Raw genomic sequence first — 111670 nt, 5'->3', positions numbered from 1 at the left:
CCATCGACGAGCCGACGCTGAAGCCCTTGGCCTGCGCGGCAATGGTGTCCACGGAAACGGGCGTGGATCCGGCCGCCGGCTGGGCGGCAGGGGCAGTTTCGGTTTCCTTGCCGCAGGCGGCCAGCAGCGCAGCGGACAAGACGGCGATGAGCGTGAGGCGGCGGTTCAGGACGGGAGATGCATGCATGGGCTGGCGCACATTCTATGCGCGCCGCGCAACGCCTCAAGCCGCCCCTTGCGCCTGCTCCAGCAGCTCCGTGACCTCCTCCAGTTCCTCGGCAGCGCGTTGCACCTTGCGTTCCAGGATCTGGTTCTGCGCGATGGCCCACCCGATGTCACCGTGGCGAGCGTCAGCAGGGATGGCGCGATCGAGCGCGCCGTGGGTGAGGCCGAGCTCGGCGCTCGCGACTTCCAGGTCCTGCTGGACCTTGTCCGTGCGGTTCTTCGCCGCTTCGATGTGTTGTGTCGGCAATTGACTCATGGCAACCCTTTCTTTTTGAAGGCCCGCGAAGAGTAGGCGGCGGCCCAAGGCTGCGCCGTCAGGCACATCCGCACGCCGATGACGGAACCACGCTCATCACCCAGGACTTCCAGCCGGTTTACCAGTCGGTGCGCAGCACATGCGGATGCCGCTGTTCTCCTACAGGTTCCGCCATGTGTGCATTCCATCATGGATGACACGACCCAAGGAGAAAACGAAATGGCGACCCGAAACGAAAAAGATGCTTGTGACCTGCTGGATGCTGACCATCGCGCAGTGAAGAAAATGTTCAAGGACTATGAAGAGCTCACCAACTCCCGCGCCCGCAGCGCCGGCCAGAAGAAACTGGAGCTGGCCCGCCAGATCTGCCAGGAGCTGACCGTCCACGCGCAGATCGAGGAAGAGATCTTCTACCCGGCGTGCCGCGCCGCCTTCAAGGACACCGACCTGATCGCCGAGGCCGAAGTCGAGCACCAGACTGCCAAGGACCTGATCGCGCAGATCGAAGGCATGACCGAAGCCGACGAGATGTTCGACGCCAAGGTGAAGGTGCTTGGCGAGTACATCGACCACCACGTCAAGGAAGAGCGCGGCGAAATGTTCCCGAAGGCGCGCTCGGCCCGCAAGCTGGACCTGGTCGGCATGCGCGAAGAGATGATCGCGCGCAAGGAAGAACTGATGGGGCAGGAGGCGTAAGCCACCTCCGCACGGCGGCGGGCGGCACAATGCCGCCATGCTGCCGCTGCTGGCCACCTATTCCTGGCAGGAAGTCCGGCACCACGCGTGGCGCAGCGCCACGGCGGTGCTGGCCGTCACGCTGGGCGTGGCCCTCGCTTTCTCCGTCCACCTGATCAACGCATCGGCGCTGGACGAATTCGCCTCTGCCGCCCGGTCGGCAGGTGGACAACCTGACCTCGAACTCCGCTCCGCCAAGGGCGCCCTGCCTGAGGCGCTGTACGCGCGCGTCGCGACGGACGCGCAGGTCACGGCTGCCAGTCCGGTGCTGGAACTTCAGACTGTCGCCACCGCGGCCAGCGGTTCCCGAACCACGGTGCGCGTCGTCGGGATCGACGCGCTCGTCGCCGGCACCATCGCACCCACGCTCGTTCCCACTGTCACCCAGCCAGGCGACCGGCTCGCCATCCTGGCGCCCGACACCGTTTTCCTGAACGCGGCGGCGCAGGCGGTGCTGCCGGGCGATCGCCTGCGGCTGCAAGCCGGCATGCAGTTGCGCGAAGTGCGCGTGGCCGGCACCAGCAACGCCGGCGGCGGGCCGCTGCTGGTGATGGACGTCGCGGCTGCGCAAGACCTGTTCGGTCGCGGCGGCCAGTTGACGCGCATCGACGTGAAGCTCAAGCCAGGTGTTGCGCACGATGCGTGGCTGCGGAACATGACCTTGCCGGAGGACGTGCAGGCAGCCGTGCCCGGTGACGCAGGGCAGCGGGTCAGCCAGCTGTCGCGCGCCTACCGCGTCAACCTGACCGTGCTTGCGCTGGTGGCGCTCTTCACCGGGGCCTTCCTGGTGTTCTCGGTGCTCGCGCTCAGCGTCGCGCGGCGCGCGCAGCAACTGGCGCTGCTCGGCGTGCTCGGTCTCACGGCGCGGCAGCGCTTGCGGCTGGTGCTGGCGGAATCCGCGGTGCTGGGCGTGGTCGGCAGCGCGATCGGGATCGGCCTGGGCACCGCGTTGGCGGCGGCCGCGCTGTCGCTGCTGAAGGGCGACCTCGGCGGCGGCTACTTCCCGGGCGTTCGCCCGCAACTGCAATGGAACACTGCCGCGGCCGCGGGCTACGGCCTGCTCGGCGTGGTGGCGGCGATGGCGGGCGGATGGCTGCCGGCGCGCAGCGCGGCCCGCCTGCCGCTGGCGCAGACGCTCAAGGGGCTGGGCACGTCGCTGCCGCGCGGACGGCGGCATGTCCTCGGCTGGATCGCGTTGCTCGCGGCCGGCGCGCTGGCCCTGCTGCCCCCCATTGCCGGCATTCCGCTGGCCGCCTACGTTGCCATCGGATTGCTGCTGGTGGGCGGCATCTCGGTGCTGCCGGTAGCGGTGGGGGCGCTGTACGACCGCGTCGCGCCGCTGGTGGCCACGCGGCTGCTGCCGCTGCTGGCCGTGGAGCGCGCGCGGCGCGTGCGCGAAAGCGCGGCGGTGGCGGTCAGCGGCGTCGTCGCCGCATTGAGCCTGGCGGTCGCATTGACGGTGATGGTCGCCAGCTTCCGCCAGTCCGTCACGGACTGGCTGGACGTGGTGCTGCCGGCCGACCTGTACGTGCGCACCAGCATCAGCACGGGTGCCGGCGACACCGCGTACCTCACGCCGCAGCTGGTGCAGGCCGTCGCGCAACTCGAAGGCGTCGATCGGGTGGCGACCCAGCGCGTGCGCAGCCTGCCGCTGGATCCGGCTCGGCCCGCGGTGGTGCTGCTGGCGCGCAGCGCGGACCCCAGCGGCTCGCTGCCGCTGGTGGGCGAAGCCCTGCCGGCGCCGGCCGGCCAGGTGCCGGTGTACGTGAGCGAGGCGATGGTCGACCTGTATGGCGCCCGCCGCGGCGAGCCGCTGCCGCTGCTGCGCGCGGCACTGGGAGACCACGCCTTCTTCGTCGCCGGCGTCTGGCGCGACTACGTGCGGCAGACCGGCGCCGTCGTCATCGGGCAGGCCGACTACCTGCGCCTGACGGGCGACACGCGCGTCAACGACCTGCAGCTGTGGCTGGCGCCCGGCGCGTCGCCGGCCGACGTGCAGGCCCGCGTGCGCGAGCGGGTGGCGCGCGACACCGGCAATGCGGACCTCGTCGAGCTGGCCTCGGCCTCCGAGGTGCGAAGCGTGTCGTTGCGCATCTTCGACCGCAGCTTCGCCGTCACCTACTGGCTGCAGGCGGTGGCGATCGGCATCGGCCTGTTCGGCGTGGCCGCCAGCTTCAGCGCGCAGGTGCTGGCGCGGCGCAAGGAGTTCGGGCTGCTGCAGCACCTGGGGCTGACGCGGCGGCAGATCCTGGCGGTGGTCGCGGGCGAAGGCGCGGCGTGGACGCTGATCGGCGCGCTGGCCGGCCTGGCGCTGGGCCTCGGCGTGGCGGTGGTGCTGGTGCACGTGGTCAATCCGCAAAGCTTTCACTGGACGATGGACCTGCTGCTGCCTTGGGCACGCCTGCTGGCGCTGTGCGCCGCGGTCATCGTGGCGGGCACCATCACCGCATGGGTGGCCGGCCGCGCCGCTGCGGGCCGCGACGCCGTGCTGGCCGTGAAGGAGGACTGGTGATCGGCCGCCGGCCGTTGCTGGCCGCCCTGCCCGCGCTCGCCTTCGCGCGTCGCGCCGGCGCGCTGCCGCCGCGCCGCATCGCTTTCCCCGCCGACCATGGGGCGCACCCCGACCTGCGCACCGAGTGGTGGTACATCACCGGCCATGCGGAAAGCGGCGGCCGCAGCTTCGGCTTCCAGGTCACCTTCTTCCGCACCCGCGTCGATGCGACGCAAGGCATGCAGTCGGCTTTTGCGGCGAAGCAGTTGCTGTTCGCCCATGCGGCGATCACCGACGTGCACGGCCGCAAGCTGTGGCACGACCAGCGCATCGCCCGCGCCGGCTTCGGCATCGCGCAGGCCGGCGAACAGGACACGCAGTTGCGGCTGCGCGACTGGTCGCTGGTGCGCGAAGGCGAGGCGTGGCGCGCCGTGCTGCCGGCCAGCGGCTTCGCGCTGGACCTGCGCTGCACGCCGACGCAGCCGGTGCTGCTGCAGGGCAAGCAGGGCTTGTCGCGCAAGGGGCCGGAGGAGGCGCAGGCCAGTTACTACTACAGCGTGCCGCAACTCGCCGTCACCGGGCAGTTGTCACTGCAAGGCCGCAGCTTCGCCGTGACCGGCCGCGCCTGGCTGGACCACGAGTGGAGCGAGGAGGTGCTGCACCCGGACGCCGTCGGCTGGGACTGGGTCGGCATGAACCTGGACGACGGCAGCGCGCTCACGGCGTTCCGTTTGCGGCGCAAGGACGGCGGCACGCTGTGGGATGGCGGTTCGTTTCGCAGCGCGAGCGGGAGCCTGTACGTGGCCAGCCCGGGCGAAACCGAGTTCCGCGCGCAGCGGCGCTGGACCAGCCCGCTATCGAATGCGACGTATCCGGTGGAGTGGGTGATCCGCACGCCGGCGGACTTCTACACCGTGCGCGCGGTCATCGACAACCAGGAATTGGACAGCCGGGCGTCGACGGGAGCGATCTATTGGGAAGGGTTGTCGGAGCTTCTGGACAGCAACGGCAAGCGGGTGGGGCGGGGGTACCTGGAGATGACGGGGTATGCGGCGAAGCTGAGGTTGTGAGGCGTGTGTCGGGGTGCGGCTGCGCGCGCAACCCGACCTACATGAACGGCGCTTCGTAGGTCGGGTTGCGGCGCCAGCCGCACCCCGACACCGATCACGCGCCTGGGCGACGACCCCCGCGTCGTGCAGCCGCCCGAATTACCCCGCCGGCATCCCGAGCAGTGCTTCGTAGGTCGGGTTGCGGCGCCAGCCGCACCCCGACACCGATCAATGCGCCTGGGCGACGATCCCCGCGTCGTGCAAGCGCCCGAATTCCCCCGCCGGCATCCCGAGCAGTTCGTGCAGCACCTGCTCGGTGTGCTGACCCAGTCGCGGCGCCGGGGCGGCTGGCACACGCGGTACGGCGGAAAAGTCCAAAGGCAAGCCGGCGGCGAGCATGGGACCCACACCCGGCTGTTCGATGTTCCGGAAGATCGGATTCGCAGGCGAACACTCCGGATCGTCGCGCACCAGTTGCTCCAGCGACTGGTAGCGGTTCCAGCAGACACCGAGCCTGTCGAACTCCGCGCCCAGGTCCGCCAGCGTGCGCGCCGCGATGCGCGGGGCGACGATCTCGGCGAGTTCGCGCCGGGCGCGAAAGCGATTGCCCTCTTCCGACAGGTCCAGGCCTAGGCGCGCGCCCACCGCATCCACTTCCTGCTGGACGCCGAGTGCTTCGCACAGCGACCGCCACTGCTTGCCCGTCAAGCCGACCACCATGACGCGCTCGCCATCGGCGCACACGAAGTCGCGCCCGAAGGCGCCGAACAGCTCGTTGCCATGCCGCTGCCGCGGCTGGCCGCGCCGCGCTTCCTCGATGAAACCCAGGTGCTGCATCACGGCCAGGCCGACATCCTGCAACGCGAGCTTGACGTGCTGGCCCTCGCCGGTACGGCGGCGGTGGCGTTCGGCGGCGAGCAGGCCCAAGGCCACCATCTGCCCGGTGACGAGGTCCCACGCCGGCAGCACATGGTTGGCCGGCTCGCTGCTGCGCGGGTCCCCGGTGATGCCGGGCACGCCGACACGCGCATTCACCGTGTAGTCGACGGCGGAACCACCATGCCGATCGCCTTGCAGCGTCAGCTGGATCAGGTCGGCGCGCCTGGCACGCAGCTTCTCGTGATCGAGCCAGCCGCGCGGCGGGAAGTTGGTGAGGAAGAGTCCGGCGTCATCGCCCGGCGCAGATGCCAGCGCCATGGCGATCTCGCGCCCCTGCGGTGACTGCAGGTCCAGCGCGACCGAGCGCTTGGACTTGTTCAGGCCGCACCAGAACAGGCTGGTGCCGTCCTCGGTGACCGGCCAGCGGCGGAAGTCGAGGCCGCCACCGAGCGTGTCGATGCGGATCACGTCGGCGCCCATCTGCGCCAGCGTCATGCCACCCAGCGGCGCCGCCACGAAGGCCGCCGCTTCCACCACGCGCATGCCGGCAAGCAGGCCCGCGCTCATGCCGCGGCTCCCGTGACGCCAAGCGCGCGTTCGAGCAGGCTGCGCGCCACGACTTTCAGTGCGAGGGTTTCCTCCGCCCCCTCGAAGATCGACAGCACCCGCGCATCCACGAAGTAGCGGCTGACCGCGCTCTCTTCCGCGTAGCCCATGCCGCCGTGCATCTGCAGTGCTTCGCGCGTCACCATCTCGGCCGAGCGGCACGCGAGCAACTTGACCAGGCTCGCCTCCATGCGGCCCTCGCCGCGGTCTACCTGCTGCGCCACCGTGCAGGCAAGCTGCCGGCACGCAGCGAGCCGCGCGCCCATGCGTGCAAGCTTGGCGCGCGTGAGCGGATAGTCCGCGAGCGCCTGGCCGAACACCTTGCGGTCGCGGCCGTACGTGATGGCAGCGCGCAGTGCCGCGCGCATGACGCCGCAGGCGCGCGCTGCCGTCTGCATGCGCCCGCCCACCATCCCGGCCATCGTGTAGTAGAAGCCCTTGCCCACGCCGGCTTCACCGCCCACCACGTTGGCATCGGGCACGAGAAAATTCTCGAACGACAGGTCGAAGGAATGCATGCCGCGGTAGCCGATGGTCGGGATGGCGCGACCCGTCAGCACCCCGCCGCCGGGTTGCCGGTGAACGAATTCGTGGCCGTCGAACGAAGGCTTTTCCACCAGGAACACGCTCAGCCCCTTGTGGCCGGAAGCGCGGTCGCCGGTGCGCGCCACCACCATCAGCACGCCCGCCTTGCCGGCAAACGTGCACCAGGTCTTGGCGCCGGTCAGGGCCCAGCCGCCTTCGGTGCGCAGCGCCCGCAGCGAAAGGCTGGCAACGTCGGAGCCGTAGTCCGGCTCGGTGATGGCGATCGCGCACAGCGGCTCGCCTGCCGCGAGCTGCGGCAGCCAGTGCGCCTGCTGTTGCGGCGTGCCGCCGGCCAGCAGGGCGCGGGTCAGGATTTCGGGCCGCGTGATCAGGCTGCCGGCGGCAGCGAGCGAGCCCTCCGACAAGGCTTCCGTCACCAGCACCATCAGCAGCGAGTCTTCGTGCGCGTCCGGCGCACTGCCGCCGAAGCGCTCGGGCACCGACAGGCCGAACACGCCCATCTCGCGCAGCGGCTGCAGCAGCGACTCGGGCACGGTGAGGTTCTCCCGATGAATCCTGCCGGCTTGCGGGGCCACGACTTCCTCCGAGAAGCGGCGGAACGACGCCTGCGCCATCGCATGCGATTCGTCGAGCTCGACCGCGCCAACGTCGCCGCCCGCGCGTTCCACCGCAGCGCCGGCCTGCTCGAGCGCTCGCGAATCAGCGGCGCGCCGCAGGGTCTTGAAGGCATCGTCGAGGCGCAAGCCATCCAGTGCATCGGAGCGCAACCCGAGCTCCGCGAACAAGGTCTCGATCCGCGGCAGCACGGCAGCGCAGGCTTCCGCCGTGAACAACAGCGCCAGCCGCAAGTCGAGCTCCGCGCTGTCGGGCCGCAAGGATGCGACCGCGTTCTCGGCCGCCAGCAAGTCGGCCGCAGCCCAGGCCAGCTCGAACGAGGCGATCTGTTGCGCATCCAGGCGCGCGTTGTCCAATGGGCCGGCCGGCGCGCAGCGCGCGGCCAGGGCGCCCGCGGCGTCGTCGAAAGCGCGGCGCAAGGTGGCGAGGCAGCGGCCGGCGGCCGCCGCCTGCTGCTGCAAGGTGGGATCCATGGATGTCTCTTCGGGCAGGCGCGGTATGCTGACCGCGATGATGCCCGAAGCCGACGCGCTCCCCGCCCTGCCCGCGCTGCGGCTGGGCCGCTATCGCCACTACAAGGGCGGCGAATACGAAGTCGTCGGCATCGCCCGCCACAGCGAGACGCACGAAGCGCAGGTGGTCTACCGGCCGCTGTACAACGCCACCGGCTGGTGGGTGCGTCCCCATGCGATGTTCATCGAGGACGTGGTCGTCGACGGCGTGCGGCAGCCGCGCTTTGCGTTCGTCGCCCCGGACGCTGGCAGCGCCCGCTGAACTGCGCAGCCGTCCTACACTGCCCGGCACGGCCGCCGCCGAAGATCGAGGCCGACATAGAAAGGTGATGACGATGGCGCTGCCCCATGCGCAACCCCTGGACGTGATCAACGTCGGGCCGTTCGGCGACAAGCTGCACGGCGCCGTCAGCACGAGCCTGATCAAGACCGGCCGCATCCAGCTGCTGCACCTGGTGCTGGCCGCGCACCAGGACCAGCCTCAGCACCACGTGGACCGTGAATGCGTGATCCACTGCCTGGAGGGCGAGGTGGAGGTGGTGATGGGCTCGGGCGTGCGCCAGCTGGGCGCCGGCAACCTGGTGGTGCTGCCGGCCGGAGAGCAGCACGCGCTGCGCGCCCGTGCCGAGTCGGCCGTGCTGGTGACGCTGCTGCTGGACAAGGGCGATGCGGGCGACGGCGGCGGCGCGGGCAACCGCCGCGACCCCGCCAAGGATTCCCCGGTGCGCCCCTGAGCGGCTGCGCTTACCATGGGCGAATGAACATCCGCCCCTCCCCGCGCACGCTGGCGGCGACCGCGCTGGCCGCCTTGTTCCTCCTACCCGTGGCCGCTGCCGCGCAGGCGGCGTGGCCCGCCAAGCCGATCCGCATGCTGGTGGGCTCGCCGCCCGGCGGCCCCTCCGACATCGTGACGCGGCTGTTCGCCGAGCACCTGTCGCAGCGCCTGAAACAGCCGGTGCTGGTGGAGAACCGGCCCGGCGTCGGCAACAGCCTGGCGGCAGGCGTGGTCGCCAAGGGCGAGGCCGACGGCTACACGCTGGTCGTCAGTCCCGACACGGTGGTCACGGTCAACCCGCTCGTGTACACGAAGCTCAATTTCGACGCACGCAGCGAGCTGGTCAACGTCTCCATCCTGGCGCAGTTCACGCAGATGCTGGTGTGCAACGCCGGCAAGAACCTCCACACCGTACCGGACCTGGTGGCGCGCGCCAAGACCACGCGCATGAACTACGCATCCGGCGGCCCCGGCGTGCCGGGCCACCTTGCGGCGGAGATGTTCCTGCAAAGCGCCGGCGTGAAGATGGAACACATTCCGTACCGGGGCCCGGCTCCCGCGACGCTGGCGGTCCTGTCCGGCGAAGCGGACTGCGGATTCCTCGCCACCCCCACCGTGTTGCCGCACGTGAAAGCCGGCAAGCTCAGCGCGCTGGCGGTGTCGTCGCGCGAACCTTCGCCCCTGGCCCCCGAAGTTCCCACGCTGGCCAAGGCACTGAACCAGCCGGCGCTGGACGTCAGCTTCAAGCTGGTGCTGCAGGCGGCCAAGGGGACGCCCGCACCGGTGCTCGCCGAACTGGAGCGGGCAGCCGGCGACATCATGAAGCGGCCCGAAGTGCGCGCCAAGCTGCAGGCCAGCGACCTGGTGAGCATCGGCGGCAGCAGCCAGGAGGCAGAGGCCGTGATGAAGGCCGAGACGGCGCGCTGGGAGCCGGTGGTCCGGCGCCTGGACATCAAGTCGGAATAGCAGGCGTCCTGCACGCGGGCGCCCTCTGTTGCGGCAGCATGGGCCCATGAAACAACAACAGCAAGCCTCCGGACCGGAGGAACTCGTCCGCAACGACGCGCAATCCCGCTACGAGTTGCGCCTGGGCGGGCAGGTCGCCGCCAAGGCGGAATACCGGCGCGAAGGCGACACGGTCCGCTTCACCCACACCGAGGTCGACGGCGCCCACGAAGGCCAGGGCTTCGGCTCACGCCTGGCCGCCTTCGCCCTGGACGACGTCAAGAGCCGCGGCATGAAGGCGGTGCCGCAATGCCAGTTCATCGCGGCGTACATCGCGCGGCACGAGAAGGAATACGGCTCCCTGGTCCACGGCTGACGGCGCCGCCAACAAGTCACGCCGCCCGTTGCTGCCTGCGGCAGCCGGTGCGCTTGCGCACATCGCTTTGCGCTCGCGCCTTCCACCATGGCTTCACCGGTCTTCACCGGGCTTCCTCACAAGGAGACTGCCATGGCCTCAGCCACCCCCCTGCACCTGACCGCAGCTGCCCTGCTGCTGGGCGTCGCCGCCTGCAACGTGGACAAGCTCGACATCACCAGCGACCTGGTCCCGCCCGCCTCGGCAACGGGCATGGAGGTGCTTCCACTGCCGCTGGAAATCCACCGCATGTTCGAAGAGGAGAAGCGCCGCGCCACCGCCGGCGAACTCCCCGCGCAGTTCTGATCATGACCACCCGCCCAGAAGCATATGTGGCCGGCCTGGCACTCACGCTGTGCGTTCACGGCGCCATTGCGGCGCCGGATCCTCTCTACACGGAGGCGGTGCAGGAATACCGTGCCGGCCGCTGGTCCTCGGCATTCGGTCGCTTCATCACACTTGCCAACAACGGTCACGTGGACGCTGCCCGCATCGCACTGTTCATGCAGTTGCACGGCCGCCAGCTCTACGGCTCCGACTGGGATGCGTCGGACGACGACGTCGCGCTCTGGAGCCGCATGACCGGCGCGCGCATGCCCCAACAGGTGGAACGCGTGGCGTCCAGCTCCGCCAGCCAGAGCCCGCCCTGGCGAGCGCGCATGACGCGCTTCGTCGCGCGAGCTTCTTCTTCCCCTTCCGCAGTACCAGGAGCATGTCATGCGGGCAAGTGCCAGTGATTCCATTGCGTGCATCCTCGGGCTGGAGGCGCTGGGACCGCGCATGTCCGTGATCCGCCAGCTGACGTACCACCACTTGGAAAAGCACGAACTGAACGGCCGCACCCTCCTGTTGAGGTACCGCTTGGCCGCCTGCCCGGAGCTCAGCCGCATCGTCGAGATCGAGCGGTCCTGCTGCGCCTTCCTGCGGTTCCGGCTGGAACAGGACGCCGAAGGCTGTGAACTGACCATCACCGCGCCGGAGGGCGCCGAGGATGCCATGCGCTGGTTGTCGGCGCGGTTCCTGGCCGCACTGGAGGATGAATAGGGTCGATTTGATCCAAATCAATCGCGTGTGTACGGCAGCGTACTGACTTGGCGCGCCTTGTGCGCGCCAAATGCTGAGGCAAGGTTATTTGTCCTCAACCGCGAGAAATTGTCATGACCATCCGAAACGTCGGCCCGAGCTCCACCTACCCGACCATCGCCGCCGCCGTGGGTGCGTCCGCCGCAGGTGACACCATCCGCCTCGCCCCCGGCTACTCCGACGAACGCGCCGTGCTCACCGTGCAGGACCTCACCGTGCAGGGTGCCGCCTCCTCGCGCAACATCGATCTCGAGCTCGGCCTGGGCATCAACAACGTCACCCTCGCGGGGTTCGCGGACATCGACGTCTGGGACAACAGCGGCAACAACGCCATCACCGGCAACAGCGGGGACAGCATCCTCCGCGTGTCCGGCGGAGCCGACGTGGTGATCGGCGGCGACGGGGTCGATCGCCTGGTCGTCGACTATTCCGATGCGGTGGCCAGCGTCATCGGCACGGTGACCGGCGTCACCGACGGCGGGACCAGGTCGGTCACCTACGACGCTTCGGTGGAGAATTTCACCATCCAGACCGGCAGCGGCGACGACACCGTGACCACCGGCGACGGGGACAACGTGCTCAACACCCGCGGCGGCAACGACACCATCACCACCGGCCATGGCGACAGCCGCGTCTCCACCGGCGGCGGCAACGACACCGTCGGGGTCGGCAACGGCCAGAACACGGTGCACTCGGGCGCCGGCGACGACACGGTGACCACTGGCGACGGCGACAACCGGGTCAACGCGGGCAATGGAAACAACACGGTCACCACCGGTGACGGCGCCGACATCCTGACCACCGGCAGCGGCGACGACACCCTCCTCACGGCGGCCGGCGACGACCGCGTGCAGGTCAGGGGCGGCATCGACACGCTGGACGCCGGCACGGGCAACGACGTGTTGACGGTCGACTACAGCCATCTGCTGACCAACGTCACGGGAAACCCGACGGCAGGCACGCCCGCGTCGGGCTATACGGGCCTGGTCGCGGACACTGCCGGCAATTCGGTGAATTACAGCGGCGTCGAATCCTTCAACATCACCACGGGAACGGGTGACGACCGCGTGCGCACCGGCGGTGGCGACGACACCTTGAGCGGTGGCCAGGGCGACGACCTGTTGCAGGCCAGCGGCGGTGACGACGTCCTGAACGGCAGCGGCGGCGCCGACACGCTCAGGGGCGGGCAAGGCGCGGACGTCCTGACGGGCGGCCGGGGCACCGACTCCTTCAGCTTCGACAACCTGGATTCCATGGGCCGCGCTGACCTCATCACCGACCTGCAGGCCCAGGACTTCATCGACCTCTCGCGCATCGACGCGGACGTCAACGCCATCGGGGACCAGGCCTTCGTGTTCGTCGACAGCTTCAACGGCGCGGCCGGCGAGGCGACCGTCACCTACCTGGCCGGTCGCGATGTCACCCGGTTCGACTTCGACACCGATGGCGACAGCAGCGCCGACATCACCATCGTCGCCGCCGGCAACCAGAACAGCTTCGACAACTTCGTGCTCTGAGCCCCGTTCGAGGGGGGATCCCATGTAAAGAAGCCCGGCTCGCCCGGGCTTTTTCACGTCGCATGTACGGCAGCGTACGGACCGGCGCAGTTTCTTCGCGCCCAATGCCAAGGCAAGTTATCCGTCATCAACACCGAGACATCATCCATGACCATCAGAAACGTCGGCCCGAGCGCCACCTACCCAACGATCGCCGCCGCCGTGGCTGCGTCCGCCTCGGGTGACACCATCCGTCTGGCCGCGGGCTACTCCAACGAGCGCGCCGTGCTCACCGTCCAGGACCTCATCGTGCAAGGCGGGGAAGCGTCGCTCAACATCGACCTGGTGCTCGGCAACGGGATCGGCGATGTCACCCTCTCCGGTCTCGCGGACATCGACGTCTTCGACAACGGTGGCTCCAACGTCATCACCGGCAATCGCGGCGGCAACACCCTGCGCGTGTCCGGCGGCGCGGACGTGGTTCTCGGCGGCGGGGGTCGCGACACCCTCATCGTCAACTATGCCGATGCGGTGACCGACGTCGTCGGCACGGTCGGCAGCATCACCGACGGTGGCACCAATTCGGTGTCCTTCGAACAGGTGGAAGATTTCATCATCTACACCGGTTCGGGCGACGACACCGTGACCACCGGCGACGGCGACAACCTGCTGCGCACCAGCGACGGCAACGACACCATCACCACCGGCGCGGGCGACAGCCTTGTCGAATCCGGCGACGGCAACGACACCATCGAGGTCGGTCACGGCCACAACACGGTGAACGCCGGGCGCGGCGACGACACGGTGACCACCGGCGACGGCGGCAACAGGGTCCTGGCGGGCCAAGGCAACAACACGGTCACAACCGGCGGCGGCGCCGACCAGGTGTACAGCGGCACCGGCGACGACACCCTGGAAACCGGCGCCGGCCGCGACAGCGTGCAGGTCAGCGGTGGCATCGACACCGCTGACGCAGGCGTCGGGCATGACCTGTTGACGGTCGACTACGCCGATCTGTCGACCAATGTCATGGGCAGGCTGAGCGCGGGCTCCGTCGCCGGAGGCTATTCGGGCCTGGTGGGGGACAACACCGTGCACTCGGTGACTTTCACCGGCGTCGAGGATTTCCACATCACCACCGGATCGGGTAACGACGACGTGCGCACCGGCGGCGGCGACGACACGCTGATCGGACGCCTGGGCGACGACTTCTTCCATGGCAGCACGGGCAACGACGTCCTGGTCGGCGGCGCCGGCGCCGACACGCTCAGCGGCGGGCGCGACGCGGACTTCCTGACGGGCGGCCAGGGCGTCGACTCCTTCCGCTTCGACGATCTCGATTCCATCATCGGCACCAACGACCTGATCAGGGACCTGTCGTCCAATGACAGCATCGACCTGTCGCGCATCGACGCCGATGTCACGACCGCAGGCGACCAGTCCTTCGTGCTGGTCGGCAGCTTCAGCGGCACGGCCGGCGAGGCGAACCTCCGGTACGTGGCCGCCGACGATGTCACCAGGCTGACCATGGACACCGATGGTGACGGCGCCGCCAACATCGCCATCATCGCGGCTGGCGATCACCGGACCTTCGACAGCTTCGTGCTCTGATCCTGCGCGACGACGTGAAAAAGCCCGGCTCTGCCGGGCTTTTTCGTTGGTGCGGCGAGGTCGATCAGACGCTGGCCTTGGCGGCCGCGCGCGCAGCGACGCTGTCCGCTGCGTAGGACGCGAGGCCGACGCGCGGTCAGCCGCGCTCGCGCCGCGTCCCCCAGGCGCCCGGCGCACATCGCTTTGCAGCACCATGGAAACCATGAGGCAGCAGCACTGCTAGAAACCATCATGACCATCCGAAAAGTCGGGCCGAACTCCACCTATCCGACCATCGCCGCCGCCGTCGACGCGTCCGCTGCTGGTGACATCATCCGTCTGGAAACCCGCTACTCCAACGAGCGCGCCGTGCTCACCGTGGAGGACCTCACTGTGATGGGGGGCCCCACTTCGCGCAACATCGAGCTGGTGCTCGGCGTCGAGATCAACGATGTCACGCTCGACGGTCTTGCGGACATCAGGGTCCTGGACAACACCGACTCCAACATCATCACCGGCAATGGTGGAGACACTAGCGTGTGGGTCTCCGGCGGGGCCGACGTGGTGCACGGCGGCGACGGGCGCGATCGCCTCGTCATCGACTACCGGGGTGCGGTGACCAGCGTCGTCGCCACGGCGGGCAGCGTTACCCACGGCGAAACCAATTCAGTCACCTTCGACGGGTTCGAGGACCTCACGATCTCCGGCGGTTCCGCCCCCGACAACCTGACCGTTGGCGACGGCGACCATTGGCTGAACTCAGGCGGCGGCAATGACACGGTCACGGCGGGCGCGGGCTACACCGACATCAAAACCGAAGGCGGTGACGACACCATCACAGCTGTTGGCGGCGTGGTCTATTCCGGGCCCGGCAACGACACCATCTCCATTACCGACGGCGGAAGCGTGTCCGCTGGGTCTGGCAACGACACGGTGACCACCGGTGACGGCGACACCTTCGTCGGCGGCGAAGAGGGCGACGACACGGTGACCACCGGAGGCGGCGACGACTTTGTTGATGGTGGTGAAGGCGACGACTTCGTGCGTGCCGGCGCAGGAGACGACACCCTGATGGGGAGCTACGGCGCCGACACGCTCAGCGGCGGCCGCGGCGCCGACAGGCTCATCGGCGAGCGAGGCAAGGACGTTCTGAACGGCAGCCTGGACAACGACACGCTCATCGGCGGTCGAGACAAGGACGTTCTGAACGGCGGCAGGGGCGCCGACGTCTTCCGCTTCGACGATCTCGATTCCCTTCTCGGAGCAACCGACCTGATCGGAGACCTGAATGAGGTCGAGGACACCATCGACCTGTCGCGCATCGACGCCGACGTCACGGCCGCCGGGGACCAGTCCTTCGTGCTCGTCGGCAGATTCAGCGGCACGGCCGGCGAGGCGAACCTCCGGTACGTGGCCGCCGACGATGTCACCAGGCTGACCATGGACACCGATGGTGACGGCGCCGCCAACATCGCCATCGTCGCGGCTGGCGATCACCGGACGTTCGACAGCTTCGTGCTCTGATCCTGCGCACGACGTGAAAAAGCCCGGCTCTGCCGGGCTTTATTTCTTGCCGCGAATCGTCAGACGTTGGCGATGGAGACAGAGCGCGCGTTGAGATACGCGTCGATCGCTTCCGGGCCGCCTTCCGAGCCGTAGCCGGAATCCTTGATGCCGCCGAAAGGCATCTCGGCGCTGGGCATGGCCGGCATGTTCATCCAGAGCATGCCCACTTCCACCTTGCGCGCCAACAGGTCCGCATTCTTCAGGGACTTGGTGAAGGCATAGCCGGCGAGCCCGAACGAAAGGCGATTCGCTTCCGCGATGGCTTCTTCCAGCTTGTTGAACGCGCGGATGCCGGCGACCGGACCGAAGGGCTCGTCGTTGAAGAACTTGGCTTCCAGCGGCACGTCGACCATCACGGTCGGCTCCCAGAAGTTGCCGGCATCACCGATGCGCTTGCCGCCGGTGAGCACCTGCGCGCCCTTCTTCACCGCATCGTCATGGAATTCGGCCATGGCGGTCAGGCGGCGCGGGTTGGCCAGCGGCCCCATCGTCGTGCCTTCGGTCAGGCCTTCGCCGACCTTCAGGCCTTGCGCGTACTTGGTCATCGCCTGCGCGAATTCGTTCTTGATGCTCTCGTGCACCAGGAAGCGGGTGGGCGCGATGCAGACCTGGCCCGCGTTGCGGAACTTGGCGGCGCCGGCGGACTTGACGGCAAGAGCGACGTCGGCGTCTTCGCAGACGATCACCGGGGCGTGGCCGCCCAGCTCCATCGTCACGCGCTTCATGTGCTGGCCCGCCATGGCGGCGAGCTGCTTGCCCACCGGCGTGGAGCCGGTGAAAGTGATCTTGCGGATCACCGGGTGCGGGATCAGGTAGCTGGAGATCTCGGCGGGGTTGCCGTAGACCAGGCCCAGCACGCCCGGCGGCAGGCCGGCATCCGCGAAGGCGCGGATGAGTGCGGCGGGACCGGCCGGGGTCTCTTCCGGCGCCTTGACCAGCATGGAGCAGCCGGCCGCCAGCGCCGCGCCGACCTTGCGCACCACCTGGTTGATGGGGAAGTTCCAGGGCGTGAAGGCGGCGACGGGACCCACCGGGTCCTTGATCACCATCTGGCGCACCGCCAGGTTGAAGCGCGAGGGCACGATGCGGCCGTAGATGCGGAAGCCTTCCTCGGCGAACCACTCGATGATGTCGGCGGCGGCCATGGCCTCGCCCTTGGCTTCGGCCAGCGGCTTGCCCTGCTCCTGCGTCAGCATCGGGGCGATCTCGGCGGCGCGCTCGCGCATCAGGCCGGCGGCCTTGCGCATGATCTTGCTGCGGTCGGCCGCGGTCATGTCACGCCAGGTCTCGAAGCCTTTCTGGGCGGCTTCGAGCGCGCGGTCGAGGTCGGCCTTGCCTGCGTGGGCGACGCGGCCGATCTCCTTGCCGGTGGCCGGGTTGAAGACGGCGAGCGTGCGGCCGTCGGTGGCGTCCTGCCACTGTCCGTTGATGAAGAGCTGGGTGTTGGGGTAGGTCATGAGCGGGGTCCCGTGCGGAGTGCAGCCCGTGATGATACGTTGGCGGGGAAAGCCCTGAGGTCCCGACAGGGTCACCACAAGCGGTAGATCGCCGCCGCCGCCGCACCTGCGGCCGCCACCGACACCAGCAACCCCACCACCGCGCCGCGCAGGGCATGCGACTCCGTGCGTTCCAGCGCCAGTGCGCGACTGGGCACGGGCGGGATCACGCCATGGCGCCGCACCGGGATGCGCACCGTTCCGCCTGCGGTTTGTGCCTCCTGCACGCCCGCGCCGCAGGTCGGGCAGAACACCTCGTCCGCGTACATCAACGCGGAACACCTGTCACAACCCTTCATCGCTCCGGCCAGCATCTTCTTCTTCAATTTGGAGCGATCGAGCGTACGGGGCGGCCCCCGCCCGGTCAATCGTCCGGACGGACGAGCCGGCGGTGGAAGCATCAAGCCGGCATCTGGCCGTCGGCGTCGCGCCGGTTCACTTCGTAGAACACGGTGCGCAGCCAGCGGTTGGCGGGATCGTCCTGCATGCGGCGATGCCAGAACTGCTGCACCTGGATCTGTGGCGGCCGGAACGGCAACTCGACCTGCTTGAGCGGCACGTGCCGACCGACGACGGTGGCGATGTCCCTCGGCACGGTGGCGATGAGGTCGCTGCCGGGCAGCAGCGCCAGCAAGCTCATGAAGTGGGACAGCTCCAGGGTCAGGTGGCGGTGCCAGCCCTTGTCCTCCAGGAAGCGGTCCAGCATGTGCTCACGGCCATCCGGACGCACCACGATGTGCCGCGCCGCGAGGTACTGCTTGAGCGTCATGCGCGGCGGCGCGGCGTCGTTGCGGGCGCAGGCAATGCAGGCGTAGGTGGTGTCGAACAGGGCCTGCTGGAAGTAGCCGGCCTTCTGCAGGTCCGGAAAGAAACCGACCGCGAGATCTGCGTCGCCCGTCTCCAGCGCCTGCGCCGCGGCCAGCCGTTGCCGGGACACGGTCTGCAGGCGCACGTGCGGCGCCTCGTGGCGCAGCCGCCGCAGCACGCCCGGCAGGAAGGCGACTTCGCCGATGTCGGGCGTGAGGATGGTGAAACTGCGCTCCGCCGTGAGCGGATCGAAGCCGGCTTGCTGCAGGATCTCGGACTGGATGGTCTCCACCACCCGGTGCACCGCAGGCGCGAGCTCGAGCGCACGCGGCGTCGGCTCCATCTGCGCGCCGGCGCGCACGAACAGGGCGTCGTCGAACAGCGCGCGCAGCCGCGCCAGGGCGGCGCTGGTGGCCGGCTGGCTGAGGCCGATCGCCTCCGCGGTGCGGTTGACGCTGCGGTGCCGCGCCATCGCATCGAACACCACCAGCAGGTTCAGGTCGACCGAACGAATATCCATGCCATGGATTTTATGTATTCGGCTCATTGCCTGTACAGATGGGCCCCCCGTGCCTACCATCCAAGCCGGAGCCTTGCATTCCCCACGGCGCGGCGCGCCCCACGATACGGAGACACATCCATGAACCGCAGAGACTTCGCCCGCGCGGGGCTGTTGTTGCCGCTGGCCGGCGGCGCCTTCGGCCAGGCCCCCGCCTGGCCGCAGCGCCCGGTGAAATTCATCCTCTCGCAGCCGGCCGGCTCCGGCCCCGACATCCTGGCGCGCTATGTCGGCGACCAGCTGGCCAAGGCGTGGAACCAGCCCGTCGTCATCGACAACAAGCCCGGCGGCCAGAACGTCATCGGCGCGCAGGCGGCCGCGCGCTCGCCGGCCGATGGCTACACCTTCTACTACGCTACCACCGCCGCGATGGTGACCAATGCGTACACCTTCAAGACGCTGCCCTACGACCCCGTGAAGGACTTCGCGCCGGTCCGCCTGGTTGGCCGCAGCCCCTTCGTGATCGCGGCGGGCGCCAGCTTCCCCGTGAAGGACCTCGCCGATGCGATCGACCGGGCGAAGGCGCAACCGGGCACGATCGCCATCGCCACCGAAGGGCCGAAGACCTTCTCCGGGATGCTCGCCGACAGCGTGGCGGGCATGGCCGGCGCGAAGTTCAACCACGTGCCGTACAACAAGGCGCCGGATGCGCTGCAGGACGTGATCGGCGGCCGCGTGCAGCTGGTCTGCCTGCCGGATGCCGCCGTCACGGCGTACCTCAAGTCGGGCCAGCTTCGTGCGCTGGCGATCAGCACCGCGCAACGGCATTCCGAGCACCCCAACCTGCCGACGCTGGCCGAGACCTTCCCCGGCTTCGAATACACCGGCTGGAACGGCGTGTTCGCGCCGGCCGGCACGCCGCCGGAGGTGATCGCGCGCGTCAACCGGGACCTCGAAGCGGTGCTGAAGCAGCCCGAAGTGGCGCAGCGCCTGTTGACGCTCGGCTCGCTTGCCGAACCCCGCATGTCGGTTGCCGAATTCGACGGCTTCATGCGCAGCGAGCGCGAGCGCTGGGCCAAGGTCGTCAAGACCATCGGCATCCAGGCGGAGTGACGGTGGCCGGGTGTCCTTGCGGCGTCGACGTGCATGCGCACGTCGTGCCGGAGCATTTCCCGCGTTACCTCGGCTCGCAGGTGCCGTCGGAGTGGCCGTCGATGGAAGCGGCGCACGCGTGCCATCGCAACGTGATGATTTCGGGCAAGGTCTACCGCACCGTGTCGGACCGCTGCTGGGACACGCCCCAGCGCGTCGCGGACCTGCCGGCCATGGGCCTGTCGCTGCAAGTCGTCTCGCCGATGCCGGAACTGCTGTCGTACTGGATGCAGCCCGCGGACGCCCAGCAGTTGCTGCGCTATACGAACGACCAGATCGCCGCGATGGTCGACGCCAGCGGCGGCAGCCTCGCCGGCCTGGGCGCGGTGCCGCTGCAGGACATGGACCTGGCGATCCGTGAACTCGAGTACGTGGTCAAGACCCTGGGCTTCCCGGGCGTCGAGGTGGGAAGCAACATCAACGGCGTGCCCATCGGCGCGCCCGCGCTCGACCCGTTCTTCGAGGCCTGCGAAGCCATGGGCGCGGCGGTGTTCGTGCACGCGTTGCGGCCGGCGGGCATGGACCGGCTGGTCGGCCCTGCCGCATTGCAGCAGGTGCTGGCCTATCCGGGCGATGTCGGACTCGCCGCCGCATCCGCCATCACCAGCAACTTGATCGTGCGGCGGCCGCGGCTGCGCATCGCCTTCAGCCACGGCGGCGGCACCCTCGCCTCGCTGCTGCCGCGGTTGCAGCAAGGCTGGCACGTGTTCCCTGCCCTGCAGGACGCGGTGCGCGAAGCGCCCGTCGAACAGGCGCGCCGCCTCTTCTACGACACCCTGGTGTTCGACACGCCCACGCTGCGCCACCTGGCGGACACGTTCGGCAGCTCGCAGTTGCTGGTCGGCACCGACTACCCCTTCAACTTCCATGAGCGCAAGCCGGTGGAGCGCATCGAGGCCTGCGGCTTCGACGCCGCCACGATGGCGCAACTGGTGCACGGCAACGCCGAACGCTTCCTCGGCCTGGAGAAAAAGACCGCATGAGCTCACCCTGGATCGAAGGCCTGCGCAGCGTGGCACTGGAAGTGCCGGACCTGGCGCAGGCGGAAACCTTCTACACGCAGGTGTGGCACCTGGAAGTCGCGTCGCGCGACGCCGGCGCACTGTACCTGCGCGGCAGCGGCAGCGATGCCTACCTGCTGGCCCTGCACGCCGGCGGACCGGCGCCGCGCATCCGGCATGTGACCTTGCGTGCTCGCAGCGCGCAAGCGCTGGCGACGATCGCGGAGCAGGTGAAGCCGGCCGGCGGTCGCATCGTGGCCCCGCCGGCGCCGCTGCTAGACCCCGCCGGCGGCACCGGCTTGACGCTGCGCGACCCGCACGGCCGCCTGTTCCAGGTGGTGCATGGCGACGCGCAGCGCGCGGAGGGCCCGCCGGTGAAGGACAAGCCGCAGCGCCTGACCCACGTCGTGCTGAACAGCCATGCCGTCGACGAGACACAGGCGTTCCTTTCCAGCGTGCTCGGATTCACGCTGGCCGATCGCACCGTGGCGATCGCGTTCATGAACTGCAACCGCGACCACCACACCCTGGCCGTCGGCATCAGCGACAACGACGCGCTGAACCACATCGCGTTCCTGATGCCCGATTTCGAATCGGTGATGCGCGGCGGCGGGCGCCTGCGAGATGCGGGGCATCCGATCCAGTGGGGACCGGGCCGCCACGGACCCGGCAACAACCTCTTCAACTACTTCATCGATCCCTTCGGCGTCGTCATCGAGTACACGGCCGAAGTCGAACAGGTGGATGAGAGCTACCAGCCGCGCGGGCCCGAGGACTGGAAGTGGCCGGCCGGGCGCGTGGACCAGTGGGGGATTTCGCCGCCGCCCGGTGCCACGTTGAAGGAAGCCCAAAGAAAAGTTTTGTTCGTTCCCAGCTGAGCTGGGGTTCGCTTCGCTCACCACCAGCCTACGAGAGAGACACACCATGAAATTCACGACCTACCTGCGCAACGGCGCACCCCGCCTGGCCCTCGTCGATGGCCAGGACCTCGTCGACCTGAACGACGCGCAGCCGCAAGTGCCCAGCGACCTGCGCGCCGCACTGAAAGCCGGCGTGGACCTGCAGCAGGCAGGGCGCACGGCACTGAAGGACAAGCCGGCGCGCCAGCCACTGGCCAAGGCGAAGCTGGCGCCGCTGGTTCCGGAGCCCGGCAAGATCATCTGCCTGGGCCTGAACTACTTCGACCACGCCAAGGAAGGCGGGCGGACCGAGAAGCCGGAGTACCCGTGGTTCTTCTTCCGCGCGGCGTCCTCGCTGGTGGCGCATGGCGAAGCCGGCTGGCTGCCGACCGTGTCCAGCAAGTTCGATTACGAAGCCGAACTGGCCGTGGTGATCGGGCGCACCGTGCCGCGCCACACCAAGGAAGCGGATGCGCTGCAATACGTCTTCGGCTACAGCTGCTTCAACGACATGAGCGTGCGCGACTACCAGAAGCGCACGCCGCAGTGGACCATCGGCAAGAACTTCGACCGCACCGGCGGCTTCGGCCCCGCGCTCGTCACCGCGGACGAACTGCCGGCGGGCGCGGTCGGCCTGCGCATCCAGAGCCGCCTGAACGGCCAGGTGATGCAGGACGCGAACACCACCGACATGATCTTCAGCGTGGCCGAGACCATCGCGCTGCTGGCCGACGTGCTGACGCTGGAGCCGGGCGACGTGATCGTGATGGGCACGCCCGCGGGCGTGGGCCAGGCGCGCACCCCGCCGGTGTGGATGAAGGCGGGCGACACCATCGACATCGACATCGAGAAGGTGGGCCTGCTGTCGAACCCGATCGCCAACGAGGGCGCATGAGGGATCCAGAGGTTTATGACGTCGCGATCGTCGGCTACGGGCCGGCGGGGGTGGTCGCGGCGGGCTTGCTCGGACAGAAAGGGCTGAAGGTCTACGTCTGCGAGCGCCTGCTCGACGTCTACCAGATCCCGCGGGCCGCGGCGCTGGACCACGAGATCATGCGCGTGTTCCAGCAGCTGGGCGTGGCCGAGGCGGTGGCGCCCTTCACCGAGCCGTTCACGAATTCGGAGTTCTTCGGCGTCGACGGCCAGCTGATCCGCCGCATGACGATGGTGGCGCCGCCGTACCCGCAGGGCTACACGCCGTCGCTGGTGTTCACGCAGCCGCAGGTGGAGCGCATCCTGCGCGAGCACGTCGCGCAACTGCCGAACGTCGAAGTGGAGCTCGGTGTCGAGATGACGCGCATCACGCCGGACGCGCAGGGCGTGACGCTGGACGTCCTGCATCCGCAGCGCGGCGCCAGGCAGGTGCGGGCGAAGTACGCCATTGCCTGCGACGGCGGGTCGAGCGCGGTGCGCACGCAGCTGGGAATGGAACTGGAAGACCTGGACTTCGACGAGCCGTGGCTGGTGGTCGACGTGCTGGTCAACGAGCGCGGCCTGGCCAAGCTGCCGAAGGTGAGCGTGCAGTACTGCGAACCCGAGCGGCCGTGCACGCTGGTCATCTGCCCGAAGAACCACCGGCGCTTCGAAATCTCGTTGAAGGAAGGCGAAGACCCGAAGCAGGTGGCGACGCCCGAAGCGACCTGGAAGCTGTTGTCACGCTGGCTCACGCCGGAGGACGGCAAACTGTGGCGCCAGGCGAGCTACCGTTTCCATGCGCTGGTGGCCAGCGACTGGCGCCAGGACCGCGTGTTCCTCGCGGGCGACGCGGCGCACATGCAGCCGCCTTTCCTGGGCCAGGGCATGTGCCAGGGCATCCGCGACGTCACCAACCTGTCGTGGAAGCTCGCGGCCGTGCTGCGCGGCGAAGTGACGGGTGCGGCCGGCCAGGCGCTCCTGGACAGCTACGGCGCGGAACGCAAGGCGCACGTGCGCGAGCTCACCAGCCGCATCAAGGGCGTGGGCGCCGTGATCTGCGAACGCGACCCGGCGAAGGCGCGGGCGCGCGACGCGAAGTTGCTGGCGGATTGCGGCGGCGTCGTCCAGGACACGCCGCGGCAGGACATCCTGCCGCGCCTGGAAACCGGCCTGCTGTCCGCTGAAGCGGGCGCGGCGCCTGGCAGCCTGTTCCCGCAACCGTGGCTGCTGCAGGGCGGCGCGCGCAGGCGCATGGACGACGTGGCCGGCCACGGCTGGCGGCTGGTGCTGGCGCCCGGCGTGCAGGCGCCCGAGGCGGTCTGGCCGGGCCTGCACGTGCTGCGGCTGGGCGCGCAGTTCGCCGAAGCCGAAGGCGTGGCCGAAGCCTGGCTGCGCCGGCACGCGTGCGTCGCCGCGCTGCTGCGACCCGATCACTACGTGTATGGCGTGGCCGCCACGCCGGACGCGATCCCATCCCTCATCGATGAAGCCGCCGCCGCCCTGGGCGCGGCGGCATTGACAACGTAGGCCGGGTTGCGCGACGCGCACCCCGGCATCACCCGCACTCACCGGAGACAACCATGGACCGCAGACAATTCGTTCTCGCCAGCGCCGGCCTCGCCGCGCTCGGCAGCGCCCGCGCCCAATTGCAAGGCAATGCCTTCATCGTCTCCGGGTTTCCCGCGGGCGGCATGGGCGACTACGTCGCCCGCCCCCTGACCGAAAAGCTGCGCGGCAAGTATGCCGCCAACGTGCTGGTCGAAGCACGCCCCGGCGCGGGCGGCCGCATCGCCGTGGAATACGTCAAGCGCGCGGCGCCGGACGGCCTGACGATCCTGCAGATCCCGAGCTCGCCGATGGTGCTGTACCCCAGCATCTACAAGAAGCTCAATTACGACCCGTTCGTGGACTTCATCCCCGTGACGACGATGGTGAGCTACGCCTTCGTGTTCACTGCCGGTCCCGGCCTGCCCGCCGAGATCAAGACCGTCGCCGACTATGTGAAGTGGGCCAAGGCGAACCCGAAGCTGGCCAACTACGGCATACCAGCCGCGGGCTCGGCCCTGCACTTCGCGGGCATGCAATTGCAGAAGGCGGCCGGCATCGACTTCAACAGCGTCGCCTACAAGGGCGGCGCGCCGCTGCTGCAGGACGTGCTGGGCGGCCAGATCCCCGTCAGCTTCAACGTGCTCGGCGAAGTGCTGCCGCATATCCGCTCCGGCAAGCTGCGCGCGTTGGCCCTCACCACCCAGGAACGTTCGCGCTTCCTGCCCGAAGTGCCCACGCTGGTGGAACAGGGCTACAAGGACATCGCGATGATGGAATACCTGAGCCTGTTCGTGCCGGCGAAGACGCCGCCGGAGACCGTGCGCCGCCTGAACACGCTGGTGCGCGAAGCGCTGCATTCGCCCGAGATGGTGGAGAGCCTGGCCAGGAACGGCCTGGAGCCGGTGACGCAGAGCCCCGAGGACTTCGCCGTCATGCTCAAGCGCGACCAGCAGAAGTGGGCCGGCGTCGCCAAGGCCACCGGCTTCACCGCGGAGGAATGAAGTGACCCGGCTGACGGGCGCGCAGGCGCTGGTGCGCATCCTGCTGGCCGAGCAGGTGCGCTTCGTCTTCGGCATCGTGGGCGGCAAGCTCGCGCCGCTGCTGCACGCCATCCAGGAACAGCCGGCGCTGCGCTTCGTCGGCGTGCGGCACGAGGCCGCCGGCCCGATGATGGCTGCGGCAGTGAACGCGGGGTCGGGCGGCGTCGCAGTGGCGTTGGGGGAGATGGGACCCGGCGGCCTGAACCTGGCGTCCGGCCTCGGCGTCGCATTCGCCAACAACCTGCCGCTGCTGGCGATCACCACCAACCAGCACCGCGCGGCGGCCTACCCGCACAGCGGCATGTTCATGGACCTGGACACGCAGGCGGTGACCCGGCCCATCACCAAGTGGAACGCCGTGGTGCACGATGCGCGCCGGATCCCGGAACTGGCGCGGCGCGCCTTCCGCGAGGCCCTGTCCGGACGCCCCGGCCCCGTGCACCTGGACATCCCGCAGGACGTGCTGGCGATGCAGGTGGACTTTGCGGCCGACGAGTTCGACCTCGCACCCGAGCGCTATCGGGCGACGTCCCAACCGCGTCCGGCGGCAGCAGCGGTGCAGCAGGCGATCGCGTTGCTGCGGGCGGCCAGGCGGCCCTTGATCGTCGCCGGTGGCGGCGTCGTGGCCAGCGGCGCGGCGCCAGCCCTGCGCGAACTGGCACAGCGACTCCAGGCGCCGGTGGTGCCGACGCAGATGGCGCTGGGCGCCGTGCCCAGCGACAGCCCGCATTTCATCGGCCACGGCGGCCTGATCGCGGGCGAGGCGGTGCGCTCGGCGTTCGAACGCGCCGACGTGATCCTCAGCGTGGGCTGCCGCTGGTCATCCTGGATGTGGGACGCGCAAGGGCCGTTCGCCCGGCGCCAGCACCAGGTGATCAACATCAACATCGACCCGTCCGCGCTCGGGCAAGCCGCGCTGCACGCCGTGGCGATGCAAGCGGATGCCAAGCAGGCCTTGCAGGACCTGCTGGATGCTTGGGATGCCGGTACGGTTGCAGACGTCGAGCCTGGCTGGCTGGACAGCGCGCGCGCCGTGCGACGCAGCTACGAGGACCAGCTAGCGACGCTGGCCGCAGAACGCACGGAGGTGATGCATCCGGCGGCGCTGGCGCGCGAGATTGCCCGGGCGCTGCCGGCCGATGCGCTGGCGGTGTACGACGGCGGCCACACCACTTTCTGGAGCAACGACTTCACGCCGGTGCACGAGGTGCGCACGCGCTTCCACGAGCCCGGCATGAGCCACCTGGGCTTCGGCCTGCCGTACGCGCTGGCGCTGCAGGTCCAGCAGCCCGGCCGGCCGGTGTTCAACATCACCGGCGACGGCTCCTTCGGTTTCACGCTGGCTGAACTGGACACGGCGCGGCGCGAACGCCTGCCGGTGGTGAGCGTCATCCACAACAACGCGGCATGGGGCATCATCCGGGCCGGACAGCGCATGCAGCTGGACTTCGAGCTGGGCACCAGCCTCGAAGGGACGGACTATGCTGCGGTGGCGCGGGGCTTCGGCTGCCACGGTGAGGTGGTGACGCAGGTGGAGGAAGTCGGGCCCGCCATCCGGCGGGCTGTCGCGGCGGGCCTGCCCGCCGTGCTGGACTGCCGCACCCGCTTCGTGCCGCACCCGGCCGGGCCGATGTTCGGCGCCATGAACAAGTACGGATTCGATGCGCTCACGCGCTGACACAGGACACAGGAAAAATGCAGACACTCACGCTCTCCCAGGCGCAGCAGATCATCCAGGCGGCGCTGGCCAAGTCGAAGGAAAAGGGATTCAAGCCGATGGGCGTCGCGGTGATCGACGCAGCCGGCAACCTGAAAGCGTTTGCCAGCGAGGATGGCGCCAGCATGTTCCGCTTCGACATCGCGCGCGCCAAGGCCTGGGGCGCGGTCGGCATGGGCGTTTCGAGCCGAGTGCTCGGCCAGCGCGCCAAGGACAACCCGAATTTCTTCGTGGCGCTGGCAGCGGTGGGCGACGGCAAGTTCGTGCCGCAGACGGGGGCCGTGCTCATCAAGGATGCCGCGGGCCACGTGATCGGCGCCGTCGGCGCCAGCGGCGGGACCGGCGACGAGGACGAGGAGATCTGCATGGCGGGCGTGCAGGCGGCGGGGTTGGTCAGCGGCTGAAGGCGCCCGCCGACCGCCTGCCGGCCTGGGCGAAAATCCGCGCATGTCCGACCCCCTCGTCCGTCTCCTCGAAGTCGAGATGCCCTACGGCAAGCACAAGGGCACGCCCATCGCCGACCTGCCGGGCAACTACCTGAACTGGTTCGCGCGCGAGGGCTTTCCGCCGGGCGAGATCGGGCGGCTGCTGGCGCTGATGCACGAGATCGACCACAACGGCCTGGGCCACCTGCTGGCGCCGCTGCGCGCCGGCCGCCGCAGGTCTTAACATCCCCTCGCCCATCCGACAGGGCGCAAGGAATCACCGCATGAATGGCGCCGCCAGCCTGGTCCGTACCCTCCTCGCCTCCGGCGTCGACACCTGCTTCGCCAACCCCGGCACGAGCGAAATGCATTTCGTCGCCGCGCTCGACCAGATTCCCGGCATGCGCTGCGTGCTCGGGCTGCAGGAAAACGTGGTGACCGGCATGGCCGACGGCTACTGGCGCATCGCTGGCAAGCCGGCCTGCACGCTGCTGCATTGCGGCCCCGGGCTCGCCAACGGGCTGGCCAACCTGCACGACGCGCGGCGCGCCGGCAGCGGCATCGTCAACATCGTGGGCGACCAGGCGACCTGGCACCGGCCGTTCGACCCGCCGCTCACGGCGGACACCGAAGGCTGGGCGCGAGGGGTGTCGGCCTGGGTGCGGACCAGCGCCCGGGCGCAGGACGTCGGGCGCGACGCCGCTGCAGCCGTGCAGGCGGCGCGCAGCGCGAATGGCGGCATCGCCACGCTGGTGCTGCCGTCCGACGCTTCGTGGGATGAAGGCGGCGTGGTGGCCGAGGCACTGCCGGCGCCGGCAGCGGCGGCGCCCGATGGGGTGGCCGTCGAGAACGCCGCGCGCGTGTTGCGCAGCGGCCGTCCCGTCCTGCTGTTGCTGGCCGGCGCCGCCGTGCAGCCCGAAGGCCAGGCGCTGGCCTGGCGCGCGGCGCAGGCCACGGGGGCGGCGTTGATGGCCGACTATGTCAATGCCCAGGTGGCGCGCGGACGCGGCCGGCTGCAGCTGGAGCGCGTTCCCTACGTGGCGGACCTGGCGATGGCGGCGCTGGCGAAGTACGAGCACATCGTGCTGGTCAACGCCCGGCCGCCGGTGAACTTCTTCGCCTACCCAGGCAAGCCGTCCACGCAATATGCGCCGCACGCGCAGCTGCATGTGCTGTCACGGCCGGAACAGGATGCGCTGGCGGCGCTGCGCGCGCTCGGCGATGCGCTCGGCGCGAAGCCGGCGCCCATCCCCGACCCGGGCCCGCGGCCCGACGCCGCTTCCGGCGCACCGACGCCGGAGAAGCTGGCGCAGACCGTCGCCGCGCTGATGCCGGAGCATGCGATCGTCTCGGACGAAAGCGTCTCCTACGGGCGCGGCTTCTATCGCCACACGCACGCGGCGCCGGCGCACGACTGGCTGCACCTGGCCGGCGGCGCGATCGGCCAGGGCCTGCCGCTGGCCACCGGCGCGGCCATCGCCGCCGGTGGGCAGCGGCGCGTGATCAGCCTGCAGGCCGACGGGTCGGCGATGTACACGCTGCAGGCGCTGTGGACGCAGGCGCGCGAACGGCTGCCCTGCACCACCATCCTGCTGAACAACCGCAGCTACAACATTCTCGTGGGCGAATACAAGGCAGTGGGCGCGATGCCCGGCGAAACGGCGCGGCGCATGCTGGACCTGGGGGACCCCGCCCTCGACTGGGTCCAGCTCGCCGGCGGCATGGGGGTGGAGGCCGCGCGCGCGACGAGCATGGAGCAGTGCGCGCAGCTCATGGCGCGCAGCTTCGGGCAGGACGGGCCGTTCCTGATCGAGCTGGTGGTGTAGCCCGGCGCGACTGCGCGACCCTCCAGCGGGAAAACACTCTTCCGCGCCGCCGCGGGGTGCGTCAGCATCCGCGCTGATTTGATTACTTTCGATAACCAAGGAGACCGGATTTGAGAGCCCACCTGCCCTTCTGCGCCAAGCTGCTCGTCACCGCTGCGGCTGCCTCCCTGGCCGGCGCCACGCTGGCCCAGGACAAGACGGTCGAACTGAAATTCGCCCATTGGCTGCCCCCGACCCATTCCCTGGCCAAGACCGGCTTCGAGCCGTGGGCCAGGTCGGTGGAAGCGGCATCCAAGGGTTCCATCAAGGTGGCCCTGTTCCCTGCCCAGCAACTCGGCAAGGCAGCCGACCACTACGACATGGCCCGCGACGGCATCGCCGACGTGACATGGGCCAACCCCGGCTACCAGGCTGGCCGCTTCCCGGTCTTCGCCGCCGGCGAACTGCCGTTCCTGATCGGCAAGCCCGGTCCGGGCTCTGCCGCACTGGACGCCTGGTACCGCAAGTACGCCGCCGCGGAGATGAAGGACGTGAAGTTCTGCTTTGCCCACCTGCACGTGGGGACGATGCATTCCAAGAAGCCGATCACCGAACCGTCCCAGATCAAGGGCATGAAGATCCGCTCGTCCAACGGCACCAACGCCGCTTTCATGTCGGCATTGGGCGCCACCAACGTGCAGGTCTCCGCCCCCGAAGCGCGTGACGCGCTGGAAAAGGGCGTGGCCGATGCGCTGGCCTTCCCCTGGGATTCGGTCATCAGCTTCGGCATCGACAAGGCCGTCAAGTACCACAGCGACATGCGCATGTACGCCAGCGACTTCGCCTGGGTCATGAACAAGGGCTGGTACGACAAGCTCTCGGCCGGCCAGAAGAAGGTGATCGACGACCACTGCAACAACGAATGGGCCGCCAAGGTCGGCGCCGCCTGGGGCGACTTCGAGGATTCCGGCAAGGACAAGCTGGAGAAGACGGCCGGGCACACCATCGTGAAGCTGACGCCCGCGCAGGTCGACATGTGGAAGAAGGCCGCGGAGCCGGTCTACACGCAATGGGCCGATGCCGTCACCAAGAGTGGCGTGAACAGCCAGCAGGCCCTGGGCGAACTGCGCAAGGAAATCGACAGCCGCAAGGCGAACTGATGAAGCGCATCCTGTCGGCCACCGAAATGGTGGCCGCCTTTTTCCTGCTGGCCATCGCGCTGCTCACGGCCGGCAACGTGCTGTTGCGCGACCTGTTCAGCGTGCAGATTCCGGACTGGTTCGATGGCGCCCGCATGATCCAGGGCATCGCGCTGTTCTGGGGCGTGGCGCTGGCCACCTACTACGGCAGCCACATCTGCGTGGATGCGCTGTGGGAGCACCTCGAGCCCGCCGGACGGCGCCGGCTGGACATCGTGGCCACGCTCTTCACCCTCGCCTTCCTGTTGCCGCTGGCCTGGATGGTGTGGGTGAAGGTGGGGGGCACCGGCACGCAAGGCACGATGGACCTGCGCATGCCGCTGTGGATGTTCTATTCGGTCGCAGCCCTCGGCACGACAGTGGCCGTGCTGCTGGCCATCGTGCGCATCGTGCTGCTCTGGCGCGGTGACGAGGACGCGCTGCGCCACGAACCGCTGGAACCCGGCGGCGCCGCCTGACGATGGATCGCGACCTGGTCGCCCTGCTGGGCTTCGTGGGCATGTTTGCGCTGATGGCCGTGCGCGTGCCGATCGGCATTGCCATGGGCATCGCCGGCGTCTGCGGCTTCGGGGCGCTGTCAGGCTGGAAGGCGGGCCTGAACCTGCTGGGCAACGTGCCGCTCTCGGTCGTGACCGACTACAACCTGAGCGTCATCCCGATGTTCATCCTGATGGGCGCTTTCGCCTCGCGCGGCGGCATGAGCCGCGAACTGTTCACGGCGGGACGCGCATGGCTGGGTCATTTGCGCGGTGGCCTGGCCATGGCATCGGTGGCGGCCTGCGGCGGCTTCGCGGCCATCAACGGCTCCTCCGTCGCGACGGCGGCCACGATGGCGCAGGTCGCGCTGCCGGAGATGCGCCGCGCCGGCTACCACCCCGGCCTCTCGGCCGGCCTGATCGCCGCGGGCGGCACGCTGGGCATCATGATCCCGCCGTCGGTCATCTTCGTGCTTTACGGGATCATGACCGAGACCGACATCAAGAAGCTGTTCGCGGCGGGCGTGATCCCGGGGCTGATGGGCGTCGCGTTCTACTTCGTGGTCGTGCAGTTGATCAGCCGGCTGCGCCCGCAAGCGATGCCGCGCGGCGAGGCGCACACCTGGCCGCAGCGCTGGGCCTCGATCCGCGGGCTGTGGGCGGTGATCGTGCTTTTCCTGTTCGTGCTCGGCGGCATCTATGGCGGCCTGTTCACGGTGGAGGAGGGAGCCGCAACGGGCGCCACCGGCACGCTGCTGATCGGCGTGCTGCGCCGGCGCCTGAAAGTGCCGGAGATCCGCGCCGCCCTGATCGACACGCTGCGGGTCTCGTCGGCCATCATGACCATCGTGATCGGCGCCTTCCTGTTCGGGTATTTCCTGACCATCACGCAGTTCACGCAGAAGGCGGTGGAGTTCCTCGTGCACCTGCCGATCGGCGCGTACGGCGTGCTGGCACTGGTGCTGGTGGGCTATTTCATCCTGGGCGCCGTGATGGACGAACTGGCCATGATCCTGCTGACGGTGCCGGTGGTGTTCCCGGCCATGATGCAGCTGGGCTTCGACCCGATCTGGTTCGGTGTCATCGTGGTGATGGCGGTCACCTTCGGCATGATCTGCCCGCCGGTGGGCATCAACGTGTTCGTGATCAACTCGATAGCGCGGGACATCACGCTGGGCCGCATCTATCGCGGCACCATGCCCTTCATCGCGGTCGACGTGGTGCGGCTGCTGATCCTGTGCGCCTTCCCGGCGATCTCGCTCTGGCTGCCGGGGTTGATCGGTTAGCAGGCAAGCGCGGTCAACCGCGCACGGCCTTCGCATCTTCCTTCGCCGCATCGAACTCCGCCCGCAGGCGCGCGAGTTCCGCGGGCGCAACCCGTTCGGCGTTGCAGTAGTCCAGCTTCCACGCGCCGGAGGCGCTCCAGCGCTGCGGCGACTGCACGGTGGTGCGCGGATGGCTCGCTGCTTCCAGCAAGCGCAGCGCCATGTCCAGGGTGTCCTGCTGCGAGACCGGGTCGTGCGGCTTCCCCGCTGCGTTGCCGAGGGGGAAATCCGAGAACAGGAAGCGCGGCACGCCGACGTGCTCCACGATGTCGCGCGCGCAACCCAGGAGCACCGTGGCAATGCCGGCGGCCTCCAGGGCGCGTGCGGCGAGGCTCAAGGTCTGGTGGCACACCGGGCAATTGGCGACCAGCACCGCCGCGTCGACGCGGTCTTCCTGGCAGCGCTGCAGGATCTGCGGGATGTCGACATCCATCGTGTGGCGCTGGCTGCGGTTGGTGGGTGCGCCATGGAAGCGCGGGGCCAGGACGAACCGGCCTTCGGCGGCGCGGCGGCGCAGCAGCGGCAGCGGGAACCAGGCGTTGGCGTCTTCCATCGATGTGTGCACGCGATCGATCGCCACGTGCGAGATGCGCAGGTCGTGATCGGTGGCCGTGTCGCCGGTGTACGGTTCGAAGAACTTCGCCGCCGCGTTGTACGCCGCGCCCGGGCCCTGCGGCCCCTTGTCCGGCTGATAAGGCGCGGCGGTGGTCACCAGGGTGACGACGCAATCCGCCAGCGGCTTGCGCAGGGGGTGGAACGGCACCTCCTGGAAGTGCGCGTACCGGTAGGGATTGCCGTAGCCGAGCGCCAGGTACCAGTCGCGCGTGCGCTGCAGGTAGGCGATGGGGGCGTCGTCGTCGGCCAGGGTCATGGCCGCAGTATGCGGCTCAGGAAAGCCTGGCGGGCCGGGTGGGGGCGTACGTGTTGCGATGCCCATCGTGGCGCTTCATGTCCTCGTCGCGCAGCGCGAACAGCCGGTCGAGGTCGCCGCGCACGCTGTCCACCGTCTGCGGGATCATCACCGGCCCTTCGATCACGTCGCCGGAATGCTGCGGCGCCGCCGGCCGGCGCACCGGCGCCGCCGCGGGCGCGGCCGTCCAGGAGCCGGCGTGCGGCATCGCTGGACAGGCGCTGGCATCGCGCAGCACGAACTGCCACGAGAACCCCATCAACCAGTTGACCGCCAGCGGGTCGAGCAGCAGCAGGCGCAGCAGGTATTCCTTTTCGAAGGCCACGCCGTGCTGCAGCAGGCCGGGCACCCACTCGCGCACCAGGAAGCGCACGTGGATGCCCTCCTCGCGCCGGGTGGTCGTGGTGCGCAGCAGGTCGGCGGACAGCCACCCCGAGGGAATGCCGTTGCGTTGCAGCGTTTCGCGCAGCACCAGTCGCAGCAGGTCCTTGCGCACGGAGTGCGCGGAGCCGGCGCCGCCCAGCGTGGAATTGGAACTGGCGGACTGCGGCGCGGACGAGCGCTTGCCCACCACCTTCGTGGCCGCACGCTTCTTGCCGAACAGCAGGTCCCGCAGTCCCATGATTCGCTCCGTCTTCTTCTTGCCCGGATGGTGGAGCGCGCCGAGGCGCAGCGCGCGATAGCCGTCAGCGAAGGTTAAGCCGCCACCCTCACCCGTTGTACCAGGTCCCACACTCACCCATTCAGGGGATTGCAGCCGGCGCCGATCAGCGCGCGGGCCGGCTGTCTCGCACGAAAGCCAGCACCTTGGCCACGTCGTAGTCCGTGCCGGATTCCAGTTCCACGCTGGGCTGCGACCGGATGACGCGACCGCTGCGATCGAGCACGAAGAGGTGCGGATAGCCCGCGACCTTCGGCCAGGCCGACAACAGTTGCTCGTTCTTGTTGGCCGGCGACCAGTTCACCTTGACCCAGACGTAATCGGCCTCGATCGCGGCACGCACCTCCACGGTGCGCGCGATGAAGCGGTGCAGGATGTGGCACCACGCGCACCACTCTCCGCCGACGTCGACGATCACGTGCTTGCCTTGCTCGCCCGCTTGCGCCACGGCGCGCGCGACGTCAGCGGCGGCGTCGCGACGCGGATCGAACTTCGCGTCGAGGCCCTGGGCCGCCGCGCCCACGGCGGCGACGCAGACAACGGCGGCGAGGAGCATCTTGCGCATGGCCGGCATCAAAAGCGCGTGGCGAGTCCGACGGTGAAGGCGCGCTTGGCCGTCAGCTGCACGCCGTTCACGTGCTGGTACAGCGGCTGCTGCAGGAAGGCGTACAAGCGCGTTCCATCCGTCACGTCGTAGGCCAGGCCCGGGCTCAGGAACAGCGCCCGGCTTCCGCTGTCGTCGGGCTCCGCCTCGGCGCCGCGGTCGCGTTGCTTCACCACGGCGTTCAGCTGCAGCAGTGCCGACAGCTTCGCCGCGACGCCCATGGAGTACCCCAGGTCCAGCGTCCAGTGCGTACCGGGCGCGAAGCCGCGGCGCTCCGCGAGCGCGTGCTGCACCTGCGCCTGGGCGAACCATGCTGCCCCGCTGGCCGCGAACTGCTGGTGGAAGAAGGCGCCGAGCACCGCATCCGTTGTCCCGCTGCCGGGTTGCAGGCTGCGCTCGGCGGCGTCACCGGCGTCGTTGGCGATGTCCGTGCGGCCCGTGGGAAGCTTCAGGCCGAACACCACGCCGGCATTGCGCGGGCCGCGTTCCTGCTCGCCCAGCGGCGCCTGGTAGCGGCCGGTGATGCGCATGTCGCCGAGCTCGCGAAACTTCCACTCTTCGGCGATCTGGCCGCCGTCGTGGTTGTGGATGTGCAGGTGCTCGCGATCCACCAGCGGCGCTTGTACCGAAAAGCCCCAGCCCGACGCGAACCCGCGGCTGTAGTTGAGAAGCAGGTTGTTGTTGATGGTGCGCACCTCGTCGTGATGGCGTGGAATGGCGCCGACGCTGGTGCGGCTCGACCCGGTGCGGGGCTGGTCCTGCGGGATGTACTCGTAGCGGATGTCGAGCACGCTGCCATCGGACAGGCCCAGGGCGTCGGACGCCCAGTCGGTATTGACGGAGCAGAAGGCGGAGCCGCAGCTCGCCTGGGCGATGGGGGTGAAGGCGCACGCCGATGCGGCGAGCACGGTGGCGGAAAGAAGACGCACGAACGATTCTCCTGATGCGAGAAGGAAATGCGGCCGTCCAGGCGGCGGCCAGCGAAGCGGAGGATCAGGAGAGGAAGGGAGGGCCGCGCGCCGTCCAGGGCGCGGGCGGCGCCTGGTGCGGCGCCGGCTGGGCCGCAAGGGGCAGCCCGGACGCCGGCGCATGCATGTGCACCACCGCCACGGCATCCACCGGTGGCGGTGCCGCGGTGTTCAGGCAGGCCGGGCAGTGCACCACGTGGTCGGGCCCGGAGCCCGAATGCCGCTGCCCATCGGCTGCCCGCGCGCTGTCGACGGAACAGATGTCGTCGAACAGCGCAGGGCCCGCCAGCGCAGGAGCCATCACCGCGATGCCCAGCGACAGGACGAACCACGCCAATGCCATTGCGGCAAGGTGGCGGGCGCGGCGCAGGCTGTGCATCCCCCGGATTATGCAGTTGCGCATCGGCGTGGCCGGCATCCTGCGATAGTCGGTCCATGCCAGGCCCTGTTCTCCCCGCCCGCTGCGCCGCCATGTTGCTGGCGGCCGGTCTGCTGCTGGGCGGATGCGACGCTCCATCCGCGGGCGAAGCGCAGGACACGGAGCAGAAATTGCACGGCACCTGGTTGCGCGAGTCGAACGAGGCCGCGATCCGTGCCCGGCGCATCCTGGTCCTGCGGCCGGACGGTGTCTTCCAGGAAACGGTGCGCATCGTCGATGCGGCGGGCAAGGCGACCACGCAGAACCATGAGGGCACCTGGATCTACGACGGCACCAACCTCAAGCGCAAGTACACGCTGATGAATGGCGAGCCGCCGTCCCGCCTGAACCTGCCCTTCGCCACCTTCGAGATCCGCTTCGAGACGCGCAACGAATTCGTCGGCGTGGACCACATCCACGGCAACCGCATCCGCTACGAGCGGGTCGCCGCAGATACGCAGCCGTAGGCCGGCGGCGAGCCGTAGGCCGGCGGTGGGCGGTAGGCGAGCGGCGAGCGGTAGGCCGGCCGTGAGCGGTAGGCCGGCGGTGAGCGCGCAGCCGAACCCCGGTGCAGATTACCGTCCCGGCAACGTGATATCGACGCGCCCTCCCCCCAGCTCCGCGCGTTCCAGCTTCATCTGGCCTTCGTAGCTGGCCACCAGGTCGTTCACCACCGCCAACCCGACGCCGTGGCCCGGCACGCGCTCGTCCAGGCGCACGTGCAGCCGCAGGATCGATTCGGTGTCGCTGAAGCCGGGGCCGTCGTCGTCGATGCGCAGGCGCAAGGCCGCGCCCTCGCGCCAGGCGCGCGCCACCACCCGCGTTTTCGCCCACTTGGCGGCGTTGTCCATCAGGTTGCCCATCATCTCGAACAGGTCCGCTTCGGCGATGCGCCACGCCAGGCCGGGCGCCGCGTCCAGCGTGATGCCGACGCCCTTGTCCGCGTAGACCTTGCCCAGGGCCTCGCGGATGCGCTCGAGCACCGGTCCCACGAGGACGGGACGGGCGAAGCGCGCGCTGCCGCTGGCGGCCGCGCGACCGAGCTGGTGCTGCACGATGTCGTCCATGCGGTCGACCTGCTGCGCCACCACGGCGGGCAACTGCTGCGGCTCGCCCAGCGTGTTGCGCAGCACCGCCAGCGGCGTCTTCAGGCTGTGCGCCAGGAAGCTCAGGGCCTCCTTGTAGCGCGCCTGCCGCACCCGCTCCTGCTGGATCAGCGTGTTGAGGTTGTCGGTCAGGCCCGAGAGCTCGGCCGGATAACGGCCCTGGATGCCGTCCTGGTCCCCGCTCTCCACGCGCCGGATTTCGCCGGCCACTCGCTTGAGTGGCAGCAGGCCCCAGTGCAGCAGCAGTGTCTGCGCCGCCAGCAGCAGCAGCGCCGCGCCGCCCAGCCACAGCCACAGCGTGCGCGTGAAGGTGGCGATCTCGCGGTCGAAGCCCGCGCGGTCCTCCACCACGCTCAGCACCAACGGTGTCAGCCCGGCGGGCCCCGACCAGTTCACGGCGTACGTCGCCGCCAGGAACCCGCGCTTGCCCTGCTCCGCCGTGCCGAAGCTCCACCGCCCCACCGGCTGGGCGCGACGAAACGGCGGCGCCTGGCCGACGCTGGACGACGAGCGCCATTCCTCGTTGCGCCGGACGTGGGTGATGGCGGCGTACAGGCCCGAGCCCGGAAGCGTCAGCCGCGGCTCGGCAAATTCCTGCGGCATCTGCAGCGCGCCGGCTTCGTCGATCTCCGCCCGTGCCAGCAGCAGGTAGACCGTGCCTTGCAGGCGGGCGTAGTGCGCGTCGAGCACGCTGTCCGCGTGCGCGCGTTGCACGGCGAAGCCGGCGCCGGCCAGGAAGGCCAGCAGCACCAGCGCGGCGCCGAGCAGCAGGCGGGCGCGGATCGAGTAGCCCGGCTTCATTCCAGGGTGAAGCGGTAGCCGCGGCCGCGCAACGTCTCGATGGGGCCCAGCGTGCCTTGCGGATCCAGCTTGCGCCGCAGCCGGCCGATCAACACCTCCAGCACGTTGCTGTCGCGGTCGTCGCCGTGCGGATAGAGATAGTCCGACAGCTCCTGCTTGGTGACCACCCGTGCGCGCTCGCGCACCAGGTATTCCAGCAGGCGGTATTCGTAGGCCGTCAATTCCAGCGGCGCGCCCTCCAGGCGCACGGCCTGCGTCGACAGGTCGATGCTGACGGGGCCGAGCACCAGCACGTCGGTGGTCGCCTTGAGCGATCGGCGCAGCAGCGCCTTGACGCGCGCGGCCAGCTCGGGGTATTCGAAAGGCTTGACCAGGTAATCGTCGGCGCCCGCTTCCAGGCCGACCACCTTGTCCTGCCAGGTGCTGCGGGCGGTGAGGATCAGGATCGGCGTGGCGCGGCCCTCGCCGCGCAGGCGCTGCACGATGGTCAGGCCGTTCAGCTTGGGCAGGCCGAGATCGACGATCGCCAGGTCGAAGGGATATTCACGCGCAAGGAAGAGGCCCTCCTCGCCATCCGCGGCTTCGTCCACCCGGTAGCCATCGGCCTCCAACTGGCGCTTGAGGCCTTGTCGCAGGGCGGTGTCGTCTTCGATCAGCAGCAGGCGCATGCGGGGGCGGCCGGGTCAGCGGGGTGGCACCGGCTGTCCGCTGGCAAAGTCGATCACGATCACGCGCACCTCGCCGGCCGCCGTGACCACCTTGACGCGCCAGACCGGCCGGTCGCCGGACTGCGCGCGGTCCACCGCCAGCACCCGGCCGCTCGCAACGCGCAGCGCGGCCGCCGCGGCGTCGTCGCGGCTGGCCTCGGCCGAGGCAGGCCCGAACGCCGCGACAAGCGCGGCGCAAAGGAGAAGGCGGACAGCGTACGGCATGGTCGGTCACCGGTCGATCGTCAGATCAGTCAGGGATGGTAATCGCGCTGCGGGCGCGGCGGGCGCGGCAAGGGGGCGGACCGCGCGGGCCGCCCCCTGTCGGCTTAGCGGCCGTAGCCGAGGCTGACGCCGTTGTTGCCGCGGATGTCGTTGTTGACGACGAAGTTCCAGGCGGTGCGCGTCACGTTGCCGGCGCGGTCACGCACCACCAGCTCGGCCTGGTGCCGGCCCTGGCGCAGGTTGGCTTCGAAGGTCACCTGGTGGGCGGTCACCCGTGATTGCCGGGTGACGTCATCGCCGTCGATGCGAAGACGCACGGAGGAGAGGTCCACGCCGCTGCGCTCGTCGGCAAAGCGTGCAGAGACTTCCGTGCGCCCACGCTCGCCCACGTGCTGGCCGTTGTTGGGCGTGATGTCCACGACCCGGGGGCCGTTGCGGTCGGGCCATTGCGCGCCCTCACCTTCCAGCGCGACACGCGCGGTGGTGGCCATGGGGCCGTTGCGCAGCGTCGCCACGGCGCGGTCGATCTCGCTCAGGTCGTCGCGCACGCGGATCGTGTAGGAGCCTTCATACACGCCCGGCTTCACTTCGCGCAGCGGGATGTTCTGCACCACCTTCGGAATGTCGATCTGGGCCTTCGCGCCGGGCGAGCCCAGCAGGCGGAAGCGCATGTCGCGGCCCGGCTCGATGCTGAGCGCGCGCACCGAGAAGCGCTCGATCACCGGCGACTGCGCGGCCACCACGCTGTTGGCGCGCTGGCCGGCGCCGTACTGCTGCGCCAGCGCAGGGGTGGCCACGATGGCGGCGGCGATGGGGGACAGCAGCAGGGCAGCTGCGAAACGGCGGGTACGAAGAGTAGCTTGCATGATTCACCTCCAGGTTGAACAAAGGCGCCAGGTTGTGTTGGCGTGGAGGGAAGTTTGCGCGGGGGCCCGTGAACGCTTCCTGAACGTGGAGGGGGCGTTGGCGAGGGAAGTTGTAACGCTTCGTGCAGAACCAACAGCCGGAATACCGGACGCAGAAGACGCAGAAGTGACGCAGAAGACGCAGAAAAAACCAAAGAAAATTTTTGGCTGTTCTTTTGCGCCTTCTGCGCAACTTCTGCGTCTTCTGCGTCCGGCTGTTGGGTTTGGCCGTAGAGCGTTGCGGTGCTAATCGGCCGTGATGTTCGCAGCCTTGATCGTCTTCGCCCAGAACTCCGTTTCGCTCTTCACCATCGCATCCAGCGCCGCCGGCGGCTGGTAGCGCAGCTCGATGCCGGCGGTGGTGGCGCGCGTCTTCGCTTCGGGCGAATCGAGTGCCTGGCGGATGCCGGTGGTGAGCTTGTCGACGACGTCGGGCGGTGTGCCGGCGGGCGCGAAGATGGCCACCCACGACTCCAGCTCGAAGCCCTTCAGGCCGGCTTCCGCCGTGGTGGGCACGCTGGGCAGGCCGGGGTGGCGCGTCTTGCCTGTCACCGCAAAGCCTTTGAGCTTGCCTTGCTGCACGTGGCCCATCACCGAAGGCGGCGTCGTCATGAACACCTGCACCTGCCCCGACAGCACATCGCGGATCGCATCGCCCGAACCCTTGTACGGGATGTGGACCATGCTGGTGCCGGTCTGCGCCTTGAACATCTCGGTGCCGATGTGCGAGACCGAGCCGTTGCCTTGCGATGCGTAGCTGAGGCGGCCCGGATTCTTCTTCAGGTGGGCGATGAACTCCTGCAGGTTGTTCGCCGGCACCGAAGGATGCGCCGCGATGACGTTGGTGGCCACCGTCACCAGGGCGATCGGCGTGAAGTCCTTCTGCGCCCACGGCAGGCGCGGCGACAGCGACGGATTGCCCACGTGGTAGGCGGAATAGGACGTCAGCAGCGTGTAGCCGTCGGCCGGCGCGCGGGCGACGAAGCCGTAAGCGACGTTGCCGCTGCCGCCTCCGCGGTTGTCGACCACCACGCTCTGGTTGAGCACCTTGCCCAGCGAGTCGGCGACGATGCGCGCGGACGTGTCCACCAGCCCGCCGGGCGGGTTGGGCACGATCAAGGCGATGGGCTTGGCCGGATAGGCCTGCGCCAGCGCCAGCGGCGAGAGCAAGGCACAGGCCGCGGCGGCGATGGCGCGGGCAAGGAGGGGGCGGCGGTGCATGGGGTGTCTCCGTGTGTTGTCGGTCAGCTGGCGATCACGCCGCGGCTGCGCAGCCCGGCGATCTGTTCTTCGGTGAGGCCGAGCTCGTGCAGCACGGCGTCGGTGTCCTGGCCCAGGCGCGGGGCGTTGCGGCGATGCGCGCCCGGCGTCCGGGAGAGTTTCGGCACGACCCCGGGCACCGTGAGCGGCTCGCCGTCGTCGAGGCGGATGTCCTGCAGCATGCCGCGCGCCGCGTAGTGCGGATCGCCGGCAATGTCGGCCACGGTGTAGATGCGGCCGGCCGGCACCGAGGCGCCCTCCAGCACTGTCAACGCTGCGTCCACCGTGCGCGAGGCGGTCCAGGCGCCGATCGCCGCGTCGATCTCATCGACGCGCTTGACGCGGCCCGCGTTGTCGGCGAGCGCCGGATCGTTGGCGAAATCCGCACGACCGATCGCCGTCATCAGCCGCTTGTAGATGCTGTCGCCGTTGCCCGCGATGAGCACGTAGCCGTCGCTGCATGCGTACGCGTTGGTGGGTGCGATGCCGGGCAAGGCGCTGCCGGCCGGTCCGCGCACGGCGCCGAACGCGCTGTATTCGGGCAGCAGGCTTTCCATGCAGTTGAACACCGCTTCGTACAGCGCCACGTCGATCACCTGGCCGCGGCCGGAGCGTTGCCGCTCGTGCAGCGCGGACAGGATGCCGATCACGCCATGCAGCGCGGCCAGCGTGTCGCCGATGCTCACGCCGACGCGCACGGGCACGCGGCCGGGCTCGGCGGTGAGGTGGCGCAGTCCGCCCATGGCCTCGCCCACCACGCCGAAGCCAGGCCGGTCCCGGTACGGGCCGGTCTGGCCGTAGCCGCTGATGCGCAGCACGATCAGGCGAGGATTGGCTTGCACCAGCTGCTGCGGATCCAGCCCCCAGCCCTCCAGCGCGCCGGGACGGAAGTTCTCCACCAGCACGTCGGCATCGAGCGCAAGGCGGCGCACGATGTCCTGGCCTTCCGGCTGCCGCAGGTCCAGCGCGAGCGACTTCTTGTTGCGTGACTGCACCTGCCACCACACGGAAGTGCCGTTCTTGAGCAGCCGCCAGTTGCGCAGCGGATCGCCGGCCCCGGGCGGCTCGACCTTCACGACGTCCGCGCCGAAGTCGCCCAGCGTCTTGGCGGCGAACGGGCCGGCGATGAGCTGGCCGAGCTCCAGCACCTTCAACCCCGCGAGCGGGCCGGCTTCCTTGGTGTTTGCTGTCTCCATCTGGGACCCGGGCGCGCTGGCCCTCGCGGCGGCTAGTCTTCGCCCATGTGCAGCCATTCCGCTTCGGACATGGTCTGCATGAAGGCCACGACGTTCTCGAGCACGCCCTGGCTTTCGGCCCACTCGATCTGCTCGCGAAAGCACAGGCGCTTGGTGAGCGCCGGGGTTGCGCCCCAGGCCGGGCCGGTGATGGGAACCGGCGGTTGCTGGGATCCGCGCAGCGTCTTGCGGGGCGGCAGCAGCTTGGACAACTCGTTCCAGCGCTCGGGGCGTGGGCACACGCGGTTGTTGCGGCGCGCGACCAGCATGGCGGATTCCAGCGTGAAGAGCGGCTGCGATTTCGGGATCGGGCCGGGGCGCTGCTGCATGCCGGCGGGCTGCGTGGCCGCCCAGGCGGGGTTTTCGGTGGACAGCTTGCCGGGCGCCGTCATGGGCGCGGTGGGCATGAACTTGCGCTCGTGCACCTGCGACGCCTCGTTCCACAGCGCCCATCCGGAATCGCTGTCCTTGTGCACCGCGTCGCCTGCCGGAATGGAGTCCCCCGCGACCCAGGGGCGGTCCAGTTCGTCCTTGCGGGCGGGGTTTTTCTTGGGCGGGAGAGAAAAGGCCATGGCGCTTCCACTGTAGCAGCGGCGCGGCCATGCGTTGCGGGTTGTGTCAGGCACCCTGAAAGTCGCCCGTCCGGGACGCCACCGGGTCGGTGACTACACTCCCGCGATGCCGCGTCCCGCCGAACCTGCCCGCTCGCCCCAGTCGCTGTCCGGGTTGCTGCCCTTCGTGCGGCCCTACCGGGGGCGGATCGCGCTGGCCGCGCTGCTGCTGCTGCTGGCCGCCGCGGCCATGCTGGTGTTTCCCGTGGCGCTGCGCAGCATGATCGACCGCGGCATGGCGGCCGATCCGGGGACCCGCCTGGTCGCCCTGCGTGAACACTTTTTACTTCTCTTTGCGGTTGCGGTGGCCCTGGGCCTGTTCTCCGCCGGCCGCTTCTACGTGGTCAGCTGGCTGGGCGAGCGCGTGACGGCGGACTTGCGAACCGCGGTCTACGCCCACGTGCTCGACCAAAGCCCGGAGTTCTTCGAGAGCACGCAGACCGGCGAGGTGCTGTCCCGCCTGACCACCGACACGACCCTCGTGCAGACGGTGGTCGGGTCGTCCCTCTCGATGAGCCTGCGCAACCTGGTGATGGGGCTCGGCGCCCTGGGGATGCTGGTCGTGACGCACCCCTACGTGATGGTCCAGGTGCTGCTGGTCGTGGTGCTGGTGGTGCTGCCCGCCATGGTCTTCGGCCGGCGGGTGCGGCGCCTGTCCCGCGCCAGCCAGGACCGGGTGGCGGACTCCAGCGCCATCGCCGCCGAGGTGCTGAACGCCATTCCGGTGGTCCAGAGCCACGCAGCGGAAAGCCGCGAGGCCGCGCGCTTCCAGGCGGCCACCGACAACGCCTTTCGCACCGGCGTGCGGCGGACCCGGGCGCGGGCCATTCTCGTGGCCTTCGTGATCATCGCCAATGCCGCCTTGATGCTGTGGGGCCTGTACCAGGGCACGCAAGCCGTGCTGCGCGGCACGATCACCGCCGGCCAGCTGGGACAGGCCGCGCTGTACGTGGGCATCTTCGCGGGCGCTGTGGCCGTGCTGGGAGAGGTTTACGGCGACCTGCTGCGGGCCGCGGGTGCCACCGAGCGGCTGATGGAATTGCTGTCCAGCCGCTCCCCGGTGGTGTCGCCGGCGCAGCCCGTGTCGGCGCCGGCGCCGCAGGCGGGCAGCAGCGTGCGTTTCGACGCGGTGCGCTTCCACTACCCGTCCCGGCCCGCCACCGCGTCGCTGGCGGATTTCAGCCTGGCCGTGCGGCCCGGCGAGACGGTGGCGCTGGTCGGCCCCAGCGGCGCTGGCAAGACCACGGTGTTCCAGCTCTTGCTGCGCTTCTACGATCCGCAGCAGGGAACGATCGAACTCGATGGCGTGCCGGTGGGCCGGCAGCGCCTGCAGGACTTGCGCGGGCGCATCGGCCTGGTGCCGCAGGAGCCGGTGATCTTTTCATCGACGGCCATCGAGAACATCCGTTATGGGCGCCCGGGGGCGACCGATGCGCAAGTGCATGCGGCGGCCCGCGGAGCCTTCGCCGATGATTTCATCCGGGCCTTGCCGGAGGGCTACGACACGTTCCTGGGGGAGCGCGGCGTGCGCCTGTCCGGCGGCCAGCGCCAGCGCATTGCGATCGCGCGGGCGATGCTGAAGAATCCGCCGTTGCTGTTGCTGGACGAGGCGACCAGTGCGCTGGATGCGGAGAGCGAGCGGATGGTGCAGGCGGCGCTGGAGTCGGCGATGCGCGACCGCACCACCCTGGTCATCGCCCACCGCCTCGCCACCGTCCAGAAAGCCGACCGCATCGTCGTCCTCGACCATGGCCGGATCGTGGAGACGGGCCGACATGACGAACTCATGGCGGCCGGGGGGGTTTATGCGCGGTTGGCGGGGTTGCAGTTCATGTCTTGATGCGATGGATCGCATGCGGGCGCCAAACCAAACAACCGGACGCAGAAATCGCAGAAGTTACGCAGAAGGCGCAAAAGAACATCCAAAACCTTTTCTGGTTTTTTCTGCGTCTTCTGCGTAACTTCTGCGCCTTCTGCGTCCGGCTGTCCGCTCCCGCCTTACTGCAGCGGCCCCTTGAGGCCCTTGGGAACGTCTTGATGCGATGGGATCGCATGCGGGCGCCAAACCCAACAACCGGACGCAGAAGGCGCAGAAGTTACGCAGAAATCGCAAAAGGACATCCAAAACCTTTTCTTGGTTTCTTCTGCGTCTTCTGCGTAACTTCTGCGCCTTCTGCGTCGGCTGTCCGCTCCCGGAAGTCCTACTGCAGCGGCCCCTTGAGACCTTTGGGAATCGGCAGCGGCAGCACCGAGATGCCCTCCTCCAGCAGCGACTCCGTCTCTTCCTTCGACGCCTGCCCGCGGATGCCGCGCTCTTCGGTTTCGCCGTAGTGGATCTTGCGCGCCTCTTCCGCGAAGCGTTCGCCCACGTCTTCCGTGTTCGCCATCACCTTCTGCACCAGCTGCAGCCACGCGGCTTGCAGCTGGGCATTGGGGGCGGAGACCACCTCGTGCTTCGCGGGCACGGAGGCGGCAGGCTGGGAAGCGCCCAGGTTCAGGCGCGGCGCGCTCGGCAGCTTGGTGACGGCCGCATCACCGCACAAGGGGCATTCGACCAGCCCGCGCGCGAGCTGGTCCTGGAACGCTTCTTCGGAGGCGAACCAGCCCTCGAATCCGTGGGACTGGCCGCACTGCAGGTTGAGGACCTTCATGCCGGGACAGGTGAGGCCTGCCAGTCGAGTTTCCAAGTCCCGGCCAGCACATTCTGGATCCAGATCGCCGCGGCCATCGTCTTGGAGTCGACGATCCTGCCGTTGCCGCACCAGGCCAGGTACTCCTGCGGCGTCGCGGTGAAGACATCGAGGAATTCACCCTGGTCCAGTTTCGCCTCGCCGAGCGTCAGGCCGCGGGCGAACCAGACCTGGATCGCCTCGTCCGAATACGCCACGGTGGGATACATCGTGAAAGCATAAGCCCACTCGCGCGCCGTGTACCCGGTTTCCTCGAGCAGTTCGCGCTGGCCACACACCAGCGCCGATTCGCCCGCATCCAGCTTGCCGGCCGGCAGCTCGATCATCACCTGGCCGGTGGGATGCCGGTACTGGCGCTCCAGCACGATGCGACCGTCGTCGGTGAGCGGCACGACCGCCACCGCGCCGGGATGCAGCACGTATTCGCGCGTGGCCGATCCGCCATCGGGCAGCCGCACCGTGTCGCGCACCACGTGCAGGAACAGTCCCCGCAGCAGCTCCTCGCGCGAGAGCGTGTGCTCGGTCAGGTGCGGGTCGTCGGACATCGGCTCAGTTCCGGTTCTTGTACAGGTAGCGGTAGACGAAGCCGGGGAAGGCAAAAGTCAGGAATAGCGTGCCCGTCACCGCGTAGAACTCCCAGCGCTGCGGCGCGATCTGCCCCGCGTGCTGCTCCATGAGCAGGCCGATGCCGCCAACCACGAAGTACATCAGCACCAGCTCGCCCAGGCGCATGCCCAGGTTCTTGCCGCCCGCCAGCGGCACCACGCCCAGCAGGCGCTGCGTGACGAAAGGCAGGTTGGCGGCGCAGAAGGCCAGCACGAGAACCAGCCAGACCGAGGCTGTCTGGCTCACGTCAGGCCTGCCATCAACTCGCCAGCATCTTGACGATGGCGTCGGCGCACAGCGTCATCAGGCCGCCGGGCAGGATGCCCAGGATCAGCACCAGCGCGCCATTGATCGTCAGCACGATGCGAACGTCCGCCGGCGCGGCGACCGTGGTCGCGGTGATCGGCGCGTCGAAGTACATCACCTTCACCACGCGCAGGTAGTAGTACGCCGCCACCAGCGACATCAGCACGGCGTACACCGCCAGGCCGATGAAGAAGCCGCTGCCCGACACCACCAGCGCCTGCAGCACGGCCAGCTTGGCGTAGAAGCCCACCATCGGCGGGATGCCGGCCAGCGAGAACAGGCAGATGGCCATGATCGCGGCATACAGCGGGCTGCGCTGGTTGAGCCCGGCCAGGTCGGAGATCTCGTCGCTCTCGAAGCCCTCGCGCGCCAGCAGCAGGATGACGCCGAAGCTCGCCAGCGTGGTCAGCACGTAGGTCACGATGAAGAACATCGCCGAGCTGTACGCGTTGGCCGCGGCAGCCGCGCTGTCGCCGACCACGCCGGACAGCAGGCCGAGCAGCACGAAGCCCATCTGGCCGATGGTGGAGTACGCCAGCATCCGCTTCAGGTTCGCCTGGGCGATGGCGGCCAGGTTGCCGATGAACAGCGAAGCCACGGCCAGCACCACCAGCATCTGCTGCCAGTCGATCGCCAGCGGCAGCATGCCTTCGACCAGCAGCCGGATGCAGATCGCGAAGGCCGCGAGTTCCGGCGCGGTGCCGATCATCACCGTCACCGCCGTCGGCGCACCCTGGTAGACGTCCGGGATCCACATGTGGAAAGGCGCGGCGCCCAGCTTGAAGGCGAGGCCCGCAACGATGAACACGAGGCCGAAGACCAGCACTTGGTGCTTGACCTGGCCGCTCGCTATCACCTTGAACACCGTGCCGATGTCCAGCGAGCCGGTGGCGCCGTAGATCATCGACAGGCCGTACAGCAGGAAGCCGCTGGCCATGGCGCCGAGCACGAAGTACTTCATCGCCGCCTCGGTGGCGGTGGCGTTGTCGCGGCGCAGGGCCACCAGCGCGTAGCTGCACAGCGTGAGCAGTTCCAGCCCGAGGTAGATCACCAGGAAGTTGCTGCCCGAGATCATCACGAAGATCCCCAGCAGCGAGAACAGCGCCAGCGTGAAGAACTCGCCGCCGCGCAGCATGTCGCGGTCGCCCGCGTAGGGACGGCCATACACCATGCACACCATCATGGCGATGCTGGCGAAGCACTTGAGCCAGTTGCCCATGGGGTCCGTCACCACCATGCGGTTGAACGCGTACCGCGTCTCGCCGCTGGCCGCCATGTCGCCGGTGTAGAACGCCACCGCCGCCAGCGTGAGCATCGTCAGCAGGTAGGTGCCGTTGCGCAGCCGCGTCTTCACGCCAAGGTCGAAGATCGCGATGAAGCTGGCCATCACCAGCAGCACGATCTCGGGCCCGATCACGCCGAGGCTCAGTTTTTCCATCATGTTCTCTTCTCTCCCGGCGTCAGAGCTTGGAAGCCGACACGTGCTTCAGGAAGCCGGCCACCGAGGCGTTCATCACGTCGGTGAAGGGTTTGGGATGGACGCCCATGTACAGGACGGCGGCGGCCAGCAGGCCCAGCATCACGAATTCGCGGGCGTTGATGTCCGTCAGCGCCTTGACGTGGTCGTTGCCCACCGGCCCCAGGTACACGCGCTTGACCATCCACAGGTTGTACGAGGCGCCGAGGATCAGCGCGGTGGCGGCCAGCAGGCCCAGCCAGAAGTTGGCCTTGACCGTCGCCAGGATCACCATCCACTCGCCGACGAAGCCGGCCGTGCCCGGCAGCCCGGAGTTGGCCATCGCGAAAAAGATCGCGAAGGCCGCGAAAGTCGGCATCGTGTTGACGACCCCGCCGTAGTCGGCGATCTGGCGGGAGTGCACGCGGTCGTACAGCACGCCGATGCACAGGAACATGGCGCCCGAGACGAAGCCGTGCGCGATCATCTGCACCAGCCCGCCCGACACGCCCAGGTCGTTGAACAGGAAGAAGCCCAGCGTGACGAAGCCCATGTGCGCCACGGACGAATAGGCCACCAGCTTCTTCATGTCCTGCTGCACCATGGCGACCAGGCCGACGTAGATCACGGCGATCAGCGACAGCGCGATCATCAGCCAGGCCCATTCACGCGAGGCGTCGGGGGCGATCGGCATCGAGAAGCGCAGGAAGCCATAGGCGCCCAGCTTCAGCATGATGGCCGCCAGCACCGCGGAGCCGCCGGTGGGCGCCTCCACGTGCACGTCGGGCAGCCACGTGTGCACCGGGAACATCGGCACCTTCACCGCGAAGGCCGCGAAGAAGCCGAAGAACAGCAGCGTCTGCGCCAGCGACGACAGCGGCAGCTTGTGCCAGGTGAGGATGTCGAAGCTGCCGCCGGACTTGGTGTACAGGAACACCAGCGCGATCAGCATCAGCAGCGAGCCGAGCAGCGTGTACAGGAAGAACTTGAACGCCGCGTAGATCTTGTTGGGGCCGCCCCAGATGCCGATGATCAGGTACATCGGGATCAGCGTGGCTTCGAAGAAGGTGTAGAACAGCACCGCGTCCAGCGCGCAGAACACGCCGATCATCAGCCCCGACAGGATCAGGAACGCGCCGTAATACTGGTTGACGCGCTCGGTGATCACCTCCCAGCCCGCGATGATCACCACCACCGTGATGAAGGCGGTGAGCAGCACGAACCAGAACGAGATGCCGTCCAGCCCCAGGTGGTAGAACACGTTGAAGCGGTCGATCCACTGCGCCTTCTCGACGAACTGCATCGCCGCCGTGCCCTGGTCGAACTGGCCATAGAGCGGCAGCGTCACGAGGAAGCTGATGACGGCGCCGATCAACGCCAGCCAGCGCACGCTGCGTGCCTGGTCGTCGCGCCCCAGCGCGAGCAGGATCGCGCCGAAGACGATCGGCGTCCAGATCGCCAGGCTCAGGAGTCCCATCTTCATTTGTTGTTGTTCCTTACTTCCTCAGCCAGTCCTGGAGCATCGGCCAGCTGACGAAATACGTCATCAGCACGATGATCCCCAGCAGCATGGCGAAGGCGTAGTGGTAGATGTAGCCGGACTGCACCCAGCGCACGACCCCGGCGAACCTGCCGACGAAGCGGGCGCTGCCGTTGACGAACACGTTCTCGATGACGCCCTGGTCGCCGCCCTTCCACAGGCCGGTGCCCAGGCCGCGGGCCGCGCGCGCGATGACGCTCTCGTTGAACCAGTCCATGTAGTACTTGTTGTCCAGCAGCGTGTAGACCGGCTGGACCATGCGCTGGATGCGCGCCGGCAGCGCCGTGTTCTTCATGTACAGGTACCAGGCCAGCACCACGCCGGCCAGCGCCAGCCAGAACACGGGCGTCTGCAGGCCGTGGAAAGCCATCTGCACGGGACCGTGGAATTCCTTGGCCATCTCCGCCATCGCGGGATGCTTCTCCGCGTTGACGGCGATGGCGTCCTTGAAGAACTCGCCGTACAGCATCGGCTTGATCGTGAGAAAACCGATCACCACCGAGGGGATGGCCAGCAGGAGCAGCGGCACCGTCACCACCCAGGGCGACTCGTGCGGCTCGTGGTGTTCCTCGTGCGCATGATCGTCGTGCGCATGGGCGTCGTGGTGCGCGTCGGGATTCTGGTCGAAGCGCTCCTTGCCGTGGAACACCAGGAAGTACATGCGGAACGAATAGAACGCGGTGACGAACACGCCCGCCATCACGGCGAAGTAGGCGAACCCGGAGCCGGGCAGCTTCGACAGGTGCACCGCCTCGATGATCGAGTCCTTGGAATAGAAGCCGGCGAACAGCGGCGTGCCGATCAGCGCCAGCGAGCCGAGCAGCGAGGTGATCCAGGTGATCGGCATGTACTTGCGCACGTTGCCCATCCAGCGGATGTCCTGGTTGTGGTGCATGCCGATGATCACCGAGCCGGCCGCCAGGAACAGCAGCGCCTTGAAGAAGGCGTGCGTCATGAGGTGGAACACGGCCACCGAGTACGCCGAGGCGCCGAGCGCCACCGTCATGTACCCGAGCTGCGACAGCGTCGAGTACGCGACGACGCGCTTGATGTCGTTCTGGATGATGCCCAGGAAGCCCATGAACAGCGCGGTGATGGCGCCGATGACCAGGATGAACGACAGCGCGGTGTCGGACAGCTCGAACAGCGGCGACATGCGCGCCACCATGAAGATGCCCGCCGTCACCATGGTGGCGGCGTGGATCAGCGCGGAGATGGGCGTCGGGCCTTCCATCGAGTCGGGCAGCCACACGTGCAGCGGGAACTGCGCGCTCTTGCCCATGGCGCCGATGAACAGGCAGATGCAGATCACGGTGATCAGCATCCAGTCCGTGCCGTAGCCGAAGGGCAGGCCCCCGAGCGCGGGCGCCTTGGCGAAGGTCTCGGCATAGTTCAACGTGCCGGCATAGGCGGCGATGAGGCCAATGCCGAGGATGAAGCCGAAGTCGCCCACCCGGTTGACCAGGAAGGCCTTGAGGTTGGCGAACGTGGCCGTCGGCTTGGTGAACCAGAATCCGATCAGCAGGTACGACACCAGGCCCACCGCCTCCCAGCCGAAGAACAGCTGCAGGAAGTTGTTGCTCATCACCAGCATCAGCATGGAGAAGGTGAACAGCGAGATGTAGCCGAAGAAGCGGTTGTAGCCGGCGTCCTCTTCCATGTAGCCGATGGTGTAGATGTGCACCATCAGCGACACGAAGGTCACCACGCACATCATCATGGCGGTGAGGCCGTCGACCAGGAAGCCCACCTCCATCTTCAAGCCGCCCACCACCATCCACTCGTACAGCGTCTCGTTGAAGCGGGCGCCGTCGATGGCCACGCTCTTGAGGGTCATGGCCGACAGGATGAAGGCGATGAGCACCCCGAGGATGGTGACGGTGTGCGACAGGCGCCGCCCGATCACGTTGCCGCCGAGGGTGGTGCCGAACACGCCGGCCAGAACGGCGCCGGCCAGTGGCGCCATCGGCACGGCGAGCAGCGTTGCTGCGTTGAGGGTTGTAGCCATCGTTTCTTTTCCCGCTCTTGAGGGATCAGCCCCTGAGCGTGTTCAGTTCTTCGACGTTGATGTTCGACTTGTTGCGGAACAGCAGGACCAGGATCGCCAGGCCGATGGCGGACTCCGCCGCCGCCACCGTGAGGATGAAGAACACGAACACCTGGCCGTGCATGTCACCCAAGTAGTAGGAGAAGGCCACGAAGTTCATGTTGACCGCCAGCAGCATCAGCTCGATGGCCATCAGCAGCACGATCAGGTTGCGGCGGTTCAGGAAGATGCCGACCACCGACAGCGCGAACAGGATCGCGCCCAGGGTCAGGAAATGTCCAAGGGTGAGCGTCATTCGGAAACCTCCGTGCTACGCACTGCGGTATTCGCCTTGGGAACGGCCCGGCGGCTCATGGCTTCGTCTCCGCCGCGGCAACGACAGGCGCGGGCTCCGGCTGGGGAGGCGCGGGACGCGACGGCGGCACCCTGATGATCTGCAGCCGGTCGCTGGCCCGCACGCGCACCTGCAAGCTGGGGTCGATGGCCTTGCTGTCCTTGCGCTGGCGCAGCGTCAGTGCAATGGCGGCGATGATGGCCACCAGCAGGATCACCGCGGCGATCTCCAGCGGGAACAGGTATTCGGTGTACAGCAGCCGGCCGAGCTCCTTGGTGTTGGAGTACTGCACGGCCACCTGGCCGGCGGCGGGCGCGGCCTGCGTGGACGCTTGCGCGACGACGGGCGTCACCACTCTTTCGTCACCGGTGCGGAAGCCACCCATCAGCACGGCCGCCATCTCCAGGGCGATCAGCGCGCCGATGCTGGCCGCCACCGGGAAGTGCTTCCAGAAGCCCGCGCGCATCGCGTCGACGTTGATGTCCAGCATCATCACCACGAAGAGGAACAGCACCATCACGGCGCCGACGTAGACCAGCACCAGCGAGATGGCCAGGAATTCGGCCCTCAGCAGCAGCCACACGCCGGCCGCCTGGAAAAACGTGAGCACCAGGAACAGCGCCGCGTACACCGGGTTGCGCGCGGTGATCACCCGGAAGGCCGCGAAGACCAGCACCACCGAGAACAGATAGAAAAGACCGGTACGGACGTCCATGAACGTTGTTTCTTTCTTGTGCCGCTCAGCGGTACTTCGCGTCGGCCGCGCGACTGGCCGCGATCTCGGCTTCGTAACGGTCACCCACGGCCAGCAGCATGTCCTTGGTGAAGTACAGGTCGCCGCGCTTTTCGCCGTGGTATTCCAGGACGTGCGTCTCCACGATCGAATCCACCGGGCAACTCTCCTCGCAGAAGCCGCAGAAGATGCACTTGGTCAGGTCGATGTCGTAGCGCGTGGTGCGGCGCGTGCCGTCGTCGCGCTGCTCGCTTTCGATGGTGATCGCGAGCGCCGGGCAAACGGCCTCGCACAGCTTGCAGGCGATGCAGCGCTCCTCGCCGTTCTCGTAGCGGCGCAGCGCGTGCAGGCCGCGGAAGCGCGGCGACAGCGGCGTCTTTTCCTCCGGGAACTGCACGGTGATCTTGCGGGCGAAAAAGTACTTGCCCGTGATGCGCAGGCCCTTGAACAGCTCCAGCAGCATGAAGCTGGAGAGGAAGTCCTTCAGCGAGAAGCCGGTGGACCGTGCAGGCAACGTGTTGGACGACAACATTGAGGATGCCTTACTTGAAGATGTTGTAGGGGGTCTGCATCCAGGCCCCGATCACGATCAGCCAGACCAGCGTCACCGGAATGAAGATCTTCCAGCCCAGGCGCATGATCTGGTCGTAGCGGTAGCGCGGGAACGTCGAGCGGATCCACAGGAACATCGTGACCATGACGAAGGTCTTGATGCCCAGCCAGATCCACCCCGGGACCCAGTTCAGGAACGGCGCGTCGATGGGGGGCAGCCAGCCGCCCAGGAACATGATGACGGCGAGGATGGACACCAGCCACATGTTGGCGTACTCCGCCAGGAAGAACATGGCGAACGACATGCCCGAGTACTCGATCATGTGGCCGGCCACGATCTCCGACTCGCCTTCGACCACGTCGAACGGATGGCGGTTGGTTTCCGCCAGGCCCGAGATGAAGTAGACGAAGAAGATCGGCAGCAGCGGCAGCCAGTTCCACGACAGGAAGTTGATGCCGCGTTCGGCAAAGTAGCCGCGGTCCTGCTGCAGCACGATGTCGGTCATGTTCAGCGAAGCGGACACCATCAGCACCACGACCAGGCAGAAGCCCATGGCGATCTCGTAACTGACCATCTGCGCCGAGGCGCGCAGGGCGCCGAGGAAGGCGTACTTCGAGTTCGAGGCCCAGCCGGCGATGATGACGCCGTACACCTCCAGCGAGGTGATCGCCATCAGGAACAGCAGGCCGGCGTTGATGTTGGCCAGCGCCTGCTCGGGGCCGAAGGGGATGACCACCCAGGCGACGAGCGCCGGCATGATGGTCATGATCGGGCCCAGCAGGAACAGGCCCTTGTTGGCCATGGTCGGAAGGATGATTTCCTTCGTCAGCAGCTTGAGCGCGTCCGCGATCGGCGTGAGCAGGCCGAAGGGCCCGACGCGGTTGGGGCCGGGACGGATCTGCGTGAAGCCGATGGCCTTGCGTTCCCACAGCGTCAGGTAGGCCACGGCGCCCATCAGGGGCAGCACGACCGCGACGATCTTGATCAGCGTCCAGATCACGGGCCAGCCGGCGCCCGTCCACCAGGGCGCGGCGATCAGGCCGTTGCCGTAGCCGTAGATGGTGTCGATCATGCCGCGACTCCCATGGCAAGGCCGGGGTCGCTCTCGCGAACCCGGCCCGCGGATTGCGCATCGGCGGTCAGTTGCAGCGACGGTGCGCGGCGCACGATGCCATCGAGCTGGTAGATGGCCGCGGTCACGGGGCGAGCCTCGGTGTCGCCCAGCCAGGCGGCCTTGGCCGTCCTGTTGGACAGCAGGCTGCCCTGCACCATCGGCTGCTGCGCATCCGCCGCCCCGCGCGCGGCGACCAGCACGTCACTGGCCGATTCGTAGTCGAAGCCCTGCACGCCCAGCATGTTGCCCAGCACGCGCAGCACCTTCCAGGCCGGGCGCGCTTCGCCCAGCGGCTTGACCACGGCGTGGAAGCTCTGGACGCGGCCTTCGGCGTTGACGAAAGTGCCCGGCGTCTCCGTCCACGGTGCGATCGGCAGCAGCACGTCGCTGATGTCGAGGTTGGCCTTGAAGGGGCTGAGCGTCACGACCATGCCCGAGGCCTGGCCGAGCGCCCTGGCGCGCGCACCGGCGGCCGAGTCGAACTCCGGCTCGGTGTTGAGCAGGAACAGCGCCTTCAATCCGCCGGCCAGCATCTGGCCCGCGTTCATGCCGCCTTCGCCCGGCAACGCGCTGGCGAGCTGCGCACCGACGGTGTTGGCGGCTTCGCCCAGGAAGCCGACGGACGCACCGGTCTGCTCCCCGATCCATTGCGCCAGCGCCAGCAGCGACGTCGACGTCGGGTGGTGCGCTGCCGCGTTGCCCAGGAAGATCGCCTTGCGCTCGCCGGACAGCAGCGAAGCGGCGATGCCCTTGGCGGAATCGGTGGCGTTGCCCTGCAGCGGCGCCTTCGCGCCTTTCTCGTTGCCGATGGCCGTGGCGATGTCCGCCAGCGCCTGCACCCATTGCCCGGCGGGCAGGATGCTGGCGCCGGTGATGGTCATCGCCCAGTCGTCGGCGCGGTCGTGCACGACGGACACGTGCGCACCGCTGCGCACCGCGGCGCGCACGCGCAGGGCGAACAGCGGGTGGTCCTTGCGCAGGTTGGTGCCGATGAACAGGGCGCGTTGCAGCGTGGACAGCGACGCGATGCTGGTGCCCAGCCACCGGACGCCCTCGTGATTGGTGAATTCGGCGTTGCGCAGGCGGTAGTCGATGTTCTCGCTGCCGAGGCCGCGCACCAGCTTGCCCGCGAGGAACAGCTCCTCGACGGTGCTGTGCGGGCTGACCAGCGCGCCGATGGCCTTGGCGCCGTGGTCGCGCTTGATGTCGCCGACGTTGCGTGCCACGTATTCCAGCGCGGTCTGCCAGTCCACCGGCTTCCATTCGCCGCCCTGCTTGATCATGGGCGAAGTCAGCCGGTCGTCGCCGTTCAGCGCTTCGTAGGAGAAGCGGTCGCGGTCAGCGAGCCAGCATTCGTTGACGTCGTTGTTCTCGAACGGCAGGACGCGCATCACCTTGTTGTTCTTGACCTGGACGATCAGGTTGGCGCCGGTGGAGTCGTGCGGGCTCACCGACTTGCGGCGCGACAGCTCCCACGGGCGCGCGCTGTAGCGGAACGGCTTGCTGGTGAGCGCGCCGACCGGGCACAGGTCGATCATGTTGCCGGACACCTCGGAATCGACCGTGTCGCCGAGCACCGTGGTGATCTCGGAATGCTCGCCGCGGTGGATCATGCCCAGCTCCATCACGCCGGCGAGTTCCTGGCCGAAGCGCACGCAGCGGGTGCAGTGGATGCAGCGGCTCATCTCCTCCATGGAGATCAGCGGGCCGATGTCCTTGTGCATGACGACGCGCTTTTCCTCGTCGTAGCGCGAGCCGGAGCCGCCGTAGCCGACGGCCAGGTCCTGCAGCTGGCATTCGCCGCCCTGGTCGCAGATGGGGCAGTCCAGCGGATGGTTGATCAGCAGGAACTCCATCACCGACTGCTGCGCCTTGATCGCCTTCTCGCTCTTGGTGCGCACGATCATGCCGTTGGTGACGGGCGTGGCGCAGGCCGGCATCGGCTTGGGCGCCTTCTCCACGTCCACCAGGCACATGCGGCAGTTGGCGGCGATGGAGAGCTTCTTGTGATAGCAGAAGTGCGGGATGTAGGTGCCGGCCTTGTCCGCGGCATGCATGATCATGCTGCCCTCGGTGACCTGGACCTTCTGTCCGTCGAGATCGATTTCGATCATGTGATTAGGCGCTCCGCGCCTCAGTTCTCACCCTCTCCCCCTGGGAGAGGGCCGGGGTGAGGGTATCGGTGGAAGACACAGCGGCAATCTTCGCCTCGAACTCATGCCTGAAATGCTTGATCATCGCCCGCACCGGCATCGCCGCGGCGTCGCCCAGCGCGCAGATGGTGCGGCCCTGGATGTTGTCGGCCACCGAATTGAGCAGGTCGATGTCGGCCGGCTTGCCGTGCCCGTTGTGGATGCGGTCGACCACGCGCCACAGCCAGCCCGTGCCTTCGCGGCAGGGCGTGCACTGGCCGCAGGATTCGTGCATGTAGAAGTACGACAGGCGCAGCAGCGATTCGACCATGTCGCGCGTCTCGTCCATCACGATCACCGCTCCCGAGCCGAGCATGGAGCCCGCCTTGGCGATGGAGTCGTAGTCCATCGTGCAGTTCATCATGATGTCGGCCGGCAGCACCGGAGCCGAGGAGCCGCCGGGGATCACGGCCTTGAGTTTCCTGCCGCCGCGCACGCCACCTGCGAGCTCCAGCAACTTGCTGAAGGGAGTGCCCAGCGGGATCTCGTAGTTGCCGGGCAGTTCGACATCGCCGGAGACGGAGTAGATCTTGGTGCCGCCGTTGTTCGGCTTGCCGACCTCGAGGAAGGCCTGGCCGCCGTTGCGGATGATCCAGGGCACCGCCGCGAAGGTCTCGGTGTTGTTGATCGTGGTCGGCTTGCCGTACAGGCCGAAGCTGGCCGGGAACGGCGGCTTGAAGCGCGGCTGGCCCTTCTTGCCTTCCAGTGATTCCAGCAACGCGGTCTCTTCACCGCAGATGTACGCGCCCCATCCGTGCGAGGCGTGCAGCTGGAAGCTGAAGTTGCTGCCCAGGATGTTGTTGCCCAGGAAGCCCGCGGCGCGCGCTTCTTCCAGCGCCTCTTCGAAGCGTTCGTAGGCGTTGAAGATTTCGCCGTGGATGTAGTTGTAGCCCACGGTGATGCCCATCGCGTAGGCCGCGATGATCATGCCCTCGATCACCTGGTGCGGGTTGTACAGCAGCAGGTCGCGGTCCTTGCAGGTGCCGGGCTCGCCTTCGTCGGAGTTGCACACCAGATACTTCTGGCCCGGGAACTGGCGGGGCATGAAGCTCCACTTCAGGCCGGTCGGAAAGCCGGCGCCGCCGCGGCCGCGCAGGGCCGATTCCTTGACGGTGGCGATCACCTGATCCTGCGTCAGGCCCTCGGAGAGGATCTTGCGCAGCGCCTTGTAGCCGTCGCGCGCTTCGTAGTCGGCGCGGCGCCAGTTGGTGCCGTCCAGACCCGCGTAGATCTGCGGGTTGATGTGGCGGCCATGGAAGCAGGTCTGCACGCCCGTGGCCTGGAACTGTGCGAGCACTTGTTGCGCGTTCATGCTTGCGCCCCCTTGAGGCCGTCGATCAGCTGGTCGAGCTTGTCGTTGCTCATGAAGCTGCACATCGTGCGGTCGTTCACCAGCATCACCGGCGAGTCGGCGCAGGCGCCGAGGCATTCGCTTTGCTGCAGCGTGAACATGCCGTCGGGCGTGGTCTCGCCCATGGAGATGCCGAGCTTGCGCTCCAGGTACTGCAGCGCCTTCTGCCCGTCGCGCAGCTGGCACGGCAGGTTGGTACAGACGTTCAGCTTGTACGTGCCCAGCGGGCGCTGGTTGTACATGTTGTAGAAGGTGGTGACTTCGTGCACGGCGATCGTCGGCATGCCCAGGTACTGGGCGATGTCCGCTTCGCTTTCCTTGCTGACGAAGCCCTGCTCCTGCTGCACGATCGCCAGGCAGGCCATCACGGCCGACTGCTTCTGGTCGGGCGGGAACTTGGCCACTTCGCGGTCGAAGCGGGTGCGGGTGCTATCCGAAATCATCTGTCGATCTCTCCGAACACGATGTCCATGGTTCCGATGATGGCCACGGCATCCGCGATCATGTGGCCGCGCCCCATCTCGTCCAGGGCGGCCAGGTGCGGGAAGCCGGGGGCGCGGATCTTCAGGCGGTAGGGCTTGTTGGCGCCGTCGCTCACGATGTAGATGCCGAACTCGCCCTTGGGGTGTTCCACCGCGGCGTAGCTTTCGCCTTCCGGCACGCGCATGCCCTCAGAGAACAGCTTGAAGTGGTGGATCAGCTCCTCCATGTTCGTCTTCATGCTCTCGCGGTCGGGCGGCGCCACCTTGTGGTTGCTGGTGATCACCGGGCCGGGATTCACGCGCAGCCAGTCCACGCACTGCTTGATGATGCGGTTGGACTCGCGCAATTCCTGCACGCGGCACAGGTAGCGGTCGTAGCAGTCGCCGGTGCGGCCGATGGGAATGTCGAAATCCATCTGGTCGTACACCTCGTAGGGCTGCGTCTTGCGCAGGTCCCACAGGATGCCGGAGCCGCGCAGCATGGGGCCGGTGAACCCCAGGTTCAACGCGCGCTCGGGCGTGACCACGCCGATGCCGACGGTGCGCTGCTTCCAGATGCGGTTGTCGGTGAGCAGCGTCTCGTACTCGTCGACGTATTTCGGGAAGCGCTGGGTGAAGGCTTCGATGAAGTCCAGCAGCGAGCCGCTGCGGCCTTCGTTCAGCTGGTCGACCGAGCGCTGGTTGCGCACCTTGCTGGCCTTGTACTGCGGCATCGAGTCCGGCAGGTCGCGGTACACGCCGCCCGGACGGAAGTAGGCCGCGTGCATCCGCGCGCCCGACACCGCCTCGTACATGTCGAACAGGTCTTCCCGCTCGCGAAAGCAGTAGATCAGCATGTTCATCGCGCCGCAGTCCAGCCCGTGCGCGCCGAGCCACAGCAGGTGGTTCAGCAAGCGGGTGATCTCGGAGAACATGACGCGGATGTACTGCGCGCGGATGGGCACGTCCACGCCCAGCAGCTTCTCCACCGCCAGGCAGTAGGCGTGCTCGTTGGACATCATCGACACGTAGTCGAGGCGGTCCATGTACGGCAGCGTCTGCAGGTAGGTGCGCGTCTCGGCCAGCTTCTCGGTGGCACGGTGCAGCAGGCCGATGTGCGGGTCGGCGCGCTGGATCACCTCGCCGTCGAGCTCCAGCACCAGGCGCAGCACGCCGTGCGCCGCCGGGTGCTGCGGGCCGAAGTTGAGGGTGTAGTTCTTGATCTCTGCCATTTTTAACAACCGGAACAGCCGGAACAACCGGACGCAGAAGGCGCAGAAGTTGCGCAGAAGGCGCAGAAAAAACCAAGGAAGGTTTTCTGGATGTCCTTTTGCGTTTTCTGCGTCACTTCTGCGCCTTCTGCGTCCGGATGTTGGGTTTTCAAGCTCACTGCAGCCCCCCGTACTTCTCTTCCCGGATGATCCGCGGAGTGATCTCGCGCGGCTCGATCGACACGGGCTGGTAGATCACGCGCTTTTTCTCGGGGTCGTAACGCATCTCGACGTGGCCGGACACCGGGAAGTCCTTGCGGAACGGGTGGCCGATGAAGCCATAGTCGGTGAGCAGGCGGCGCAGGTCGGAGTGGCCCTCGAAGACGATGCCGAACAGGTCGAACGCCTCGCGCTCGAACCAGTTGGCGCCGCTCCACACGCTGGTGAGCGACTCCACCGCGGGCAGGTCGTCGTCGGGACAGAACACCCGCAGCCGCACCCGCTGGTTCAGGCTGACGGACAACAGGTGCACCACCACCGCGTAGCGCAGGCCGTCCCACTCGCCCATGCGGTATTCGGAATAATCGACGCCGCACAGGTCGATGAGCTGCTCGAATTGGCAGCCCGGCGCTTCCTTCAGCACGCGGGCGGCTTCCAGGTAGTTCCGCGCGGAGACCACGACCGTGATCTCGCCGAGCTTCAGGTCGATGCTCTTCGCCCGGTCGCCCAGGGCGGCGGTGACCGCCTGCACGGTGGCGCCCAGAGACGGCGTGACGGCTGCGAGGTTGGACTCCATCGTCAAGCCCTCGCGATGGTTTGCGTGCGGCGGATCTTCTGCTGCAGCTGGATGATCCCGTACAGCAGCGCCTCCGCGGTCGGCGGGCAGCCCGGCACGTAGACGTCGACCGGGACGATGCGGTCGCAGCCGCGCACCACCGAGTAGCTGTAGTGGTAGTAGCCGCCGCCGTTGGCGCAGGTGCCCATCGACAGCACCCAGCGCGGCTCGGCCATCTGGTCGTACACCTTGCGCAGGGCGGGCGCCATCTTGTTGCACAGCGTGCCGGCCACGATCATCAGGTCGGACTGGCGCGGGCTGGGGCGGAACAGCATGCCGAAGCGGTCGATGTCGTAGCGCGCCGCGCCGGCGTGCATCATCTCCACGGCGCAGCACGCCAGGCCGAACGTCATGGGCCACAGCGAGCCGGTCTTGGCCCAGTTGATGACCGTGTCCACGCTGGTGGTCACGATGCCCTTCTCGGAAATGCCTTGGTCTGCCATGAATTTTGTGCTCGGGTGGATGGACGCCGCGGGATCATTCCCAGTCGAGCGCGCCCTTCTTCCATTCGTAGATGAAGCCGACGACCAGGATGGCGAGGAAGATCATCATGGCCCAGAAGCCCACGGGGCCGATCTCCTTGAGCGCCACGGCCCACGGAAAGAGGAAGGCGATCTCGAGGTCGAACAGGATGAAGAGGATGGCGACGAGGTAGTAGCGCACGTCGAATTTCATGCGCGCGTCGCCGAAGGCCTCGAAGCCGGATTCGTAAGGGGAATTCTTGGCCGCGTCGGGCTTCTGCACGCCCATGCCCTTGGCGATCCCCCAGCCCATCACCATGGGCGCGACGCCGACACCGATGCCGACGAGGATGAACAGGAGGACAGGGAGGTACTGGTCGAGGTTCATCGAGGCACGGATCCGCGAGAGGATGCCCGCCGTTGCTGCAGCCCGGCAGGCTGTTGTCTTGGTGCCGACGGCGAGACTCGAACTCGCACAGCTTTCGCCACTACCCCCTCAAGATAGCGTGTCTACCAATTTCACCACGTCGGCAATCTATTCAAAAAGCTGCCCGGAACGGCATTGCGAGGGCGCGTTCCAGAGGGAAACGCGGCCTATCCGGACAACCCCTAAGTGTACCGCGAATCCGTGGCCTCACTGCCGTGCAGCGCTGGCCCGGACCGCCGGTGCTCCCTACTTCGTGGGGATCTGCGCCGCGCCGGAGGCCGGCGTCGCAGCCGGCACCGCGGCGGCGGGCGCGGTGGTCGCGGCAGGCATGGTGGTCGACGGGATCGCGCCGGCGCCGGACGCAGGAACCGCGGCCGGGACGGCGGCGCCCTCGAGCACGCTGCCCGTGCCGGCCGGCTTCACGCTGTGGCTGAAGTAGGCCAGCGCCAGCGTGCAGACGAAGAACACCGCCGCCAGGACGGCCGTGGTGCGCGAAAGGAAGTTGGCGCTGCCGGTGGCGCCGAACAGGCTGCCGGAGGCGCCGCCGCCGAAGGCCGCGCCCATGTCCGCGCCCTTGCCGTGCTGCAGCAGGATCAGCCCGATCATGGCCAGCGCCGTCAGGATCTGGACGGCCAGCACGATGGTCAACAGAACGTTCATTCAATCACTCCTAATTCTTGTCTGTGGCCGCGGCGTCAGGCGCTCGCGGCGGCGATGATCTGCAGGAAATCGGGCGCTTTCAACGATGCTCCGCCGATCAGGCCGCCGTCGATGTCCGGCTGGGCCAGCAGGCTGGCCGCGTTGGCGGCATTCATGCTGCCGCCGTAGAGGATGTGCACCCGCTCGGCCTGCGCGGTGGCCGCGCCGAGTTGCTTGCGCAGCAGCGCGTGCACCTCCTGGGCCTGTTCGGGCGTCGCCGTCCTGCCGGTGCCGATGGCCCACACCGGTTCGTAAGCCACCACGATCTCGCTGATGCAATGGCCATTGACGTGGATGACGGCGGCGAGTTGACGCTTCACCACCTCCACGGTCTGCCCGGCTTCGCGCTCGGCGAGCGTCTCGCCCACGCACACGATGGGCGTGACGCCGTTGGCCAGGGCCGTCCTGGCCTTGTCGGCCACCAATGCATCCGTCTCGCCGTGGTACTGGCGACGCTCCGAATGGCCGACGATGGCGTAGCGCACCCCGAACTCGCGCAGCATCTTCGCGGACACCTCGCCCGTGTAGGCGCCCTGCTCCTGCGCGGACACGTCCTGCGCACCCAGGTCGATGGTGGAGCCGTGCCGCAGCATCTGCACCTGCGCCAGGTAAGGCGCCGGCACGCAGAGCGCCACGTCGCAGCGCGCCTGCTTCATCCCGGCCACCACCGCGCGCACGAGCGCGTCGTTGGCCTCCAGGGTGCCGTTCATCTTCCAGTTGCCGGCGATCAGCTTTCTCTTCGGTGTCATCGGATTACCAGGTCAGGACGATCTTGCCGACGTGCTGGTTGGATTCCATCAACGCGTGCGCTTTCGCGGCCTCCGCGGCCGGGAAGGTGCTGTGGATCACCGGCTTGATCTTCCCGGCCTCGACCAGCGGCCACACGTTCTTCTTCAGCGCCGCCGCAATGGCCGCCTTGAAGGCGATCGGCCGCGGTCGCAGCGTGGAGCCCGTCACCGTGATCCGGCGGCGCAGCACCAGGCCCGCGTTGAATTCGCTCTTGGTCCCGCCCTGCACCGCGATGATCACGATGCGGCCGTCCTCGGCCACGCACTTCACTTCGCGGTCGACATAGGCGCCGGCGACCATGTCGAGGACCACGTCCACGCCCTTGCCGTCGGTGAGCTTCTTCGCTTCTTCCGAGAAGTCCTGCGACTTGTAGTTGATCGCGTGGTCGGCCCCGAGACCGATGCACGCCTGGCATTTCTCGTCGGAGCCGGCGGTGGCGATCACCTTGCCGGCGCCCATGGCCTTGGCCATCTGGATCGCCGTCACGCCGATGCCGCTGGTGCCGCCCTGCACCATGAAGCTTTCACCCGGTTGCAGGCGGCCACGGTCGAACACGTTGCTCCACACGGTGAAGAACGTCTCGGGCAGCGAAGCCGCTTCGATGTCGCTCAGGCCCTTGGGCACCGGCAGGCACTGGCCCACCGGGGCCACGCAAAGTTCGGCGTAGCCACCGCCGGCCACCAGTGCGCACACGCGGTCACCGGTCTTGAAGCCGGCAGCCGCCATCGCCTGGGCGTCGCCGCCCACGATGGTGCCCGCCACTTCCAGGCCGGGGATGTCGGATGCACCCGGGGGCACCGGGTAATTGCCGGTGCGCTGCAGCACGTCGGGACGGTTGACGCCGCTGGCGGTGACGCGAATGAGCACCTCTCCCGCCGCGGGGACGGGGTCGGGACGCTCACCCGCGCGCAACACCTCCGGCGCGCCGTACTGCGTGATCTCGATGGCCTTCATGGCGCAGCCTTATTGCTGGGTGCCGCCCTGGTTGCCGTTGGACTCTTCCTGCTGCGGCTCCGGACGGGGTTCGCGCAGGTCGGGACGCGGCTCGCCGGCGCGGTCGCCACGCGGCTCGCGCAGGTCGGGACGCGCTTCGCCGGCACGGTCGGCACGCGGCTCGCGGTCGCCACGGTCGCCCCGCTCGCCACCACGGCCACCGCTGCCGTCACGGCGCGGCTCGCGGTCGCGGTATTCGCGCGGCTCGCGGCGCGGCTCTTCCATGCCTTCAGGACGGTCCAGCAAAGCCTTCATGGACAGCTTGACACGGCCCTTGTCGTCGGTCTCGAGGACCTTGACCTTCACGACCTGGCCTTCGGACAGGTAGTCGGTGACCTTCTCGACACGCTCGTGCGCGATCTGGCTGATGTGCAGCAGGCCATCCTTGCCGGGCAGCAGGTTGACCAGCGCGCCGAAGTCCAGGATCTTGGTGATCGGGCCTTCGTAGACCTTGCCGATCTCGACTTCCGCGGTGATCTGCTCGATGCGCTTCTTGGCCATTTCGGCCTTTTCCGGATCGGTGGAAGCGATCGTGATGGTGCCGTCTTCGCCGATGTCGATCTGCGTGCCGGTCTCTTCGGTCAGCGCGCGGATCACGGAGCCGCCCTTGCCGATCACGTCGCGGATCTTCTCGGGGTTGATCTTCATCGTGAACAGGCGCGGCGCGAAGTTGCTGACCTCGGTCTTGGCCTCGCCCAGCGCTTCCTGCATCTTGCCCAGGATGTGCATGCGCGCTTCCTTGGCCTGCGCCAGCGCGACCTGCATGATTTCCTTGGTGATGCCCTGGATCTTGATGTCCATCTGCAGCGCCGTCACGCCGTTGACCGTGCCGGCGACCTTGAAGTCCATGTCGCCGAGGTGGTCCTCGTCGCCCAGGATGTCGGTCAGCACCGCGAAACGGTTGCCGTCCTTGATCAGGCCCATGGCGATGCCGGCCACGTGGGCCTTCATCGGCACGCCGGCGTCCATCAGCGCCAGGCAGCCGCCGCACACCGATGCCATCGACGAGGAGCCGTTGGACTCGGTGATCTCGGAGACCACGCGCATCACGTAGGGGAACTCTTCCTTCGAGGGCAGCAGCGGGATCAGCGCGCGCTTGGCGAGCCGGCCGTGGCCGACTTCGCGGCGCTTGGTGGAGCCCATGCGGCCGGTTTCGCCGGTGGCGAAGGGAGGCATGTTGTAGTGGAACAGGAAGCGGTCCTGGTACTCGCCCATCAGCGCGTCGATGCGCTGCGCGTCCTGCTCGGTGCCCAGCGTGGAAATCACCAGCGCCTGCGTCTCGCCGCGCGTGAACAGGGCGGAGCCGTGGGTGCGCGGCAGCACGCCGGTGCGGATCTCGATGGGGCGCACGGTGCGCGTGTCGCGGCCGTCGATGCGCGGCTCGCCGGACAGGATCTGGCTGCGCACGACGCGCGACTCGATCTCGAACACGAGGTTCTCGACCTTCACGGGGTCGAACGCGACGCCCTGCTCCTTCAGCGCGGCCTGCACCGAAGCGCCGGCATCACGCAAGGCCTGGGTGCGGGCCTGCTTGCTGCGGATCTGGTAGGCCGCGCGGATCTTTTCCTCGGCGGCTTCGCGGACCTTGCTTTCGAAGGCTTCGTCACGGGCCGGCGGCTGCCAGTCCCACACCGGCTTGCCGGCTTCGCGCACCAGCTCGTGGATGGCGTTGATGGCGATGTTGCCCTGCTCGTGGCCGAACACCACGGCGCCCAGCATGATCTCTTCGGACAGCTGCTGCGCCTCGGATTCGACCATCAGCACGGCCGACTCGGTGCCCGCCACGATCAGGTCGAGGTCGGACATCTTGCGGGCGGTCTGGCCCGGGTTCAGCACGTACTCGCCATTGACGTAGCCGACGCGGGCCGCGCCGATCGGGCCGTTGAACGGGATGCCGGAGATGGACAGGGCGGCGGACACGCCGATCATGGCGGCGATGTCGGCGTCGACTTCGGGGTTCAGCGACACGGTGTGGATCACCACGTGCACTTCGTTGTAGAAGCCTTCGGGGAACAGCGGACGGATCGGGCGGTCGATCAGGCGGCTGGTCAGCGTCTCGTGCTCGGAGGGCTTGGCTTCACGCTTGAAGAAGCTGCCGGGGATCTTGCCGGCGGCGTACGTCTTCTCGATGTAGTCGACGGTGAGGGGGAAGAAGTCCTGTCCGGGCTTCGGCGTCTTGGAGCCGACCACGGTGGCCAGCACCACGGTGCCGTCGATGTCCACCAGCACGGCGCCGCCGGCCTGGCGGGCGATCTCGCCGGTCTCGAGCGTGACAGTGTGGTTGCCCCACTGGAAAGTCTTGGTGACCTTGTTGAAGATGCTCATGGCTTGTTCTCTTTCCTGGTTGGCGGAGCCTGGGGCCGGAGACGATGCCATTCCTGTGGGGTTCGGGTGGGCCCGAGCCCCCCAGGAATGACACAGCGCGTAGCCGGTCCTGCCGCTCCGAAGTAAAAAACGCCTGAGGCAGTTACGAGAACCGTCTCAGGCGTTCATCGATGGGGTCGCGTTACTTGCGCAGGCCCAGCTTGCTGATCAGGGCCGTGTAGCGCTCCGCGTCCTTGGTTTTCAGGTACGTGAGCAGGCTCTTGCGGCGGTTCACCATCTGCAGCAGTCCGCGGCGGCCATGGTGGTCCTTGGCGTGCGTCTTGAAGTGCGGGGTGAGTTCGTTGATGCGGGCGGTCAGCAGTGCGACTTGCACTTCGGGGCTGCCGGTGTCGTTGGCGGCGCGCGCATGGGCGGCGACGACCTCTGCCTTGTTGAGGGCGGTCATGGGTGTGTCCTTGAAAGTTGTTGACTTGCGAAGGGCTGCCGGAACTGCGGCCCTACGTGCGCTCTGCGTTGCAGAACCCGACGATTATAGCGGACGCGACGAGGAGGGGTATTGCCGCCGCGCCGGGGTGCGCTTCGCGCAACCCGGCCTACGAGGATGCGCCCGCCGATTGCCGGGGTTCGCGCAAACCCGCCACTCCTTCGTAGGTCGGGTTCGCGCCAGCGACCCCGACGCCTACCGGGCCAACCACGTACCAAGCCGGTCGACCCCCTGCCGCAGCCGGCCGACGTCCTTCGACGCGAAGCACCACCTCAGCCACCCCTGCGCCTCGGGCGCGAAGGCATTGCCCGGCGCCAGCCCGATGCCGGCCTCGGCGACCAGCCGCTTGGCCAGCGCCAGCGAATCGTCACCCTTCCCGCTGAGCTTGAAGAATGCGTACATGCCGCCCTTGGCAGGCGTCACTTCGACTTGCGGCAAGGCCTGCAGCAGCGGCACCAGCGTGTCGCGGCAGGCCTTGAGGTGCGCCACCACCCGCGGCGTCACTTCGTCGGTGCGCCGGACGGCCTCCACCGCGGCGCGCTGCGTGAACACGCTGGCGCAGGAAGTGTTGAACTCGATGAGCTTGCCCATGTGGTGCGTCATCGCCGGCGGCATCACCAGCCAGCCCAGCCGCCAGCCGGTCATCAGGAAACTCTTGGAAAAGCTGTGGGCGATGACCAGCCGGTCGTCCGCCTGCGCCACATCCAGGAAGCTCGGCGCGCAGCCGTTGGGGGTCGGCTCGTAGTAGAGCCGTTCGTACACCTCATCCGCCAGGATCCAGGTGCCGGTCTGGCGGCAATGGGCCAGGATGGCCTGCTGCTCGTCGCGCGAGAGCGTCCAGCCGGTCGGATTGTTCGGGGCGTTGACGATGAGCAGGCGCGTGGCGGGCGTGATGGCGTCCAGCAGGCGCTGCAGGTCCAGCTGCCACGCGCCGTTGCGCGGGGTGAGCGACACGGTCCGCAGCTTCGCGCCCATGATCAGCGCCTGCGCCGGCAGGTTGGGCCACACCGGCGTGACCGCGACGACCTCGTCGCCCGCATCGACGATCGCCTGGCAGGCCAGCATCAATGCATTGACCCCGCCCGAGGTGATGGCGATGCGCTCGACCCCCACCGGCCCGTGCAGCTTCGAGGTGTACGCGGACACCGCTTCGCGCAGTTCGGGCAGGCCGAGGTTGTGGGCGTAGAAGGTTTCGCCCTTCTGCAAGGAGGCGATGGCGGCTTCGCGGATGAAGTCGGGCGTGACTTCGTCGCTTTCGCCGAACCAGAACGGCAACACGTCGCTGCGCCCCATGCCGGCGTTGGCGACTTCGCGGATCTTGGATACTTCGAGGTTGATGACTGTTTGGCGCATCTGAGGGATTGTCGTGCAATCGCTAAAGCAAACAACCGGACGCAGAAGGCGCAGAAGTTACGCAGAAATCGCAAAAGGACATCCAAAACCTTTCTTTGGTTTTTCTTCTGCGTCTTCTGCGTAACTTTCTGCGCCTTCTGCGTCCGGTTGTTGGGTTTGGACTCAGTACCGCACCATCCTGCAGGTGTGCGGCATCTCCGCCTGCGACGCCGCAATTTGCCGTACCACGCGGAAACCATAGCCTGAGCCTTCGACGTCGAAGGGGACGCCCGGGGTGCCCTGGCGGTCCATGACGCCGACGGCCAGGGGTTGCTGGAACTGGTGGTCGGCCGCGCGCATGCGGCCTGCCTGGCCGGCGAAGGTGACGCTGGCCTGCTCCAGCGCCAGGGCCAGCGGTACGGCGTCCGCAGAGCCGGCACGCTCGATCGCCTGCGCCAGCGACTCGATCATCAACTGCAGGCGCATGTGCACGTAATCGTCCGCCGGCCGCGGGAAACGCTGGCGGAACGACCGGTAGAACGCCTCGCTCTCGGGCGTCGGCAGGTTGGGAAGCCAGTCGGCCACTGCCACCACCTTGCCGATGCCCGCCTCGCCCATCGCTGCCGGCGCACCCAGCGCATTGCCGTAGAAGGTGAAGAAGCGCCCTTCGAAGCCGATGTCGCGCGCCGCCCTCACCAGCAGCGTCAGGTCGTTGCTGAAATTCCCGGTGACCACCGCGTCGGCGCCGCTGGCCTTGATCTTGATCGCATACGGCGCGAAATCCTTGATCCGCAACAAAGGATGCAGCTCCTCGCCCACCACCTGCACGTCCGGGCGCTGCGCCGCGAGCTGCCGGCGCGCCTCGCGCTGCACCGCCTGGCCGAAGCTGTAGTCGGGATTGACGAGGTACACGGACTTCAGCGCCTTGTCCTCGCGCACCACGGACATCAGCGCCGCCATGCGCATGTCGGCATGGGCGTCGAAGCGGAAGTGCCAGAAGCTGCACTTCTCGTTGGTGAGGATCGGGTCGACCGCGGAGTAGTTCAGGAACACCACGCGGCGCTGCGGTTCGCGCTCGTTGTGGCGATTGACCGCCTCGATCAGCGCGGCGGCCACCGCCGACGAATTGCCCTGCAGGATGACGCGCGCGCCGTCGTCGATGGCGGAACGCATCGCCGACAGCGCCTCCTCGATCTGCCCCTTGCTGTCATGGCGGTCCAGCCGCAGCGGGCGGACGCCGTCGCGGGTCTTCACGCCGCCGCGCTGGTTGACGCGCTCCACGGCCCACACCAGGTTGCGGAACACCGCCTCGCCGCCGTTGGCGTTGCCGCCGGACAGCCCTTCGATCACGGCCAGCTGGATGGGCGGGGCGGGCTGGGCCTGCGCGAAGGCGGGGAGAAATGCAGACGCGGCCAGCGATTTCAAGACCGCGCGGCGCAATTTATTCATGCCAGGGAATCCCTTGAAAAGCGCCGTCGGGTGCGCAGATGGTGAGCAGGCGGCGATCAGTGTGAGAGCCGCGCAGTGTAAGGGAGCCGCAGGCACGGATCGCGCCGCGTCCCACCCCGTTTTCAGACAGGAGCTTCCCATGTTTTTCGCACCCGCCGTTCGCACCCGTGCTTATGTTCCCGCCCGCGGCGTCGACCGCAGTTTCGAGCGTTTCCTGAACGACGCCTTCCTCGCCCCCGCTGCCGTGGGCGTGAAGGTGGAGCAGGACGAGCAGGCCTGGACCGTCACCCTCGACGTGCCCGGCGTCACCCGTGAGCAGCTGGCCATCGACGTCGACGGCACCGTGGTCCGCGTGAAGACCGTGGCCGAAGCCGCGCGCCAGTACCAGGCCGCGTACGAGCTGCCGACCGAGATCGATGCCGAGGCCACCACGGCCAAGCTGGAGAACGGCGTGCTGACGCTGTCGCTGGCGAAGAAGAAGCCGGTGGTGACGTCGCGTTCGATCGAGGTGAAGTAAGTCCCGTGCGGCGGGGTGCGCGTTGCGCAACCCGCCCTACGCGGTGGCCATGGCGCCGTTTCGCGGTTTCGCCGTTACGCCTCTGACGTGACTTCTTCCGTAGGGCGGGTTCGCGAAAGCGACCCCGCCTTTCTCTGCGCCTGCGTGCGCCCGCCATAGCCCCAATCGCTGGCCGGCACTTCTTGCACCACCACATAGCTGGCCTCGTGCAGCGGACCGAGCTGCTGCGACAGTTCCTCGAAGGCGGCTTGCACGAAAGCCTCCTTCTCTTCGACGCTGTTCGTCCCCTGCGTCACCCGGATCTCCAGCAGCGCGGTCGCACCGCTGACCTGGCGTCCGTCGATGAACCAGCGGCCCGGCCAGAGCTCCTCGACCACCACCGCGGTCACCTCGCGCCGCTTGCCCAGGATCCGCGTGGACAGGTCCGTGAGGCGGCGTGCCAGCGACGCGAGGCGGTCGCCGGCCTGCGGCGGCGTGATCTTCAGTTGAAGGGTCGGCACGTTCAGGCCTCCGGCAGCAGGTTCTTGTTTCGCGAAGCGCCGGACAGCCGGCCACGCAGCGCGCGCAAACCGCGTCCCATCGCGGCGAACATGTCCGCCCAGAACGCATCGATGGCTTGTCGCCGCAGCGCGCGGCCGTGCAGGGCCTCGGCTTCCATGCGCCGCGCGAAATCTTCGGTGTGCCGGTAGTCCATCTGCTTCTCCTTGGTTCGCGGATGCGATGGATGGACTCTAGGCAGCGAGGGCGGCCCGCGAAACGGCGCCCGGCGCAAATTGGTTTTGCGCCACCAGCAAGCCCCCGCACGCGACGGCTACCATGGCTGCCCATGCGCAACCTGCAGTTCGACGAAATGGCGCTCTACGCGCGGGTGGCCGAACTCGGGTCGCTCTCGGCGGTGGCGCGCGAGCGCGACGTGCCCGTGAGCCAGGTGTCGCGCACGCTTTCACGGCTGGAAAAGGCCTGCGGCGTGCGCCTGATGCATCGCTCCACGCATGGCCTGTCCCTCACGGACGACGGTCGCACCTTCCTCGAATACAGCCGCCGCGCGCTGGCGACCCTGGACGAACTGGAAGGCGAATTCGCCACCCGCTCGGGCGAACCCGCCGGCGTGGTGCGCATCGCCGCCAGCACGGTCGTCGCGCAGTACCAGCTGGTGCCCGGCCTGCCCGGGCTGGCGCAACGCCATCCGCGCCTGCAAGTCGAACTCGAGGTGGGCGACCGCCTGGTGGACATGGTGCGCGATGGCATCGACATCGCCATCCGGGCCATGCACGACCTGCCGGACAGCGTCGTGGCGCGCCGCATCGGAAGCCTGGGCCGTGCCCTCTACGCGACGCCTGCCTACGTCCGTGCGCGCGGCCTGCCCCGGAGGCCGGACGAACTGGCGGCCCACGCCCTCGTGGCCAACAGCGGGGTCACCGCGCTCAACGAGTGGCCCTTCCTGGTCGACGGCGAACCCTGGACCTTCCCGGCGCAGGGCCAATGGCGTGCGAACGACACCAACATGGCCGCCGCGATGGTGCTGCAAGGTCTCGGCATCGGCCGCCTGACGACGCTGATCGGCGATGGCCTGGTGCAGCAGGGACTGCTGGTGCCGGTGCTGGCGGACTTCGTGGACCTGCGTCCGGTTCCCGTGCATGCGGTGACGACCGGTGCGCGCCACCGGCTGCCGAAGATCAAGGCGTGCCTGGATTACTGGACGGAGTGGTTCGCGCGGTGATGTGGGCGGGGATACCGGGGTTCGGCTGCGCGCTCACCGCCGGCCTACAGGGCCTACTGGAGCCGATGTTCAAGTGGCCTTGCGCGCCACCATCCCGATCAGCGCCGAATGCCCCTTGTGCCCATTGCCTTCGGCGAGCTCCGCCTCGTACTCGCGCAGCTCCAGGATCTCCATCCCTGCGAAGGCTTCGCGCAGCAGCTCCGGCGTGTACATGTGCGACGCGCGCGGCGGGCCGCCGGTGCGGTAGTCCAGCTGCCTGGGCGTATAGCCCTGCAGCACCAGCGTGCCGCCCGGCTTGAGGCAGGCGACGATGCCCTTGAAGATGCGCGCCCGCTGCACCGGGTCGGCGAACTGGAAGAAGATGGCGGCGACGCCGTCGTAGATGTTGTGCGGCCAGCGCAGGTCGACGATGTCGGAGATCGCGAAGTTCACCTTCACGCCGGTGATGCGCGCGAAGTCGCGCGCCTTGCGCACGCCCACCTCGGAGATGTCGAACGCATCCACGGTCAGGCCGCGCTGCGCCAGCCAGACGCTGTTGCGGCCTTCCCCGTCCGCGATGCTCAGCACCCGTTGGCCAGCCTGCCACACGTCGGCATGCTCCACCAGCCAGCCGTTGGGCTCGGTGCCGAACAGGTAGCCGCTTTCCGAGAAGCGCCGGTTCCAGGCGCCTGCCGGGTCTTCGAAGGGTTGCGGGGAAGTAGCGGCCGGGTCCATGCCTCATCTTAGGCACGAGCGGCGCGCGCAACCCTCAGGGAAACCCTTCGACGGGTCGAAGGACGTGTCGGGGAGATTCCTAAGCGCCGGCCAGCGCGTCCAGCGGCCAGCGCGGCTTGACGTCGAACGCGTAGGACAGGCGGGCCTGCTCGACCCCGGCCTGCAGCCGCATGGCCGCCGCCAGGGCGATCATGGCCCCGTTGTCCGTGCACAGCGCGAGTTCCGGGTAGTGCACCCGCACGCCGCGCTTGCGGCATGCCGCGTCGAGCTGGGCCCGCAGCAACCGGTTGGCGCCGACGCCGCCGGCCACCACGATGCGCTGCAGGCCGCTGCTTTCGAGCGCCGCCAGTGACTTTTTCACCAGGACATCGACGATGGCCGCTTCCGTCGATGCCGCCAAATCAGCCTTGCGCGCTTGCAGTTCGCCACCCAGCTTGTTCACCTGGGTGAGCACGGCGGTCTTGAGGCCGGCGAAGGAAAAGTCCAGGTCACCGCTGTGCAGCAGCGGCCGCGGCAGCTTGAAGGCGGCGGGATCGCCCTGCTGCGCCAGCCGCGACAGCGCAGGCCCGCCGGGATAGCCCAGGCCGAGCAGCTTGGCGGACTTGTCGAAAGCCTCGCCGGCCGCATCGTCGATGGTTTCGCCCAGCATCCGGTAGCTGCCGACGCCTTCTACCTGCATCAGCTGCGTATGCCCGCCGGACACGAGCAGGGCAATGAACGGGAATTGCGGCGGATCCTGGCCCAGGAAGGGCGACAGCAGGTGGCCTTCGAGGTGGTGCACGCCGAGCACCGGTTTGCCCAACGCGGCGCCGAGCGCGCAGGCGACGCCGGCGCCCACCAGCAGCGCGCCGGCCAGCCCCGGCCCGCGTGTGTATGCCACCACGTCGATGTCGGGCAGCCGACAACCGGCCTCCGCCAGCACCTGTTCGGCCAGCGGAAGCACGCGGCGGATGTGATCCCGGCTTGCCAGCTCCGGCACCACGCCGCCGTAGGCCTGGTGCATCTCCACCTGGCTGTGCAGGGCGTGGGCGCGCAGCACCGGGACTTGCGTCCCGGCGGTTTCGACCAGCGCGACACCGGTCTCGTCGCAGGAGGACTCGATGCCCAGAACGATCATGCGGCGAGTGTAGCGGCGGGCCCTTGCCCTCACGGCGGCGGCATGTTTGTTGCTGCATGACGCTCCAATGACTTCCGGATCCAGCTTCCTGCTCGCTGCCCGCCAGTGCGAGATCGCCGAACTGGAGCACCTGGCGCGCACGGGCGAGCTGGTCGGCGCCATCGGCCGCCTGGTCCACGCGCTGCAGCGCGAGCGCGGGCTGTCGAACGTGTTCCTCGGCTCCCACGGCAGCCGCTTTGCGGACCAGCGCCTGCAACAGGTGGCCGAATGCGGGCTCGCCGAGCAGCAGGTGCGCGCCCAATTCGACCTCCTGGACACCGCGTCCAGCCACGTGCGCAATGGCGCGCGCCTGTTCAGCCGAGTGGCGGTGGTGCTGCACGGCCTGGACGGGCTGGCGCAGCTGCGCGAGCAGGTGGCGGCGCGGGCGGTCTCGACGCGCGAAGCGACGGCAGCCTTCGTCAAGCTGGTCGCCGGGTTGCTGGCAGTGGTGTTCGAGGCGGCCGACAGCGCGACCGACCCCGCCATCTCGCGCGCGCTGGTGGCGATGTTCAATTTCATGCAGGGCAAGGAATTCGCAGGCCAGGAGCGCGCCTTCGGCGCCGGGGCTTTCGCCTCCGGCGCCATCGACGGGGCCGGGCAGCAGCAGTGGCGCCACCTGGTGGAGTCGCAGCAGGCGTGCTTCCAGGTGTTCTGCGATTTCGCGGATGCCGAGGTGCTGCGCGTCGACCATTCCAGCCGCGACGCGTCGCTGCTGGCGGAGGTCGATCGGCTGCGGCGTGTCGCCTGCGCCGGCCGCCCGGGCCCGCTGGACGCGAATCTCAGCCCCGCCTGGTTCGAGCTGCTCACGCGCCGCATCGACGCGATGCGCAGCGTCGAGGACGTGCTGGCACTGCACCTGCGGACGCTGTGCGAAGACCGCATCGCGCAGGCGCGCGGCGAATTGCGGGACCAGCGCGCCATGCTCGATGCGCTGGCCAGGGGCGCGCTGGATCCGGGACCGGAGGAGGCGACGGTCTATGGGCCGCACCTGGAGCGCTCCATGCTCGGCATGCTGCAGGAGCAGTCGCGCCGCCTGCAGGCGATGGGCGACGAACTCGATGCGGTGCGGGCGACGCTGAACGAGCGCAAGGCGGTGGAGCGCGCCAAGGGTTTGCTGATGGCGCACCGGCAGATGAGCGAGGACGAGGCGTACAAGGCGCTGCGGCAGATGGCGATGAACCAGAACCGCCGGCTGGTGGACGTCGCCGAGGCGGTGCTGTCGTTGGCGGAGGTGCTGCCGGGGCGGGGACGCTGAGGCAGGGTGCACTGCTGCAGTGCACAAAAAGAGTGCGCTGCGCACGTTTATCCGTCATTCCCGCGCAGGCGGGAATCCAGGGCTCCCGCATTCGTTGCCCGTGAAAGCCCTGGATCCCCGCCTTGGCGGGGATGACAACTGCGTGCTGGCACGGTCCCTGCATAACCCCATCGAGATCGGGCGCCAACGGCGGCGCGCGAACACACCGACATCCGGACAACGGCGTCCCTCCCTGCGTGCAAGAGCGCGCAGTGCGACGGGCGCCGTTTTCTTTTATCTCTTCGCAACCCAGGAGCACACGATGCACAACCCCACCACCCCGGTCACCCGCCGTACCGTCCTGCAAGGCGCGGCCGCCCTCGGCGGCACCAGCCTGTTCCCCGGCATCGTGATGGCGCAGGGCACGGCGCTCGAAACCAAGGCCGCCAAGCTCGGCTTCATCGCGCTCACCGACGCCGCGCCGCTGTTCGTGGCCGACGAAAAGGGCTTCTTCAAGAAGCACGGCATGACCGAGGTGGAGGTGCTCAAGCAATCCTCCTGGGGCGCGACGCGCGACAACCTTGTGCTGGGCTCCAAGAGCAACGGCATCGACGGCGCCCACATCCTGACGCCCATGCCCTACCTGATCAGCACCGGCGCCGTGACGGCCAACAACGTGCAGGTGCCGATCAACATCCTGGCCCGCCTCAACCTGGGCGGCCAGTGCATCTCGGTGGCCAACGAATACAAGGACTTGAAAGTCGGGCTGGACAACAAGACGTTCAAGAAGGCGCTGCTGGACAAGCGCCTGAAGACCGGCAAGCCGGTCAATGCCGCGGTGACCTTCCCGGGCGGTACGCACGACCTGTGGATGCGCTACTGGATGGCGGCCGGGACCGTGGATCCCAACCGCGACATCAACACCATCGTGGTCCCGCCTGCGCAGATGGTGGCCAACATGAAGGTGGGCAGCATGGACACCTTCTGCGTGTGCGAGCCGTGGAACCGGCAACTGATCAACCAGAAGATCGGCTACACGGCCCTGACCACCAGCGAACTGTGGATGAACCACCCGGAGAAGGCGTTCGCGATGCGCGCCGACTACGTGCAGGCCAACCCCAATGCCACGAAGGCGCTGCTCAAGGCCGTGATGGAAGCGCAGATGTGGTGCGAGGACCCGAAGAACCGCGCCGAAGTGGCCGAGATCTGCTCGCGCCGCCGCTGGATCAGCGCCCCGGTGGAAGACGTGATCGACCGCGTCAAGGGCGACTTCGACTACGGCACCGGCCGCGTCGAGGCCAACAGCAAGTTCCAGATGCGCTTCTGGAAGGACAACGCCTCCTATCCGTTCCAGAGCCACGACCTGTGGTTCCTCACCGAGAACCAGCGCTGGGGCTACCTGCCGCCGAACCTGGACACCAAGGCGCTCATCGCCAAGGTCAACCGCGAGGACATCTGGCGCGCAGCCGCCAGTGAACTCGGCGTCGCCGCCAAGGAGATCCCCACCTCCACGTCGCGCGGCGTCGAGAAGTTCTTCGACGGCAAGGTCTTCGACCCGGCCAACCCGAAGAAGTACCTCGACTCGCTCGAGATCAAGAACATCAAGTCCGCCTGAGGCCGCACCATGAGCACCTCCGACATCGTCGAACCGATCGGGCTCGCGGCGCCCGCCGCGCCCCACCCGGTCGCGACCTTCGCGCGCGATGCCGTGCGCGGCTTCATGACACACGTCTTGCCGCCGCTGGTGGTGATCGGCCTGTTCGTGCTGATCTGGCAGATGCTGGGTTCGCGGCCCGGCGCATCGCTGCCCGCGCCCACCAAGGTGATCCAGGACACCTGGGAGCTGATCGTCCACCCCTGGTACGACCGCGGCGGCAACGACGTGGGCATCGCCTGGCAATTGCTGGCCAGCCTGAAGCGCGTGGCCTACGGCTATTCGCTGGCGGTGCTGGTGGGCGTGAGCCTCGGCGTGCTGGTCGGCCAGTCCACCTGGGCGCTGCGCGGCCTGGATCCGCTGTTCCAGGTGCTGCGCACCGTGCCGCCGCTGGCCTGCCTGCCGATCTCGCTGGCCGGCTTCCGCGACGGCCACCCGTCCGCCATCTTCGTGATCTTCATCACCTCGATCTGGCCGATCATCATCAACACCTCCATCGGCATCCGCAACATCCCGGAGGACTACCGCAACGTCGCCCGGGTGATCCGCCTCAACGGCGCGGAGTACTTCCTGAAGATCATGCTGCCGGCGGCGGCGCCCTTCATCTTCTCGGGGCTGCGCATCGGCGTCGGCCTGTCGTGGCTGGCGATCATCGCCGCGGAGATGCTGATCGGCGGCGTGGGCATCGGCTTCTTCATCTGGGACGCGTGGAACTCTTCGCGCATCAGCGACATCATCCTGGCGCTCATCTACGTGGGCCTCATCGGCTTCGCGCTGGACCGCATCGTCGCCTTCATCGGCCGCAAGGTCACCCGCGGCACTTCCGCCAGCTAGAGAGGACACACCATGAGCGGCTACCTCACCCTGTCCCGCGTGGACATGACCTTCCCCGGCCCCAATGGCGGCAACCCGGTGCTCAGGGGCATCGACCTGGAGGTCCAGCGGGGCGAATACATCTCGCTGATCGGCCACTCGGGCTGCGGCAAGTCCACGGTGCTCAACATCGTGGCCGGCCTGCTGAAGGCCACCTCCGGCGGCGTGATCGTGGACAACCGCGAAGTCAACGCGCCGGGGCCGGATCGCGCCGTGGTGTTCCAGAACCACTCGCTGCTGCCCTGGCTGACCGTGTACCAGAACGTGGAAATCGCGGTCGACAAGATCTTTGCCCGCACCCGCTCGGGCGCCGAGCGGGAGGAATGGATCCTGCACAACCTGGCAATGGTGAACATGTCGCACGCGCTGCACCAGCTTCCTTCGCAGATCTCCGGCGGCATGAAGCAGCGGGTGGGCATCGCCCGTGCGCTCGCGATGGAGCCCAAGGTGCTGCTGCTCGACGAACCTTTCGGCGCCCTCGATGCGCTCACGCGCGCCCACCTGCAGGACGAGGTGCTCCGCATCCAGGCCGAACTGGGCAGCACGGTGATGATGATCACCCACGACGTGGACGAGGCGGTGTTGATGTCCGACCGCGTCGTGATGATGACCAACGGCCCGGCCGCGACGATCGGCCAGGTGATGGAGGTGCCGCTCGCGCGCCCGCGCAACCGCATCGCGCTGGCCGAGGACAAGGTCTACAACCACTGCCGGCAGGAAATCCTGACCTTCCTGTACGAGAAGCAGCGCAAGGTGGAGCCGATCCACCGGCCCGCCGGCGCCTTCGGCCGCAAGCACAAGGTGGCGGCATGAAGAAGATGAAGCTGGTGATGGTGGGCAACGGCATGGCCGGCGTGCGCACGCTCGAGGAACTGCTCAAGATCGCTCCGGAGCTCTACGACATCGCCGTCTTCGGTGCCGAGCCGCACCCCAACTACAACCGCATCCTGCTCTCGCCGGTGCTGGCCGGCGAGCAGACGCTCGACGAGATCGTGCTGAACTCGTGGGAGTGGTACGCGGAGAACGGCATCCGCCTGCACGCGGGCAAGACGGTGGTGGAGATCGACCGCGTCAAGCGCGTCGTGCGCGCGGCGGACGGCACCGAGGAGGAGTACGACCGGCTGCTGCTGTGCACCGGCTCCACGCCCTTCATCCTGCCCGTGCCGGGCAAGGACCTGCCGGGCGTGATCGCCTACCGCGACATCGCCGACACGAACGCGATGATCGATGCGGCGGCCAAGTACAGGAAGGCCGTCGTGATCGGCGGCGGCCTGCTCGGGCTGGAAGCAGCCAACGGCCTGATGAAGCGCGGCATGGAGACGACCGTGGTCCACGTCATGCCCTGGCTGATGGAACGCCAGCTCGACGACGTCGCCGGCAAGCTGCTGCAGAAATCGCTGGAGGAGCGCGGCCTGAAGTTCCTGATCGGCGCGCAGACGCAGGACCTGGTCGCCGGTGAAGACGGCAGGGTGAAAGCCATCCGCTTCAAGGACGGCACCGAAGCCGAAGCTGACCTGGTGGTCATGGCCGTCGGTATCCGGCCGAACACGGCGCTGGCCGAGAAGGCACGCCTGCACTGCCAGCGCGGCATCGTGGTGAACGACACGATGCAGACGGTGACGGATGCGCGCATCTATTCGGTGGGCGAATGCGCGGCGCATCGCGGCATCGCTTATGGCCTGGTGGCGCCGCTGTTCGAGCAGGCCAAGGTGGCGGCCAACCACCTGGCGCAGTTCGGCATCGGCCGCTACACCGGCTCCCTGACCTCGACCAAGTTGAAGGTGACGGGCATCGACCTGTTCTCGGCCGGCGAATTCATGGGCGGCGAAGGCACGGAAGAAATCGTGATGAGCGATCCCTTCGCCGGCGTCTACAAGAAGCTGGTGATCAAGGACGAGAAGCTGGTGGGCGCCTGCCTGTACGGCGACACGGTGGACGGCAGCTGGTACTTCAAGCTGCTGCGCGAGGGCCGCAAGATCGCCGACATCCGCGACAAGCTGATGTTCGGCGAATCGAACCTCGGCGACGCCGGGCACCAGGGCCAGAACCGGGCGGCGGCCATGGCGGACGTCGACGAGGTCTGCGGGTGCAATGGCGTGAACAAGGGATCGATCTGCAAGGCCATCAAGGAGAAAGGCCTGTTCACGCTGGAAGAGGTGCGCAAGCACACCAAGGCCAGCGCCTCCTGCGGCTCCTGCACCGGCCTGGTGGAACAGATCATCATGTTCACCGCCGGCGGCGACTACTCCGCCGCGCCCAAGAAGAAGGCCATGTGCGGCTGCACCGACCACAGCCACCAGGACGTGCGGGAGGCCATCAAGGCCAATCGCCTGCTGACGATCGCCGGCATCCAGAAGTTCATGGAATGGCGCACGCCCAACGGCTGCGCATCGTGCCGGCCGGCGTTGAACTACTACCTGCTCTCCACCTGGCCCAAGGAGGCCAAGGACGACCCGCAGTCGCGCTACATCAACGAGCGCAGCCACGCCAACATCCAGAAGGACGGCACCTATTCGGTGATCCCGCGCATGTGGGCCGGCGAGACCACGGCCGCGGAGCTTCGCCGCATCGCCGACGTGGTGGACAAGTACAAGATCCCGACCGTCAAGGTCACCGGCGGCCAGCGCATCGACCTGCTGGGCGTGAAGAAGGAAGACCTGCAGAATGTGTGGAAGGACATCGGCATGCCTTCGGGCCACGCGTATGCCAAGGCATTGCGCACGGTCAAGACCTGCGTCGGCAGCGAGTGGTGCCGTTTCGGCACGCAGGACTCCACCCAGATGGGCAAGGACCTGGAGCGGGCGCTGTGGCGCATGTACGCCCCGCACAAGGTGAAGCTGGCCGTGTCGGGCTGTCCGCGCAACTGCGCCGAGTCCGGCATCAAGGACGTGGGCGTGATCGGCGTGGACTCGGGCTGGGAGATCTACGTCGGCGGCAACGGCGGCATCAAGACCGAGGCCGGCCAGTTCTTCTGCAAGGTGAAGACGGCCGAGGAAGTGCTGGAATACAGCGGCGCTTTCCTGCAGCTTTATCGCGAGGAAGGCTGGTACCTCGAACGCACCGTGCACTACCTCCACCGCGTCGGGCTGGACTCCGTCAAGAAGAAGATCCTCGACGACCACGAGGGCCGCAAGGCGCTGTGGGAGCGGCTGCAGTTTTCGCTGGGCGGCGAACCCGATCCCTGGTTCGAGCAGGACAAGGCGGCCGTCGACACGCGCCAGTTCGACAAGCTCAACGCGCAGGAACAGCCGGCATGAAACCGCAGGACTGGCAGGCGATCTGCCGCGTGGAGGACATTCCGGTGCTGGGTTCGCGCCGCGTGGCGCGCGCCAACGGCATGGACGTCGCCGTGTTCCGCAACGACGAGGACCAGGTGTTCGCGCTGCTGGACCGCTGCCCGCACAAGGGCGGCCCGCTGTCGCAGGGCATCGTGTTCGGCACCAGCGTGGCCTGCCCGCTGCACAACTGGACGATCTCGCTGGCCGACGGCCAGGCGCAGGCGCCGGACGAAGGCTGTACCCAGCGCTTCTCCTGCCGCGTGGATGCCGGGCAGGTGATGCTGGACCCGGTGGAACTGGCGACGCTGGCCATCGACGCGCAGCCGCCCAAGGCCGGGCCCAGCCGGTGACCGAGACCAGGTCCACCTGCCCGTACTGCGGGGTGGGCTGCGGGGTCATCATCCGGTCCGACGGCGACCGGATCACCGGCGTGCGCGGCGATCCGGACCACCCCGCCAACTTCGGGCGGCTGTGCACCAAGGGATCGACGCTGCACCTGACGGCGACGCCCGAAGTGACGCTTCACACCCGGCTGCTGCACCCGATGCTGCGCGAGCAGCGCGGCGAGAAGCCGACGCGCGTGGACTGGCACGTGGCGCTGGAACTGGCGGCGGACCGCTTCGCGCAGGTGATCCGCGCGCACGGGCCGGACTCGGTGGGCTTCTACGTCTCGGGGCAGTTGCTCACCGAGGACTACTACGTCTTCAACAAGCTGGCCAAGGGCCTGATCGGCACCAACAACGTCGACACCAACTCGCGGCTTTGCATGAGCAGCGCGGTGGCCGGCTACAAGATGACGCTGGGCGCCGACGCCCCGCCCACCTGCTACGACGACGTGGACGATGCGGGTTGCATCTTCATCGTCGGCAGCAACACGGCGTACGCGCACCCGGTCCTGTTCCGCCGCATCGAAGAGGCGAAGGCTGCCCGGCCCGCGATGAAGGTGATCTTCTGCGACCCGCGCCGCACCGACACCGCGGAACTGGCCGACCTGTACCTGCCGGTGCAGCCGGGCACCGACGTGATGCTGTTCCACGGCCTGCTGCACATCATGCTGTGGGAGGGCTGGACCGACGCGGCGTACATCGCGCAGCACACCAGCGGCTTCGACGCGCTGAAGGCGGTGGTGCGCGAGTGCACGCCGGAGCTGGTGGCGCAGACCTGCGGCATCCGCAAGGAAGACCTGTTCACCGCGGCGCAGTGGTTCGCCACTTCGCCCGCGACGCTGAGCCTGTACTGCCAGGGCCTGAACCAGTCCAGCAGCGGCACGGCCAAGAACGCCGCGCTGATCAACCTGCACCTGGCCACGGGGCAGATCGGCAAGCCGGGCGCCGGACCGTTCTCGCTGACCGGCCAGCCCAACGCGATGGGCGGGCGCGAGGTGGGAGGCCTGGCCAACCTGCTCTCCGCGCACCGCGACCTGTCGAATGCGCAACACCGCGCCGAAGTGGCCGCTCTGTGGGGCTTGGCTTCCGTGCCGGAGAAACCGGGGAAGACGGCGGTGGAGATGTTCCAGGCCGCCGCCGACGGTGAGATCAAGGCGCTGTGGATCGCCTGCACCAACCCCGCGCAATCGATGCCGGACCAGTCCACCGTGCGCCGCGCCTTGCAGCGCGCGGAGTTCGTCGTGGTGCAGGAGGCCTTTGCCACCACGGCGAGTTGCGACTACGCGGATTTGCTGCTGCCGGCGACGACGTGGGGCGAGAAGGACGGCACGGTCACCAACAGCGAGCGGCGCATCAGCCGGGTGCGGCCGGCGGTGGGCAAGCCGGGGGGGACGCGGCACGATTGGGAGATCGCGGTGGAGTTTGCGCGGAGGTTGGAGACGCGGCTAGCGCCCCCACCCCAACCCTCCCCCGGTGGGGGAGGGAGGAACTCCCTCTCTACTCATCCTCCCTCCCCCTCTGGGGGAGGGCCGGGGTGGGGGCGCGGCGCGACCACCCTCTTCCCCTACGCGTCCCCCGAATCCATCTGGCTCGAACACCGCGAATCCACCCGCGGCCGCGACCTGGACATCACCGGGCTTTCCTACGCCCTGCTCGACGAAGCCCCGCGCCAGTGGCCCTTCGCAACCGGCGCCACCGACGGCAGCAAGCGCCTCTATGAAGACGGCGTGTTCCCCACGCCCGACGGCAAGGCACGCTTCGCCGCCGTGACCTACCAGCCGCTCGCCGAGCCGCGGGAATCGCGCTATCCGTTCTCCCTGCTCACCGGCCGGCTGCGCGACCAATGGCACGGCATGAGCCGCACCGGCACGCTGGGCCGACTGTTCGGCCACGTGCCCGAGCCGGTGGTGCAGATGCACCCGCAGGACATCGAGCGGCGCCAGCTGCACGACGGCGACCTGGTGCACGTCACTTCCAAGCGCGGCTCGATCGTGCTGCCGGTGCAGGCCAGCAGCGAAGTGGGCTTGAGCCAGGCTTTCATCGCCATGCATTGGGGTTCGGAATACCTGGGCGGCGTGTCCAGCACGGGCGAGCCGCTGGCCGGCGTGAACGCCATCACCACCTCCGCCTATTGCCCGACCTCGAAGCAGCCGGAACTCAAGCACGCGGCAGTGAAGATCCTCAATTCCGAGCTGCCGTGGACGCTGTTGGCCATCGGCTGGTTCGATGCGGGGAATGCGCTCGCCGTGCGCGAACGCCTGAAGCCCTTGATGAACGTGTTTCCGTTCACCTCGTGCGTTCCGTTCTCCAACAACGCGCCGCTCGAGCAGGCGGCGAGCCAGGAACGCACCGGCGTGCTGTTTCGCGCCTCGGCCTACGAAGCGCCGCCGGAGGCGCTGCTCGAGCAGCTCGAATCGATCTTCGACCTGGGCGGTGCGGAAACGCTGCGGTATGCCGACCGCCGCAAGTCCCAGCGCCGCGCGATCCGGGTGGTTCGCCAGGACGCCGACGTCCGCCTGCAGGCGATGCTGCTGGCGGGCGACACGAGCGCGCAAGCGTGGCTGAAGACGCTGCTGCTGCAGGAGCTGCCGGCGCAAGCCTATGGCCGCTTGTTGCTGGCGCCCGGTGCCAAGGCCCCGCTGGCGCTGCAGGCCAAGGGCAAGCAGGTCTGCAGCTGCTTTGCGGTGGAGGCATCGGCGATCGAGGATCATCTGGCGCACTGCAGCGGGTCGGCGGAGGAACGGCTTGCATCGTTGCAGGGGGCCTTGCGTTGCGGGACCAATTGCGGGTCGTGCGTGCCGGAGTTGAAGCGGATGGTTCGGTCGTTCGAGACGCCGGGGTTCGCTGCGCGAAACCCGGCCTACGAACGCAGCGAACCGTAGGCCGGGTTGAGGCGCCGCCGGACCCCGGTGGCCGAATTCGGCCTCGCCTGGTAGGCCGGGTTTCGCAAACGCGAACCCCGGCATCGCTCGAATTCGGCTTATAGCCAAAGGTCATCAACCCTCTGGGACAATCGCGACCGTGGGAATCAGCCAGTACCTCAAGGAAATCGGCCGCGGCAAGCAGGGCGCGCGGGCGCTCGACCGCGTCCAGGCGCAGGACCTGTTCGGCCAGGTCCTGGACGCCAGCGTGAGCGACCTCGAGATCGGCGCCTTCTGCATCGCCATGCGCGTGAAGGGAGAGACGCCCGAAGAAATGTGCGGCTTCCTCGACGCGACCCACGCCCGCGTGCAGCGCGCAGGCTCCGCCAGTGGCAAGCCGGTGGTCGTGCTGCCCAGCTACAACGGCGCGCGCCGCCTTCCGGTGCTGACACCGCTGCTGGCCGGCCTGGTGGCGCGCGGCGGCCTGCCTGTGCTGATCCACGGGACGGAGACCGAATCCGCGCGCGTCTTCGTGCGCGACGTGCTGCATGCGATGGACATCGGCGCGTCCTCGGCCTCGACGCGGATCGCGGATGGCCAGGTGGCGTTCGTCCCCACCGAAGTGCTGTCGCCCGGCCTGAAGCGCCTGCTGGATGCGCGCAAGCTCATCGGCCTGCGCAACAGCGCGCACAGCGTCGTCAAGCTGATGAACCCGTGCGATGGCCCGGCGGTCATCGTCAGCAGCTACACGCACCCGGAATACGCGGTGTCGATGGCGCAGGTCTTCGAGATGCAGGGCGCGACGGCGCTGCTGCTGCGCGGCACCGAAGGCGAAGCGGTGGCCGATGCGCGCCGCCTGCCGCAGATGGACGGCTTCGTCCGCGGGCGGCGCGTGACGCTGGAAGAAGGGCGCAAAGGCACCCTGACCGACCTGCCGCACCTGCCGAAGGAGGTGGATGCTTCCACCACTGCCGGCTACATTGGCGACGTCCTGGGCGGACGCAAGCCCATTCCCGATTCCGTTGCGCTGCAGGTGGAACACATCTTGCGACTGGCCAAGGCATGAACACGAACACAGGCAAGGTCACGCTCGTCGGCGCCGGCCCTGGCGACCCGGAACTGCTGACGCTGAAGGCGCTGAAGGCCATCCAGGGCGCGTCCCTGCTGCTGGTGGACGACCTCGTCAGCCACGAAGTCGTCGCGCATGCGCCGAAAACCGCGCGCGTGGTGTACGTCGGCAAGCGCGGCGGCTGCAAGAGCACGCCGCAGGCCTTCATCGAGAAGCTGATGCTGATGGCCGCGCGGGAGGGTGAAAGCGTGGTGCGCCTGAAGGGCGGCGACCCGTTCATCTTTGGCCGCGGCGGCGAGGAGGTGGAGCACCTGCGTGCCGCCGGCGTGCAGGTCGAGGTCATCAACGGCATCACGGCGGGCCTGGCGGCCGCCACCGCGCTGGGCGTGCCGCTCACGCACCGGGATCACGCGCAAGGCGCCATTTTCCTGACCGGCCACGCCCAGAAGGGTTCGCAGGCGCCGGACTGGCAGTCGCTGGCGGCGACCGCCCGCGACGCCCGTCTCACGCTGGTCATCTACATGGGCGTCAGCAGCGCGCATCGCATCCAGCAGGACCTGCTGGCGGCCCTGCCCGCTGCCACGCCGGTGGCGGTGGTGCAGCGCGCGTCGCTGCCGGACCAGCGCCATGCGGTCACCACCCTGGGCGAACTTGCCACGACCATCGAACGCGAAGGCCTGGCGAGTCCTTCGGTCATCGTGGTCGGCGACGTGGTGCAGGGAGTGGCGGCGGCAGCAGTCGCGGTGGACAAGGCCCGCGCGGCTTGATAATCCGCGTCCATGCCGGACGCGCCCACCACTTCCTTCGACGCCATCGTCATCGGCGCCGGCGCCGCAGGCCTCTTCTGTGCCGGTGTCGCCGGGCAGCTCGGTGTCAAGGTCCTGCTGATCGACCACGCCGAGAAGGTCGCCGAAAAGATCCGCATCTCCGGCGGCGGCCGGTGCAACTTCACCAACCGCGAGCTCGACCCGAAGGCGCCGCAGAAGTACTTCCTCGGCGCCAATCCGCATTTCTGCCGCTCGGCGCTGGCGCGGTACACGCCGCAGGACTTCATCGCACTGGTGCAGAAACACGGCATCCCGTTCCACGAAAAGCACAAGGGCCAGCTGTTCGGCGACCGCTCCGCCGACGATTTCATCCGCATGCTGCTGGACGAATGCGCAGCCGGCGGGGTGACGCACTGGCAGCCGTGCAGCGTGCAGGGCATCGCGCAGTCCGGCGCCGGCTACCAGGTACAGACCTCGCGCGGAACCGTCAGCGCACCCGCGGTCGTCATCGCCACCGGCGGCCTGTCCATCCCGAAGATCGGCGCCACCGACTTCGGGCACCGCATCGCGCGCCAGTTCGACTTGCGGCTGGTCCAGCCACGTCCCGCGCTGGTGCCCCTCACCTTCGATGGCGCAGGCTGGGCGCCCTTCGCGCAGCTGGCCGGACTGGCCTTGCCGGTGCGCATCGAAACCGGCGAGAAGAAGGAGCGCATCGCCTTCGACGAAGACTTGCTGTTCACCCACCGCGGCCTGAGCGGTCCGGCCGTGCTGCAGATCTCCAGCTACTGGCGCGAAGGCACGCCGCTGCGCATCGACCTCGCGCCGGGGCAGGACCTTGCGCACGAGCTGCAGCAGGCCAAGGCGCGCTCGCGCAAGCTACTGGCCAACGAGCTCGCCCAATGGGTGCCGTCACGGCTGGCGGATGCGTGGGTGCAGCAGGATGCGGCGTGGCAGCGCCCCGTCAACGAAGCGGGCGACAAGGCACTGGCGCAGCTGGCGCAGCGCTTCTTGCGCTGGGAGCTGGTGCCCACCGGCAGCGAGGGCTACCGCAAAGCCGAAGTCACCGCCGGCGGTGTCGACACCCGCGAACTGTCCTCGCAGACGATGGAATCCAGCCAAAAGGGCCTGCACTTCATCGGCGAGGTGGTCGACGTGACCGGCTGGCTGGGCGGCTACAACTTCCAGTGGGCGTGGGCCAGCGGATTCGCCTGCGCGCACGGCCTGGCCGCCGCCAGGGGCTAGCCCAGCATTTTTTCCAGCAGCGCGATCAGTTCGTCGACGCTGACCGGCTTGACCAGGTGGGCGTCGAAATGCGCGCCGAGCGACTTCGAGCGCTTGGCGTCCGCCCCATACCCTGAAAGCGCCACCAGCTTGGCGTCGGCCATGCGCGGATCGTCGCGCATCCGGGCGGCCACGGCATAGCCGTCCTCCCCTGGCAGGCCAATGTCCAGCAGCGCGAGCTGGGGCCGGAAGCCGTCCAGCGCGGCCATGGCGCTGGTGCCGTCGCCGGCACAACGGACGTCGTAGCCCAGCACCCGCAGCAGGTCGGCCAGGGTGTCGGCGGCGTCGGCGTTGTCGTCCACCACCAGCAGCCGGGCGCCGCCCGAAGGCGCCGCGGAATCGTTCGAAGTCCCAGTCATGCCCGCATGATGCCCTCATTGGCAGCCCGGCCGGTCCTGCACCCCCGTAAAGAGCCGCCACTTGCCGGGTTTCCCGGCAAGGCTATAATCTCGGGCTTTGCTGGCAAACCCCCACCGGCCTGATCGATCCCTCAGGTGGGGACCCCCCGGCGGACGTCCTCGATCTTCGTCCGCCACAAGCTGAATTCAGGAAGTCATGACGACCATCCGTGTCAAGGAAAACGAGCCGTTCGACGTGGCATTGCGCCGCTTCAAGCGCACCATCGAGAAGCTGGGCCTGCTCACCGAGCTGCGCGCCCGCGAGTTCTACGAAAAGCCGACCGCCGAGCGCAAGCGCAAGAAGGCCGCCGCCGTGAAGCGCCACTTCAAGCGCGTGCGCAGCATGCAGCTGCCGAAAAAGCTCTACTGAGCCCCGGCCGAGACCAGGAAAGCCCGCCCGGGGTCGCCCGCGCGGGCTTTTTTTCATTCGCGGAAGAATCCAGGAGAAACCCATGACGCTCAAGGAACGCATCACCGAGGACATGAAGGCCGCCATGCGCGCCAAGGACGCCGAGCGCCTGGGCGCCATCCGCATGCTCACCGCCGCCATCAAGCAAAAGGAAGTGGACGAGCGCATCGAGCTCGATGACGCGATGGTGGTCGGCATCGTCGACAAGCTGCTCAAGCAGCGCAAGGACAGCATCGATGCCTTCCAGAAGGCGGGCCGCCAGGACCTGGCGGACAAGGAGCAGGCCGAGGTGGCGGTGCTGCAGGTCTACCTGCCGGCGCGGCTGTCGGCCGACGAGGTGGCCGCCGAAGTGAAGGCCATCGTGACCGAGGTCGGCGCCAAGGGGCCGGGTGACATGGGCAAGGTGATGGGCGCCGCCAAGGCCCGCCTCGCGGGCAAGGCTGACATGGGGATGCTGTCGGCGGCGGTGAAGGCGGCGCTGGCGGGGTAGCCGGCACGCCGGGGTGCGGCTGCGCCGCAACCCGGCCTACGGGTTCCGCGGCACACGCCGGGGTGCGGCTTCGCCGCAACCCGGCCTACCCGCGGCGCCGGTAGCGCCGGTAGGTCGGGTTCCGCCGTAGGTCGGGTTCCGCGTTAGCGGACCCCGACATCAGACCCCGACATCAGGAGCCCGCTATCTTCATCTTGTTGACGAGAATCGAGCCGACCGTCTTCGCCCCATAGTTGTAGACATCCGCGCCCACGGCCTGGATGCCCATCAACATGTCCTTCATGTTGCCGGCGATGGTGATCTCCTGCACCGGATAGGCGATCTCGCCGTTCTCCACCCAGAAGCCGCTGGCGCCGCGGGAATAGTCGCCGGTGACGTAGTTCACGCCCTGCCCCATCAGCTCGATCACGAACAGCCCGGTGCCCAGCTTCTTGAGCATCTCCACCAGCGTGTCATCGGGCTGCGTCAGGCGCGAGGTCAGCGTCAGGTTGTGCGAGCCGCCGGCGTTGCCGGTGGTCTTCATCCCCAGCTTGCGGGCCGAGTAGCTGCTCAGGAAGTAGCCGCCCACGCGGCCGGCATCGACCACCTTGCGCGCGCTGGTGCGCACGCCTTCCTCATCGAACGCGGCGCTGCCCTTGCCGCGCTTGACGAACGGGTCTTCGAGCACGTCGATGTGCTCGGGAAACACCTGCTTGCCCAGCGAATCCAGCAGGAAGCTGCTCTTGCGATAGAGCGACCCGCCGCTGGTGGCCTGCACGTACGCACCGAGCAGGCCGGCGGCCAGCGGCGACTCGAACAGCACCGGGCATTCGCGCGTGGCGATCTTGCGGGATTTCAGCCGCGCCAGCGCGCGCTCGGCGGCATAGCGGCCCACCGACTCGGGCGACGCGAGCTCCTGCGCGGACCGCATGGAGCTGTACCAGGCATCGCGCTGCATCTCGTCGCCGCGCCCCGCGATCGGCGCCACCGAGATCGAGTGGCGTGAGCTGGCGTAGCCCCCTCGGAACCCATGGGTGTGGGCGCTGAAGAAGTGGCTCTGCTGCGCCGACACGCCGGCGCCTTCGCTGTTCATGATGCGGGCATCGGTGTCGAAGGCGGCGCGCTCGCAGCGCAACGCCAGTACGGCGGCCTGCTCGCTGGTGAGTTCCCAGGGGTGGAACAGGTCCAGGTCCCGGTGCGCGTCCTGCGGCGCCACGTCGTCGAACTCGGGCAGTCCGGCCACCGGGTCCTGCGCGGTGAAGCGGGCGATGTCGTAGGCGGCCTGCACGGTGCGCTCGATGGCGGCGCGCGAGAAGTCCGAGGTGCTGGCGTTGCCCCGCTGGCTGCGCATGTAGACGGTGATGCCCAGCGACTTGTCACGGTTGCGTTCGACCGTCTCCAGCTCGCCCTTGCGCACCGATACGCTCAGGCCGCAGCCCTCGGAGGCCTCGGCTCCCGCGTCGGTGGCGCCCAGCTTGCGGGCGTGGGCCAGCGCGTAGTCCACCAGTTCCTCGAAGTCGGCGCGGCTGTAGGCGAATCCGGTGGCGGCTGGCGCGGGTTGTTTGTTCATGGCGGGCTATGATACTTGCGCAAGGTCGCGCACCACGGTCGCGTGCCATCCAGCCACCAGTCCCCCGCATGCCCCGCAAACCCAAAAAAGGCTATTTCGTCAAAGGCCACTTCGTTGCCGAAGGCAGCGAACTCGATCTCGGCCTGCGCGCGGAGATCACCGGCGGCCAGCCGAGCCGCACCGAGCTGAAGAAGGAAAGCACGGAGCTGCAGAAGCTGGGCGAGGAATTGCTCACGCTCCGCGGCGACTCGCTGGCCAGGCTGGACCTGCCGGAAAAGCTGCTCACCACGCTGGAAGACCTGAAGACGATCACTAACTTCGAGGGCCGCCGCCGCCAGGTGCAGTTCGTGGGCAAGCTGATGCGGCAACTGGAGCCCGAAACACTGCAGGCGGTGCGCGACGCACTCGCCGAGCAGCACGGCGGCTCGGCGCAGCAGACGCTGTCGCTGCACGCGGCCGAGAAATGGCGCGACGACCTGATCGCCAGCGACGAAGCGGTCCACAACTGGCTGCAGGCGCATCCGGATGCCGATTCCCAGCAGCTGCGCGCGCTGGTGCGGCAGGCGCGCAAGGACGGAACACCGACGCCCGACGAGGTCTCGCGTGGCGAGGCCCCGCGGCGCGGCCGCGCCTATCGCGACATCTTCCAGATGGTGCGCGAACAGCTGGGGCAGGAAGAGCATGAGTGAGCCCGACCGCGTCTCGGTGGGCATCGTGTCGATCAGCGACCGCGCCTCCACCGGCGTCTACGAAGACAAGGGCCTGCCGGCGCTGAAGGATTGGCTGGGGCGGGCGCTGAAGAATCCCATCACGTTCCAGGAGCGCCTGATTCCCGACGAGAAGGAGCGCATCAGCGCCACGCTGATCGAACTGGTGGACGCGGGCTGCTCGCTCGTTCTCACCACCGGCGGCACCGGCCCCGCGCTGCGCGACGTGACCCCGGAGGCCACGTTGGCCGTGGGGCACAAGGAGATGCCGGGGTTCGGGGAGCAGATGCGGCAGGTGAGCCTGCGCTTCGTGCCCACCGCCATCCTCTCGCGCCAGGTGGCGGTGATCCGCGACCAGAGCCTGATCATCAACCTGCCCGGCCAGCCGAAATCCATCCAGGAGACGCTGGAGGGGTTGAAGGAAGACGGCAAGCAGGTGGTGCCGGGCATCTTCGCCGCGGTGCCGTATTGCATCGACCTGATCGGCGGGCCGTACCTCGAGACGAACGACGAGGTTTGCAAGGCGTTTCGGCCGAAGTCGGCGATTCGGAAGTAGCCCGGATACGGGAGCGGACAGCCGGACGCAGAGGACGCAGAAGTTACGCAGAAGACGCAAAAGGATCCAAAACCCTTTCTTGGTTTTTTCTGCGTCTTCTGCGTAACTTCTGCGCCTTCTGCGTCCGGTTGTTTGGCTTTATTTCCCCACCAGCTGCGTCAACTTGTCCGCCTCGAAGTTTTCCTTCGTCTGCGCATCGAGCGGCACGCAATCCTCGCCGCGCCTTTGCGCCGACAGCTTCTCGATGGCTTGCCACAACAGCGCGATCTGGTGCTCGTGGCCGGAGGCGTTGTCGATGAGGCCTTTCATGGCCTGCGACAGCGGGTCGTCGTTGGCCGTGATGCCGTAGGCGGAGAACCCCATCTTCGCCGCCGCTTCCTCGCGCCGCGCGGTGTCTTCCGCCTGGATGATCCGCGCCGGGATGCCGACGGCCGTGGCCCCCGGCGGCACCGGCTTGATGACCACCGCGTTGCTGCCGATCTTGGCGTCGTCGCCCACGGTGAAGCCGCCCAGCACCTTGGCGCCGGCGCTCACGACGACGTTCTTGCCAAGGGTCGGATGCCGCTTGGCGCCTTTGTAGAGGGTCGTGCCGCCGAGCGTCACGCCCTGGTAGATGGTGCAGCCGTCACCGACTTCGGCGGTCTCGCCGATGACGACGCCCATGCCGTGGTCGATGAACACGCCGCGCCCCATTACGGCGCCGGGGTGGATCTCGATGCCGGTCATCCAGCGCGCGAACTGCGAGAGAAAGCGCGCCAGCCAACGCAGCTGCCGTTGCCACAGCCAGTGCGCCGCGCGGTGCAGCACGATGGCGTGCAGCCCCGGGTAACACGTGAGCACCTCCCACTTGCTGCGCGCGGCAGGGTCGCGGTCGAGGATGCACTGGATGTCGGAGCGAAGGCGCGTGAACATGGGGTTCTTTGCTTCTATGCCGATCAGTCTAAGGCTTTGGCTTTCTTGCTGCATCGGCCATGGCCTTGGCAACACCGCGCAGGATGTGGATTTCCTCCGGGGTGGGTTGCGCGCGATTGAACAACTGGTTCAGCCGCGGCATCAGCTTCTTGGGCGCGGCGGGGTCCAGGAACCCCACATCCACCAAGGCCTCTTCCCAGTGCCGCAACATGCCGGCCACCGCCGCCGCGTCGGCCGCCGGCGTCGGCGCCGCCGGCGGCGCATCGAAACCGCCCAACGCCATCCGCCATTCGTACGCGATCACCTGGATCGCCGCGGCAAGATTCAGGGACCCGTAGTCCGGCGATACCGGGATGCGCAAGGCCGCATGACACCGATAGACGTCCTCGTTGCGCATGCCGTAGCGCTCCGACCCGAACAGGAAGCAGACGTGCTGGCCCTGGGGGGCAAGTGCGCCGAGGTGCTCGCGCGGCGTGAAGGTCGGAGGACCGAAGTCACGCGCCGTCATCACGGTGGCCAGCACATGCGTCATGCCATCCAGCGCCTCGTCGAGCGTCGACACGGCCCGCGCCTTTTTCAGGACGTCGATGGCCCCGCTGGCCCGTTCGATGGTTTCGTCGCGCGCCAGCACGTCGTCCCAGCGCGGATCCACCAGCACGAGGTCATCGAAACCCATCACCTTCATCGCGCGCGCAGCCGCGCCCACGTTGCCCGCGTGGCTGGGCTGGATCAGGACGAAACGGGTGGCCATGTGCCGATTGTCGGGTACGCAGTTGGACGTAGGACACCGTTGAAGCCCCTGCCGAAGCCGGCCGACACCTCGCCCGTTAAAATGTGTCTAACGTGGCGTCCGCATCGGCGGTATGCCGTCCGCTCTCCCGAGCGCGCTCTTCGCACAACTCATGTCGTCCAACCAGCACCCCATGCTCAACGTGGCCGTCAAGGCCGCTCGCGCCGCCGGCGCGATCATCAACCGGGCCGCCCTCGACGTCGAGGCCGTCCGCGTGTCGCAGAAGCAGGCCAACGATTTCGTCACCGAGATCGACCACGCCAGCGAACGCGCCGTCATCGAGACGCTGCTCACCGCCTATCCCGACCACGGCATCTGGGCCGAGGAGTCCGGCCGCGAGCATGGCAGCGCCAGTTCCGATCACGTCTGGGTGATCGACCCGTTGGACGGCACCACCAACTTCATCCACGGCTTTCCCTTCTATTGCGTCAGCATCGCCCTGCTGGTGCGCGGCCGCGTCGAACAGGCCGTGATCTACGACCCCACCCGCAACGACCTCTTCACCGCCACCCGCGGCCGCGGCGCGTACATGAACGACCGCCGCCTGCGCGTGAGCAAGCGCATCCAGCTCAAGGAGTCGCTGGTCTCCACCGGCTTCCCGTTCCGGCCGGGCGACGACTTCAACATTTACCTGCGCATGATGGCCGACGTCATGAAGCGCACGGCCGGCCTGCGCCGGCCCGGCGCGGCCGCGCTCGACCTCGCCTACGTGGCGGCCGGTTTCACCGAGGGCTTTTTCGAGACCGGACTGTCGCCGTGGGACGTGGCCGCGGGCTCCCTGCTGGTGACGGAAGCGGGTGGCCTGGTGGGCAACTTCACCGGCGAAGCGGATTTCCTGGAGCAGCGCGAATGCGTGGCCGGCAACCCCAAGATCTATGGCCAGCTGGTCAAGATCCTCGGCAAGTACAGCAAGTTCGCCAGCGTGGCCGAGAAGACCGAGCTGAGCCAGAACACGCCGGCGCTGGTCGATCCGGCCATGGAGCCGGGCACGCACGTCGATGAAGGGCCCGTGCAGGATGCCTGATGTCGCCGGGATGTTCCTGAACTTCGACGGGCGCAGTTGGCCCACCATCCTGTTGGCCGCCCTGGTGGCGGCCGCGGTGGCGATGGTCCTGTACACGGTGACCCGCGCGGTGCTGCGCCGCGCAGTGCGCGGCAACATCATCTTCAGCTGCATGCTGGAACGCACCCAGCGCGCCCTCGGTTTTGCCTGGCCGCTGATGGCCATGCAGGCGGTCTGGGCGGCCGCGCCGAACGACCTGGATTCGATCGGAACCGTCCGCCACCTCAACGGCATCCTGGTCATCGCCGCGCTCACCGCGCTGGCCATGGGCGTGATCGGCGGGCTGGCCGACGGCCTGATCGCGAAGCACCCGATCGACGTGGAAAACAACCTCCACGCGCGGCGCATCGAGACGCAGACGCGCGTGCTTTCCCGCAGCGCGATGGTGCTGGTGCTGGTCGGCGGCACGGCGATGGCGCTCATGACCTTTCCCGGCGCGCGCCAGCTCGGTGCCAGCCTGCTGGCTTCTGCGGGCGTGCTGGGCATCATCGGCGGCCTCGCCGCCCGGCCGGTGTTCAGCAACCTCATCTCGGGGCTGCAGATCGCGCTGGCGCAGCCGCTGCGCATCGACGACGTGCTGATCGTCAACGGCGAGCACGGCCGCGTCGAGGAAATCACCGGCACCTACGTGGTGATGCGGCTGTGGGACGAGCGGCGCCTGATCGTGCCGCTGCAATGGTTCATCGAGAACCCGTTCGAGAACTGGACGCGCACCGGGTCGCAGATCATGGGCACGGTGTTCCTGTGGGTCGACTACAGGATGCCGATCGAGCCCCTGCGTGCCGAGGCGAAGCGGCTGGTCGAAACCATGCCGGAGTGGGACCGCCGCGTGTTCGGCGTGCAGGTCACGGAGGCGACCGACAAGGCAATCCAGGTCCGCGTGCTGGTGTCCTCGTCGAATTCCGGCAGGAACTTCGACCTGCGCTGCAAGCTGCGGGAAGGGCTGGTGGCTTTCGTCGCCAGGGAATTCCCGGAAGCGCTGCCCACCATCCGGTCGACGGAGCCCGTGGCGGAGACCGAACTGGCCGAGGCGCTCTAGGTCAGGTCGTCCCGACCGGGGTGACCGGCGAGCCGACCGCGCCCGGCAGGCGCAGCGGCGGCGCCGTCAGCAGAAAGCGCGACCGGCCCTCCTTTCGCAGGTGCTGCGCCAGCGGCGTCAGCCACCAGAGCTCGCCCAGGTGCACACCCAGCTTGAACAGGCAGTGCTCGTGCAGCGGCAGCGCCGCGCAGCAGCCCCCGCGGTGACGCGCAGGCAGCGCCTCCACCGCGTAGTTGTCGGCCGCGATCGCCGCCACCCCAGTGTCGGTGATCCACTGCAGCAGGCGCTCGTCCCGGCCGTCCAGCACGGTGCCGGTGTGCTCCAGCGCGTGTTGCGTGGGCTGCTTGCCCATGCCGAGCAGGGCCTGTGCGAAGCCGGTGTGGAAGCAGACGATGTCGCCCGGTTCCACCACGACCCCGTCCATGCCGAGCACCTGCACGAGTTGCTCGTAGCCGATCAGGGTGCGGGCATCGCCGAAGTGCGCGTGCAGGTCGATGAGCACCGCGCGGCCCTGCATCGCTTTCTCCGCCATGTTCTGGATGCCGAGCGCATGCGCCGACGAAGTGCTGCGCAGGTCGGGGCCGAGGGCGCCGGCATCCGCGGCATCGGCCGGCCCCAGCACGTCCCGCTGCGCGCGGTAGCCGTTGTAGTAGACAGGCTCGGGCAGGCCGTCGCCGTCGGCATCGAACATCGAACCGACGTGCGCCAGCGAGTCCCACTGCGTCGAATATTGCAGGTGCAGGATGGCGAGGTCGTCGCTGATGACATCGGTGCGGTCCTCCACCAGCTGCGCGAGGCGGAAGTTGAAGTTGACGCGCGTCCCCTGGCGCAGCGTGGGTCGCAACACCGGCGGATGCCGGGCCGGATTGAGCAGGCTCCCCCCGGGATAGTCGAGCGGCAGGCTCAGGCAGAACGAGCGTCCGTCCTTCACTTCGGCCACGCCCTGGCGCACCTTCTCGGGCGTGATCAGGTTCAGGCGACCGAGCTGGTCGTCCGGGCCGAAGTCTCCCCAGTTGGAGCCGGGCGGGCGCTGGGACCAGCGCGGGGGACTCGGTGGCATGGGCGTTCCCTCGAGGAAATACGCACAGTGTGTGGAGCGGCGCCCGGGTGGTCAAGCGGTGGCGTGCGCCGGCAAGCCCTCCGCGTCAGGTGGCCGCGGCCCGGTACAGGGCGCGCACCAGGTCGGTCTGCGTGATCATGCCGGTGAGCCGTTGCTCGGCGTCGATCACCGGGATGTGGTGGTGGCCGTCTTCCGAGAACACCGGCACCAGGTCGGCCAGCAGGCGGTCTTCGCTGGCCACGCGCACTTGCCGCGTCATGATCTGGCCGACCACCTCCGGCCGCTCTGAATGCGAAAGGCCACTGGCCCGCAGGACCTGGCGCAGCCGCTCGCCCATGCCTTCGGGCCGGTCGAATTCCGCGATCCGCATGAAATCCGCGGTGGTGACGATGCCCGTGATGCGCATCGCCCGGTCCACCACCGGCAGCGCCTTGACGCGCCGCGCCCGCATCAGGTCCCACGCCTGCTGCAGCGGCGTGCCGAACTGCACCGACAGCGGCGCGCGGCTCATCACCTGGCCGCAGCGCAAGGCGCCCAGCTTGCGCTGGTAGGCCGCCATCTCTGCGTGTTCCAGCAGCGACTGCAGGTCCGCGCGGCTGATGTCCACCACCTGGTTGTAGTGCGCCAGCGCGGCGTCCAGGTCCGCTGCGTGGAAGCCGCGCCCGTGCACGGGCCGCAACCCCGGCTCTGGCTGCGCCAGCTGCGCGCGCGGATAGGCGCGGCCGGTCAGGCTGTTGTACAGCACGCCCATCAGCACCAGCAGCAGCGAATTGAGCAGCACGGGGAACAGCGCGAAGCGCAACTGCGTGACGTGCGCGATCACCATCAGCACCGCGCACGCGCCACCGGGCGGATGCAGGCAGCGCAGCTGCACCATCAGCAGCGTGGCCAGGGCGACCGCCAGGCCGGCGGCAAGCACGGGGTCCGGAACCAGTGTGGCGCAAGCGATGCCGACCAGGGCCGACAGCGTGTTGCCGGCCACCACGGCCCAGGGCTGCGCCAATGGGCTGGCGGGCAGCGCAAACACCAGCACAGCGGACGCTCCGAGCGGTGCGACGAGCCAGGCAGAGGCAACAGCCGGCCCGGCGAGCAGCCAGCTGAAGACGGCCGAGAACAGGATGCCGGCGGCGACGCCGCCCGTGACGCGCCAGGTCTCGACGCCGTCGATGGCGACCGGCCCCGGCAGCAGCCGGGCGAGCCAGCCACGCAGGCGCTGGGCGGACGTTGGGGGGATGGCGACGGCGGCGTCGCCCGAAGGAAGGGACACGGAAAAACTGCTGTTGTTCTGATCGCGCCCGGATTGTCGCATTTGAAGCGGCAGCCCGGCGGCACCGGATAATCGCCCTGCATGCCGTCCCCAGCCGCCACCGTCCCGCCCGACCTGAGCAAGCACACCCCCATGATGGCCCAGTACCTGGCCATCAAAGCGGAGCACCCGTCCACGCTGGTGTTCTACCGCATGGGTGACTTCTACGAGCTGTTCTACGAAGACGCCGAGAAGGCGGCGCGGCTGCTCGATATCACCCTCACCCGCCGCGGCATGTCGGCCGGGGAGCCGGTGGTGATGGCGGGCGTCCCCTTCCATTCCATGGAGGGCTATCTCGCGCGCCTGATCCGCTGCGGCGAGTCCGTCGCCATCTGCGAACAGGTGGGCGAAGTCGGCGCGACCAAGGGCCCGGTGGAGCGCAAGGTGCTGCGCGTCGTCACCCCGGGCACGCTGACCGACACCGAGCTGCTGGGCGAGAAGACCGAGGCGGTGCTGCTGGCGCTGCACCAAGGCGCGAAGAACCGCACCGGCCTGGCCTGGCTGAGCGTCACGCAGGGCGCCGTGCAGCTGGCCGAATGCGATGGCGACGCCGTCGGCGACTGGATCGCCCGCATCGCCCCCAGCGAAGTCCTGCATGCGAGCGACATCACGCCGGCCTATGGGCAACGGCTGCAGGCAGCGCGCGGCAGCGTGCCGTTGACCGAGCGCCCCGCTTTCCAGTTCGACAGCGGCCTCGGCCAGCGCAAGCTGCTGGAACAGTTGCAGGCGGCCAGCCTGTCGGCCTGGGGCGCCGACGACTTGCCGCAAGCGCACGCCGCCGCCGCGGCGTTGCTGGCGTACGCCGAGCACACGCAAGGCCGCGCCCTCTCGCATGTGCGCCAGCTGCTGGTGGTGCGCGACGGCGAACGCATCGAGCTGCCGCCGGCCACGCGGCGCAACCTGGAGCTGGTGCAGACGCTGCGTGGCGAGGACAGCCCCACCGTCTTTTCGCTGCTGGACACCTGCATGACGGGCATGGGCAGCCGCATGCTGAAGTCCTGGCTGCTGGAGCCGCTGCGCGATCGCGGCGTCGCCACGCAGCGGCTGGACGCCATCGCCGGCATGCGCGAAGGCCTGTGGAAGCAGTTGCGCGCGCAGCTCAAGGGCGTCAGCGACGTGGAGCGCATCACCGCGCGCATCGCATTGCGCCAGGTGCGCCCGCGCGAGCTGGTCGGGCTGCGCTGGGCGCTGGACAAGTCGCAGCACCTGGCGGCGATGCTGCACGGCCTGCCGGGCCTGATGGCGAACGCGGCGCACGACCTGCAGCCGCCGGCCGGTTGCGCCGAGCGCCTGGCCGCCACCTTGCGCGAAGACCCCGCGGCGCTGGTGCGCGACGGCGGCGTCATCGCCACCGGCCACGACCCCGAGCTCGACGAACTGCGCGCCATCCAGGACAACTGCGACGGCTTCCTGCTGGACCTGGAGACGCGCGAGCGCGCCCGCAGCGGCATCGGCAACCTGCGCGTGCAGTTCAACAAGGTGCACGGTTTCTACATCGAGATCACGCAGGGCCAGCTGGACAAGGTGCCGGCCGACTACCGCCGCCGCCAGACGCTGAAGAACGCCGAGCGCTTCATCACGCCGGAGCTGAAGGCTTTCGAGGACAAGGCGCTGTCGGCGCAGGACCGGGCGCTGGCGCGCGAGAAGTGGCTGTACGAGCAGCTGCTGGACGCGCTGCAGGCGCACGTGCCCGCCCTCACCCGCCTGGCGCGTGCGCTGGCGGCGCTGGACGCGCTGTGCGCGCTGGCCGAACGCTCGCTCACGCTCGGCTGGTGCCGGCCGCAGTTCATGCGCGAGCCCGGCATCGAGATCGACAAGGGCCGGCACCCGGTGGTGGAATCCCGGCTGGCCGAGACCACCGGCGGCGCCTTCATCCCCAACGACACGCGGCTGGGCCCGAAGCAGCGCATGCAGGTGATCACCGGCCCCAACATGGGCGGCAAGTCCACCTACATGCGGCAGGTGGCGCTGATCTGCCTGCTGGCCTCCCTGGGTTCGTTCGTGCCCGCGCAGGCCTGCCGGCTGGGCCCGATGGACGCGATCCACGTGCGCATCGGCGCCGCCGACGACCTGGCCAACGCCCAGTCCACCTTCATGCTGGAGATGACCGAAGCCGCGCAGATCCTGCACGGCGCCACGGCGCAGAGCCTGGTGCTGATGGACGAGATCGGCCGCGGCACCTCCACCTTCGACGGACTGGCGCTGGCCTCGGGCATCGCCGCCCACCTGCACGACAAGACGCAGGCCTTCACGCTGTTTGCCACCCACTACTTCGAGCTGACCGAATTCCCGGCCAGGCATCACTGCGCCGTCAACGTGCACGTGGGCGCCACCGAGTCGGGCACTGACATCGTGTTCCTGCACGAGATCCAGCCGGGGCCGGCCAGCCGCAGCTACGGCATCCAGGTGGCGCGGCTGGCCGGCATGCCCACCGGCGTGGTGAACCACGCACGCCACGCGCTGGCCGCGCTGGAGAAACACCAGGTGGAAAGCCGCGAGCAGGTAGACTTGTTCGCACCGCCCCCCGTTGCCGAGACGCAGGCGCCCGGCAAGCTGGAAGCGGCGGTTGCCGCGCTGGACCCGGATGCGATGAGTCCGCGCGATGCCCTCGAGACGCTGTACTCGCTCAAGAAACTGATCAAACCATGACTTATTGCGTCGGCATCAAGCTCAATGCGGGACTGGTGTTCCTGTCCGACTCGCGCACCAATGCCGGCGTGGACAACATCAGCACCTTCCGCAAGATGATCGTGTACGAGAAGCCGGGCGACCGCTTCATGGTGCTGTTGTCCGCGGGCAACCTGAGCATCTCGCAATCGGTGCGCGAGATCCTGCAGGTCGAACAACTCAAGGAGCAGGAGACCGGCGAGGCCGTGACGATCTGGAACGCCACCAGCATGTTCGACGCCTGCCGCGTGCTGGGCCAGACGGTGCGCCACGTGTACGACCGCGACGCCAAGGCGCTGCAGCACGCCGGCGTGGAGTTCAACGTCAACCTGATCTTCGGCGGCCAGATCCGCGGCGAGAGCATGCGGCTGTTCCAGGTGTATTCGGCCGGCAACTTCATCGAGGCCACCGCCGAGACGCCCTACTTCCAGATCGGCGAATACAAGTACGGCAAGCCGGTGCTGGACCGCGTGCTCACCCCCGAAACCAGCCTGGAAGAGGCCGCCAAGTGCGCGATGGTGTCGATGGACTCCACCATGAAGTCCAACCTCTCGGTCGGGCCGCCGCTGGACCTGGTGGTGTACGAGGCCAATCGATTCGAGACCGATCGCATCGTGTGCATGGACATGCAGAACCCGTACTTCCGGATGCTGCACACGAGCTGGGGCCAGAAGCTGCGCGAGGTCTTCGACAGCCTGGACGACCCGGTGTGGGACAGCACGCATACCGACACGCCGCTGCTCACGCTGGCGGCGGGACGCGCCAAGGCGCTGAAGAAGATCACGCGGCCGGATGAACGATTGATCTGAAATCCGGGAGCCCTGGGTCCCCGCCTGCGCGGGGATGACGGACTCGTTCATGTCCCTCATCGTTTTTTCCCACGCCAACAGCTTTCCCGCCGGGACCTACAGCGTCCTGTTTCGCCAGCTCCGCTCGCGCGGCTTCACCGTGGCGGCGGTCGACCGGTTCGGGCACGACCTCGACTACCCCGTCACCAACAACTGGCCGCACCTGGTGCGGCAGCTGCACGACTTCACCGCGCGCGAAGTGCACCAGGCCGGCGAGCCGGCCTACCTGGTGGGGCATTCGCTCGGCGGTTTCCTCAGCGCGATGTGCGCCGCTCGCCACCCCCAGCTGGCGCGCGGGGTGCTGCTGCTCGACTCGCCCCTGCTGGGCGGCTGGAAATCGCCGGCACTGTGGGCGGCCAAGCGGACGCAGTTGGTGGGTTCGATCTCACCCGGCGCGGTCAGCCGCAAGCGCAAGCACCGCTGGCCGTCCAAGGAAGCGGCGTTCGAACATTTCCGCCACAAGAAGGCCTTCGCCCGATGGGACCCGCTGGTGCTGGCCGACTACATCGCGTTCGGCACCGTGGAAGAGGATGGCGAGCGCGTCCTGGCCTTCGATCGCGACATCGAGACGGCCATCTACAACACGTTGCCGGACAACCTGGGCGGGCTGCTGCAGCGCATCCGTTGCCCCGCGGCCTTCATCGGCGGCCTGCAGTCGCAGGAAATCCAGCAAGTCGGGCTGGGGCTCACCACGAAGGTCACGCAAGGCCGCATGACGATGATGGACGGCAGCCACCTGTTCCCGATGGAGCGCCCGCTGGCCACTGCCGCGGCGGTCGAGGCAGCCCTGGTCGCGCTTCCCGCCTGAAGAGCTTGCCTTTGCTGCATTGCAGCATCCCTCCTACACGGCTGCCATCCCCGGGAGGACATCGCTGGAACCGCTGCGTCCGCAAAGTGGCTGCATGACTTTACCCTCGGTCGCCTTCCAGGCCCCTTCGTTTGCCTTGCTGGTCACCGAGCCCTTGCGCGCCGCGCTCGACTTCTGTGCGTCCCGGCTCGGTCACCTGCCGACCGTGGACGGTGACGGCCACCCCGTGGTCGTCTATCCCGGCCTCGGCGCCGGCGCCCTCACCACGTCACATTTGCGCACCCACCTGCAGAAATGCAGCTTCACCGTCCACGACTGGGAGCTCGGCGTGAACACGGGACCCGATGGCCTGTTCGACGACTGGCTGCAGCCGCTGGCCGATCGCGTGCGTGCATTGCATGCGCTGCACGGACGCAAGGTCAGCCTGGTGGGCTGGAGCCTCGGCGGCGTGTATGCGCGCGAACTGGCCAAGTGCGCCCCGGACGCCGTGCGCCAGGTCATCACGCTGGCCACGCCTTTCAGCTCGGTGCAAGGCGGCAACCATGCGGGCACGATCTTCACGATGCTGGGAGGCAGCACCTCGCAGCTCACCGCGCAGATGCAGCAACGCTGGCGCGAGCGGCCGCCGGTTCCGACCACTTCCATCTACAGCAAGAGCGACGGCATGGTGTGCTGGCGCGGCTGCCTGGAACAACGCGGCCCGCAGGCGGAGAACATCGCGGTGGACGCCAGCCACCTGGGCATGACCACGCACCCGGAGGTGCTGCGCATCGTCGCCGACCGGTTGGCGCAGCCCGAAGGCGCCTGGCGTCCCTACCGGCGAAAGCGCGCCGTGGTCAGTGCTGCCACTGCACCCAGCCGGTCCAGGAAGTCGCCAGCACGATGATGCCGAAGGCGATGCGGTACCAGGCGAAGGGCGTGAAGCTGTGGGTGGAGATGTAGCGCAGCAGCCAGCGCACGCACAGCCACGCACTCAGGAACGAGAACAGCAGGCCCACCGCGAACATCGGCAGGTCGCCGGCGCCGAGATGGCCCCGCTCCTTGACCAGGCTGTACGCGCCGGCGCCGATCAGCGTCGGGATCGCGAGGTAGAACGAGAAGTCGGTGGCCGCCTTGCGCGACAGGCCGAGCAACATGCCACCGATGATGGTGGCGCCGCTGCGGCTGGTGCCCGGCACCAGCGCGAGGCACTGCACCAGCCCCAGCTTGAGCGCGTCGGTCCAGCGCATCTCCTCCACCTCCTGGATGCGCACGTGCGACTGCGTGCGGCGCTCGGCCCAGAGGATGATGAAGCCGCCAAGGATGAAGGTGGTGGCAACCACCGCGGGCGTGAACAGGTTTTCCTGGATGGCCTTGCCGAAAAGCAGGCCCAGCACGACTGCGGGGATGAAGGCCACCAGCACGTTCAGGGCAAAACGCTGCGCCTGCCGTTCGGTGGGCAGCGCCGCGATCGTGCTGCGGATCTTCTGCCAGTACACCAGGATCACCGCCAGGATGGCGCCGGTCTGGATGGCGATGTCGAACACCTTCGCCTTCTCGCCTTCGAAGCCGAGCAGCGCGCCGGCGAGGATGAGGTGCCCCGTGCTGGAAATGGGGAGGAACTCCGTGAGGCCCTCCACGATGCCCATGATCGCGGCCTTCACCAGCAAGACGACATCCACGCGAGCTCCCAGCAAAAGGGCGGATTATGGGGCTTGCTCCGGCGCCCGGGCCTAGCTCAGCCATCGACTGCGTCCGACATGGCCTGTCGGAAACCGCCGTTCACATGTGCGTACGGTACCTACAGGCTGGTAACAGGTTGGCGGCAATCATTGCACCCATGAAAGTCATCAACCTGCTCCACGTGGTTTGCGCCCAGGCCTTCTACAAATGGGCGATGAAGGAAATCAATCCGATGCACCCCGACGTGCCGCGGATCATGATGCGCCAGCATCAGCTCAACGAGAAGTACCGCCGCATCTGGGCCTGAGCGCCACTGGCCGGACCCGCCTGCGATGAGCAGGCGGCGCCGGCCCCACTTTCCCTCCCCCCGCTCCCTCTTTTCACTCCCGCCTGCCGGCATTTCGCGGCGGCGCGGCTGCGTTTCGTCGCACGGCACTGGCCCGGGATGGCGCCGGACTGCAAAGTCCGCTCCATCGACAACCCGGAGACCTGCCATGCTGATCCAGCTCATCACCCAGCACCCCGAAGCCATCGGGACCATCCTGCGCAAGACCCCCCCGTGGGTGTGGGGCCTGCTCGCCGGCCTGGTGATGCTGGGCAGCACCCAACTGCGCGACCGCAACGCCAGCCTGCTGCGCGTGTCGATCATGCCGGTGGCGATGACCGGCTTCTCCCTGTACGGCACGCTGTCCGCATTCGGCGGCTCGTCGCTGCTGCCGCAGTTGCTGGCGGCCTGGGCCGCCGCAGCGGCGATGGCTTACGCCCCGATCGCGTTCCTGCCCGTCGATGCCCGTTATGACGCCGCCACCCGCACCTATGCCCTGCGCGGCAGCGTGGTCCCGCTGCTGCTGATCCTGGCGATCTTCCTGGTCAAGTACGCGGCGGGTGTCGAACTGGCGATGGCGCCGCGCCTGGTGCAGGACGGCCCCTTCGTTCTGACGCTGGCTGCGCTGTACGGCAGCTTCAGCGGCATCTTCATCGGCCGTGCCGCCCGCCTGTGGCGCCTGGCCCTGCGCTCCCCTTCCCCCGCCCCGGCCGCCGTCGCGGCTTGAACATGACACCCCGGAGAACCACCATGCAAACCTTGCAGCAACCCGACCTGGAACGCATCGCTCGCCGCCGCGCCGGCGCCAAGCTGGGGTGGTACATCCACGCCGGCGTGTACATCGCCGTCAACCTGGGGCTGGCCACCCTTTCCGCGCTGTCGGATCGCCATTGGGCCATCTTCCCCGCCTTCGGCTGGGGCGTGGGCCTGGCGGTGCACGGCATCGTCGTCTTCGCCGTCACCGGCGGTGTCTTCGACAGCCTCGTCGCCCGCGAGCGTCGCCAGCTTGCCGCGCAAAAGGATCCGTGGTGAAAGGCGCCCTTCGTTACGGCGCCACGGTCCTGCTGGCGCTGGCAGCGGCGGCGGCCCCGCTGGCCAGCCGGGCCGGCGTCGGCCTGATGCAGTTGCCGGGACTCGACGCCGATGGGCCGGTCACGGTGTTCTATCCCACCGCCTCCGCGGACCGGCCCGTCCTGCGCGGTCCGTTCACGGTCCGGGTCGCGGAGAACGCCACGCCCGTCGCCGGCAACGGCCGGCTGGTGGTCATGTCGCACGGCTCGGGTGGCGGGCCCTGGGTGCATTCGGACCTGGCCCGCGCGCTCGTGGAAGCGGGCTTCACGGTGGCTTTTCCCGAGCACCACAAGGACAACGCCCGCGATGCATCGCGCCCGGGCCCGGAGAGCTGGAAGCGGCGGCCGCAGGAGGTTTCGCGTGCGATCGACACGGTGGCCCGCTGGCCGCAACTGGCCCGCCTGCTGACCCTGGACCGCGTCGGCATGTACGGCATGTCCGCCGGCGGCCACACCGCCTTGTCGCTGGCCGGCGGTCGCTGGTCCCCGGCCGGAATGCGCCGGCATTGCCAGGCCCACATCGCGGAAGACTTCAACGGGTGCGCGGGCCTGGCCACGCAACTGCGCGGGGACCTGCTGGACGGCCTGAAAATCCAGGTGACCTTGGGAGTGCAGCGCATCTTCTTTGCCGACGACACCGCGCAGTCGCACCACGACCCGCGCATCGCCGCGGTGGTCGCCGGTGTGCCGTACGCGGCCGACTTCGACATGGCTTCGCTGGCACAGCCGCGCGTGCCGCTGGGGCTGGTGACGGCCGGCCAGGACAAATGGCTCACCCCGCGCTTCCACAGCGATCCGGTGCTGGCCGCCTGCCGCCCGCGCTGCGAGCTGCTGGCGCACCTGCCGCAGGGCGGCCATGCCGCGCTGCTGTCGCCGCGGCCGCCGGCGAACGTGCTTGGTCGGGTGGCTGCGGAGCTGCTCGCGGACCCGCCCGGTTTCGACCGCGCGCAACTCGCGGCCGTCGACCAGAAGATCGTGGCCTTTTTCAGGGCGCGCCTGCTCCCCTAGAATGGTCCGCGCCATGGCACTGCTTTCCGAAGACGACATCGAGCGCATCGCGCGCAAGCGCGCCGGCGCCAAGCTGGGTTGGTACGTCCACGCCACCATCTTCGTGGTGGTCAACCTGGGCATGTTCGCCTTCGCCTACTTCGGCTTCGCCCGCCGGCCGTGGTCGATGGCCCCGGTGCTGGGCTGGGGCGCGGGCCTCGTGCTGCATGGCATCTCGGTCTTCATCCTGGCCAACGGCACCCCGCTGCGCGCGCGCCTGCTGCAGCGCGAACGCGAGCGCCTGCAGCGCCTGCAGCGCGAGCAGCAGGACAGCGCGAGCGGGCGATGACGATCGACTGGAACGCCAAGCTGCAGCACCTGCTGCAGACGCTGGCGTTTTGCCTGGCCGTCGCCTCCATCCAGTTCGCCTTCATGCCCGAGCGCTCGTACGCGCCGGGCGTGGTCTATTCGATCCTGGTCGGCACCATCATCTGGGTGGTGGTGGACATCGGCCGGCACGCCATGCCGTCGGCCGCGGAAACCGGATGGCCGAAGGGATTTTCGGGCGTGTTGCTGGTGGCAGCCGGCATCGTGGCCGGCTACTTCTTCGGCAACAAGCTGGGCGACGCCATCTGCCAGGCTTTCGGCCTGTTCGGCCCGCGCGGCATGGCCCACACGGACGCCGACCTGCGCAGCGGCATGCTGATCACGCTGCTGGCCGGCATTGCGGGCAGCTACTGGTTCTACAGCCGCAACCGCAGCGGCTACCTGGAGCGGCAGGTCGGCGAGGTGCAGCGGCACGCCAAGGAGGCGCGGCTGAAGCTGCTGGAAACGCAGCTGGAACCGCACATGCTGTTCAACACGCTGGCCAACCTGCGCGCGCTGATCGGCGTGGACGCGGTGCGGGCGCAGGAGATGCTGGACCACATGATCGCGTACCTGCGCGCCACGCTCGACGCGTCGCGCGCCGCCACGCATCCGCTGCAGGCCGAATTCGATCGCCTGCGCGATTACCTGGAGCTGATGGCGATCCGCATGGGCCCGCGCCTGGCCTACACACTGGAGTTGCCGGCGGAACTGGCCGGCCTGCCGGTTCCCGCGTTGCTGTTGCAGCCGCTGGTGGAAAACAGCATCAAGCACGGCCTGGAGCCGAAGGTGCAGGGTGGCCGCATCACGGTGCGAGCCCATCGCGACGGACCGGCCCTGGTGCTCGAGGTGCGGGACACCGGAGTCGGCGACGCACGTGCCAGCGGCGATGGCCCGGGCTTCGGCCTCACGCAGGTTCGCGAACGCCTCGCCGCGCTCTACGGCGCACAGGCGCGGATGGACTTCGCGCTCACGCCCGAAGGCGCCCACACGCGCATCGCGCTGCCCGTGTCATGAACGCGACGGGCCTCATCGCCGAGGACGAGCCGCTGCTGGCGCAAGCGCTGCAGGCGGAACTGGCCCGTGCGTGGCCGCAGCTGCGCATCGTGGAGACGGTGGGCGACGGCGCCTCGGCCGTCCGCGCCGCGCTGCAGCACCGGCCCGACGTGCTGTTCTTCGACATCCGCATGCCCGGGCAGGGGGGACTGGATGCGGCCGCGGACCTGGCGGACCATTGGCCCGCCGGCACGCCGTTTCCCGCGCTGGTGTTCGTCACGGCGTTCGACCAGTACGCGCTGCAGGCCTTCGATGCCCAGGCGGTGGACTATGTGCTCAAGCCGGTGCAGTCAGGGCGGCTGCAAAAGACCGTGGAGAAACTGAAGGCGGCTCTGGGCCGGCGCGGACCGGGCGACCTGGACGCCACGCTGGGCCAGTTGCGCCACCTCCTGCAAGCGGCTGCGGAGCCGGCGGCGCCGCAGCCGCCGCTGAAGGTGATCCAGGCCAGCGTGGGCACCAGCATCCGCATGGTGCCGGTGGAGGAAGTCGTGTACTTCGAGGCTGCCGACAAGTACGTGCGCGTGGTGTTCGGCGAGGGGGAGGTCCTGATCCGCACGCCGTTGAAGGATCTGCTGCCCCAGCTGGATGCCCGGCTGTTCTGGCAGGTGCATCGCGGCACGGTGGTGCGGTCCACTGCCATCGACAGCCTGCATCGCGACGAGGCAGGCAAGCTGCATCTGTCCTTGCGCGGTCGCACGGAGCGGCTGCAGGTCAGCCGCCTCTACGCGCACCTGTTCAAACCGATGTAGCTCTCGGGGGCCGCGGGCGTGCTTCGACGGCTTCGGGCCACTGTTCGGGTTAGAGAGTTCGTCTGGCAGGCGCCGTGGGCGTCGTCCTACAAAGCGGAACGCCGAACGCGCGGTTTACTACAAGCCATCGAATTGCACGAAGGGCGCCTGTCTTCCCACGAACCAGACATGTGCGTTTCGTCTCCCGGTCACCCCGACTCCTCTGAGTCCCCTCCTCCTCCGGGGTGAGCTGGTCCGGCCCTCCGTCCCGCGACTGGCATTGTTACCCCCAGGTTCCAGAACCTGGGGGTTCTTTTTTGCGGCTTCGCCGACCCCGTTCAGGCGCCGGCGACTACTGCTCGGTAGAAGTGGTCCGACGTTTGCAGTTGGGCACAACCGGCATGTAAAGCGTTTCAATGGACTTACTCTGTACACACTCAGAGGAACATCCAATGAAAGACGGAAAACCCATTCATGCCAGCGAGCCGGACGACCGGCGCGCGGCAGCGGGGCCGGGGAGACGGGGCAGCGGGCCGAAGAAGCAACGCGGTTACGTCGCGCGAGCGACGGCCGGCGGGCACAGCGGGCATGGATCGGAAAGCGTCCGGCCGCACCTGCGGGACCAGTTGCGGCTCAAGGCCCTCCTGCCCAGCCCCTTCCCGACTTTTGCCGAGCAGCACGACTCGAGCAAGGACGACCACCACCACTGAGGCGGGCGTCGACAGGATCTACAACGCGGGACGGCGCGACCACGCAGTGCTGAAAGGGCCCAAAAGAAGGCCCCAGCCTGTGGGCGTGGGGCCAATGCTTGGAGAGCCTGAAGGAATGGTGCTTGGTCCTGAGGCGAGCACCGCGCCAATCATGTCAACTTACCAGGCGCGGTACCGGACACCGACCACCGGCACCGGGCGAACCCACGCGCGCGGGCGGTACACCACGCGCGGGGGCGCGTAGTACACCGGAGCCGGTGCGTAGTACGCCGGCGCGCTGTAGTAGACGGGTGCCGGCGCGTAGGCGACCGGAGGCGCCACATAGGCGTTGTAGCCGCCGTAGTAACCGCCGTTGTAGCCGTAGCCATAGCCATAGCCACCGATCGGCACGCTGAAGCCGATGGAAACGGCGGTGCGTGCCTGGGCGACCGAGCCGAAGGCCGCGAGGCCCACCAGGGCCGCGGCAGCCAGGGTGCGAGAGAGTGTCAGTTTCATGATGTTGGGTCCGCGTGTACTGCTCAGGGCGAAGGCCCCTTGACCGTTATTTAACGTTTGGGCCCCCGAGACCGGCTATGACTGCTTGGTCAAAACCGTTGCCGGACGTAACGCGTTTACCGAGCGGCCCTGAAAACCGCCACTTCGTCACGCCAGCGGGTCCTGCAACAAGGCATGACAGAATCGTCGGGATATGGCTTCCGCTTCCTCCCCCACCGACAAAGACTCGGCCACCAAGCCGAGCAATTTCCTGCGCCAGGTGATCGAACGCGACCTGGAGCAAGGCACGTACGCACCGCGCCGCTGGGCAGGGCATCCCGCCGACGCGGCTGAGCACCGGAAGGGCCAGCCCGACCCCGCGCGCATCCGCACCCGCTTTCCGCCCGAGCCCAACGGCTACCTGCACGTCGGCCATGCCAAGAGCATCTGCCTGAACTTCGGGCTGGCGCAGGACTACCAGGGCATCTGCCACCTGCGCTTCGACGACACCAACCCGGAGAAGGAAGAGCAGGAGTACGTCGACAGCATCAAGGACGCGGTGCGCTGGCTGGGCTACAGCTGGGACGCCGGCAGCACCAGCCACCTGTACCAGGCCAGCGACTACTTCGACTTCATGTACCGCGCCGCGGAATACCTGATCGAGGCCGGCAAGGCCTACGTCGACGAACAGACGCCGGACCAGATGCGGGTGAACCGAGGCGACTTCGGCCGTCCCGGCGTGGACAGCCCGTACCGCAGCCGCAGCATCGACGAGAACCTGCAGCGCTTTCGCGAGATGCGTGACGGCAAGCTGGCGGATGGATCTGCAGTCTTGCGCGCCAGGATCGACATGGCCAGCCCCAACATCAACATGCGGGACCCGACCATCTACCGCATCAAGCATGCGGAGCACCACAACACCGGCAACAAGTGGTGCATCTACCCGATGTACACGTTCGCGCACCCGATCGAGGACGCGCTGGAGAACATCACCCACAGCATCTGCACGCTGGAGTTCGAGGACCAGCGGCCCTTTTACGACTGGCTGCTGGACCGGCTGGGCGAAGGCGGCCTGATCAACCTGCCGCGGCCGCATCAATACGAATTCGCGCGGCTCAACCTGACCTACGTGATCACCAGCAAGCGCAAGCTGCGGCAGCTGGTCGACCAGGGGCACGTGACCGGCTGGGACGACCCGCGCATGCCGACGATCGTGGGGTTGCGGCGGCGCGGCTACACGCCGGAGTCGCTGCGGTTGTTCGCCGACCGCATCGGCGTGAGCAAGGCCGATTCGTGGATCGACTATTCGACGCTGGAGATCGCGCTGCGCGACGACCTGGATCCGAAGGCGGCGCGCGCCATGGCGGTGCTGGACCCGGTGAAGCTGGTCATCACGAACTGGGACGAGGTGATGGGGGCCGGCCACCTGGAGCCTTGCGCCGCGCCGGTGCATCCACATGACCCCGCGCGAGGCCGGCGAGAGTTCAAGTTCGGCCGCGAGTTATGGATCGAACGCAGCGACTATGAAGAGACGCCGCCCAAGGGCTTCTTCCGGCTGTTCCCGGGGAACAAGGTGCGGATGAAGTTCGGGTATGTGGTGGAGTGCACCGGCGCTACTCGCGATGCCTCGGGCGCGATTGTCGAAGTTCAAGCCAAGGTGCTGCCGGATACCAAGAGCGGCACGCCGGGTGCGGATGCCGTGAAGGTGAAGGGCAACATCAGCTGGGTGGGCGTGGCCGATGGCGTGAAAGCGGAAGTGCGGCTGTACGACCGGCTGTTCGCAGTGCCGCAGCCTGGCGCGGGGGAGAAGGATTTCCTGGAGGAACTGAATCCGTCCTCGCTGACGGTGGTCACCGCTTATGTGGAGCCGTCACTGGCGACTGCGAAGGCGGATGAGAAATTTCAGTTCGAGAGGCACGGGTACTTTGTGGCGGATCGGAAGGATCATTCTGCTGGCGATGGCAACGCCGTGTTCAATCGGGTGACGGGGTTGAAGGATTCGTTCGGGAAGTAGCAGCCACCCGATCGCCGCGCGAGGGACGCCAGGCTGAGTCGAATTGCCCTGACTTCCAGGGCGGCGGTGCGCTGGCTTCTGTCCTGCGACAAACAGCCAATATCCCTTGCGTTGCGGCGCGTGCCGCACTCAACCAAGGAGCAAACCATGCAGGCAGATCAATTGAAGCAGAGCATTCAACGCATCGAGGAGTGCGCTGACGAGGCCAAGCGCCAGGTGCAGCAAGGCTCGGTGCCCGACGAACTGCGCCAATCCATCCTCTCGCTGCATGACCAGGCCAAGCAGGCCCAGCAGCAGGTGCAGAACAACCAGCAGCAGCAAGGGCAGGGTCAGGGTCAGGGCCAGCAGCAAGGGCAGGGTCAAAACCAGGACAGCCTGCGCCAGGCCGTGCTGCAGATGGAGCAGGCGGGAGACCGCGCCCTGCAAGCCTGTCGCAAGGCGGGCAGCAGCGTGGACCAGCAGACGCAGCAGTCGGTGCAGCGCTTGCACGACGAGCTCTCCAGCCTGAAGAAGCAGATCCAGATGGGCTGATGCCCGGTGCGCGGTGACCGCGCATTCATGATGGACTCATCGCGGCGGCTCCTGCATCACAACGCAGGCGGCCGCCGCTCTTCCATTGGCGCTGGACCCGGGCCGCAACGCGCGCCTAAACTGCCCTCCCCCGGCGGAAGGAGGCTCCCATGGCGTCGCGCGTCATCTACAGCCACGAGTTCATGAGGGAGATCGAGAACGGCACCCTGGTGCCAGAGAACTTCGACTACTTCTTCCTCTGCGAAGGCGACTCGTGGATGGACCGCAGTTCCCCCACGCACATGTCACTGCCGTTCGCGCTGGCGAAGATGTTCAAGGGCGGCGTGCGCGGCGACGACGCCCTGTTCATCAACCTCTCGCGCTTCGGCCACACGCTGCGCCACATCGCCGATTGCCTGAACGACGACTTCCACCAGTGGCTGAACACGCAGGACCTCGGCTTTTCCTTCGACGCCCTCCTCTTCAGCGCTGCGGGCAACGACTTCATCGATGCGGCGCTCGACCCGCCGCCCGGCCAAGGCATCCTGAAGGACTTGCGCGGTGGTGCACCGCCCGCCTCCGAGGATGATTGCATCGATGCGCAGGCGGTGGCCACGCTCGTCATCGACTTCCTCGATCCCAACTTCGACAAGCTCTATCAGACGGTGCGCGACAGCCGCCAGCGCGCCGAGATGCCGATCTTCCTGAACGGCTACAACGAACCCGTGCCGCGCAACGCGCCCGCCTTCCCGGGCTCCGGACCGTGGCT

Annotated in this window: 116 protein-coding genes and 1 tRNA gene (2 of these 117 only partly in view); 61 read left to right on the top strand and 56 right to left on the bottom strand. The window is 68.2% G+C overall.

Annotated features, from left to right (window positions below; genetic code table 11):
* Together WG902_RS14745 and WG902_RS14740 are read right to left on the bottom strand one after the other, a co-directional pair.
* Positions 1–187 carry the start of a DsbC family protein gene (locus tag WG902_RS14745; RefSeq protein WP_340060871.1) on the bottom strand. The gene continues 410 nt to the left of window position 1, outside the view, so only the first 187 of its 597 coding nucleotides appear in the window; the start codon lies at positions 185–187; the stop codon falls past the left edge of the window.
* A 36-nt stretch (positions 188–223) separates the two neighbouring features.
* The gene (locus tag WG902_RS14740; RefSeq protein ID WP_340060870.1) at positions 224–472 is read right to left on the bottom strand and encodes a hypothetical protein; all 249 of its coding nucleotides are present in this window, start codon (positions 470–472) and stop codon (positions 224–226) included.
* A gap of 228 nt (positions 473–700) precedes the next feature.
* On the opposite strand from WG902_RS14740, the gene WG902_RS14735 reads away from it, so the two are divergent.
* The 3 genes from WG902_RS14735 to WG902_RS14725 are packed head-to-tail and all read left to right on the top strand — an operon-like array spanning position 701 to position 4777.
* Positions 701–1177, top strand: a complete 477-nt coding sequence (locus WG902_RS14735; RefSeq protein WP_340060869.1) for a hemerythrin domain-containing protein — start codon at positions 701–703, stop codon at positions 1175–1177.
* A gap of 37 nt (positions 1178–1214) precedes the next feature.
* Complete coding sequence (locus WG902_RS14730) at positions 1215–3728, top strand: ABC transporter permease (protein WP_340060868.1); 2514 nt, start codon at positions 1215–1217, stop codon at positions 3726–3728.
* Positions 3722–4777 carry a lipocalin-like domain-containing protein gene (locus tag WG902_RS14725; RefSeq protein WP_340060907.1) on the top strand — a complete coding sequence of 352 codons (1056 nt, stop codon included), beginning with the start codon at positions 3722–3724 and terminating at the stop codon, positions 4775–4777. Before WG902_RS14730 ends, WG902_RS14725 begins: the two co-directional genes overlap by 7 nt.
* Before the next feature lie 207 nt (positions 4778–4984).
* Here WG902_RS14725 and WG902_RS14720 read toward each other — a convergent pair whose 3' ends face one another.
* Both WG902_RS14720 and WG902_RS14715 read right to left on the bottom strand, forming a co-directional pair.
* On the bottom strand, positions 4985–6202 hold the full coding sequence (locus WG902_RS14720; protein ID WP_340060867.1) for a CoA transferase: 1218 nt from the start codon (positions 6200–6202) through the stop codon (positions 4985–4987).
* On the bottom strand, positions 6199–7875 hold the full coding sequence (locus WG902_RS14715; RefSeq protein ID WP_340060866.1) for an acyl-CoA dehydrogenase family protein: 1677 nt from the start codon (positions 7873–7875) through the stop codon (positions 6199–6201). The genes WG902_RS14720 and WG902_RS14715 overlap by 4 nt, the downstream gene beginning before the upstream one ends.
* On the opposite strand from WG902_RS14715, the gene WG902_RS14710 reads away from it, so the two are divergent.
* From WG902_RS14710 to WG902_RS14665, 10 genes are all read left to right on the top strand, one after another.
* Positions 7874–8176, top strand: coding sequence for a DUF1653 domain-containing protein (locus WG902_RS14710; protein ID WP_445263690.1), 303 nt, complete (start codon positions 7874–7876; stop codon positions 8174–8176). The genes WG902_RS14715 and WG902_RS14710 overlap by 2 nt on opposite strands.
* A 73-nt stretch (positions 8177–8249) precedes the next feature.
* A complete protein-coding gene (locus tag WG902_RS14705) occupies positions 8250–8648 on the top strand; it encodes a cupin domain-containing protein (protein ID WP_340060865.1) in 399 nt (132 codons plus the stop codon).
* Positions 8649–8671: 23 nt separating this feature from the next.
* Positions 8672–9655: a Bug family tripartite tricarboxylate transporter substrate binding protein gene (locus WG902_RS14700; protein ID WP_340060864.1), complete on the top strand. Its 984-nt coding sequence runs from the start codon at positions 8672–8674 to the stop codon at positions 9653–9655.
* 46 nt (positions 9656–9701) lie between these two features.
* A complete protein-coding gene (locus tag WG902_RS14695) occupies positions 9702–10010 on the top strand; it encodes a GNAT family N-acetyltransferase (RefSeq protein WP_340060863.1) in 309 nt (102 codons plus the stop codon).
* Positions 10011–10142: 132 nt separating this feature from the next.
* The gene (locus tag WG902_RS14690) at positions 10143–10355 is read left to right on the top strand and encodes a hypothetical protein (protein WP_340060862.1); all 213 of its coding nucleotides are present in this window, start codon (positions 10143–10145) and stop codon (positions 10353–10355) included.
* Between the two features lie 2 nt (positions 10356–10357).
* A complete protein-coding gene (locus WG902_RS14685; RefSeq protein ID WP_340060861.1) occupies positions 10358–10786 on the top strand; it encodes a hypothetical protein in 429 nt (142 codons plus the stop codon).
* Positions 10767–11093, top strand: coding sequence for a hypothetical protein (locus WG902_RS14680; protein WP_340060860.1), 327 nt, complete (start codon positions 10767–10769; stop codon positions 11091–11093). Before WG902_RS14685 ends, WG902_RS14680 begins: the two co-directional genes overlap by 20 nt.
* 113 nt (positions 11094–11206) lie before the next feature.
* Complete coding sequence (locus WG902_RS14675) at positions 11207–12649, top strand: calcium-binding protein (protein ID WP_340060859.1); 1443 nt, start codon at positions 11207–11209, stop codon at positions 12647–12649.
* Positions 12650–12796: 147 nt separating this feature from the next.
* The gene (locus WG902_RS14670; protein ID WP_340060858.1) at positions 12797–14239 is read left to right on the top strand and encodes a calcium-binding protein; all 1443 of its coding nucleotides are present in this window, start codon (positions 12797–12799) and stop codon (positions 14237–14239) included.
* Positions 14240–14470: 231 nt separating this feature from the next.
* Positions 14471–15742 (top strand): calcium-binding protein, encoded by a 1272-nt coding sequence (locus WG902_RS14665; RefSeq protein ID WP_340060857.1) that lies wholly within the window; start codon positions 14471–14473, stop codon positions 15740–15742.
* Positions 15743–15801: 59 nt separating this feature from the next.
* Here WG902_RS14665 and WG902_RS14660 read toward each other — a convergent pair whose 3' ends face one another.
* From WG902_RS14660 to WG902_RS14650, 3 genes are all read right to left on the bottom strand, one after another.
* On the bottom strand, positions 15802–17241 hold the full coding sequence (locus WG902_RS14660; protein ID WP_340060856.1) for an NAD-dependent succinate-semialdehyde dehydrogenase: 1440 nt from the start codon (positions 17239–17241) through the stop codon (positions 15802–15804).
* A 71-nt stretch (positions 17242–17312) separates the two neighbouring features.
* Positions 17313–17606, bottom strand: coding sequence for a hypothetical protein (locus tag WG902_RS14655; RefSeq protein WP_340060855.1), 294 nt, complete (start codon positions 17604–17606; stop codon positions 17313–17315).
* 74 nt (positions 17607–17680) lie between these two features.
* Positions 17681–18607: a LysR family transcriptional regulator gene (locus WG902_RS14650; protein WP_340060854.1), complete on the bottom strand. Its 927-nt coding sequence runs from the start codon at positions 18605–18607 to the stop codon at positions 17681–17683.
* Between the two features lie 120 nt (positions 18608–18727).
* Here WG902_RS14650 and WG902_RS14645 point away from each other — a divergent pair, with 120 nt between their 5' ends.
* The 13 genes from WG902_RS14645 (at position 18728) to WG902_RS14585 (ending at position 32049) form a co-directional block, all read left to right on the top strand.
* Positions 18728–19699: a Bug family tripartite tricarboxylate transporter substrate binding protein gene (locus WG902_RS14645; RefSeq protein ID WP_340060853.1), complete on the top strand. Its 972-nt coding sequence runs from the start codon at positions 18728–18730 to the stop codon at positions 19697–19699.
* A 2-nt stretch (positions 19700–19701) separates the two neighbouring features.
* On the top strand, positions 19702–20721 hold the full coding sequence (locus WG902_RS14640; protein ID WP_340060852.1) for an amidohydrolase family protein: 1020 nt from the start codon (positions 19702–19704) through the stop codon (positions 20719–20721).
* A complete protein-coding gene (locus WG902_RS14635) occupies positions 20718–21617 on the top strand; it encodes a VOC family protein (RefSeq protein WP_340060851.1) in 900 nt (299 codons plus the stop codon). The genes WG902_RS14640 and WG902_RS14635 overlap by 4 nt, the downstream gene beginning before the upstream one ends.
* Before the next feature lie 46 nt (positions 21618–21663).
* The gene (locus tag WG902_RS14630; protein WP_340060850.1) at positions 21664–22533 is read left to right on the top strand and encodes a fumarylacetoacetate hydrolase family protein; all 870 of its coding nucleotides are present in this window, start codon (positions 21664–21666) and stop codon (positions 22531–22533) included.
* Positions 22530–24080, top strand: a complete 1551-nt coding sequence (locus tag WG902_RS14625) for a bifunctional 3-(3-hydroxy-phenyl)propionate/3-hydroxycinnamic acid hydroxylase (RefSeq protein ID WP_340060849.1) — start codon at positions 22530–22532, stop codon at positions 24078–24080. Before WG902_RS14630 ends, WG902_RS14625 begins: the two co-directional genes overlap by 4 nt.
* Before the next feature lie 53 nt (positions 24081–24133).
* Positions 24134–25102 (top strand): Bug family tripartite tricarboxylate transporter substrate binding protein, encoded by a 969-nt coding sequence (locus WG902_RS14620; protein WP_340060848.1) that lies wholly within the window; start codon positions 24134–24136, stop codon positions 25100–25102.
* A 1-nt stretch (position 25103) separates the two neighbouring features.
* A complete protein-coding gene (locus WG902_RS14615) occupies positions 25104–26819 on the top strand; it encodes a thiamine pyrophosphate-binding protein (RefSeq protein ID WP_340060847.1) in 1716 nt (571 codons plus the stop codon).
* A 17-nt stretch (positions 26820–26836) separates the two neighbouring features.
* Entirely contained in the window at positions 26837–27262 is a 426-nt protein-coding gene (locus WG902_RS14610) for a GlcG/HbpS family heme-binding protein (RefSeq protein WP_340060846.1), read from the top strand.
* A gap of 43 nt (positions 27263–27305) precedes the next feature.
* On the top strand, positions 27306–27527 hold the full coding sequence (locus WG902_RS14605; protein WP_340060845.1) for a DUF3820 family protein: 222 nt from the start codon (positions 27306–27308) through the stop codon (positions 27525–27527).
* A 40-nt stretch (positions 27528–27567) separates the two neighbouring features.
* Positions 27568–29109 (top strand): acetolactate synthase large subunit, encoded by a 1542-nt coding sequence (locus WG902_RS14600; RefSeq protein ID WP_340060844.1) that lies wholly within the window; start codon positions 27568–27570, stop codon positions 29107–29109.
* A gap of 110 nt (positions 29110–29219) precedes the next feature.
* Positions 29220–30248: a TRAP transporter substrate-binding protein gene (locus tag WG902_RS14595; RefSeq protein WP_340060843.1), complete on the top strand. Its 1029-nt coding sequence runs from the start codon at positions 29220–29222 to the stop codon at positions 30246–30248.
* Positions 30248–30745 carry a TRAP transporter small permease gene (locus WG902_RS14590; RefSeq protein ID WP_340060842.1) on the top strand — a complete coding sequence of 166 codons (498 nt, stop codon included), beginning with the start codon at positions 30248–30250 and terminating at the stop codon, positions 30743–30745. The genes WG902_RS14595 and WG902_RS14590 overlap by 1 nt, the downstream gene beginning before the upstream one ends.
* Positions 30746–30747: 2 nt before the next feature.
* Complete coding sequence (locus WG902_RS14585) at positions 30748–32049, top strand: TRAP transporter large permease (protein WP_340060841.1); 1302 nt, start codon at positions 30748–30750, stop codon at positions 32047–32049.
* A 13-nt stretch (positions 32050–32062) separates the two neighbouring features.
* On the opposite strand, the gene WG902_RS14580 is transcribed toward WG902_RS14585, so the two are convergent.
* The 5 genes from WG902_RS14580 to WG902_RS14560 form a co-directional block, all read right to left on the bottom strand.
* Positions 32063–32959 (bottom strand): reductase, encoded by an 897-nt coding sequence (locus WG902_RS14580; RefSeq protein WP_340060840.1) that lies wholly within the window; start codon positions 32957–32959, stop codon positions 32063–32065.
* Positions 32960–32975: 16 nt separating this feature from the next.
* The gene (locus WG902_RS14575) at positions 32976–33620 is read right to left on the bottom strand and encodes a hypothetical protein (RefSeq protein WP_340060839.1); all 645 of its coding nucleotides are present in this window, start codon (positions 33618–33620) and stop codon (positions 32976–32978) included.
* Positions 33621–33765: 145 nt separating this feature from the next.
* Positions 33766–34224, bottom strand: a complete 459-nt coding sequence (locus WG902_RS14570) for a thioredoxin family protein (protein ID WP_340060838.1) — start codon at positions 34222–34224, stop codon at positions 33766–33768.
* 8 nt (positions 34225–34232) lie between these two features.
* Entirely contained in the window at positions 34233–35192 is a 960-nt protein-coding gene (locus WG902_RS14565; protein WP_340060837.1) for a transporter, read from the bottom strand.
* A gap of 64 nt (positions 35193–35256) precedes the next feature.
* Positions 35257–35610: a DUF2946 family protein gene (locus WG902_RS14560; RefSeq protein WP_340060836.1), complete on the bottom strand. Its 354-nt coding sequence runs from the start codon at positions 35608–35610 to the stop codon at positions 35257–35259.
* Between the two features lie 56 nt (positions 35611–35666).
* On the opposite strand from WG902_RS14560, the gene WG902_RS14555 reads away from it, so the two are divergent.
* Positions 35667–36116, top strand: a complete 450-nt coding sequence (locus tag WG902_RS14555) for a hypothetical protein (protein ID WP_340060835.1) — start codon at positions 35667–35669, stop codon at positions 36114–36116.
* 108 nt (positions 36117–36224) lie between these two features.
* Here the strand turns inward: WG902_RS14555 and WG902_RS14550 are convergent, their stop codons facing one another.
* The 7 genes from WG902_RS14550 to WG902_RS14520 all read right to left on the bottom strand — a co-directional run bounded on the left by WG902_RS14550 (position 36225) and on the right by WG902_RS14520 (position 42460).
* On the bottom strand, positions 36225–37556 hold the full coding sequence (locus tag WG902_RS14550) for an ATP-binding protein (protein WP_340060834.1): 1332 nt from the start codon (positions 37554–37556) through the stop codon (positions 36225–36227).
* Positions 37553–38224: a response regulator transcription factor gene (locus tag WG902_RS14545; protein ID WP_340060833.1), complete on the bottom strand. Its 672-nt coding sequence runs from the start codon at positions 38222–38224 to the stop codon at positions 37553–37555. Before WG902_RS14545 ends, WG902_RS14550 begins: the two co-directional genes overlap by 4 nt.
* Positions 38225–38239: 15 nt before the next feature.
* Entirely contained in the window at positions 38240–38488 is a 249-nt protein-coding gene (locus tag WG902_RS14540; RefSeq protein WP_340060832.1) for a PepSY domain-containing protein, read from the bottom strand.
* Between the two features lie 104 nt (positions 38489–38592).
* Positions 38593–39354, bottom strand: a complete 762-nt coding sequence (locus tag WG902_RS14535) for a hypothetical protein (RefSeq protein WP_340060831.1) — start codon at positions 39352–39354, stop codon at positions 38593–38595.
* 285 nt (positions 39355–39639) lie between these two features.
* Positions 39640–40614, bottom strand: a complete 975-nt coding sequence (locus WG902_RS14530) for a Bug family tripartite tricarboxylate transporter substrate binding protein (RefSeq protein ID WP_340060830.1) — start codon at positions 40612–40614, stop codon at positions 39640–39642.
* A gap of 23 nt (positions 40615–40637) precedes the next feature.
* Positions 40638–41849, bottom strand: a complete 1212-nt coding sequence (locus tag WG902_RS14525) for a CaiB/BaiF CoA transferase family protein (RefSeq protein ID WP_340060829.1) — start codon at positions 41847–41849, stop codon at positions 40638–40640.
* A gap of 32 nt (positions 41850–41881) precedes the next feature.
* On the bottom strand, positions 41882–42460 hold the full coding sequence (locus tag WG902_RS14520; RefSeq protein WP_340060828.1) for a hypothetical protein: 579 nt from the start codon (positions 42458–42460) through the stop codon (positions 41882–41884).
* Positions 42461–42566: 106 nt separating this feature from the next.
* On the opposite strand from WG902_RS14520, the gene WG902_RS14515 reads away from it, so the two are divergent.
* Positions 42567–44339, top strand: a complete 1773-nt coding sequence (locus tag WG902_RS14515; protein ID WP_340060827.1) for an ABC transporter transmembrane domain-containing protein — start codon at positions 42567–42569, stop codon at positions 44337–44339.
* A 361-nt stretch (positions 44340–44700) separates the two neighbouring features.
* Here WG902_RS14515 and WG902_RS14510 read toward each other — a convergent pair whose 3' ends face one another.
* The 25 genes from WG902_RS14510 to WG902_RS14390 form a co-directional block, all read right to left on the bottom strand.
* Positions 44701–45150, bottom strand: coding sequence for a DUF1178 family protein (locus tag WG902_RS14510; RefSeq protein WP_340060826.1), 450 nt, complete (start codon positions 45148–45150; stop codon positions 44701–44703).
* Positions 45147–45734: an NUDIX hydrolase gene (locus WG902_RS14505; RefSeq protein WP_340060825.1), complete on the bottom strand. Its 588-nt coding sequence runs from the start codon at positions 45732–45734 to the stop codon at positions 45147–45149. Before WG902_RS14505 ends, WG902_RS14510 begins: the two co-directional genes overlap by 4 nt.
* A 4-nt stretch (positions 45735–45738) precedes the next feature.
* Positions 45739–46041 carry a DUF2818 family protein gene (locus tag WG902_RS14500; RefSeq protein ID WP_340060824.1) on the bottom strand — a complete coding sequence of 101 codons (303 nt, stop codon included), beginning with the start codon at positions 46039–46041 and terminating at the stop codon, positions 45739–45741.
* A gap of 13 nt (positions 46042–46054) precedes the next feature.
* A complete protein-coding gene (nuoN, locus tag WG902_RS14495; protein WP_340060823.1) occupies positions 46055–47542 on the bottom strand; it encodes an NADH-quinone oxidoreductase subunit NuoN in 1488 nt (495 codons plus the stop codon).
* Positions 47543–47561: 19 nt separating this feature from the next.
* Positions 47562–49034: an NADH-quinone oxidoreductase subunit M gene (locus tag WG902_RS14490; protein WP_340060905.1), complete on the bottom strand. Its 1473-nt coding sequence runs from the start codon at positions 49032–49034 to the stop codon at positions 47562–47564.
* Between the two features lie 19 nt (positions 49035–49053).
* Positions 49054–51105, bottom strand: coding sequence for an NADH-quinone oxidoreductase subunit L (gene nuoL, locus WG902_RS14485; protein ID WP_340060822.1), 2052 nt, complete (start codon positions 51103–51105; stop codon positions 49054–49056).
* A gap of 25 nt (positions 51106–51130) precedes the next feature.
* Positions 51131–51439 carry an NADH-quinone oxidoreductase subunit NuoK gene (gene nuoK, locus WG902_RS14480; RefSeq protein ID WP_340060821.1) on the bottom strand — a complete coding sequence of 103 codons (309 nt, stop codon included), beginning with the start codon at positions 51437–51439 and terminating at the stop codon, positions 51131–51133.
* A 55-nt stretch (positions 51440–51494) separates the two neighbouring features.
* Positions 51495–52193: an NADH-quinone oxidoreductase subunit J gene (locus WG902_RS14475; RefSeq protein ID WP_340060820.1), complete on the bottom strand. Its 699-nt coding sequence runs from the start codon at positions 52191–52193 to the stop codon at positions 51495–51497.
* A gap of 25 nt (positions 52194–52218) precedes the next feature.
* Positions 52219–52743 (bottom strand): NADH-quinone oxidoreductase subunit NuoI, encoded by a 525-nt coding sequence (gene nuoI / locus WG902_RS14470; protein ID WP_340060819.1) that lies wholly within the window; start codon positions 52741–52743, stop codon positions 52219–52221.
* Between the two features lie 10 nt (positions 52744–52753).
* The gene (gene nuoH, locus WG902_RS14465; protein ID WP_340060818.1) at positions 52754–53836 is read right to left on the bottom strand and encodes an NADH-quinone oxidoreductase subunit NuoH; all 1083 of its coding nucleotides are present in this window, start codon (positions 53834–53836) and stop codon (positions 52754–52756) included.
* Positions 53833–55992 carry an NADH-quinone oxidoreductase subunit NuoG gene (nuoG, locus tag WG902_RS14460; RefSeq protein ID WP_340060817.1) on the bottom strand — a complete coding sequence of 720 codons (2160 nt, stop codon included), beginning with the start codon at positions 55990–55992 and terminating at the stop codon, positions 53833–53835. Before nuoG ends, nuoH begins: the two co-directional genes overlap by 4 nt.
* Before the next feature lie 4 nt (positions 55993–55996).
* Positions 55997–57382, bottom strand: a complete 1386-nt coding sequence (nuoF, locus tag WG902_RS14455; protein ID WP_340060816.1) for an NADH-quinone oxidoreductase subunit NuoF — start codon at positions 57380–57382, stop codon at positions 55997–55999.
* Complete coding sequence (gene nuoE, locus WG902_RS14450) at positions 57379–57864, bottom strand: NADH-quinone oxidoreductase subunit NuoE (protein WP_340060815.1); 486 nt, start codon at positions 57862–57864, stop codon at positions 57379–57381. Before nuoE ends, nuoF begins: the two co-directional genes overlap by 4 nt.
* Positions 57861–59114, bottom strand: a complete 1254-nt coding sequence (locus tag WG902_RS14445) for an NADH-quinone oxidoreductase subunit D (RefSeq protein WP_340060814.1) — start codon at positions 59112–59114, stop codon at positions 57861–57863. The genes nuoE and WG902_RS14445 overlap by 4 nt, the downstream gene beginning before the upstream one ends.
* A 154-nt stretch (positions 59115–59268) precedes the next feature.
* Entirely contained in the window at positions 59269–59889 is a 621-nt protein-coding gene (locus WG902_RS14440) for an NADH-quinone oxidoreductase subunit C (protein ID WP_340060813.1), read from the bottom strand.
* Positions 59890–59891: 2 nt separating this feature from the next.
* Positions 59892–60371 carry a NuoB/complex I 20 kDa subunit family protein gene (locus tag WG902_RS14435; RefSeq protein WP_340060812.1) on the bottom strand — a complete coding sequence of 160 codons (480 nt, stop codon included), beginning with the start codon at positions 60369–60371 and terminating at the stop codon, positions 59892–59894.
* A 34-nt stretch (positions 60372–60405) separates the two neighbouring features.
* Positions 60406–60777, bottom strand: coding sequence for an NADH-quinone oxidoreductase subunit A (locus tag WG902_RS14430; protein WP_340060811.1), 372 nt, complete (start codon positions 60775–60777; stop codon positions 60406–60408).
* Between the two features lie 59 nt (positions 60778–60836).
* Positions 60837–60921: transfer RNA gene (locus tag WG902_RS14425), tRNA-Leu, on the bottom strand.
* A gap of 141 nt (positions 60922–61062) precedes the next feature.
* On the bottom strand, positions 61063–61476 hold the full coding sequence (gene secG, locus WG902_RS14420) for a preprotein translocase subunit SecG (protein ID WP_340060809.1): 414 nt from the start codon (positions 61474–61476) through the stop codon (positions 61063–61065).
* A 35-nt stretch (positions 61477–61511) separates the two neighbouring features.
* Positions 61512–62264, bottom strand: coding sequence for a triose-phosphate isomerase (gene tpiA, locus WG902_RS14415; protein WP_340060807.1), 753 nt, complete (start codon positions 62262–62264; stop codon positions 61512–61514).
* 4 nt (positions 62265–62268) lie between these two features.
* Positions 62269–63258, bottom strand: coding sequence for an NAD(P)H-quinone oxidoreductase (locus WG902_RS14410; RefSeq protein WP_340060806.1), 990 nt, complete (start codon positions 63256–63258; stop codon positions 62269–62271).
* A 9-nt stretch (positions 63259–63267) separates the two neighbouring features.
* Positions 63268–65622 (bottom strand): polyribonucleotide nucleotidyltransferase, encoded by a 2355-nt coding sequence (gene pnp, locus WG902_RS14405; RefSeq protein ID WP_340060804.1) that lies wholly within the window; start codon positions 65620–65622, stop codon positions 63268–63270.
* A 181-nt stretch (positions 65623–65803) separates the two neighbouring features.
* Positions 65804–66067: a 30S ribosomal protein S15 gene (gene rpsO / locus WG902_RS14400; RefSeq protein WP_340060803.1), complete on the bottom strand. Its 264-nt coding sequence runs from the start codon at positions 66065–66067 to the stop codon at positions 65804–65806.
* Positions 66068–66301: 234 nt separating this feature from the next.
* Positions 66302–67468, bottom strand: a complete 1167-nt coding sequence (locus WG902_RS14395) for a pyridoxal phosphate-dependent aminotransferase (protein WP_340060904.1) — start codon at positions 67466–67468, stop codon at positions 66302–66304.
* Positions 67469–67621: 153 nt separating this feature from the next.
* A complete protein-coding gene (locus WG902_RS14390; RefSeq protein ID WP_340060801.1) occupies positions 67622–68887 on the bottom strand; it encodes a branched-chain amino acid ABC transporter substrate-binding protein in 1266 nt (421 codons plus the stop codon).
* Between the two features lie 139 nt (positions 68888–69026).
* Between WG902_RS14390 and WG902_RS14385 the strand changes: the two genes are divergently transcribed.
* Positions 69027–69404, top strand: coding sequence for an Hsp20/alpha crystallin family protein (locus WG902_RS14385; RefSeq protein ID WP_340060800.1), 378 nt, complete (start codon positions 69027–69029; stop codon positions 69402–69404).
* Between the two features lie 74 nt (positions 69405–69478).
* Here WG902_RS14385 and WG902_RS14380 read toward each other — a convergent pair whose 3' ends face one another.
* On the bottom strand, positions 69479–69904 hold the full coding sequence (locus WG902_RS14380) for a tautomerase family protein (RefSeq protein ID WP_340060798.1): 426 nt from the start codon (positions 69902–69904) through the stop codon (positions 69479–69481).
* A 2-nt stretch (positions 69905–69906) separates the two neighbouring features.
* The gene (locus tag WG902_RS14375) at positions 69907–70098 is read right to left on the bottom strand and encodes a hypothetical protein (protein ID WP_340060796.1); all 192 of its coding nucleotides are present in this window, start codon (positions 70096–70098) and stop codon (positions 69907–69909) included.
* Between the two features lie 132 nt (positions 70099–70230).
* Here WG902_RS14375 and WG902_RS14370 point away from each other — a divergent pair, with 132 nt between their 5' ends.
* The gene (locus WG902_RS14370) at positions 70231–71124 is read left to right on the top strand and encodes a LysR family transcriptional regulator (protein ID WP_340060794.1); all 894 of its coding nucleotides are present in this window, start codon (positions 70231–70233) and stop codon (positions 71122–71124) included.
* Positions 71125–71193: 69 nt separating this feature from the next.
* Here the strand turns inward: WG902_RS14370 and WG902_RS14365 are convergent, their stop codons facing one another.
* Both WG902_RS14365 and tsaD read right to left on the bottom strand, forming a co-directional pair.
* Positions 71194–71838, bottom strand: coding sequence for a class I SAM-dependent methyltransferase (locus tag WG902_RS14365; RefSeq protein ID WP_340060793.1), 645 nt, complete (start codon positions 71836–71838; stop codon positions 71194–71196).
* Positions 71839–71917: 79 nt separating this feature from the next.
* Positions 71918–72955 carry a tRNA (adenosine(37)-N6)-threonylcarbamoyltransferase complex transferase subunit TsaD gene (tsaD, locus tag WG902_RS14360; protein ID WP_340060791.1) on the bottom strand — a complete coding sequence of 346 codons (1038 nt, stop codon included), beginning with the start codon at positions 72953–72955 and terminating at the stop codon, positions 71918–71920.
* 67 nt (positions 72956–73022) lie between these two features.
* Between tsaD and WG902_RS14355 the strand changes: the two genes are divergently transcribed.
* From WG902_RS14355 to WG902_RS14310, 10 genes are all read left to right on the top strand, one after another.
* The gene (locus WG902_RS14355; RefSeq protein WP_340060790.1) at positions 73023–74249 is read left to right on the top strand and encodes a nitrate- and nitrite sensing domain-containing protein; all 1227 of its coding nucleotides are present in this window, start codon (positions 73023–73025) and stop codon (positions 74247–74249) included.
* A 301-nt stretch (positions 74250–74550) separates the two neighbouring features.
* Complete coding sequence (locus WG902_RS14350) at positions 74551–75843, top strand: CmpA/NrtA family ABC transporter substrate-binding protein (protein ID WP_340060789.1); 1293 nt, start codon at positions 74551–74553, stop codon at positions 75841–75843.
* A gap of 9 nt (positions 75844–75852) precedes the next feature.
* The gene (ntrB, locus tag WG902_RS14345; protein WP_340060788.1) at positions 75853–76716 is read left to right on the top strand and encodes a nitrate ABC transporter permease; all 864 of its coding nucleotides are present in this window, start codon (positions 75853–75855) and stop codon (positions 76714–76716) included.
* A 12-nt stretch (positions 76717–76728) separates the two neighbouring features.
* The gene (locus tag WG902_RS14340) at positions 76729–77568 is read left to right on the top strand and encodes an ABC transporter ATP-binding protein (protein WP_445263689.1); all 840 of its coding nucleotides are present in this window, start codon (positions 76729–76731) and stop codon (positions 77566–77568) included.
* Positions 77565–80012, top strand: coding sequence for a nitrite reductase large subunit NirB (nirB, locus tag WG902_RS14335; RefSeq protein WP_340060787.1), 2448 nt, complete (start codon positions 77565–77567; stop codon positions 80010–80012). Before WG902_RS14340 ends, nirB begins: the two co-directional genes overlap by 4 nt.
* Positions 80009–80383, top strand: a complete 375-nt coding sequence (gene nirD, locus WG902_RS14330) for a nitrite reductase small subunit NirD (protein WP_340060786.1) — start codon at positions 80009–80011, stop codon at positions 80381–80383. The genes nirB and nirD overlap by 4 nt, the downstream gene beginning before the upstream one ends.
* Entirely contained in the window at positions 80380–83301 is a 2922-nt protein-coding gene (locus WG902_RS14325; RefSeq protein WP_340060785.1) for a nitrate reductase, read from the top strand. The genes nirD and WG902_RS14325 overlap by 4 nt, the downstream gene beginning before the upstream one ends.
* Before the next feature lie 139 nt (positions 83302–83440).
* Positions 83441–84346 carry a DNA-binding protein YbiB gene (gene ybiB / locus WG902_RS14320; protein WP_340060784.1) on the top strand — a complete coding sequence of 302 codons (906 nt, stop codon included), beginning with the start codon at positions 83441–83443 and terminating at the stop codon, positions 84344–84346.
* Entirely contained in the window at positions 84343–85116 is a 774-nt protein-coding gene (cobA, locus tag WG902_RS14315) for a uroporphyrinogen-III C-methyltransferase (RefSeq protein WP_340060783.1), read from the top strand. The genes ybiB and cobA overlap by 4 nt, the downstream gene beginning before the upstream one ends.
* 12 nt (positions 85117–85128) lie before the next feature.
* Positions 85129–86358 (top strand): NAD(P)/FAD-dependent oxidoreductase, encoded by a 1230-nt coding sequence (locus WG902_RS14310; RefSeq protein WP_340060781.1) that lies wholly within the window; start codon positions 85129–85131, stop codon positions 86356–86358.
* Here the strand turns inward: WG902_RS14310 and WG902_RS14305 are convergent.
* Positions 86355–86756 carry a response regulator gene (locus WG902_RS14305; protein ID WP_340060780.1) on the bottom strand — a complete coding sequence of 134 codons (402 nt, stop codon included), beginning with the start codon at positions 86754–86756 and terminating at the stop codon, positions 86355–86357. The two genes, WG902_RS14310 and WG902_RS14305, sit on opposite strands and share 4 nt — an antisense overlap.
* 196 nt (positions 86757–86952) lie before the next feature.
* Here WG902_RS14305 and rpsU point away from each other — a divergent pair, with 196 nt between their 5' ends.
* Positions 86953–87165, top strand: a complete 213-nt coding sequence (gene rpsU / locus WG902_RS14300; protein WP_104301834.1) for a 30S ribosomal protein S21 — start codon at positions 86953–86955, stop codon at positions 87163–87165.
* A gap of 82 nt (positions 87166–87247) precedes the next feature.
* Positions 87248–87694, top strand: a complete 447-nt coding sequence (locus WG902_RS14295; RefSeq protein WP_340060776.1) for a GatB/YqeY domain-containing protein — start codon at positions 87248–87250, stop codon at positions 87692–87694.
* Between the two features lie 172 nt (positions 87695–87866).
* Here WG902_RS14295 and pmbA read toward each other — a convergent pair whose 3' ends face one another.
* Entirely contained in the window at positions 87867–89243 is a 1377-nt protein-coding gene (pmbA, locus tag WG902_RS14290; RefSeq protein ID WP_340060775.1) for a metalloprotease PmbA, read from the bottom strand.
* A 68-nt stretch (positions 89244–89311) separates the two neighbouring features.
* On the opposite strand from pmbA, the gene yjgA reads away from it, so the two are divergent.
* Together yjgA and mog are read left to right on the top strand one after the other, a co-directional pair.
* Positions 89312–89932, top strand: a complete 621-nt coding sequence (gene yjgA, locus WG902_RS14285; RefSeq protein ID WP_340060773.1) for a ribosome biogenesis factor YjgA — start codon at positions 89312–89314, stop codon at positions 89930–89932.
* Positions 89925–90506, top strand: a complete 582-nt coding sequence (gene mog, locus WG902_RS14280; RefSeq protein ID WP_340060772.1) for a molybdopterin adenylyltransferase — start codon at positions 89925–89927, stop codon at positions 90504–90506. The genes yjgA and mog overlap by 8 nt, the downstream gene beginning before the upstream one ends.
* A gap of 138 nt (positions 90507–90644) precedes the next feature.
* Here mog and cysE read toward each other — a convergent pair whose 3' ends face one another.
* Together cysE and WG902_RS14270 are read right to left on the bottom strand one after the other, a co-directional pair.
* Positions 90645–91418: a serine O-acetyltransferase gene (gene cysE / locus WG902_RS14275; RefSeq protein ID WP_340060771.1), complete on the bottom strand. Its 774-nt coding sequence runs from the start codon at positions 91416–91418 to the stop codon at positions 90645–90647.
* A gap of 28 nt (positions 91419–91446) precedes the next feature.
* Entirely contained in the window at positions 91447–92169 is a 723-nt protein-coding gene (locus WG902_RS14270) for an RNA methyltransferase (RefSeq protein ID WP_340060770.1), read from the bottom strand.
* Positions 92170–92320: 151 nt separating this feature from the next.
* On the opposite strand from WG902_RS14270, the gene WG902_RS14265 reads away from it, so the two are divergent.
* Together WG902_RS14265 and WG902_RS14260 are read left to right on the top strand one after the other, a co-directional pair.
* On the top strand, positions 92321–93232 hold the full coding sequence (locus WG902_RS14265; RefSeq protein WP_340060769.1) for an inositol monophosphatase family protein: 912 nt from the start codon (positions 92321–92323) through the stop codon (positions 93230–93232).
* Positions 93225–94310 carry a mechanosensitive ion channel family protein gene (locus WG902_RS14260; RefSeq protein WP_340060768.1) on the top strand — a complete coding sequence of 362 codons (1086 nt, stop codon included), beginning with the start codon at positions 93225–93227 and terminating at the stop codon, positions 94308–94310. The genes WG902_RS14265 and WG902_RS14260 overlap by 8 nt, the downstream gene beginning before the upstream one ends.
* A gap of 1 nt (position 94311) precedes the next feature.
* On the opposite strand, the gene WG902_RS14255 is transcribed toward WG902_RS14260, so the two are convergent.
* On the bottom strand, positions 94312–95370 hold the full coding sequence (locus tag WG902_RS14255) for a cyclase family protein (RefSeq protein ID WP_340060767.1): 1059 nt from the start codon (positions 95368–95370) through the stop codon (positions 94312–94314).
* A gap of 85 nt (positions 95371–95455) precedes the next feature.
* The gene (locus tag WG902_RS14250) at positions 95456–96637 is read right to left on the bottom strand and encodes an HPP family protein (protein ID WP_340060766.1); all 1182 of its coding nucleotides are present in this window, start codon (positions 96635–96637) and stop codon (positions 95456–95458) included.
* Between the two features lie 81 nt (positions 96638–96718).
* On the opposite strand from WG902_RS14250, the gene mutS reads away from it, so the two are divergent.
* The 4 genes from mutS to WG902_RS14230 all read left to right on the top strand — a co-directional run bounded on the left by mutS (position 96719) and on the right by WG902_RS14230 (position 101885).
* Positions 96719–99325: a DNA mismatch repair protein MutS gene (gene mutS / locus WG902_RS14245; RefSeq protein ID WP_340060764.1), complete on the top strand. Its 2607-nt coding sequence runs from the start codon at positions 96719–96721 to the stop codon at positions 99323–99325.
* Positions 99322–100152 (top strand): proteasome-type protease, encoded by an 831-nt coding sequence (locus WG902_RS14240; RefSeq protein WP_340060763.1) that lies wholly within the window; start codon positions 99322–99324, stop codon positions 100150–100152. The genes mutS and WG902_RS14240 overlap by 4 nt, the downstream gene beginning before the upstream one ends.
* Before the next feature lie 49 nt (positions 100153–100201).
* Positions 100202–100999 (top strand): alpha/beta hydrolase, encoded by a 798-nt coding sequence (locus WG902_RS14235; protein WP_340060762.1) that lies wholly within the window; start codon positions 100202–100204, stop codon positions 100997–100999.
* Between the two features lie 94 nt (positions 101000–101093).
* Entirely contained in the window at positions 101094–101885 is a 792-nt protein-coding gene (locus WG902_RS14230) for an esterase/lipase family protein (RefSeq protein WP_340060761.1), read from the top strand.
* On the opposite strand, the gene WG902_RS14225 is transcribed toward WG902_RS14230, so the two are convergent.
* On the bottom strand, positions 101836–102660 hold the full coding sequence (locus WG902_RS14225) for an undecaprenyl-diphosphate phosphatase (protein ID WP_340060759.1): 825 nt from the start codon (positions 102658–102660) through the stop codon (positions 101836–101838). The genes WG902_RS14230 and WG902_RS14225 overlap by 50 nt on opposite strands.
* 158 nt (positions 102661–102818) lie before the next feature.
* Between WG902_RS14225 and WG902_RS14220 the strand changes: the two genes are divergently transcribed.
* The 8 genes from WG902_RS14220 to WG902_RS14185 all read left to right on the top strand — a co-directional run bounded on the left by WG902_RS14220 (position 102819) and on the right by WG902_RS14185 (position 107903).
* Positions 102819–102968, top strand: a complete 150-nt coding sequence (locus WG902_RS14220) for a hypothetical protein (protein WP_340060758.1) — start codon at positions 102819–102821, stop codon at positions 102966–102968.
* A gap of 187 nt (positions 102969–103155) precedes the next feature.
* Positions 103156–103713 (top strand): DUF6622 family protein, encoded by a 558-nt coding sequence (locus tag WG902_RS14215; protein ID WP_340060757.1) that lies wholly within the window; start codon positions 103156–103158, stop codon positions 103711–103713.
* A gap of 23 nt (positions 103714–103736) precedes the next feature.
* Positions 103737–104018, top strand: a complete 282-nt coding sequence (locus WG902_RS14210) for a 2TM domain-containing protein (protein ID WP_340060756.1) — start codon at positions 103737–103739, stop codon at positions 104016–104018.
* On the top strand, positions 104015–105064 hold the full coding sequence (locus WG902_RS14205) for an alpha/beta hydrolase family protein (RefSeq protein WP_340060754.1): 1050 nt from the start codon (positions 104015–104017) through the stop codon (positions 105062–105064). The genes WG902_RS14210 and WG902_RS14205 overlap by 4 nt, the downstream gene beginning before the upstream one ends.
* 13 nt (positions 105065–105077) lie before the next feature.
* The gene (locus tag WG902_RS14200; RefSeq protein ID WP_340060753.1) at positions 105078–105392 is read left to right on the top strand and encodes a 2TM domain-containing protein; all 315 of its coding nucleotides are present in this window, start codon (positions 105078–105080) and stop codon (positions 105390–105392) included.
* Positions 105389–106426 carry a sensor histidine kinase gene (locus tag WG902_RS14195; protein ID WP_340060752.1) on the top strand — a complete coding sequence of 346 codons (1038 nt, stop codon included), beginning with the start codon at positions 105389–105391 and terminating at the stop codon, positions 106424–106426. Before WG902_RS14200 ends, WG902_RS14195 begins: the two co-directional genes overlap by 4 nt.
* Positions 106423–107214 (top strand): LytR/AlgR family response regulator transcription factor, encoded by a 792-nt coding sequence (locus WG902_RS14190; protein ID WP_340060750.1) that lies wholly within the window; start codon positions 106423–106425, stop codon positions 107212–107214. The genes WG902_RS14195 and WG902_RS14190 overlap by 4 nt, the downstream gene beginning before the upstream one ends.
* A gap of 431 nt (positions 107215–107645) precedes the next feature.
* Positions 107646–107903 carry a hypothetical protein gene (locus tag WG902_RS14185; RefSeq protein WP_340060749.1) on the top strand — a complete coding sequence of 86 codons (258 nt, stop codon included), beginning with the start codon at positions 107646–107648 and terminating at the stop codon, positions 107901–107903.
* Positions 107904–108062: 159 nt separating this feature from the next.
* Here WG902_RS14185 and WG902_RS14180 read toward each other — a convergent pair whose 3' ends face one another.
* Positions 108063–108398 carry a hypothetical protein gene (locus WG902_RS14180; protein WP_340060747.1) on the bottom strand — a complete coding sequence of 112 codons (336 nt, stop codon included), beginning with the start codon at positions 108396–108398 and terminating at the stop codon, positions 108063–108065.
* Positions 108399–108591: 193 nt separating this feature from the next.
* Here WG902_RS14180 and WG902_RS14175 point away from each other — a divergent pair, with 193 nt between their 5' ends.
* The 3 genes from WG902_RS14175 to WG902_RS14165 all read left to right on the top strand — a co-directional run.
* On the top strand, positions 108592–110391 hold the full coding sequence (locus WG902_RS14175; protein ID WP_340060745.1) for a glutamine--tRNA ligase/YqeY domain fusion protein: 1800 nt from the start codon (positions 108592–108594) through the stop codon (positions 110389–110391).
* A gap of 147 nt (positions 110392–110538) precedes the next feature.
* Positions 110539–110922 carry a hypothetical protein gene (locus WG902_RS14170; protein ID WP_340060744.1) on the top strand — a complete coding sequence of 128 codons (384 nt, stop codon included), beginning with the start codon at positions 110539–110541 and terminating at the stop codon, positions 110920–110922.
* Positions 110923–111071: 149 nt separating this feature from the next.
* Positions 111072–111670: the 5' portion of a hypothetical protein gene (locus WG902_RS14165; RefSeq protein ID WP_340060742.1), read on the top strand. Its footprint extends 280 nt past the window's final position; only the first 599 of its 879 coding nucleotides appear in the window; the start codon lies at positions 111072–111074; its stop codon lies off the right edge, out of view.

This window comes from Ramlibacter sp. PS3R-8, assembly GCF_037572435.1.
Lineage (GTDB): Bacteria > Pseudomonadota > Gammaproteobacteria > Burkholderiales > Burkholderiaceae_C > Ramlibacter.
The sequence above is the reverse complement of the archived record's forward strand: the minus strand, read 5'-3'. Positions and strand labels throughout refer to the sequence as shown.

Coding starts and splice junctions, on each gene's coding strand:
- WG902_RS14735 (WP_340060869.1), top strand. CDS start 701: ATGGCGACCCGAAACGAAAAAGATGCTTGTGACCTGCTGGATGCTGAC.
- WG902_RS14730 (WP_340060868.1), top strand. CDS start 1,215: ATGCTGCCGCTGCTGGCCACCTATTCCTGGCAGGAAGTCCGGCACCAC.
- WG902_RS14720 (WP_340060867.1), bottom strand. CDS start 6,202: ATGAGCGCGGGCCTGCTTGCCGGCATGCGCGTGGTGGAAGCGGCGGCC.
- WG902_RS14710 (WP_445263690.1), top strand. CDS start 7,874: ATGGATGTCTCTTCGGGCAGGCGCGGTATGCTGACCGCGATGATGCCC.
- WG902_RS14715 (WP_340060866.1), bottom strand. CDS start 7,875: ATGGATCCCACCTTGCAGCAGCAGGCGGCGGCCGCCGGCCGCTGCCTC.
- WG902_RS14705 (WP_340060865.1), top strand. CDS start 8,250: ATGGCGCTGCCCCATGCGCAACCCCTGGACGTGATCAACGTCGGGCCG.
- WG902_RS14700 (WP_340060864.1), top strand. CDS start 8,672: ATGAACATCCGCCCCTCCCCGCGCACGCTGGCGGCGACCGCGCTGGCC.
- WG902_RS14695 (WP_340060863.1), top strand. CDS start 9,702: ATGAAACAACAACAGCAAGCCTCCGGACCGGAGGAACTCGTCCGCAAC.
- WG902_RS14690 (WP_340060862.1), top strand. CDS start 10,143: ATGGCCTCAGCCACCCCCCTGCACCTGACCGCAGCTGCCCTGCTGCTG.
- WG902_RS14685 (WP_340060861.1), top strand. CDS start 10,358: ATGACCACCCGCCCAGAAGCATATGTGGCCGGCCTGGCACTCACGCTG.
- WG902_RS14680 (WP_340060860.1), top strand. CDS start 10,767: ATGCGGGCAAGTGCCAGTGATTCCATTGCGTGCATCCTCGGGCTGGAG.
- WG902_RS14675 (WP_340060859.1), top strand. CDS start 11,207: ATGACCATCCGAAACGTCGGCCCGAGCTCCACCTACCCGACCATCGCC.
- WG902_RS14670 (WP_340060858.1), top strand. CDS start 12,797: ATGACCATCAGAAACGTCGGCCCGAGCGCCACCTACCCAACGATCGCC.
- WG902_RS14665 (WP_340060857.1), top strand. CDS start 14,471: ATGACCATCCGAAAAGTCGGGCCGAACTCCACCTATCCGACCATCGCC.
- WG902_RS14660 (WP_340060856.1), bottom strand. CDS start 17,241: ATGACCTACCCCAACACCCAGCTCTTCATCAACGGACAGTGGCAGGAC.
- WG902_RS14650 (WP_340060854.1), bottom strand. CDS start 18,607: ATGGATATTCGTTCGGTCGACCTGAACCTGCTGGTGGTGTTCGATGCG.
- WG902_RS14645 (WP_340060853.1), top strand. CDS start 18,728: ATGAACCGCAGAGACTTCGCCCGCGCGGGGCTGTTGTTGCCGCTGGCC.
- WG902_RS14635 (WP_340060851.1), top strand. CDS start 20,718: ATGAGCTCACCCTGGATCGAAGGCCTGCGCAGCGTGGCACTGGAAGTG.
- WG902_RS14630 (WP_340060850.1), top strand. CDS start 21,664: ATGAAATTCACGACCTACCTGCGCAACGGCGCACCCCGCCTGGCCCTC.
- WG902_RS14625 (WP_340060849.1), top strand. CDS start 22,530: ATGAGGGATCCAGAGGTTTATGACGTCGCGATCGTCGGCTACGGGCCG.
- WG902_RS14620 (WP_340060848.1), top strand. CDS start 24,134: ATGGACCGCAGACAATTCGTTCTCGCCAGCGCCGGCCTCGCCGCGCTC.
- WG902_RS14610 (WP_340060846.1), top strand. CDS start 26,837: ATGCAGACACTCACGCTCTCCCAGGCGCAGCAGATCATCCAGGCGGCG.
- WG902_RS14605 (WP_340060845.1), top strand. CDS start 27,306: ATGTCCGACCCCCTCGTCCGTCTCCTCGAAGTCGAGATGCCCTACGGC.
- WG902_RS14600 (WP_340060844.1), top strand. CDS start 27,568: ATGAATGGCGCCGCCAGCCTGGTCCGTACCCTCCTCGCCTCCGGCGTC.
- WG902_RS14590 (WP_340060842.1), top strand. CDS start 30,248: ATGAAGCGCATCCTGTCGGCCACCGAAATGGTGGCCGCCTTTTTCCTG.
- WG902_RS14585 (WP_340060841.1), top strand. CDS start 30,748: ATGGATCGCGACCTGGTCGCCCTGCTGGGCTTCGTGGGCATGTTTGCG.
- WG902_RS14580 (WP_340060840.1), bottom strand. CDS start 32,959: ATGACCCTGGCCGACGACGACGCCCCCATCGCCTACCTGCAGCGCACG.
- WG902_RS14575 (WP_340060839.1), bottom strand. CDS start 33,620: ATGGGACTGCGGGACCTGCTGTTCGGCAAGAAGCGTGCGGCCACGAAG.
- WG902_RS14570 (WP_340060838.1), bottom strand. CDS start 34,224: ATGCGCAAGATGCTCCTCGCCGCCGTTGTCTGCGTCGCCGCCGTGGGC.
- WG902_RS14560 (WP_340060836.1), bottom strand. CDS start 35,610: ATGCACAGCCTGCGCCGCGCCCGCCACCTTGCCGCAATGGCATTGGCG.
- WG902_RS14555 (WP_340060835.1), top strand. CDS start 35,667: ATGCCAGGCCCTGTTCTCCCCGCCCGCTGCGCCGCCATGTTGCTGGCG.
- WG902_RS14550 (WP_340060834.1), bottom strand. CDS start 37,556: ATGAAGCCGGGCTACTCGATCCGCGCCCGCCTGCTGCTCGGCGCCGCG.
- WG902_RS14545 (WP_340060833.1), bottom strand. CDS start 38,224: ATGCGCCTGCTGCTGATCGAAGACGACACCGCCCTGCGACAAGGCCTC.
- WG902_RS14540 (WP_340060832.1), bottom strand. CDS start 38,488: ATGCCGTACGCTGTCCGCCTTCTCCTTTGCGCCGCGCTTGTCGCGGCG.
- WG902_RS14535 (WP_340060831.1), bottom strand. CDS start 39,354: ATGCAAGCTACTCTTCGTACCCGCCGTTTCGCAGCTGCCCTGCTGCTG.
- WG902_RS14530 (WP_340060830.1), bottom strand. CDS start 40,614: ATGCACCGCCGCCCCCTCCTTGCCCGCGCCATCGCCGCCGCGGCCTGT.
- WG902_RS14525 (WP_340060829.1), bottom strand. CDS start 41,849: ATGGAGACAGCAAACACCAAGGAAGCCGGCCCGCTCGCGGGGTTGAAG.
- WG902_RS14520 (WP_340060828.1), bottom strand. CDS start 42,460: ATGGCCTTTTCTCTCCCGCCCAAGAAAAACCCCGCCCGCAAGGACGAA.
- WG902_RS14515 (WP_340060827.1), top strand. CDS start 42,567: ATGCCGCGTCCCGCCGAACCTGCCCGCTCGCCCCAGTCGCTGTCCGGG.
- WG902_RS14510 (WP_340060826.1), bottom strand. CDS start 45,150: ATGAAGGTCCTCAACCTGCAGTGCGGCCAGTCCCACGGATTCGAGGGC.
- WG902_RS14505 (WP_340060825.1), bottom strand. CDS start 45,734: ATGTCCGACGACCCGCACCTGACCGAGCACACGCTCTCGCGCGAGGAG.
- nuoN (WP_340060823.1), bottom strand. CDS start 47,542: ATGATGGAAAAACTGAGCCTCGGCGTGATCGGGCCCGAGATCGTGCTG.
- WG902_RS14490 (WP_340060905.1), bottom strand. CDS start 49,034: ATGGGACTCCTGAGCCTGGCGATCTGGACGCCGATCGTCTTCGGCGCG.
- nuoL (WP_340060822.1), bottom strand. CDS start 51,105: ATGGCTACAACCCTCAACGCAGCAACGCTGCTCGCCGTGCCGATGGCG.
- nuoK (WP_340060821.1), bottom strand. CDS start 51,439: ATGACGCTCACCCTTGGACATTTCCTGACCCTGGGCGCGATCCTGTTC.
- WG902_RS14475 (WP_340060820.1), bottom strand. CDS start 52,193: ATGGACGTCCGTACCGGTCTTTTCTATCTGTTCTCGGTGGTGCTGGTC.
- nuoI (WP_340060819.1), bottom strand. CDS start 52,743: ATGTTGTCGTCCAACACGTTGCCTGCACGGTCCACCGGCTTCTCGCTG.
- nuoH (WP_340060818.1), bottom strand. CDS start 53,836: ATGATCGACACCATCTACGGCTACGGCAACGGCCTGATCGCCGCGCCC.
- nuoG (WP_340060817.1), bottom strand. CDS start 55,992: ATGATCGAAATCGATCTCGACGGACAGAAGGTCCAGGTCACCGAGGGC.
- nuoF (WP_340060816.1), bottom strand. CDS start 57,382: ATGAACGCGCAACAAGTGCTCGCACAGTTCCAGGCCACGGGCGTGCAG.
- nuoE (WP_340060815.1), bottom strand. CDS start 57,864: ATGATTTCGGATAGCACCCGCACCCGCTTCGACCGCGAAGTGGCCAAG.
- WG902_RS14445 (WP_340060814.1), bottom strand. CDS start 59,114: ATGGCAGAGATCAAGAACTACACCCTCAACTTCGGCCCGCAGCACCCG.
- WG902_RS14440 (WP_340060813.1), bottom strand. CDS start 59,889: ATGGAGTCCAACCTCGCAGCCGTCACGCCGTCTCTGGGCGCCACCGTG.
- WG902_RS14435 (WP_340060812.1), bottom strand. CDS start 60,371: ATGGCAGACCAAGGCATTTCCGAGAAGGGCATCGTGACCACCAGCGTG.
- WG902_RS14430 (WP_340060811.1), bottom strand. CDS start 60,777: ATGAACCTCGACCAGTACCTCCCTGTCCTCCTGTTCATCCTCGTCGGC.
- secG (WP_340060809.1), bottom strand. CDS start 61,476: ATGAACGTTCTGTTGACCATCGTGCTGGCCGTCCAGATCCTGACGGCG.
- tpiA (WP_340060807.1), bottom strand. CDS start 62,264: ATGACACCGAAGAGAAAGCTGATCGCCGGCAACTGGAAGATGAACGGC.
- WG902_RS14410 (WP_340060806.1), bottom strand. CDS start 63,258: ATGAAGGCCATCGAGATCACGCAGTACGGCGCGCCGGAGGTGTTGCGC.
- pnp (WP_340060804.1), bottom strand. CDS start 65,622: ATGAGCATCTTCAACAAGGTCACCAAGACTTTCCAGTGGGGCAACCAC.
- rpsO (WP_340060803.1), bottom strand. CDS start 66,067: ATGACCGCCCTCAACAAGGCAGAGGTCGTCGCCGCCCATGCGCGCGCC.
- WG902_RS14390 (WP_340060801.1), bottom strand. CDS start 68,887: ATGAATAAATTGCGCCGCGCGGTCTTGAAATCGCTGGCCGCGTCTGCA.
- WG902_RS14385 (WP_340060800.1), top strand. CDS start 69,027: ATGTTTTTCGCACCCGCCGTTCGCACCCGTGCTTATGTTCCCGCCCGC.
- WG902_RS14375 (WP_340060796.1), bottom strand. CDS start 70,098: ATGGACTACCGGCACACCGAAGATTTCGCGCGGCGCATGGAAGCCGAG.
- WG902_RS14370 (WP_340060794.1), top strand. CDS start 70,231: ATGCGCAACCTGCAGTTCGACGAAATGGCGCTCTACGCGCGGGTGGCC.
- WG902_RS14365 (WP_340060793.1), bottom strand. CDS start 71,838: ATGGACCCGGCCGCTACTTCCCCGCAACCCTTCGAAGACCCGGCAGGC.
- tsaD (WP_340060791.1), bottom strand. CDS start 72,955: ATGATCGTTCTGGGCATCGAGTCCTCCTGCGACGAGACCGGTGTCGCG.
- WG902_RS14355 (WP_340060790.1), top strand. CDS start 73,023: ATGACTTCCGGATCCAGCTTCCTGCTCGCTGCCCGCCAGTGCGAGATC.
- WG902_RS14350 (WP_340060789.1), top strand. CDS start 74,551: ATGCACAACCCCACCACCCCGGTCACCCGCCGTACCGTCCTGCAAGGC.
- ntrB (WP_340060788.1), top strand. CDS start 75,853: ATGAGCACCTCCGACATCGTCGAACCGATCGGGCTCGCGGCGCCCGCC.
- WG902_RS14340 (WP_445263689.1), top strand. CDS start 76,729: ATGAGCGGCTACCTCACCCTGTCCCGCGTGGACATGACCTTCCCCGGC.
- nirB (WP_340060787.1), top strand. CDS start 77,565: ATGAAGAAGATGAAGCTGGTGATGGTGGGCAACGGCATGGCCGGCGTG.
- nirD (WP_340060786.1), top strand. CDS start 80,009: ATGAAACCGCAGGACTGGCAGGCGATCTGCCGCGTGGAGGACATTCCG.
- cobA (WP_340060783.1), top strand. CDS start 84,343: ATGAACACGAACACAGGCAAGGTCACGCTCGTCGGCGCCGGCCCTGGC.
- WG902_RS14310 (WP_340060781.1), top strand. CDS start 85,129: ATGCCGGACGCGCCCACCACTTCCTTCGACGCCATCGTCATCGGCGCC.
- WG902_RS14305 (WP_340060780.1), bottom strand. CDS start 86,756: ATGACTGGGACTTCGAACGATTCCGCGGCGCCTTCGGGCGGCGCCCGG.
- rpsU (WP_104301834.1), top strand. CDS start 86,953: ATGACGACCATCCGTGTCAAGGAAAACGAGCCGTTCGACGTGGCATTG.
- WG902_RS14295 (WP_340060776.1), top strand. CDS start 87,248: ATGACGCTCAAGGAACGCATCACCGAGGACATGAAGGCCGCCATGCGC.
- pmbA (WP_340060775.1), bottom strand. CDS start 89,243: ATGAACAAACAACCCGCGCCAGCCGCCACCGGATTCGCCTACAGCCGC.
- yjgA (WP_340060773.1), top strand. CDS start 89,312: ATGCCCCGCAAACCCAAAAAAGGCTATTTCGTCAAAGGCCACTTCGTT.
- mog (WP_340060772.1), top strand. CDS start 89,925: ATGAGTGAGCCCGACCGCGTCTCGGTGGGCATCGTGTCGATCAGCGAC.
- cysE (WP_340060771.1), bottom strand. CDS start 91,418: ATGTTCACGCGCCTTCGCTCCGACATCCAGTGCATCCTCGACCGCGAC.
- WG902_RS14270 (WP_340060770.1), bottom strand. CDS start 92,169: ATGGCCACCCGTTTCGTCCTGATCCAGCCCAGCCACGCGGGCAACGTG.
- WG902_RS14265 (WP_340060769.1), top strand. CDS start 92,321: ATGTCGTCCAACCAGCACCCCATGCTCAACGTGGCCGTCAAGGCCGCT.
- WG902_RS14260 (WP_340060768.1), top strand. CDS start 93,225: ATGCCTGATGTCGCCGGGATGTTCCTGAACTTCGACGGGCGCAGTTGG.
- WG902_RS14255 (WP_340060767.1), bottom strand. CDS start 95,370: ATGCCACCGAGTCCCCCGCGCTGGTCCCAGCGCCCGCCCGGCTCCAAC.
- mutS (WP_340060764.1), top strand. CDS start 96,719: ATGCCGTCCCCAGCCGCCACCGTCCCGCCCGACCTGAGCAAGCACACC.
- WG902_RS14240 (WP_340060763.1), top strand. CDS start 99,322: ATGACTTATTGCGTCGGCATCAAGCTCAATGCGGGACTGGTGTTCCTG.
- WG902_RS14235 (WP_340060762.1), top strand. CDS start 100,202: ATGTCCCTCATCGTTTTTTCCCACGCCAACAGCTTTCCCGCCGGGACC.
- WG902_RS14230 (WP_340060761.1), top strand. CDS start 101,094: ATGACTTTACCCTCGGTCGCCTTCCAGGCCCCTTCGTTTGCCTTGCTG.
- WG902_RS14220 (WP_340060758.1), top strand. CDS start 102,819: ATGAAAGTCATCAACCTGCTCCACGTGGTTTGCGCCCAGGCCTTCTAC.
- WG902_RS14215 (WP_340060757.1), top strand. CDS start 103,156: ATGCTGATCCAGCTCATCACCCAGCACCCCGAAGCCATCGGGACCATC.
- WG902_RS14210 (WP_340060756.1), top strand. CDS start 103,737: ATGCAAACCTTGCAGCAACCCGACCTGGAACGCATCGCTCGCCGCCGC.
- WG902_RS14200 (WP_340060753.1), top strand. CDS start 105,078: ATGGCACTGCTTTCCGAAGACGACATCGAGCGCATCGCGCGCAAGCGC.
- WG902_RS14195 (WP_340060752.1), top strand. CDS start 105,389: ATGACGATCGACTGGAACGCCAAGCTGCAGCACCTGCTGCAGACGCTG.
- WG902_RS14190 (WP_340060750.1), top strand. CDS start 106,423: ATGAACGCGACGGGCCTCATCGCCGAGGACGAGCCGCTGCTGGCGCAA.
- WG902_RS14185 (WP_340060749.1), top strand. CDS start 107,646: ATGAAAGACGGAAAACCCATTCATGCCAGCGAGCCGGACGACCGGCGC.
- WG902_RS14180 (WP_340060747.1), bottom strand. CDS start 108,398: ATGAAACTGACACTCTCTCGCACCCTGGCTGCCGCGGCCCTGGTGGGC.
- WG902_RS14175 (WP_340060745.1), top strand. CDS start 108,592: ATGGCTTCCGCTTCCTCCCCCACCGACAAAGACTCGGCCACCAAGCCG.
- WG902_RS14170 (WP_340060744.1), top strand. CDS start 110,539: ATGCAGGCAGATCAATTGAAGCAGAGCATTCAACGCATCGAGGAGTGC.